Raw genomic sequence first — 115,343 nt, forward strand, 5'->3', positions numbered from 1 at the left:
GCTATGTGGGGCTGCCGGAGCAGACGGATGGCAGACGGATTGGGTGGGGCGAGTGCAGCGATGAGATGGACTCGCTGTACCGGTGGGACCGGCGGATTGCGGGCATCTTCTACGTGATGGACCTAAAGGAGAAGAAGATCACGCGGTTCTCCGATAACGGCGCGGTGCCGATGCCGCCTTCGACGAGCATCTATGACGCGGACGGCGGCAAGGCGATGCCGGGGACGAAGCCGATCCTCACGCTGGAGCCGGAGGGCCCGAGCTATACGGTCGAGAATGGCGAGGTGGACTGGCAGAAGTGGCACTTCCGCTTCCGGCTCGACCCTCGCGTGGGGCCGGTGATTAACCTGGTGAGCTATAACGATGGCGGCAAGCCGCGGTCGGTGCTGTATGAGGGGTCACTCTCGGAGATGTATGTGCCCTACCAGGATCCGGATGAGGGATGGAACTCGCATGTGTTTCTGGATGGTGGGGAGTTCTTCGCGAATACGGGATCGGGTGGGATTATCAAGCCGTTGCAGGTCGGTGTGGACTGTCCGGACTATGCGACGTTTTATAGCGGGACGTTCTTTCGCGACGATGGGACGCCTTATGTCCGGCCGCAGCTTGCTTGCCTGTTCGAACGGGTGACGGGCGATCCGATGTGGCGGCACTGGGATGGGTCGACCTCGGCGATCTCGGGAAGGCCTACGCGGGAGTTGATCTTCAGGACGGTTGCGACGGTGGGTAACTATGACTACATCTTCGACTGGAGGTTTGCGCAGGATGGGTCGATCACGGTGGGGCTGGGAGCGACGGGCATTCTTGAAGTGAAGGCGGTGAAGGACCAGACGGCGGATGGGGATTTATCTGCCGCGATGGTGGGCAAGACGCCGGAGGGTAAGCGGGTGGAGTTTGGGCAGTTGATCGCGCCGGGAATCTCGGCGGTGGACCATGACCACTTCTTCAGCTACCGGCTGGATCTCGATGTGGATGGGCCGAATAACTCGCTGATGGTGGACAAACTGGTGCCGTACAAGCTGCCGGATACGGCGCAGGGGCGGAAGTGGATCTGGGCGATGATGCCGGAGATGGCGAAGACCGAGGGCGAAGCGAAGTACAACGTGTCGGTGGATCACCCAGCGATGTGGCGGTTTGCGAACGAGGGCGTGAAGAACAAGCTGGGGCAGTTGACCAGCTATGCGATCATGCCGGGCGAGACGGGGATCAGCATTCTGCCGGCGGAGGAGTGGCCGCAGAAGCGGGCTGGGTTCTCCGCGCATAACCTGTGGGTGACGCCGTACGACCCGAACGAGCGGTATGTCGCGGGTGTATACACGATGGGGAGCAAGGGAGAAGACAGCCTTCCAGCGTGGACGAAGCAGAACCGGAACATCATGAACACGGATATCGTGGCGTGGTACACGATGGGTTTTCATCATGTGCCGCGACCTGAGGACTGGCCGCAGATGCCGACGATGTGGCATACATTTACGTTGATGCCGTATCAGTTCCTGATCAAGAACCCGACTATGGATCTGCCGATGACGCCTTAGATAGAAGGTCAGGTCTCCGGGATTTACAGTCCTCTGCGAGCGCGATGCAAGAACAAGAAGCCCACGAGCCGATGGTCCTGGTTCGTGGGCTTCTTATTGGAAGTTAGCGCTGGGGTGATGGGGCAAGCAGGAGCTGAATCTGCTCCAGACCGTCACTTCACGTTGAGCGTAAGCGATGTGGACTGGCTGAAGCTTCCGGCGCTGGCGGTTACGGTGAGGTTGTAGGTTCTTTCCGCGGGCGCGGTGCCGCCGCCGCCACCACCACCGCTGCTACAGCCAGTCGCTCCTGCGGCCAAAGCCGAAACCGCAATCAACAGGAGCAACCACCGCTTTGAAGCCCTTCGGGTCCGCTTCGAGAAGGGCAGGAGCAGCATGCCCAGAGCGATCGGAGCTGAAGCAGGCCCGAACGGTCCCTGGAATGGACGGTCCTGCGCAGTCGTAGGAACGGCGATGGTCAGGGTCACGTTCGTCGTACCGGAGCCGGCCGCAACAGTCGATGGCGAGAAGGTCGCCGTCGCTCCACTGGGCAGCCCGGTAATCGCGAAGGTGAGGCTCGGGCCTGTGCCTGGCGGCGTCGCCTGCAGCATGTAGGTTGCAGTGCCACCGGCGGTGACCGTCGCCGTGGAGGACCCGCCGCTCGGAATACCGATGGCAGTGCTGTTGACCACCTGTGTCAGAGCCGCGCTGGTTGCGGTCGCGAACGCGGAATCCCCGGAGTAGACCGCTGTGATCGAATGCGATCCGGCGGTCAGCGACGCAGTCGTCAGAACCGCGGAACCTCCGCTTAGCGTAGCGGCGCCAAGCGTCGTCGTTCCATCAAGGAAGCTCACCGAGCCTGTGGGAGTGCCGGACGTCGAACTCACCGTCGCCGTGAAGGTGACCGCATCTCCCAGGAGCGCAGGGTTATCGGATGAAGCCAGAGCCAGTGCCGGAGTCAGGGGGATGTTGATGGTGTACGCGGAGGATGCGACACCGCTGACCGTGTATCCGGTCGCGACCGCAATCGCCTTCAGAGTCTGGGTCGAGCTGACCGTGATCGCTCCGGTATAGGTTGTGGAGGCAGTGGTCGGCGTACTGCCGTCGGATGTGTAGTAGATGGTCGCTCCAGCGGTTGCATCGCTGATGGTGACCGTTTGTGCGGCTGTATACGTGCCCGCTGCGGGAGTGAAGACCGGAGTTGCCGCAGCGGTGGGAAACGTGATCTTGCTTACGCGATAGTTGCAGTATTCCGCGATGTACAGGCTTCCAGAGGAGTCAGTCGCGATCCCCTGCGGGCCGCAGAGATTGGCCATGGTCGCCGAAGATCCGACACCGCCTGAACCGTTGTAGCCCGTGCCGGCTACAGTTGTGATCGCGCCGCCTCCCGCAGGGAGTTTGCGAACGGTATTCAGCTCATTCCCGAAGTAGAGGTTGCCGGAAGGGTCGAGCGCAAGCCCGAATGGGTAGATGTGCGCCTGCGTCGGAGGCCCTCCGTCGCCGCTCGATCCGAACAAGCCGCCCCCCGCGATCGTCGAGACGATGCCCGTCGAGGCATCCACGTAACGGATCCGGCCGTTGTATGTGTCGGCGATATAGAGATTGCCCTGTCCATCCACGGCGAGCCCGTACATCTGCTTGAACGTCGCCGACGTAGCCGGCCCCCCGTCGCCGGAGTATCCGTATTTGCTATTGCCCGCGACCGTACTGATGATGCCGGACTTCGCGTCTACCTTCCGCACCACATTCGTATCCAGGTCAGCAACATAAAGATTGCCTGCTGTGTCCAAGGTCAGCGGCCCCGGATCTACGATTGTGGCGGATGTCGCTGGACCGCCATCTCCGGAACCCGGGCTATAAAAGCCATCTCCCGCGACCGTTGTGATGATCCCTGACTTCGCGTCTACCTTTCGCACCCTTCCAGAGCCGGTCTCCGAGATGTAGACATTTCCGATTCCGTCACATGCGACAAATTCGGGGTAATTCAACGTAGCCGAGGTAGCCGGTCCGCCGTCGCCTCCGCCGGGGATCGTGAGCCCATACGTGCCTGCGAATATCTGAATGAGCCCTGTATCTGCGGAGACCTTCCAGATGACGCCATCCGAGTAGTCTGCGAGAAACTGGTTTCCGTGCGTATCGACCGCGACACCGGTGAGGTTCGCCAGGTTCGTGCTGGTCGCCGCTCCGCCGGTGCTGTATGGGCCGTAATTTCCCGTCCCAGCCACAACGCTCAAAATGCTATTGGGTGGTGTGGAGATGGTGTAAGTCGCCGAGACTGGAGCACTCGGCAAGAAGCCTGGCGCGACAGCGATTGCCTGCACCGTTCCTGATCCTGAGATGGTGATCGGCGTTCGATAACCCAGGCCGAGCGTGGTGGGTGAAGCCCCGTTGATGGTGACGTAGATCGCCGCCCCTGGTGTGGCGTCAGAGATCGTCAAGGTTTGTCCCTGGACGTAGGTGCCAGTCGCCAGACTGAAAGATGGCGTTGCGGCCGCCTGGGTAGGCGGCGTCGCCGATGCTGTGGCTTTGCGAACGCGATAGCTGTAGGTATCTGCGATGTAGATGTCGCCCGCCTCATTCAGAGCAATGCCCCATGGACCGCAGAGTGTAGCTGAAAGCGCCGGGCTCCCGTCGCCACTCACCCCGAGGCATGCTGTGCCCGCATGGCCCACGACGGTCCGGATGACTCCCGTCGCCCCGGTCACTTCGCGAATGATCCCGTTGCCGGTGTCGGCGATGAACAGGTTTCCGTTGCGATCCACTGCTACTGAGTCCGGTTGGATCAACTGCGCGCTGGTCGCAGGGCCGCCATCTCCGATTGCCGTCGCGGTCGTGCTTCCGGCGACCGTTGTGATGATCCCCGTTGCCGCTGTGACCTTGCGGATGAGCGACTTGGAAGGATCAGCGATGTAGAGGTTCCCTGTGCTGTCGAGTGCCAGGCTCTGCACGGAACCAAAGGTCGCGCTCGTTGCGGGACCGCCGTCGCCGTTTGAGCTGTAACTGTTCTCACCACCAGCATAGGTCGCAATCACTCCGGTCGCAGCCGTCACCTTGCGGACCAGGCCGTTCGTCCCGATGTAGAGGTTGCCGGACGAGTCCGTCGCAATCGCTGACGGATAGTATAGGCCCAGACTTGTGGCGGCTCCTGAGCCAGTATCGGGAGTTGCGGTTCCATTTCCAGCGACCGTCGTGATCGTGCCAGTCTTTGCATCGACCCTACGCACCGCATTGTTGTTCGAATCGGCGACGTAAAGATTGTCCGCGGCGTCGAAGGCAAGTGCAGTGGGATTGTTTAGTAGTGCACTGGTAGCGGTTCCACTGTCGCCGCTGTAGCCTGCCTGTCCGGTGCCTGCCACGGTTGTAAGAACTCCGGTCTTCGCGTCGACTCGGCGTACCGCGTTGTTGTTCTGGTCGGCGATGAAGACGTTCCCTCCGCTGTCCACCGCAACGCTAGTGACATAGGTGAGAGTCGCCTCCGTAGCGGCTCCGCCATCCCCTTCATAGCCGTAGGCACCGCTTCCCGCGACGGTGTAGATAAACGAGCTTTGCGCCGAATCGATTTCAAACTGCGAGGAAGCATAAAGGCTTTGGCTATATCCAGGCGCGATCGCGATCGCACTGACGATCTCTGAGGCCGATACGGTTAGCGGTCCCGTGTACAAGGTTGAGTTGAGGGAAGGGTAGCTTCCATCGGTGGTGTAGTAGATTGCGGCATTGGTTGCCGTGTCCGTGATCGTGACGGTCTGCGTCGAAGCGAAGCTCCCTGCTGCCGGAGAGATGACGGGCGTCGGCGCTGTCGGGAAGTTCAGAGTGTAGTTGGCAACCGTGTAGTTGCTCTGTTGGTAGCCGGTCTCGGTGGCATACGCCTCGATCGTCTCGCTTCCGCCGAGGTTCAGTGAGATTGGTCCGGTGTAGGGCACAAACCCGTGGGTCATCACCGGTCCATAAGCTGCGTAGTAGATCGTCGCGCCGGGCAATGCCTCGCTCAGGGTGACGGTTTGCGCTGAGCTGTAGCTTCCACTTGCCGGCGTGGCAGTTACCGTAGCCAGAATTGCGGCGAGCGTTACCGGCGCCGAGGTAGAGGACGGATAGTTCGCATCGCCGGTGTAGCTGGCCACGACGTTGTGGTTCCCAGCTCCTACGGGTAGGACATTGTTGATGGACGCTGTAGCGGTCTCTGAGGGAGCCGTCAGTAGGGTCGTCACCTGCGGCGTGTAGCCAAGCAGGACCGCCAGGTCGGTTACGCCGTCTCCGTTGAAGTCCGCCGCCACCGTTGCCTGCGGTCCCTGGTAGGAAGAAGGATTGCCGACGGGTGTAACGGGTGTGGACGCACTGAAGGTACCGTCGCCTCCTCCGAGGAAGAGCGTAGCCTGGGCGGAGTTCGGGTCAGTGCCTACCAGATCCACCTTCCCATCGCCGTTGAAGTCCCCTGCGGCAATGTAGGTTGCCACGCCGGAGATCGGGCTTCCGCTGGCCTGGGTGAAGCTTCCATCTCCTGCCCCCAGAAAGATTGAAATCCCGTTCGATTCTCCGACCGCCAGGTCGAGCTTCCCGTCTCCATTGAAGTCGCCAACGACCATCGACTTCGTGAATAGCGCGATCGACAAGGAGTTGGCCGATCGCACGAAGTTTCCGTCACCTACTCCCAGATACAGAACGCTTGTCGATGAAAAGTAGGTTGTCGCGATCAGGTCGGGAATTCCGTCTCCGTTGAAGTCTCCGCTCACGATCAGCCCATAAGCCTGGGCCGGATCGAGTTCATTTGGAGAGAGTGTGAAGGTGCCGTCCCCTTTGCCGAGAGCGATCGATACACCACCATTTACCGAGTCTCCGACAATGGCGAGATCGAGCTTCCCGTCTCCGTTGAAGTCGGCGAACGTGAGCGACCCCGGAACAACGTCTCCACCTTCACTGACAGGAGTAGAAACCACTGATGTTGCCGAGGCGGTGAAAGTGCCACTGCCATTTCCCAGCAACGTGATGACGCTGCTGTTGAAGGAATAGTCGTAGGAGCGAAGCAGGAGGTCGAGCTTGCCATCGCCGTTGAAGTCGCCAGCGTATATTCCAACGAAGTTGCTCCCGGAGTTGCTTCCGGGGATCGAGATCTCCTGGCTGCCTGGCTTGAAGGTACCGTCCCCTTTGCCAAGGAAGATGGTGTAGTCGCAGGTCTGTCCATAGTTCTCGCAACTCAGGACGGCAAGATCGGGAATACCGTCTCCATCAAAGTCGCCGGTAGCTTCTGTGACTGGGTTGCTGCTGGCCAGAGCCGTCTGCGAAGAGGTGAATCCCAATCCAGGCGTACTGCTGCCCAGCGTCGCTGATCCCAGCGACTTGTTGCCAAAACTCGTGTCGAGGAAGTTCACTTGCCCCGTTGGGGGTGCTGTTCCTCCTATCCCCTGTACCGTCGCTATCAGGTTGTAACCTGTGTTTGATTGGCCATAGCTGAGGCTGACAGAGTCCGTGTACTTCGGCGCAACGGGAGCACCGACGGTCAGAGCGGCGACGGGAGACGAGCTCATGACTCCATAGCCGTCTGCCAGGAAGAGGGCGCGGAACGAATGCGCGCCGGGGCCGGGGATGAACTTGTACGTCGCCGTGCCGTTTGCGCCCAATGACTCCGTGGCCAACAGGTGAATATCGCTACACTGCGTAGCTCCATCACAAAAACTCACCTGGCCGATGGTCTGCGGAGAAGTTCCGGCGCTCACTGTTGCCGTCAGCGTCACCACGGTACCTGCGTTTACGCTGCTGACCACGGACGATCCGGAGGTGAGAACCAGGCTTGTGGTAGTGGCAGGAGGAACTCCATAGAGTGAAGTCGTCGGCGAGATGCTCGCTCCGTACGCGCTGTCTCCTGAGTAGCTTGCTTCTACAAGATGGGTTCCCACACCGCTGACGTTTATGCTTGCGCTGGCACTCGCGGTCTCCGTAGGACGCGTCAGGTAGATCTGCATGTTCTCGTTGAAGGCACCGCCGATCATCAGGTCGGCGCGACCGTCTCCGTCCAGATCTGCGATCGCGAAGTTGACGGGCGAATATCCTGCTTCCGTAGGGATCGCGTCCGTCACGGTCGTAAACTTCGCCGAGCCATTATTGAGCAGCACGCTGAATGTCTGAGTCGAAGTATCGAATAGGGCGACATCTACCACTCCGTCGCCGTTGAAGTCACCGGCCTGAATGGAAGGTGACGTCGCATTGAGCGCTGTGCTGGTGGGAGTGGAGAATGTGCCGTCCCCATTTCCCGTGAAGACCTCAAGGACGGAACTCGTGCTTGAGGAGGCTCGCTCCGATACTACGAGGTCGGCTAGACCATCTCCGTTCACGTCTGCGACGAGTAGCGAGGTGGTCTGCTGGCTGGTCTGCACCATGGTTGACGCAGCAAAGCTTCCGTCTCCTTTACCAAGTAAAACGGATACGCTCGTTCCATTGAGGGCGAGCGCAGCGAGGTCAGGAATGCCATCTTTATTGAGATCGGCCACGACGACAATACCCGAAGAGACACTCGCAGTGGGGCTGGTCTGCGTCTGCGTGAAGGTTCCATCTCCGTTGCCCAGGAACACCGTCAGGCTTGACGACGACCCGCTTCCGATGACAAGGTCCTGATTTCCATCACCATCCAGGTCCGCGATTGCGACGCCGAGTGGCTGCGCCGGAGTCGTCGGTGTCGATGCGGAGGCGGTGAACGTTCCATCTCCGTTGCCCAGCAACACGCGAATTACGTTGGCGTCGCCGTCCACGACGATCAGGTCCTGATTCCCATCTCCGTTCACATCGCCGACCGCGATCGGGCCGTCCAGATATCCTGGCGCGTAAGGGTCGGGAGCGCGTGTATAGCTGCCATCCGCCTTGCCTAGGTAGATGCTGATGCGGGTTCCGGGTGCTCCTGCGACTGTCGCGAAGTCGGGAATGCCGTCGCCGTTGAAGTCTCCTATCGAGACCCAGTTGGAGATCCGGTCAAGCGCTACGGTATTCGTCGTGGGCCAGGCGACGCTGGCGACCGCCGCACCGAGCGTGGACGCGGCCAGACTTTTGTTGTTGTTCGAAGCGTCCAGGAACGAGATCTGGCCGGTTGGCGCAATCGTGCCCCCAGCCTCCGTCACCGTCCCGGTAAGGGTGTAGTTGCCGAAGGTCCCGCTACGTCCGATCGCGGTGGTCGTCGCGTAGATCGGCGTAGTCCCAGTTACCTGGACACTCGCTGTCGCGGACGTGCTTCCGGCGTATGAGCTGGTTCCAGCGAAGATGGCTTTATAGCTGTGGCTGCCGATGCCGGGACGGATGGTCAGCGTGGCTTTGCCTGTCGAGGTCAAAGAAGCGACGCCCAGCAGATGAATGTCGGAGCATGACTTTGCGCCGGCATCGCAAAAGTTTATCTGGCCGTGGGTAAGAGCCGAGTTGGCTGCGGTGACCGTCGCGCTCAGGGTCAAGGTGCTGCCCAAAGTAATCGTGCTTGCGGGAGCGCCTGACGCGCTCACCGTGAGAGCTGCCGAGGTGGTGGTCCGGGACTGAGCGTGCAAGAGGGCAGGAGCGGCGAGCAGCAGACCTACCTGAAGCCACAATGGGCCAAAACGGCGGGTACGGGTAACGCCATGCGAATCACCGTACGAAGTAGAGGGGCAAAGAGTAGAGCGGAAGAGAGGACGCTGGGCCGATACAAAGCCAGGAAGACGCGAAAAAAAGGAAGTCATGAAGAATCCTGCAATGAACTCTGGGTTTGAGAGCAGTTTGAGCCAAAGGCTCCGGCAAGCGATCCGGCAAGGCTTGAACGGATCGAGAGAGGAATTCAAAGTTTTCTAGAAATCGAAGGAAGGATAGCACAAGCCACATAGGGCGCGGCCCCGCGGACTGGGCGGGAACACGGGTGGGGTCAGGGTCACGTTCCACCTTATTTATTCAGAATTTATGGAATAGATTCTTTGGAGTTTAGGGATTTTCGGAGTGGCAGGAAACCCGGATCTGCGTGCTCCCAGGCGTCCTGAACCTGTCGATCGGCGCTGGCAGCGCCTGTTGAGTCGCCTAGCTGACGAAGCACTTTCCCTAACTGAAGCGCGGCCAGCGGGATATAGGGCGAGTCGGGCATAAGCGCATGATGGGCGAGGACGCTGCGAAACTCGACGGCTGCGTGGCCGGGATCTCCGGCCGCCTGAAACGCCAGACCGCGATAGTAAGCGGGGGCCAGATTCAGCGCGCTGCACTTGTCGTAAGGCCTGACGGGTTCGAGTATCTGGATGGCTGCCTGAGGAGCATGCTTCTGCAGCTGGATGGCGGCATGGATGGATGGCAACTGCGCCTCGTTGAGGATGGTGTTCAGCGGAGCTTCTGCGGCGGCTTTTGCGGCCTCCAATTCAGCCAGTGCGATGTTGCCGCTGCGACCCAGCGCGAGCGCCGCCGAAGCCCGGATGCCGACACTCTCCGGCGCAAGTCGCAGGGCGTCTATGGATAACGTTTGTGCTTCGCGCGGATAGCCGAAGTCTGCTTCGAGAAGGGCTTCGTCTACCTCGATCGTTGCGGCCAGTTCGGCGAAGCCCTGGGCCAGGGCGGCCTGACGGGCCTGGGCGAACAAGCTTCGTCCGGAGCTTAACTTGCCCTGGTACATCGCGACCCATGCCACATCATCGAGCAGTTCGCTCTCCGCTGCCTTGCCTCGCGACCACTGGATCTGCTTCTGCATGGCGATGTCATCCTTGCCCAGAAAGGCGAGGAGAAAGCAGGATTCATGGAGCATGGCGCTGTCACCCTGCCGGCCCTGCACGTCGTTGCAGAGCGACTGCAGTTGCGCCTGTTCGCCGGTCTCGAGCTCCGCGCGTGCGAGCACCGCCTCGGATAGGGAGGATGCCGAGTCGAGCTTTGCCGAGGTGCGCGCGAAGCCCAAAGCCTTCTCCGGTTCGCCGAGGTCCAGGTACTCGATGGCGAGGTTGTTGTTTGGCAAGTCGTCCCGACTATAGAGAGAGAGCCACAACTCATAGGCCTCGATGGTTCGCTGGGTCTGCCCGGAGATCGAGTAGAAGTGTGCCGCGATATAGAGCCGTTCGCGGTCGGTGGTGCGCTCCCGAAGATCGAAGGCCTTTTTGAACTGCTCGGCGCTTTGAGTCGTCTCGGCGGCATTCGAGTAGATCGTGCCGAGGCGGGCATAGGCCAATGCGAACTGAGGGTCGAGGTCGATCGCCAGCTTGTAGTCATGAATCGCCTCAAACTCCTGACCGTTGGCTCGCTTCTCTTCGCCGAGGGTGAAGGCCCGGAGCGCTGCGAGAGACGAGGTCGTGGCCTGGGCGAGGGGCATGTTGAATCTTTGGCGTGACGCGTCGGGCTCACCGAGGTCCTTCCGCATCTCATCGGCCGCCTGATCCAGGGCCGCGAGTACCATGTCGCGGCCCTGTGCTTTGACCGTCTGGCTGGTCAACAGGCTGCCGTTCGAACAACTCCGCGCGTAGGTCCTTATCTCGTAGCCTGGGGGCTGGCCCAGAATCTGTCCGGTGATCAAGACCTTGCCGCCGAGGGAGGTACATCCTCGCAGCAACTGCTGGAGCGACGCCGTGGCGGGCTCGGGAACCTGACGGAGGAACTTCTGTTCCGATACGAGGTTGAGGTAGGGCGATTCTTCGAGTTTGACCTGGAAGGCGAGTCCCAGCCCGTTATACGAATCATCGCCCGATTCGTTGGTGAATCCGGCAAGCACCACCAAGGCTGAACCGATGGCCGAGCGCTTACGCAGGTGCTGATAGAAGAAGAGAGCAGCGACCGCAAGCACGAGGAAAGAGACAAGAGAGATGGCAAAGGCAGGCTTGGAGCGCAAGCGGCTGAGACGTCCCGCTTCTCTTAGCTCTGGCGTAGCGGGAGACTCCGAGCCGGGCGGCGGAGCACTGTCAGCGGAGGCTTCGCCGGGAGCGGCGGGCGTTTCGGGCGGGGAGAGAAAAAGCGGTTCGACCTGGCCGATGAACCTGTAGCCGCGACGTCTTACGGTCTCGATATGACGAGCTGTACCGGCTCTCTCTCCGAGAGCCTCGCGTAGTTTGCCGGTGGCCACCTGAAGTCCATTGTCCAGTTCCCCGAAGATTCTGTCGCCCCAAAGCCGGCGGTGAAGCGTCTCTTTCGAGACGATCTCTCCCGGTGTTTCGAGCAGGACGAGCAGAAGCTGAAAGGGCAGCTCTTCCATCTTGATGCGTTTCCCATCGCGCAGCAGCAGGCCAGCTCTGATCCGAACTTCGAACTGGTCGAACCGGTAGCCATCGCAGATGGGTTGGGAGACTTTGGATGAAATGGTGCTTTCAGCATAGCAAAAGCGAGCATTTTGCCAGCCCGGAGTTACCCAAGGCGCTCAAGAGATCGTGGGGTGGGCTGGCAAGATGCTGAAAGTAAATCGGTTACCGGTTAAGAAGGAGTTAAGTTTAAGTTTTGTTGACTTCGCTGCAACAAAACGTTTCTCTGATGTCAGTCCCCCGTCTCACTGTCGCTGCAACAAGTTTTGAAGCTTGGGCCGCAATCCGGTCCTTTAGTTCGTTGGACCCGCCGCTACTCTGTCTGCTCGTCACTTTTGTCCCTCAGTGTTTCGACGGGTGAAAGCGATGTGTCTCTTCACCGCTGCAGCCTGTTCACGGAGCTCCCCATGAAGCACTCGAGATCTTTCCCGCCTGCCGGTCCAGAGACCCCGGCGTCTGTCCGAAATTTTCCGCGCCAGGAGCTGCTTCCGCGCAAGCTTCAATACGCCGTCATCATCCGTCCGATGCACTAAGTCCTCCCCAGTGTCTGTGCAGGGAGCCCAGCGACTTTGCGGCTGTATAGCCTCCGCAGATGTATGCGGGTTCCCTGGCAGAGTGCGAATGATCCGTCCGCCCTTCAACCTAAATCGATTTATGTTGATGTTTTTGTGTTGATGTTTCACCCATCATGCAGCGCTGACTCATTCCTCAAAGGATCAACCCTATGAACTTTGTTCCAGTCCGTGTGCGCTCTCTTCGTCTCAGTCTGATTGCGGTGCTTCTTGCGGCGTCCACCCTTGCGCCATCGAATGCCCTCTTCGCCCAAAACGATCGCGCTGCCTCCGTCGTGCACGATCGCGTACGAGGGCCGGTAACGAACGAGCGTACTGCGCTGAAAGGACAGACGCGTCCGATGGGTCGAGGTGCCGTGGATCTCGGCGAAGTGCCCGCCTCGATGTCGACTGGCCGGATGGTGCTGTGGCTGCGCCGAAGTGCCGAGCAGCAGGCCCAGCTGAGCCAATTCCTGAGCCATGCGCAAGATCCCGCGGCGGCTGGATATCGTCACTGGATGACGCCGGCGAGTTACGGCGCGACCTACGGCATCTCGGACAACGATCTGGCGGCGGTGCAGCAATGGCTGCAGGCCAGCGGGCTGAAGGTGGAGAAGGTCTCCTCAGCGCGCAACGCGATCCTCTTCTCCGGCACCGCCGGATCTCTGGCGAGCGCCTTCCACACCAGCATCCATAGCTATAGCGTCGGCCAGCAGAAGCATTACTCGAACGCGACGGACCCTGAAGTCCCGGCCGCGCTGGCGCCGGTCATCGCCGGCGTCTCCCCGATGAACGACTTTCACGCCAGGCCGATGCACGTGCTGGGCGCGCCCGCTCGCTACGACGCCGCGTCTGGCCGCCTGCAACCCGAGATCACGGTTCCCGAGGCAAATGGGAACGCCCTGTTCGTCACTCCCGCGGATGCGTCCATCATCTACGACACACCCAACAAGAACTTCAATCCCGCGGCGACGCAGACGTTCGATGGAACCGGAGTGACGATCGGAATTCTGGGGTACTCGGCGCTCGCGGTGGCGGATGTTCAGAACTACCGCACGGCGTTTCTTCCTGCCGGAGCGGCGAGCAACCTGCCGCAGCAGATCCTCGATGGAGGCATAGACCCGGGCGTCCTCTATGGGAACAATGCGGTCGAGGCGCTGCTCGACGTCGAAATCGCAGGGGGTCTCGCGCCGGGCGCCGCGATCCGGTACTACTATGCCGCTTCGGACGACCTGTCCGACGGTCTTATCCTGGCCGGTCTGCACGCGCTTGAAGAGAATAGAGTCAACATACTCAGTGCGAGCTACGGTACATGCGAGCGCGACTTAGGGCCCGGCGGCAACCTGGCCTGGGCCGAGTTGTGGCAGCAGGCGGCGGCACAGGGAATTACCGTGACGGTGTCCACGGGCGACTCGGGCTCGGCGAGCTGCGATGGGGACACCCCCGATAAGCCGGCGTTGGCCACCCAGGGACTTTCCGTCAGCGGACTCGCTTCCACGCCTTACAACATCGCGGTAGGAGGTACTGACTTCTACCAGTTGCCCGGCAACTTCAAGACGTACGTCAACCCCGCGAGCACAGGGCAATATCCGTACTACGCGACGGCTCTCAGCTACATCCCGGAGAACCCCTGGAACGATTCCTCGTCGGTGGTGGGATATGGCATCGGCCAGAACGAGCCTGTTGGGATGGGGATCAACTTCACCAATATCATCGCGGCCGGTGGTGGTTTGAGCAGCGTGGCCGTATGTCCCGGGACCATCGATGACCAGGGCGGCTGCTCCCAGAGCTTGACGGGCTATGCCCAGCCCGCATTCCAGCTCGGCGCGGGAGGAGCGTTCCAGCAGACCGGCGTTCGATCCATTCCGGATGTATCTCTGCTCTCGTCCAATGGGTTTTACGGAGCGACTTGGGCCTTCTGCGACGACTCGATCACGGATGGTATCGGTGGCAATGCGGTCCATTGCCAAGTGGACTCGAACGGCCACCTGATCGATGGCCAGAATGTAGGCGGGGTCGGAGGCACCTCGGCTTCGACACCTGCTTTCGCCGGCATGCTTGCGGTGATCTCTCAGTCCCAGGGAGGTGCTCGCCTGGGCCAGGCGAATACGGTCCTTTATAACCTTGCGCAGGACTATAACCCCGACCCAAGCAGTCCGGGCAAGTATCAGCAGGCCTTTCACGACGTTGCGATCGGGAACAACTCGGTCTCCTGCGCGGATGGCTCGCAGGACTGCACGACCTTCCCTCCCTCCTGCGATGGCTGCAACTCGGTGAACTTTCTCAGCGGCTATGGTGCCCATCCGTACTATGACATGGCGTCAGGCCTGGGCAGCGTCGATCTCTCGCAGCTCATCAACTTGTGGGGGGCAACCGGCTTCGCCAGCACAAGCAACACTCTTGTCGCTGGCACAGCGAGCGGAGCGCTCTCCACCGCGCCGATCAGCGTGGTGCATGGCACGCCGCTCTATTTCACGACCACAGTGACACCGAGCGGTGCGACAGGGCAGTTCAGTCTGCTCAGCACGAACAACACGAGTGCAGCCAGCTTCTCGGACACAGGAGTGCTGCAGAGCGACAGCACCGGCAATCTCGTCACCAATGATCTGCCCGGCGGCACCTACACCGCTTATGCGTACTACTCCGGCGACACCACCCACACGGGGAGCAAGTCCTCCAACAGCATTAGCGTCACCGTCAGCGCCGAGCCCAGCACGACGCAGCTCTTCTTCGGCGGGTATGACCCGATCACCTTTGTGACCACCGAGGGAGTCAGCACGATGCCGTATGGGATCGGCTCTTACATCAGCGCACAGCCCTATGGAAACAACTCGCAGACTGACGCCAACGGAAACGTGACCGTTGATGGAGTGGCTACGGGCAGCGTGGCCTTCTCGAGCAATGGAACAACACTGTCAGCCGCGATCAATAGTCTTGGGGTCGCTCAGATCTCAGCCACCTCGTTCTCGCCGGGAACCTACACCTATCAGGCAAGTTATGCGGGTGACGCGAGCTTCGCACCGAGCAAGAGCGCGCCACAGACGTTGACGATCACCAAAGGAATTACCTCGTTCACGGTGAGCCCTAACGCCATCACCGCGACACCGGTCGACCCGCCATTGACCTTGATCGCCCTTCTACAAACCGACAGCATCGCGCAGTATCCGACAGGAAAGGTCACCGCAACCGTCAACGGCCATACCTATCCTCCGAGCTTCAATAACGAGAGCCAGGGGAACGGGGCAGAGGCGATTCAATTCACCTTTGAGATCCCGGTGTCTGACCTGGCAGCAGGCTCCAACACGATCAATATCAGCTATGGGGGCGACGCGAACTACCAGGCGTCAAGCGCCGGCGCTACGGTTACGCTTACGGGCGTGACTGGCAGCTTCAGCTTGAGCGGACCGACCCAGCCTCTCGTCCTCGAAGCCTCACAGCAGGGATTGACCACGATCTCGATTACACCGGCAGGTGGCTTTACCGGACAGGTCAACATGGCCTGTACTGTGAGCGCTGCGTCGACAGGACATACGCCCATCTGCCAGGCTTCGGCCACCACTGTCTATGGAAGCTCTGTTGCGACGTCGTCTGTCTCGGTCGCCGCCTTTGCCGACACTCCGGTTGGCAGCTACACCATCACGGTGACTGGAACCAACGGTCAGCAGAGCCAGACCGTGCAGCTTCCACTCCAGGTGACCGCAGGGCCCAGCTTCACGCTCGCGGCCGCAAGCAGTTCACTCACGATCGCCCCGCCGGGACAGTCGGTGACGAACGCTCTTTCTATTACTCCGACCCAATCCTTTACCGGAACGGTACAGCTGGTCTGCACGATCACGCCCACACCCCCCTCGGGCAAGGCCCCTGCCTGCAGCCTGCCCGCGAGCGTGGTCTTAGGCTCGGTTGCGTCGAACGCGATGCTCCAGGTGACGAGCGACAGCACGACGCCGCTGGGTTCCTACAGTGTCGCTGTCACGGCGTTCTCCGGTGTCCTGCAGCAGACACTGACCCTTCCGCTCACTGTGCAGCCTGCCCCTATCGCACCGGCGTTCGGTCTGTCGGCGGCCAGCGGTGCGGTGTCGATCGCAGCTCCCGGCCAGTCGGCGACGGATCTTCTGTCGATCACCCCGACGGGAGGATTTACCGGCACGGTTCAGCTGAGCTGTGTGGTCTCGAGCTCCGCTTCTGAATCTCCGACGTGCTCCGTGCCGGCGACGGCGACGGTCACGGGGACCTCGGCACTGACTGCTACGTTGACCCTGAACACCACGGGCGCCACCGGCGCTCTCGAGCCTGCGGGCAAGCTGTTCGGAAGAGGAGCCGGCGGGGTCGCACTTGGCTGCCTGCTTCTCTTTGTGGTGCCGCGACGGCGGAGATGGGCTCCCCTGCTCGTGCTTGTCTTGACGGCAGGGCTCCTGGGCGTCACGGGCTGCGCTGGTTCCGGAGGCTCAGGCGGCGGGACGCCTGGCAACCCAGGGAACCCGGGCACTCCAGCGGGGAGCTACACGGTTACCGTCACGGCTGCCAGCGGCTCGATCAGCACAACCGCGAGCGTTGTGGTGACCGTGCAGTAGAGCTGCCCGATGCACACTGCCTTCATTGCAATCACCGGACAAGTTGCTAACACCGGACGGTCAGTTTTCTTTGCGAGCCAATTCTTTGCGAGAGGTCATAAACGAGATGAGAAGTGAGATGAGATTCGGTCTATCCAGCCTGTTCGCTGTGGCATCGATGCTTGTGACTGGGTGCGGCTCAGGCGGCAAAGTGGCACCACCTCCACCGGCCGTCACGTACACGATCGGAGGAGCGATTGTGGGCCTCAACGGCGCAGGGCTGGTCTTGCAGGACAATGGCGGCAACAACCTGACGGTGAGCCAGGGAGCCACCAGCTTTAGCTTCGCCACGCCGGTAAGCAGCGGCGGAGCCTATAGCGTGACCGTGCTTACCCAGCCCCTCGATGAGGTCTGCACGGTGTCCAACGGCAGCGGTACGGCTGCGGCCAACGTTGCAAGTGTGAGCATCACCTGCGCACAGCTTTACACCATCGGCGGTACGATCAGCGGACTTACCGGATCGGGACTGGTGCTCCAGAATGAAGGCGGGGACAACCTGACGGTGAACGCAAACTCCACCAGCTTCGTCTTCGCGACTCCGGTTGGCTTGGGCAGCGCCTACAAGGTCACCGTACTGACCCAGCCTACGGGCCAGGTCTGCGCGGTCACCAACGGCAGCGGTTCGGTTGCCGGCAATGTCACCAACGTGAGCGTGGTCTGCTCGCAGTCGTTCACCATCAATGGCGTCATTACGGGACTCGGCAAGGCAGGGCTGGTCCTCGAAGATAACGGCGGCGACAACCTGACGGTGGACGCAAACGCCACTCACTTTACCTTCGCTACTGCCCTCCCCAGCAATAGCGCGTACTCTGTGACGGTGTTTACGCAGCCCGCCGGCGAAAGCTGTGCGGTTTCGAATGGCAGTGGCACGGCTACGGCCAATGTCTCCAGCGTCAATATCGTCTGCGTGGGCGACTGGACGTGGGTCGCTGGCAGCGATGTCCTTGGCTTCAACGGAGGCCAGCCGGGAGTCTATGGCACGCTCGGCACACCGGGTGCGGCCAACATTCCTTCAGGGCGCAATCAATCCGCAAGCTGGACAGACGCTTCGGGCAATCTCTGGCTCTTCGGTGGAAGTGGTTCGGACTCCCAGGGAGCCGATGGAGAGCTCAACGACATGTGGAAGTTTGATCCCAAGCTGGGTACGAGCGGGGAATGGACGTGGGTGACGGGCAGCAATGTGCTTGCCCCTCCGATATCCAGCCAATATGCAGCCGGTCAACCTGGAGTCTACGGAACGCTTGGAACGCCTTCGCCCACAAACGTCCCCGGAGGCCGCGATGAGATGATGCGGTGGACGGATGCTTCGGGAAACCTCTGGCTCTTCGGAGGTGATGGTATCGACTCGGTGGGGAACTATGGATTTCAGAACGATCTCTGGAAGTTTGACCCAACACTCGGGACGAACGGTGAATGGACGTGGATGGGAGGGAACAATGTATCCCGCGACTTCTCGGGTGTTAACGGTGTCTACGGGACGCTGGGCGTCGCCGACCCCGCGAACCTTCCGGGAGGCCGATACGGCGGGGTCACCTGGACCGATGCGTCGGGAAACCTCTGGCTGTTCGGTGGAGAGGGAGCCGACTCAATCAACGGGGACACTTACCTGAACGACCTATGGAAGTACACGCCGGGAGCTAACGCGACGGCGGGGGCATGGACATGGATGGGCGGAACTAGCAGCAATCAAGGCATCGCTCCGGGTATCGTCGTCGGATCCTCGGGAGTTTACGGGACGCTTGGGGTGGCCGATCCCGCGAACTTCCCTGGCGGACGAAGCTATGGCATGAGCTGGATCGATTCGTCCGGCAATGTGTGGCTCTTTGGCGGGCTGGGTAAGGACTCGGTTGGAACGACGGGATTTCTCAACGATCTCTGGATGTTCAATCCAAGACTGGGCTCGATGGGCGAGTGGACGTGGATGGGTGGCAGCAACGTCATTGGGGCCAGCACGAGTCCGTACACCTCGAACGGCGGTGCGCCTGGCGTCTACGGCATACTGGGAACGACAGCGGCTGCCAACACTCCTGGAGCACGGTTTGGCGCGGTGTACTGGATCGATGCGTCGGGCAACTTGTGGCTGTCTGGTGGAATGGGTTACGACTGGGCCGGAACGTACGGAGATCTGAACGATCTCTGGAAGTACACTCCGGGCGCAGAAGGAAATCCGGGAAGCTGGACGTGGATGAGCGGCAGCGAGGCGATTCCGCACGATAGCAACCCGGCAGTTCCAGGGGGATCACCTGGCGTCTACGGGACACTGGGTACGGCAGCTCCCACCAACGCGGTCGGATCACGGCACGGCGCGATGATCTGGACCGATTCGTCAGCAAAGGTCTGGCTCTTCGGCGGAGACGGACGTGACTCACTAGGAACGTCGGGTTATCTCAACGACATGTGGCAGTACCAGCCGTGAGGTAGCAAGAGGTCCTGCAAGGCGGGCGGTCTCTGGAGACGCGTAACGGCGCGTCGAGGGATCGCACGCTTTGATGGCGTCTCAGCAGGGCTGTGCGGGCTGCTGGCGCGGTCGCCGGTAGAAGCGCTGTGGAGTCGATCCGTGGCGCTATACGGCGGCTGGCCATGTCGAGCGAGTCGTCAAGATTGGCTTGAGACAGATCGACGGTGATCCCCGGGAACGGACGGCCGATGAGATGCATTTACCTTGACCAGGACTACTAACAGAAAGTCGGCTCATCGGAATAATCCGCCGAAGCTCTCAATTGAGGAGAACAGACCTAGTCATTGATCTGAAGTGACGGCGCTCTTGAAGACCGATCCCCTGGACGCGCGTCTCGTGTTTTGCGGCGGACGGGAGTCACTCCTCTGTGTGGCGAGGTTACTCGTACTTGAGGGTGTCGACGGGGTTGAGGCGAGCGGCCCGGTTGGCGGGGAGGGTGCCGAAGACGATGCCGACGATCATCGAGGTGGCGAGGGCTACCACGGCGGAGAGCCAGTCTACTGGGATCGCGAAGGGCGTGAAGAAACGGACGGAGAACGGGATCGCAAGGCCGATCAGGGTGCCGACCACGCCTCCGGAAAGTGAGAGGAAGACGGCTTCGGTGAGGAACTGGAGGCGGATCTCACGGCTGGTTGCGCCCAGGGCCTTGCGGATGCCGATCTCTTTGACGCGGGCCTGGACGTTGGCGAGCATGGAGTTCATGATGCCGACGCCGCTGACGATCAGGGTGACTCCTGCAGCGAGGGTGAGAACCAGGGTGAGCATGTTGGCGATCTTGCCCATCAGCTCGAGCACGGGGGTCATCACGAAGGCCTTGTAGACCGACGAGGCGCGGTGGCGGCCCTGGATGATCTTCAGTATCTGGGCGGCGGCGGTGGTTACGGAGCTGGTGCTTTTGGTAGAGAAGAAGATCTCTTTGACGGTGTCGGTGCCGGTGAAGTAGCGGGCAACAGTGTAGGGGATGAGCATGGTCTGCTCGCTGATCTCCGACTGGCCGAAGGTGTTGATGCGCTCGCGGAAGACCCCGATGATGATGAAGGGGATGCCGCGGATGCTGAGGGACTTGCCAACGGCGTTGTCGGCTGAGCCGAAGAGGGTGATGGCGAGGGGTTCGACGAGGACGGCGACCTTGGTGTGGCCCGTGGCGTCCTGCTCGTCGAAGAAGCGGCCGGCGACGACAACGGAGTTGCGGACATCCTTATATTGAGGCGAGACGCCGAGGATCATGACGTTCTTGGTGAGGCCGTCGCCGATGCTGACGTTGTCGTGCTCCTCGAGCATGGGCGAGGCGGCGGCGAGGCCGGGGACCTGCTCCTGAACGGCGAGCATGTCTTCGCGGGTCATGAAGTCGGGGTTGGTGGTGTTGTCGGGGCCGGCGATGCTGCCGCCGGAGTACTGCATCTCGATCATGTTGGGGCCGATGGAGGAGATGAGATTGAGGGCGTACTCCTTGCCGGTGAGGCCGAGGGTAACGACGAGCACGATGGAGGCCGAGCCGATGACCATGCCGAGCATGGTGAGCAGGAAGCGGACCTTGCTGGCCTTGAAGCTGTCGTAGGCGAGCTGGAGGACCTCGCTGAACATCATGGTTTTGCGGGCGCTGGCGAGGGTGCGCTCGAAGGAGCTGCGGCGCATGCGGGCGGCCCGGCCCGACGCTGGGCTGGGTGAGGCGGTCTCGGGAGTGGGGATGTTCGCGGTTGCCATGTTCCTGCTAGAACTTTAGACGCTTTCGAGGGGTTTGTCGGCGCATTGTTTGTGGGTAGTGGGGCTGATGAGCGGTGAGGGATGAAAGATCATGCGCTGAATCAGGGAAGGCATACCACAGGGGCTAGATCCCCGCTTCTTTGGCGAGGCGGGTTGCCACGGCTGAAGCCTTGGCTTACCTGGAAGCAAAGGCAAGGATCACTGTTGACTGGCCCTGTAATTGAAGCGAAAGGCTCTGGCCCAACATGCAACGGCTGTGGCCCATCATATTTGGAAGCAAAGGAGCTGGTCATGGTGCGACATAGTCAGAGCTATATTTTGCGCGGCAGGCTTGGCGGGCGTTGCGTGGTCGACTAGACTTGAGATACGGAAGAGTGGCCGAGTGGTTGATGGCTCCAGTCTTGAAAACTGGCGTACCTGAAAGGGTATCGGGGGTTCGAATCCCTCCTCTTCCGCCACGTATCTCCTCAAGGGCATTCAATAACGTCTAACATCGCGTATTTGCTTTGAGGTAGAGAGCCTATTTGCATGGCCGAGAAGCGTGGCAAGTTCGTAGAGATCGCCCCCGTTTTGTATGGACCAAGATGCAAAGGCGTGACGCAGATCGTGGATCTCGACGCGATGAGCCGGTTCCATAACTATTCTTTTGGCAACATCCTCTAGATGGCACGACAGAGGCCAACCGCAATCCGCGTGGGTAGTCTGCGACGATCCAACCCCGGAGATCGTTGCGCTACACTAACAGTCCGACTGGTGCAAGACATCGGTCAGGCGACGAAGAGTAGACGGTGGCGTGTCAAGCGCAGCCAAATCGGCAGAACCGCAGTATGATGCTCCTCGCAGAAGAGAAACTCCCCTGAGGCATCGATTGAGAGCGCCATGTTGACCCCCGATCCAGATTCGAAAGTGGCCGATCTCAATCCAGACAACATTGGCTTGATACGGGCTCACCTGCAAGAGGTGATTTCGAGCTCTACATTTGCTGGCGGCAAGCGCGCGCAGGATTTCCTGCGGCTCGTTGTAGAGCACTCTCTGGCCGGCCGTATCGACAACCTGCGCGAACGGATGATCGGGGCCGAGATGTTCGGTCGACCCATCGACTATGACACGGCAAACGACGCTGTGGTCCGGGTCAAGGCCACGGAGGTCCGGCGGAAGCTGGCTCAGTACTACCTCCAATCCAAAGAGCCTCGGACGATCCGGATCGAGCTTCCGTCCGGAACCTATGTGCCAACTTTTTACTGGGAGTCTCGCAAGGAGCCGCAGAAGCTGGATGAAGTGCCAGTTCCTCAGCCATCTCCTCCGGCCGCAGAGCTGCTCGCCATCTCGGAGGAGTCACCTGGGGAACAAGCTCCGGCACATATCCATATCAATGCCAGGCCGACACACCGCTCCCGACACCTTTTAGCCGGTCTCCTGACTGGCCTCGCGCTGACTTTGATCGCGGTCTACGTCGTGATCCATATGCGCTCCTCGGGGTTCCTCTCCAAAGGAGAGATTCACTCTATCGCGGTCCTACCTCTTCAAAATCTCTCCGGCGATGCCCATCAGGATTACTTCTCTGATGGCATGACGGAGGAGCTGATCGCTGATCTGGGCCAGATCTCAGCATTGAGTGTTATCTCCAGAACATCGGCGATGAGCTATAAGAATACGAAAAAGACACTGCCGGAGATCGCCCACGAACTCGGTGTCGATGCAGTTGTGGAAGGATCCGTACTCCGCGAAGGCAATCGGGTGAGGATCACGGCCCAGTTGATCGATGCCAAGACCGATCGTCATATTTGGGCACGAAATTACGTACGTGATCTGACGAGCGTCCTGGCATTGCAGGGCGAGATGGCGCAAGCGATCGCCGACGAGATCAGCATCAATGTCACGCCTCAGGAGCAGGCGAGACTCGCCCGCGCCCGCAGGATCGAACCCGCAGCCCAGGATGACTACCTGTTGGCTGTGGAACGCTTGAATAGTGGTGACCCAAAAGACGCTATCGGATACCTCCAGCGGGCGATCGGCGAGGACCCGAATTATGCACAGGCCCATGCCGCTCTGGCCAACAGCTATGGATGGATGGGCGAGGCGGGTTGGATGCCCTATGCGGAGGCCTTTTCTCACCAAAAGGCCGAGGCCCTCAAGGCGATCGAACTCGACGATGCTCTTCCGGCGGGGCACGTTGAACTTGCAAACGCCGCGATGAATCTCGATTGGGATTGGAACACCCAGGAGAAGGAGCTCAAGCGGGCGCTTGAACTCAATCCCAACTCTGCGCCAGTTCTTTGGGCATATTCCAATCATCAGGAGCGGTTAGGTCGTCTCGAAGACGCAATTGCCGAGTCTAAACTGGCCTTGCAGCTTGATCCTGTCTCCAGCCGTGCCTTCATAGACTCCGCATTTAGCTATTACTTCGCCCGCCAGTACGACGAGGCGCTCGCCCAGATGCATCGAGCGTCCACGCTGCCACAGTCGCCGCTTGAGGCTCCGTTTCCTCTCGGAGATATCTACGCCGAGAAAGGTATGTACAACGAGGCGATTCTACAGTTCCAGAAACTGGGTCCGGCTCCCCACGCTCTCGGACATATGGGCAACGTCTACGCGCGGATGGGAAGATCGGCAGAGGCTCTGGAGATCATCTCGAAGCTGCAGGATAGCGTCCGGCAGACCGGCGTTGGCAGATACGAGATAGCGCTCGTGTACGCCGGCCTTGGCAAGAAAGATGAGGCGTTCTCTGCTTTGGAGAGTTCTCTCGCGACGCGAGACAAGGGGCTTACCTACCTCAAGATCGATCCATGCCTCGATCCGTTACGCTCGGACCCGCGCTTCCAAAGCTTTCTGCATCGCGTAGGACTTCCATCCTAAGGGCTGATCTTCACCATCGATAGCGGCAACGCTGCCGGCAGTCCGGGAAGCCCAGATCTCCGTAACCGAAGGCACGATTGACCCGGCCCGCGGCCACGCGGACACCTCTGCATCCTGATTTCAAGACGCCACGAGCCGCAAACCTTCCTCTCAGCACCGCAAACTCCCCCATTCGGGGCATGGCAACGGCTTTATTTTGAACAGCTTGATGTTTTCCTGGAAACATACAGTTTCGAACATTCCCGGTAAACCGAAGACCATGATCCTATCGAAGAAGACCATGATCCTATCGAACCAGTCTCTTCAATCGCCGACGGCAGGGCATATGGACCGCAGATGAATGATGAGGGGGACAGGTGGGCAGGAGGATGCGCTCTTCGGATGGCCGCCTACCTCCGGTTCCTCAGGGGGGGCCTCCCCGGGGAAGTTCCGCCGGCTCAGTACAGACTGCATCGGGCTCGATACAACGCGAGAGCGGAGGCTTGGCACACAGCTACTCGAAAGGCGGAGACGAATGAGGGAAATCTTCCTAGGACCAGCCCCGGCAATTGTCGATGGGATCGCCTCCAGAGCTGCCGGCATGGGTTGGACGTTCGTGTTCACGGCACCGCTCGCAAGACGACGGACGTGGGCCTCATGAACACCCTCAATGTGCAATCCCGACGGTCTCACCTTTCCGCGCCGGTCAAAACCGCGGCGTATTGGGCTGAAGAGCAGTTCGGGCACTCTCACGAGAAAGCTCTCCCCTCCTTTGTTGCTCTTCAAGCCCTCTTCAGTCGCGACGGAGGGGTCTTCGGGTACGAAGTCCTGCACCGTTCGGGACGGGAGAATCGCTTCACCGGCGACGCCGATCATGCGACGCAGTCCATCATGAAAAACTGGAGCTTTCCGGAGCTGCACAAGCTCGCCGACGGGCGCCCAATCTTCTTGAACTGTCCGCGTCAGGTGCTGGTGGCTGGTCTCCTGGAACGCCTCGCAACTCCGGTTGTCATCGAAGTTCTCGAGACCGTCGAACCCGACGAAGAGGTCATCGCCGCATGCCGGCATCTCAAGTCTCTTGGCTATCAGATTGCGCTGGACGATTTTCAACTTAACTGCCGGATTGGGGCACTCGTGGATCTGGCCGATTACATTAAGGTTGACTTCCGCCTCTCAGACAGCCAGGCACGCAGACAGATCCTGGATTACCTGGGAGGCAGGCCGGTTCGCCTCATCGCGGAAAAGATCGAGACGGTAGACGAATACGAAGTTGCGCTTCATGAAGGATTCGAGATCGTCCAGGGGTATCACACAGCACGGCCGGTCATGTACTCCAAGGGCCTCAGGCAGGCGACGGGCTGCACTCAAATCCCGGAACTGTTCTGCTCGACTTGATTGACCCTGGTCCGTGGATAGGGCTGCATTTCATGGATGTCAAAGGTTGCATCAGGCCAGGGCGCTTCACGATGGCACTACTCTCCCGAGCGCGAAAGCTCAGCTCCTGCCAATGCGTCCAAAGCGGTGCGCAACTTCACGACATCGTCAATCAGAACAACTTTGCGCGAGTAGTCATCCGTGGCCGACATGCCCAGATGAAGAGACTCAGGCCGATGCGCCATCAGACTTCCAACCTCTTGCCGCACCGCTGCATGGAATTGACTTGCACCTGTGTTCGAAGCAATCTCCTGAACACTTTCGGCTCTCACTCCGCCGCAGACCATAATATCTATCCTGCCCCTGGACTTCCGGACCATACGTTCTATGCGGGGAGCTCCCAGCAAAGCGCTCTGAGCGCTGCCCGAGGTCAAGAGCCGATCCGCGCCGCTTTGAATGACATCCTCCAGGGCGGCGTCCGCATTGCGCGCCATATCGATGGCCCGATGAAACGTAACTTCCATCGGTCGAGCCAGATCGACCAACTTCCGCGTTCTTTCCAGATCGATATCGCCGCTCCGGGTCAGAAGACCAAAGACCACCCCGTCAGCATCGCTCTCGGCAGCCTGGAGGATGTCCTCGCGCATGACTTCAAGCTCCTCCTCGGAGTACAGGAAGTCGCCTCCGCGCGGTCGAATCATTACGTAGAGTCCAATGTTGACGGCCTTCCGTACGGCGCGGATCAAGCCGATGCTTGGGGTAAGCCCAGCTTCCGAGAGTGCGCTGCACAACTCCACTCGCTGTGCACCCCCACGTTGCGCCGCAATCGCCGACTCCACTGAATCAACACAGATCTCTAGTTGCATGCCTGCCCGGTCGCGGTATTCCACTCATGGCCGGGCCTCCGCTGAGAAGATTCTGGTCAGCGAAGGCCCGGCTGTTTGAAGAGTTGAGGTTGAACATTCACAGCGAAGCCGAAGATAAAAGAGCTCGGCCGGCAGTAGCTAGAATGCGTATTTTGCGGAGAACTGGAACCGCCGCTCCTGGGACCGGATCTGTTCCTGACTCGCGATCTGGCCAAAGGTGCTGTCTGTGATGACCGTGTCCGGATTTCCGTAGCTCACAATGTTGAACGCATTGAACGCATCGAAGCGGAAGCCCAACGACTGCTCCTTGTAGACACGGAAGTCTTTGAAGGCGGACATATCTACGTTCAGATATCCGGGGCCCCGCACGCTTCCATTCTTCGAATTTCCAAATACGTTGTTTGCCGGAGCACCGAAGGCACAGACTCCATTGTCGACGCCAGCCGTGAGGCAGGGCGTTGCCGAAGCATCAGTGCCGAACCAGTTATTGATGCTCCGATTGACGACCTTCAGTTTGCGAAGCTGGTTTACCCGAGCCGCGCCGTAGCTGTTGGAATTGTTTGAAGAGCCAGTGATTTCGGCACCGTTGGTCTGGCCCGTAGTGACGGTCTCCGGGAAGCCCGTGTATCCAACCCCAGCGACACCAATCTTCCACCCGCCGATAGCCTCATCCAGCAATCGGTTCGCTCCAGAGAGGAATCTCTTTCCAGTGCCGACAGGGAGTGCATAGACACCGGTACCCGAGACGTTGTGTTTTACATCGTATCCGGCTGGACCGTAGTCCGCGGAGCTGTCGTAGTAGTTCTGGAACGCGCCGCTATATCCGTTCACGTTCAACCCATAGTTTCCAAGGCTATTGGTCATGGCCTTGCCGTAGGTGTAGTTCAGGGTGAACTCCAACCCTTGCGTGGCACGCTGACGCAGGACCGCCTGCAGCGCGTTGTAGTTCATCATGGCACGCGACTCCGTGATGAGCAGGGAGTTCGAGCCTACGCCAAGCGCGCCGGCCGAACCATTGATGCCGAGATACTGGTTGTTGTAGTACGGAGCGGAGGTGGGATCGCCATTGACCTTGTACTGGTTGAGGTTGCCGTAGTCCTCGATGTGCTGCCCCTGTTCGCCGACGTAACCTACCTGTAGCGAAGTGGTACGAGTCAGGGCATACTCCGTGGTCAGGCTCCATTCCTGGACATAGGCGGGTTGAATATTCTGCGGATAGACGTCATAGGTGCCGGCGCTCGACGTCGTACCCCCAGTGAAGCCCTGTTCCGCGGTGCGAGCTACCGTGACTGCGCCAACCTGTGGCGAGTTCACCGAGACGTTTACCGCAGAGAGGAACGGTGTCACCGAAGTAAGACGCTGATTGGATGAGTTGCCTTCGTAGAAGCTGGTTGCGCCGTAACCGCCGCGCACGACGAGGCGATCGTTGACCTGGTAGGCAAATCCAATTCGCGGCATGATCTGCCGGTAATTGGATTTGTAACAGCCCTTGGTCGGGCAGACGCCTGATCCGGCAGGTGCGCCAACTGGCACATGGTCGGCATACTGCGGCTGACCGGTTGCCACATCGATGTTTCCTTGTCTGTTCCCCGACTCAATCCATGGCTGATCGAACTCATAACGCAACCCGATGTTGAAGGTCAGGTTTGGGCGGAACTTGAAGTCATCGTTGATGTAACCCGCTGCACGCCACTGGCGCTGACCTACGTTGCTGCTGGTAAGCGTGGCCTGTGCCGACTGCACACGATCAAGGACAAAGTCCGCTGCACCATAGCCACCGCTGCCGGCCCCGTTGCTGGTAAAAGCGCCAGTGTAGTTCAGGTTGCCGAGGTATCCGCTATTGTTGCTGGTCGGATAGTTCTGCTGATAGCGAAGCGCCTGCACACCCATGCTCAGATAGTGCAGACCGTGTTGCCAGGTGAGGTTGTCGATGTAGCTATAGGTGTTGTCGATGATCGTGCCGTTGTTCAGTGCCTGGTTCCCGACACTGGTCGCGCCCCCGCTTATGATCTGCCCGGTAAAGCCGTTATAAGCCTGATCCGTGAAGCCGATGCCAACCTTCGAATCTCCCGATGTACCAAAAGTTCCCGTTGGATCGCTGGGCAGGCCAACGTTCCAGTCAGTCCGCGTGAAGCCCAGACGGGCCGAATTGACGATCGCCGGCGAGAAGATGTGCACCCAGTTGCCGCCGATGATCTTCGTGGGATAGAGGTTCACCCCGGGAAAGGTTATCGCCAGCACCGCCGCAGTTCCGTCGTACGCCGTGGACATGGAGTAGAAGGCTGTAAGCTTATCGTTCTTGCCCGGGTCGTACTCCACCTTGATATCGCCCTGGTTGTTGGCCTTGAAGGTCCGGGCCGTGCCTTGGTAGTTGTTGGCGATGATGCCATCGGTTGGTGTTGCATTCGGAAGCGGATAGATCGCCGTATTGGCGAACAGATACTTTGCGACTGGGTTGTTGATGGGAACACCAAGGTTTCCTGCGTAGGGTGCGAAGTTGTTCTCTGGGTCATAAAGCTGGATCGGATTGGAACCGGACAGCAGAGCTGAGAAATCTCCATTCCGCATCGCCGCGGAGAGCACGCTCACAGACTGCACGCCGCCCTTGTGATAACGCGCTCCGAGGTAGTCAACGAAGAAAAACAGCTTGTCATGCAAGATCGGACCACCGAACGAACCGCCGAACTGCGACTGCGAGAAGGGATTGATTGGAATCCCCTGATTGTTGTTGGTCCAGGAGTTGGCGTTGATCCGGTAGTCCTGGACGTAGCCGTAGGCCGAACCATGAAACCTGTTTGTGCCGCTCTTGAGAACGCTGACGATGCCGCCGCCATTGACGTTGCCGTAGTCGGCGGGTGAGTTGGCCGTCAGCACCTTGATCTCTTCGAGCGCTTCGGGTGCCGGGCTGTAGGAGATGACATTGTTGAACGTCTCGTTCATGTCGATGCCATCGAGCGTGTAGTTGTTCGATTGCGCACGGTTCCCGTTCACGTTGGGGGTGTCCTGCCACGACGTACTCCGCTCAATGCTGGTCGTTCCGCTGGTGCCCGCAGTGTTGACAGCGCCGGGAAGATACAGTGTGAGCGCCGAGAAATCCAGCCCGTTCAGTGGAACATTCTGGATCGCATTCGCCGTGAAGGTGGTGCCAAGGGTGGCGTCGTTCGTGTTCAGGATCGGGGCTGCAGCCTCGGAGACTTCGACCGTCGAGGATGAGCTTCCCACAGCCAGCTTCACATTCAGATTGGCTGTCTGCAGAACTTCCAGGTCGAATGCCGGAAGCGAAGTTCTGCTGAAGCCATCCGCTTCGACGGCGACGCTATACCGGCCGATTGGGAGAAACTCAATTCGATAAAATCCGCTGCCGTTCGTGGTCGTGCTGGAGTCCACTCCAGTCCCGATACTATGGGCGGTCACATGGGCCCCGGCGACGACGGCCCCGCTAGGGTCCGTCACGGTTCCGGTGATCGCACCCGTTACGGTCTGTGCCTGGGCGAGTTGCGCTGTCGATAGAAGGGCAACGGTGATTCCTAAGAACATCCTGAGAAGTTTCATTTTCATCTTGTCCTCTCTCAACTCTTCCGGCTTGTGTCGATCAGATTTGGGTGCGGGGGCGCTGCCTCTCCCTAACGGAGAGTTGTTTCGTAGCTCAAATGGAGTCACGGGTTAGCTCATCGAGGAGCCGGCGCGGTCAGCCAAGAGAAACGGATGCCCTTACGGGCAAACAGCAGATTTTTACTTGGTGTTGATGAAAGTTAGCACGAAACGAGCAAGCGTTGCAAAATTTTGCTTGATTTATCGCGTTATGAGCATCCTAGAGGTCAGGCGACCTGGATTGCATCTGAAGCGGGGATGGATTGGAAGCGGACCTGGAAGACAGTGCCGCTTGTCTTGCCGGGCTCTACGTGGATGGTGGCGTCGTGGGCCAGGGTGATCCACTTTGCGATGGCGAGGCCGAGGCCGTTGCCGCCCTCGGAGCGGTTGCGTGAGGCGTCGATGCGATAGAAGCGGTCGAAGATGCGGGGCATCTCCTCCTGAGGGATGCCGACCCCGGTGTCGCGCACTTCAAGGATGTGGGCGGTGCCAGAGGCGCGGAGTTCGATGGCGATGCTGCCGTGTTCGCCGGTGTACTTGATTGCGTTGTCGAGCAGGATGGTGACGAGGCGGCGGATGAGCGAGGCGTCGCCGAGGATCCAGAGGTCGTCTTCTGAAGATACGGTGAGTTGCTGGTGCTTCATCTCCGTGCGGGCGAGCAGATGGCCGCAGACTTCCTGGATGACGTCGCTGAGATCGACGGGGCGGCGCTCGATCTGTTGCTGAGGGGTGTCGGCGCGGGCGGCGGCGAGGAGGTCGTCGAGCAGAGCGGCGGTGGACTGGCACTCTTCCATGATGGTCTGTAGAGAGTCTCGGTACTCCTGGTTGGAGCGTGGGCGGCTAAGAGCAAGTTGCGTGGTTGCGAGCATGACGGTGATGGTGGTGCGGAGGTCGTGGGAGACGTCGCTGGTGAGCTGGGTGAGGCCCTTGACGGCGCGCTCGAGGCGTTCGAGAAGCTCGTTCCATGCTTCGGCTAGGCGTTGCAGCTCATCGCCGGTCGCTCCGATGGGAAGGCGGCGATGAAGGTCGTGGATGCCGAGGGTGCGGGCGGCGCGGGTGATGCGGTCTACGGGTTCGAGGGCGCGATGGCTGAGCATGAAGCCGCCGGCGATGGCGGCGAGGAGCATGAGTGGAAGGAAGATCAGGTAGGAGGTCTCGACCATCTTGAGGATGTCGTAGTGCTCGTCCATGACGCCGGCCATGGTGAGGCGGACGGGATAGCCTTCTAGGTCGGCGATGTGCTGCAGGGTGCGGAAAGTGTGTCTGTCCAGGTGAACGATGTTGAAGCAGGGATCTTTGCAGGCGTCGCCTGTCCAGGGGATGCGGCCTCCGCCGTTGGGGCTCATGTAGATGGGCGTGCCGTCGAGTCTTGAGACTTCGAGGAGGTCGGTGTCGGGGCTGACGAGCATGAAGTGATGCAGTTGCACGGCTAGCGGCGTGCCGGGTGCGAGGAATGGCTCTTCCTTGATGAAGTGAATCATGCGGGTCTCGCGTCGCTGCATGGTCTGCTCGCGGGAGCTTGCGAGAGCGTGGCTGAGGTAGATGTAGGAGAAGATGCCGAGGGCGCTCATCCAGACCATGCTGAGCAGCACGTACCAGAGGCAGAGACGGACTCGGAGCGAGCGGAGGTTGAGGCTCATTCGGCGATGCTCAGGTGATAGCCCTGCGCGCGTACAGTGCGAATGGGGCTGGGCGCACCGGGCTGGCGGATCTTGCTGCGCAAGCTGTGCATGTGGAAGTCGACGGTGTTGTCGCTGACGTCGGTCTCGAATCCCCAGGCGGCTTCGATGAGTTCAGCGCGCGAGACGACCTGGGTCGCGCGGCGCATCAGCAGATCCAGCAAGGCGAACTCCTTGCGGGTGAGCGGAACTTCGCGGTCGCCGCGGCGCGCGACCTTCTGGCTGCGGTCGAGCAGGAGGTCGCCGACCTGTATCTGGTCCAGCATCGGGACCTGGCCGCGACGGCCCATGGCGCGCACGCGGGCGAGCAGGACTTCAAGCTGGAAGGGCTTGGTCATGTAGTCGTCGGCGCCTGAGTCCAGGCCGCGGACGACATCGGGCATGGCGTCGCGCGCGGTGAGCATGAGGATGGGAACATCGCACTTCGCCTGGCGTGCGTGCTTGACGATGCTGAGGCCGTCTTTGCCGGGAAGCATGACGTCGAGGACGATGACGTCGAAGTACTGGCTTGTGATGAGTTCCAGACCTTCGTCTCCGCGATGGGAGACGAAGACGCTGTGGCCATCTTCGAGGAGGCCCTGCTTCAGGATGTGGGCTATGCGCTTGTCGTCTTCGACTACCAGAAGCTTCATAAACCCTCACAGGCCAGCCATGTGAACAGTCTGCACGTCGTTTGTGAATTCTCTGTGACCTGCTTCGATCCCTAAGGCTCGCCTAAGGCAGCAGGGTTTGAATAGGGTCATCGGGATTGCCAGTGTGCGCTTCGCTTTTATAAGGAGCGCCTTCGTGGAATTGGCCGCGGGCTTCCGACACCTCTGTTTGAAGGATGGACGACATGATTTTTTCAGCACGGATGCGCAAGAGCTTCGCACATACTGCAATCGCCTTGACGACCGCAATGCTTGGGTTCGCAGTGGCTGTAGATGCAACGGCGCAGCAAGGGCCGCTGACGCAGATTCATGCGACCGCGCTGCCTGAGATTACGGGAGATTTCGACCACTTTGCCGTGGACATGAAGCGTAGTCACCTCTTCGTTTCGGCTGAGGTGCATCATTCCGTTGAGATGTTCGACCTGCACACGGGTGAGCATCTGCAGAGTATTCCAGGATTCAAGACGCCGCACTCGCTTGCGTTCGCTCCGGAAAAGGACGAGTTGCTGGTGGCCGATGGCGGCGACTCTTCGCTGATCGTGATTGCGGCGACGGACTTCCATCGCATCGACCGCATCCAGTTGATCGACGGCTCGGCGACGGGCAAGGGCGACTCGCCGGATGCAGCGTATTACGACGCGACGAAGCGGCTTTGGTACATCGGCAACGGCGGCGTCTCGGCGAATCTGCCGGACTCAACGATCTCGATCTTCTCGGTGGATGAGAGCAAGCTGCTGGATGCGAACTTCAGCGTGCCCGGCAACAACGTGGAGAGCATGGGTGTGGATGATGTGCACCATCGGCTGTATGTGAACATCCGCGACAAGTCTGAGATTGGGGTCTACGACCTCGATACCCAGAAGCTTATTACGACGTGGACCACGCCGGGGCTGAACCGCAATACGGCGCTGGCGGTGGATGTGAAGAATCAGCGTGTCTTTGTCGCGGGGCGCAAGCCGGGGATGTTCTATGTCTTCGATCAGGATGGCAAGGTCGTGAGCCAGTTGCCGTGCGCGGACAACAACGACGACATGACCTACGATGTTGCCTCGAAGCGGATCTATGTGAGCGGCACGCAAGGTTTGAGCATCTTCCACCAGGATGCTGCGGACAAGTACACGGAGATTCTGAGGCTGCCGACGAACGGGGCGAAGACGTCGTTGCTGGTGCCTTCGCTGAAGCAGTTTTATGCGGTCCATCCGAAGAACGTGATCGACGATGCTGGGTTGCTGGTTTATCGGGTGAACCCATAGGAGTTCGAGGGCGCGTGAAAGATCGCGTACCTCAGGGGCCAGAGGCCCATTGCAGATAACGCTCTTACGGCACGGCTGAAGCCGTGCCCTTAAGCAAGACCGGATCCACAAGCGAGATCGGGTCTCTAAGCAAGGCCGGGGACTTCAACAAGTTCTTAGACGTTCCGTTTCTAACAGCACAAGAAAAGAGGATTCGCTATGTTTGCAGCACACAGCATTGCAGTGATCGCCCTGTTGGGCGGTATGTTCCAGCAGCCTTCCCCGCTGCCCGCGAACTACATCCACGTAGATGCACCTGCGGCAGCTCGCCTTATCGCAGAAGAGAAGGCCAAGCATAGCGAGATCAAGAAGCTGGGTCTTCATGCAGTGCCTCCTGCGGCGACCGACAACGTCATCATCGCCAGCGATACGCCGAGCAAGGTGGGTAAGAAGTCTTCGCCCGGCGATCTCGAGAAGCTGGCGCAGCACAAGGCGATCGCGGTGCGCATTGAGAAGGAAGGCATCTACGATCTGCTGCTGCCGATTACGGACGTGCATGGCGGCGACATCGATGGCGGCTTCGTGGTGATGGAGGTCCCGTTCGATAAGGCAGCCAGCGAGGCCGACGCACTGAAGATCGGCGTACAGATTCGCGATGAGATCCAGGCCCAGATCAAGAGTAAAGACGCTCTCTACCAGCCGTAAACCGGCGCATTCCTGAAAGGAGTTCCACGATGAAACGCATCTATCTCGCTCTGCTGCTCCTGTGCTCGGTCACGGTGTTTGCCCAGACCGATCGCGCAACGATTACGGGAACTGTGACCGACAGCACGGGCGGCCGTGTGGCCGCTGTCGACATCACTGTTACCTCGTCCGCCACTGGAACCGAGATCCACAGCAAGACCAACGGCTCGGGCGTATACACGGTGTCCTCGCTGGCGACGGGGACTTACAAGGTCACCTTTGATGGGGCCGGGTTCAGCAGGCGCGAGGTGAAGGACCTGCGGCTGGATGTTGGCGAGACGCGCAGCTTGTCGGTTTCGCTGGATGTCGCGGGGGTTGCGACGACCGTGGAGGTTACTCCGGCTGATGGCGGTCTTTCAAAGTCGTCGGCTGAGATTGGCGGTGTCGTTCATGGCTCGCAGGCAACGGAGATTCCGCTGAACGGCCGCAACTACGTAGGGCTGGTGGCGCTGGTGCCGGGCGCGATCGACTCCGGCACGGGAACACAGGACCAGGTGCGCTTCGGCGGACTCTCGGACGAAGATAACAACTGGCACCTCGATGGTATCGACAACTCGGGCATCAACCACCAGTATGAGAAGGTGGCTATCCGGCTGCAGCCTTCGACAGAGTCGATTGCGGAGTTTCGCGCCAACAGCGTGGCGTACAGCGCGGACCAAGGTGGAACGCCGGGCGGGCAGATTGAACTCGTATCGAAGAGCGGAGGCAGCAGGTTCCATGCGTCGGCGTGGGAGTTTCTGCGCAATACGTACTTCGACGCGACGCCCTGGAACACCAAGGCTACGGTGCCCACACTTCATCTGAACAACTTCGGCGCTAACCTTGGCGGCCCGCTGTTGAAGGAGAAGCTGTTCTTCTTCGTGAACTGGGAGTCGCTTCGGCAGTCGCAGAATCTCTCGGTGACGGGCACGGTGCCGAGCGCAAGCTTTCGGGCGGCGGTGCTGGCGAAGTCGCCCGCGCTTGCAACCATCCTGAACGAGTATCCGGTTGGCACCGCCGCGATTGCGGGCAATGCGAACGCCGTAACCTGGTATGGCAACGCGCCTTCGACCGACCGCGAAGACTCCGGCCTGGCGCGAGTGGACTACCGGGTGAATGAGCGCACGAATGCCTTCATTCGCTACGCTACGGACCACTACGCTGTGGTATCGCCCGGTGATTTGACGGGGCTTGGATTTACAACGCTGACGACGCCGAACATCGTGGTTGGCGTGCAGCACACCTTCAGCCCGACGCTGATGAACGATGCGAAGTTCGGCTTCAACCGGGCCGCGTTTACGCAAGGCGAGACGGGCACGCTGCCGTTCTCCGTTGCGGTCACCGGAGCGTTCACCAAGCTCGATGACGCGACGGGTTCGGTGCGTTACGACAACTCCTTCAGCTTCGTCGATGACATGACGCTGGTGCGTGGCCGCAACACGATCAAGGCGGGTGTGACGGTGCGCCGGGTGCAGGAGAATAAAGCGTCGCCGAGTGTGCCGGATGAGATCTACACCTACGCGAGCACGACGAACTTCCTGAACAACCTGATGGACTCGGACTCCTACTCCGGCATTGTGCCGCTGACCGGGCAGCGCAAGACGGCGTACTTTGGCTACGTGCTCGATCAGGTGCAGGTCAATCAAGACCTGACGGTCAATGCGGGCTTGCGGTATGAGTACTTTGGCGTGGACCATGAGGTGCTTGGCCGCGGCATCGTGGTCGATCCGTTGGCCTGCGCGAACGTGATCTGCCCCACGGGTACGGGATGGTACAAGCCGAATGTGCTGGACTTCTCACCGCGCGTGAGCGTGGCTTACTCGCCGACGCGCCTGCATGGCAAGAGTGTTGTGCGTGCCGGGTACGGTATTTACTTTGGCGAAGGACAGTTCGGGAACCTGGGAACGCCGATCGGCAATCTCTCCGACAAGTACACGCTGACGCAGCAGCAGGCGCCGGGGTTGAGCTATCCGACGACGCCGTATCTAGGCGCCGCGGCGACGAGCTTCTCGCCTTCGGGATCGCCGCTGAACCGTAAAGACACGGCGGTTGAAGAGTGGACGATCTCTGTGCAGCAGGAGATTGCAAAGCAGACGATCGCGCAGGTGGCGTACTTTGGGACGCATGCTTCGCATGTCTTCTCGGACGTGACGCTGAATGGCATCAATCCTGCTACGGGCAAGCGACCGTATACGGGGTACTCGACGATCGACTATCGCGGTTCGGCGAACGATGCGAAGACGAACGCGTTGCAGCTTGGGCTGCGACGCGACTTCTCGACGGGGCTTCTGGTCTCGGCGAACTATGAGCTGTCGCACTCGCTGGACAACGGCGGCATCGGTGGCGGCGAAGCGGATATTCCGCAGGACATCAACTGCCACATCTGCGAGTACGCCAATAGCGATCAGGACATGCGGCACTACTTCAGTGCGAGCACGATCTGGAAGCTGCCGGTGGGACGTGGGCATACCTTCCTGGGGAATAGTTCGCGCGTCGCCGACCTGGTGGTGGGTGGGTGGCAGTTGAGCGGCATTGGGACGGCGCGCAGCGGTCTGCCGGTGAACATCACCATCAGCCGGAGCGCGAGCGCTCTCCCTGACCAGTTGAACAAGAACCAGCGGCCTAACCTTGTTCCCGGGGTATCGGTCTATGCGGCGAACAAGACGCCGACTAGCTGGTTCAACCCGGCGGCGTTCTCGGCACCGGCGGCGCAGGTGCATGGCGACCTGGGACGGAACGTGGCGCGTGCTCCGGGGCTGTGGCAGTTCGACACCGGCGTGAACAAGCGCTTTCCGGTGACGGAGCGGCTGGGCATCAACTTCCGCGCGGAGGCCTTCAACCTCTTCAACGTCGCGCACTATGGGACACCGGCGAGCGTCTTTGCGGGCAGCAACTTTGGCGTGATTACGACTCCGTTCAGCAGCAATGCGGTTGGCGTGGGTACGGCGCGGGAGTTGCAGTTTATGTTGCGGGCGGACTTCTAGCTTGCGTGCCTTAGGCTGCGCGGGATTGGATATCCCGCGCAGCCTGGTTCCGTGTGGCTGACTTGCCGAGACTTGGGAGCTTGTTGAAAGAGCTATAGACAGAAAGAGAGCCGTACCTCAGCGGCGAAATCCGCACTGCAAAGAGATCGTTTACGGCATGACTTAAGCCGTGCCCTTAAGCAAGACAGAGTATTCAACAGGTTCTCAGGAATGCTGGAGAGATATGCAGTCGAATTTGTGGAAGATAGTGGCGCTGATGGTTGCGGGAAGTGCCGGCATCGCCCCTGCACAGAATGTAACTCGCACAGGAACATTTGTTGCGGGAGCGCGCACGATGGTGATGGCGCACAATGCTTATCCCGATCATGGCAAGTATGCCGATCGGCTGGATCGCGCACTCGCGAGCGGAACGCCATTTGTCGTTGAAGAAGACCTGGCTTGGGTGAATGGCAAGTCGCTCATCTGCCATGGTCCGAAGAATTCGACGCCGGATGATCCCACGCTCGAGAGCTACTTCTTTCCGAAGGTGACGCCGGTGATGGAGAAGGCGCTTAGCGACGGCAACAAAGCCAACTGGCCACTGATCACGCTGTATCTCGACATCAAGAACGATCCACCGGAGCATCTGCAGGCGATCAACCAGATGCTGGATAAGTACAGCAAGTGGCTGACGATGGCAGAGAAGGGCCGCGACATCTCGCGCCAGGCGCCGCTGCACTATGGGCCGATGCTAGTGCTGGTTGAAGACAAGACCAACGACATCAAGCAGAAGTACTTTTACGATGACCTGCCGGTTGGCGGAAAGATCCGCGTGTTTGGATCGGCGATCAAGCCGGTTGAGAACCCGAAGTATCTGCCGAAGCAGGAGTTCGTGGATAGCCTGGTGAAGGTGCCGATCGATGAGGTGAACACGCAGCGGGCCGACAACTATCACCGCTGGTGGGGGATTGACTGGGCGTATGTCGAGAAGGGTGGCGAGGAGCATCACGGCGATTGGGGTGGCAACCAGGAAGACCGGCTACGCAACATCGTGGAGTATGGCCACCATCTCGGCTACCTGATGAGCGCGTATTGCCTGGATGGATTTACTGCGGCGGAGAACCAGGGATGGGAGGATGAGTACAACTTCGGATCTCTGGAAGCCGCGAAGGTGCGTTGGCAGGCTGCGCGCGAGGCGCACCTGGACTTCATCTCGACCGACCAGTATGAGACGCTTGCGAGCGCGCTGCGTGTGCCCGTTGACCACTCGAACGCGAAAGTCACCGCGGAGACGCTGTCGACGGAATCGCTGATCAGCAAGCCGGGGCCGAGCTTCCGTGTGGCGCAGGCGGAGCTATCGGAACAACCGACGGTGATTATCTTTGGCGACCAGCGGTTTACCGATCCGGCGAACGTGAAGGTCACCAATCCCAAGGTGCGCAACTGGCAGGTGCGGGAGATCGCGAAGCGTCATCCGGACGCGGTGCTGATGAATGGGGACGTGCCGTACAGCGGCGATGTAGTGAACGACTACGACGTCTTCCGTTCGGAGACGGCGGTGTGGCGCGACGAGCATCTGCATATCTATCCGGCGCTGGGCAACCATGAGTTCCACGGCGATCCACAGCAGGCGCTCGAGCATTGGTGGAACGCGTTTCCGGAGTACCGGGGCCGCAGGTGGTATTCAGTCGAGCTGGGCAAGTCGATCTATACGATCGCGCTTGATAGTGACACCTCGCTGATGCCTGGGAGCGACCAGCAGAGGTGGCTTGCCGACCAGTTGAAGCACCTTCCGGCGACGACGCGGTATGTCTTCATCAGCCTGCACCATCCTCCGGTTGCGGACTTTCAGACGCGATTCAATGTGAGCCACAATCCGCGGCCGAATGAGATTGCGCTGGGCGACTATCTCGAATCGGTTGCGCCAAAGATGAAGGCGAGGATCATCGTGAGCGCGGGGCATATTCACAACTACGAACGGTTCGAGCAGAAGGGCGTGGTGTACTTCGTCTCGGGCGGCGGGGCGGCTTCGCCGGTGCCGGTGGAGCGCGGCCCGGAGGATTTGTACCAGGGCAAGGATTTTCCGAACTACCACTTCGTTGAGTTCAGGCTGGTAGACGGAGAGCTGCAAGGGAAGATGTATCGAGTCGCCGACGCGGAGGCTTCAACGCCTGAGTACGAGGTGAAGGATACGTTCACGATTCCTCCTGTTGCGAAGAAGTAGATCGCGAAGAGCAAGTCAAACCGGGCGAGCGCGATGCGTTCGCCCGGCTTCGTTATTTGAGGGGAAGCGAGGACTCGTACTCGGGGATGAGCGAGGCGTGGATCAGTTTTGGGATCGCGCGGCTGAGGTTGAGTTTCTTCGAGGCGCTGTCGTCGAGGTAGATGGGAGCGTTTGTTGGCATGGGCAGGACTTCGAGCTTTAGATCGGCGGGTTTGCCGGGTGAGATGAAGCGGTCGATGCCGATCTCGAACGGCTGGCCGTTGAAGAAGTTGTCATCGAGCAGGGTGGAGGAGGAGTAGAGCCTTGCGATGTCGCCGGTGTTGTCGAGTCTCAGGAAGACGTTGCTGAGGCCGTTTACTCGGGGATTGGTGAAGGACAGTTGCCAGGTGCTGGCGTTGGTGAAGGCGGTGTCTGGGGGAACCAGAGCGACCTTCGTCTGGCGCCAGTCGAAGTAGGGGCCCATGGTCATGGATGCGATGGGTGTTGCGGTTTGGGTTGGAGTGACGGTGAGGTTCAGGTGCTGTTCGGGCTGGTGCGTGGTGTAGATCGACCATGCACCGTCGTGGGTCTCTGAGTTGGGGAGTGAGGGGAAGATGGCTAGGCGTTGGTCGGGCGAGAGGGTGGAGCGGAGGCGGAGGGTCTTGCCGTCGAAGAGGATGTCGGAGCGGGTCATGGCGAGGTGATCGTGCTGGTGGATTTGTAAGAGGGTGGTTTGCTCGGCTTCGTCCTGAGTGAGGAGGAGAAGGTGAGTCACTTTCCCTGAGTCATCGGTGAGTTGGAGGAAGTTCTTGAGTCCGGGCGTGAGGTTGGAGACGCGGATGGTGCCGTGGGAGCTTTCGATCTTTGCTCCCGGTGCGGTGAGGCTGCGGAGGTTGGAGGCATCGAAGCAGAGCTCTGGCGCGATGCCAGGGAGGGCGAATAAGACGATTGTGTCGCCCGTGGGCGTGTCGAGTTGGGTTAGGAGTTGGGCTGTGCTGTAGCGGAGGGTGGCGTTTCCGATGGGTAGATTTACTGGCCACGCGAAGTAGGTGTTTGCGGGGATGTTGATTGGGTTTGAGGGGACGAGGATGTCTTCTTTGGCGAGCTTGATGTCTACCTGGAAGGCTTTGCGCGCGGGCATGTCGAGCTGGCGGACGTAGTTGTTGACGAAGAGAAATGCTGATGTGCCGTTGGAGCGGACGGCTACGCGCGAGGCGGATGAGTCGGCGGGGTTGCGGGTGTGGTGCTCAGGCGCGAAGGCGGTCATAGGGGCGAGCGTTGAGCCGTAGGCGTTGAGGAAGAGATGGATCATGCGGGTCTTGCGGTAGGATTCGCGGGTCTGGCCGAACTCGCCGAGGGGAGCGCCGAAGTCGTAGGTGAGTTCGGGAAGGTCGTTGGGGAAGCCGGAGGCTACAGACTCTTGCAGCGTAGTGAGCTTGCCCTTGGGGTTGGTGCCGCCGTGGAACATGTAGTAGCCGTAGAGGTTCACGCCGGAGCCGATGCCGGTGAGGGTGAGGGCTGCGATGTCGTCGGAGGTGAGGACGGGGCGGCGATGATAGGCGGTGGCCATGCCTCCGCCCTGCTCGGCGGCGAAGTACGGGTCGTGCTTGAGGTCGACTTTGCCGGTGGGATCTTCGGAGGGAACGGTCGCTCCCATGTCGCCGAGTTCGCGATTGAAGTTGAAGAGGTAGTTCATGCTGGGCGGGAGGTTGGTCTGGGAGCCGAACCAGAAGCCGTCGGGGTAGCCGCCGGAGACGGGAACGACTTCGCGCGGGGGGAAGTCGAGCGAAGGCCATCCGGTGACGGAGAAGAGGGGTGGATCGATACCGGCGGCGATGGCTAGTTGCTTCAGCTTGAGGATGTGTTCGGCGCCCCGACCGGGGCCGTGAAGGCCGTACTCGTTTTCGAGCTGGGTGCCGATGATGGGGCCGCCTTGCTGGAACATGAGGCCGTGGACTTGAATGCCGATCTGATCGAAGAAGCGAGCGACGTAGCGGAGATAGGCGGGGTCGTTGGTGCGGGTATCGGGCAGTTTGTTGAGCCAGTCGGGGAAGCCTCCGTTGCGGGCTTCTCCGTGGGCCCATGGGCCGGGGCGCAGCCAGACGTACATGCCGTGCTTGGCGCATAGCTCGACGAAGTGGCGAAGGTCTCGCTGGCCGGTCCAATCGAATTGGCCTTCGACCTCTTCGTGATGGATCCAAAAGACGTAGGTCGCGATGATGTCGATGCCTGCGGACTTCATCTTGAGGATCTCGTCTTCCCATTCGCTCTCGGGAAGGCGGGAGTAGTGGAGTTCGCCCATGACGGGCAGCCAGGGCTTGCCATTGAGGACGAGGTAGCGGCTGTTGATCTGGAGGGAGTGGCCGTTGGGCGACGTGCCGCCCATGTGGAGGAAGCCGGTCTCGGGCGGGGCGATGGGGGTGGAGGCATCGACGACGATTGAAGCTTGCGATGCTGGTGCTTGTGCGGAGACGAGGGGAGAGGGGATACAGGTGGTCAGGAGAGCGGCGATCGAGAGCGTGGCAGACCTTATTTTTTTCATAGGATTCTCGTGGACTGTGCGGGCTAAACGCGGGCGGCCCGATTAAGAAAATTGCGGTGCCGGCATGTTCCGCCGGCACCGCTTGCAAGACCCTTTGGGAGGTCGCTAAAAGTAATATTTGGCGGCGAACTGGAAGCTGCGATGGCCGGTGCGGGTGCTGGTGATGCCGGCGGATGCGGCGTTGGTCGGCGCGGTGTTGATATCGGTGAAGCCCATGTAGAGATTGCTGTCGAAGGGCTGGTAGGTGTCGAAGCCGCGGTTGAGGAAGTTGAAGGACTGGGCACGGATTTCGAGACGGCTGGACTCGCGCATCTTGAACTCCTTGAAGATGCCGAGTTCGTCGTTGAAGTAGGCAGGGCCGTGGATGTAGGGGAGGCGGAAGGCGCCGTTGTGGCCCTCGTAGGGAGCGGTGAAGCAGTTCGGGTTGAAGTACTGGTGCGCCTTCAGGCCCTTGGCGGGGTTGCAGGTGACGATGGGGACGGCGACTTCGTCGGGCGTGCCAGCTACAGAGTCGCCGGAGATGGTGACGGTAGCGTTCGGATAAGCGGCTCCGGCGGGGACGACGTTTGCGGGATAGGTGCCGTAGATGCCGATGATCTGGTTGCCGCCGTACTCGTTGTGGAGGACGCCGTTCTGGGCGATGTCGGTGAGCGGAGTACCGGAGCCGTACTGTTCGATGCCTGAGATCTTCCAGCCATCGAGAGCGGCGTTGCCGAGCTTGGTGTTGCCGAGATACTTCTGGCTGACGTGGGGCAGGATGAGGTAGTACGAGACGTTGACGGCCTGCGAGCGATCGAAGGGCGCGGGGTTGTAGCAGTTGTGCTCGTCGAAGGTGTCTTCGCAGTTGTAGGCGAGGGCCTTGCCGTAGGTGTAGGTGAGCCAGGCGTTGAACCAGCCCTTGGAGCGCGAGGCGGTGAACTGGAGCGAGTTGTAGTTGGAGCTGAGGTTATGAAGGTTGACGCCGATGTCGCCGTAGCTTTTGTAGGTGCGGTTCAGTTGCTGGTAGTAGTTGCCGCCAAAGTAGGGTCCACCATCGTTTGCGGTCGTCTCGGAGCCTAGAGGCACGGTGTTGAGGGTGCTGTATCCGTTGAGGTGCCGGGTGGTGTTGCCGACGTAGCTGGCTTCGAGATGTACTGCCTGGGGCAGGTTGCGGGCGACGGCCAGGTTCCAGGAGTAGGTGACGGCGGGCTGGTGATCGGTGGGAAAGGCGCTGCCGTAGACCACGCCGGGGTTGGACGCAGGGTCGATCGTCGAGGCGGTCGCCAGGGTCAGGGGAGTGTCGGAGCCGGTGTAGTAGCTGAAGACTTTCAGATTAGGCGGAGCTCCGACGGCGGAGAAGGCGTTGGTGCCGGGGTCGACGTAGTAGTTGGTGCCGAAGCCGCCGCGAACGATGGTCTGGCCTGTGCCGTTGACGTCGTAGGCGAAGCCTGCGGACGGGGCGAACTGGAAGCTGAGCGGCTTCGCGCCCGAGATGGGGATGGCGGAGTTGGTCGCGTGGGTCTGCATGCCCGTGTAGGCGGTAATGGGCGCACTCGGGTCATAGGCGGCGGGATTGAAGACGGCGATCTTGCCGTCCTTGTCGTACCACCAGGCGATGTGGTCGAGGCGCGCACCGTAGTTGACGGTGAGGCGGCTGCCGATCTTCCAGGTGTCCTGGCCGTAGAAATCGAAGCGCTTGTTGATCATGTGCGCCATGATGTTCTGGCTGCTCTGGGCGTAGCCTGCGATGCGGCCGACGTAGAGGTCGGAGAACTCGTTGCCGGTGCTTCCTGCGACGTAGGTTCCGGCGCTGACGGTTCCGTTATCGTTGCCGGTGGTCTGGTTGTTGTAAGCGGCGTAGACGTCGTAGAAGCCGAAGCGGAGGATGTGGCGGCCGAGGACCTTGGTGATGCCGTCGGTGAGGGTGGTGGTGTTCTGGACGGTGTTGAAAGGAGGAGCTTCGCCGCCGGGGATGTAGAGGCCGGGGGTGGAGGTGAAGCTGACGTTCGGCAGGATGTCGGAGCCGGGGTAGACGTTCGCGTAAGGGTAGGAAAGGCCGGTGCGGGAGACTGCCGCTTCGTTGTCGATGGAGATGCGGAGGTTGAAGCGGGTGTAGGCGACGGAGAGCTCGTTGGTGAGCGATTGGGTAATGGTGTTGACGAGGTTGAAGTTGAGCGAGTTCGAAGCGTTGCGACCGATCTGGTCGGCGGGGTAGGGGATCTTGGCGAAGTTGACGGTGTTGTAGGGGCCGTAGGGCGCGGGGACGTTCTCGTTCTCGTGGTTGAAGCGGCCGGAGAGGTGGATGCGCTCGGAGATGCTGTAGTCGAGCTTCAGGTTCTCCTGGTTGCGCGGATCGGAGGTGACGAGATCGGTGATGAGGTTGTTGCCGGCGGAGTTCGTCGATGGGTCGGCGTTAGGTAAAGGAAAGGCGTTGAGCAGGATGAGGCCGCCGGGATCGACTGCGGCGGGGTTGAGGGTGCCGTTCTGGCAGGAGGGGCTGTTGTAGTAGTTGCCGGTGCAGGGTTGGTTGGACTGGTAGTAGTGGCGGTACGTCGAGCCAGCGATTGCGCCGAGTTCCGCGGGAGTGAAGAGGCCTTTGCGCATGTCGGCGGTGGGGACGAGAGCGGCCTGCGCTCCGAGGTCGACGTGCTGCTGGGTGAACTCGGCGGCGGCGAAGAAGAAGAGCTTGTCGCGGTTCTTGTTGAAGTTCGAGTGCGGGAACATGACCGGGCCGCCAATGTTGACGCCGGGATAGTAGAAGCTGGAGTTCGCGCGCGGAAGGCCGAGCTGCTTGTTGTAGGCGTCGTTGGAGTTGAAGACGCTGTTGCGGGCGGTCATGTAGGCTTCGCCGTGATACTGGCTGCCGCCGGACTTGGTCTGGGTCTCGAAGACGATGGGGCCGTTCGGCTGGACGGAGGAGAAGGCGCTGGTCTCGACCTTGGCCTCGGAGATCATGTCGACGTTGGGGGTGACGGCGGCGGCGCCGGCGGTGTTGAGGTCGGTCACGGGAGCGCCATCAGAGACGATCTGGACCTGGTCGAAGCGGTTGCCGTTCACGGTATAGGTGCTGGAGTTCTGGCCGAAGCCGGCCTGCTCGCGGTTGTAGGAGCCGGTGAAGTTGCCGGTGTTGGAGGCTCCGGGGATGAGGTCGAGGAGCTCGATGGCGCTACGGCTCTCGATGTTGAGGTTCTGGATCTGCTTGTCGGTGAGGGTGTAGGACTGCTCGCCGGAGGTGGTCGGGGTTACGTTATCAGTGTCGGTCGTGACGGTGACGGTGATGTCGCTGCTGGCGATGGAGAGAGGGATCTTCGGCAGGTCGAGCTGGTCGTTGATGTGGACGGCGATGCCGTTCTGGCGGGCGGGGCGGAAGCCGTCGGCGGAGACGAGGATGTCGTAGGTGTCGGGCGGGATGGCGACGAAGTTGAAGGCTCCGCTGCTGCTGGAGGTCGCGGTGCGCTGGACCTTGCTGGACTCCTGGATGAGGGTGACCTTCGCGCCGGGGATGATTGCGCCGGAGGGGTCGGTGATGGAGCCGGAGAGCGTGGCCTGGCCTGCCTGGGCGAGGAGGCGGGTTGCGGGTGCTCCGACGAGTGCGAGCGTGATGATTGCGGTTACGGCTGGCCTGAAAGTGAAGATGCTTCTGAACATCGTTGTTTCCTCGATTTTCTAAGCCTGTTGCCCTTCCCGATGGATTGGGAAAGATTCAGGACTGTTTCCTATTGGTTCAGGACTGTTGTTTTGCGCGAAGACGACAGTACGCGTATCGGAACACGATGGGGAACATACGAAAGTATGCGCAGAGTGATTTCGTTTGAGGTTCTTAAGGCCCGGCTGGGAGAGGGCTTACGTTCCCACCCATCGCGAGGAACAGAGGCGCGATGGATGGGGCACCCGGACGTTGTACCCGGGCTTTAGGTTTCCTCACGTTGTGAGGCAGGTGATATGGGCGTGGCTTGTGTATTGCGGCGGTGCGAGCGCAGAATCGGAGCGTGTCTACGAGAACAAGGCGGGTTGTCGGGTCGTTTGTGCTGCTGCTGTTCGGCCTTGGGGCGGGCTGGGCGACGGCGGGAGCGACGCAGCCTGCGAACGCGGCTTCGCCGTCGCTGGCGAACTATGCGGCTCGAGTGTGGCAGACCAAGGATGGGCTTCCGCAACAGACGGTGCAGGCGGTGGCGCAGACGCCAGATGGATTTCTGTGGATTGGAACTACCGGCGGGCTGCTGCGGTTCGATGGCTCGCGATTTGTGCTGTTCGATCGAAGCACTACGCCAGCGTTCCAGGAGAACAGTGTCTTCAGCTTGATGACGGCGCGTGATGGGACGTTGTGGATTGGCAGCGAGGGTGGAGGGCTGCTTCATCTTGAGAATGGGGCGTTTCACCGCTACGGTGTTGCGGAAGGATTGGCCGATGGTTTTGTGAGGACGGTGCTTGAGGATCGTGAGGGAACGGTCTGGATTGGGACCGATAATGGCTTGTTCAGGCTGCCGCATGGCACGGGGCGGGTGGTGCGAGTGGATGGCATGGGTGCGATTCCGCTGCTGACCGTGCACTCGATTACGCAAGCGTCGGATGGGGCGATCTGGGTGGGTGGCTCGCAGTTGCTCGCGATTCGCGATGGGATCGCGACGAACTGGCCGCTGGCGGGGGAGTACAGCGAGACTACGGTGAAGTCGATCCTGCAGACGCGGGACGGCAGCATGTGGGTCGGGACTGTCTCGGGGTTGCAGTGGTTGCCGAAGGGTGGAAAACGGTTTGAACGATTCGCGGGGATACAGGGCACGGTGCGCGTGCTTCGCGAGACGAGCGATGGGACGCTGTGGATTGGGACGATTGGCCAGGGGGTGTTTACCTTGCGCGGCGGGCGTCTGGAGTCGATTGAGCGGAGCCAGCCGGGGGTCCTGAATCTGCCAAGTAAGACGGTGCTTAGTTTGTTTGAGGACTCGGAGCATAACCTTTGGCTAGGGACGCAGGCGGGGGTGGCGCGATTCAGCCGGTCGTCGGTAAAGCTGGTGCCGCTGCCGAATGCGTCGGACTCGGACTTCGGGACGATCTCGCTGGATAACGATGGGACGCTGTGGGCAGCGAGTACCGGGCTGTCGCATCTGGTGCATGGCGTGGCTACGCCTTCGGTGTTTCCAGAGCTAAAGGGCGCACGGGTACGCAATGTCTTTCGTGGGTCTGACGGAGCGCTCTGGATTGGCACGGATGGGCGCGGATTGTTTCGGCTGGGCAAGGGGCCGGCGGTGCATTACACGATGGCCGATGGGCTGGTGAATGACTTCGTGCGCGGCATTCTGGAGACGCGGAGCGGCGATCTTTGGATCGCAACCGATGGGGGTGTGAGCCGGCTTTCAGGAGGCGTGTTTAGCAGCTACAAGGTGAAAGAGGGGCTGGTGTATTCGAGTGTGCGATCGATGTTGCAGGACCGCTCCGGCGAGGTTTGGTTTGGGACGGACCGTGGGGTGAGCCACTTCGCGGACGGGCGGTTTGTGCACGATGCGGTGACTGCGGCTCTTGCGGCGGAGAAGGTGTGGGCGATCCATCAGAGCGCGAGTGGAGCGTTGTGGTTCGGGACTCCTGACAACGGGCTCTATCGCTATGTCACGGGTGATGCCAAACTGACCCACTACAGCACCGAGCAGGGGCTTGCCAGCGACAGCATCTATTCGATTCTTGAGGACGCGAGGCAGCGGTTCTGGATGAGCGGTGCGGGTGGGGTCGCGGTGGTCTCGGTCGCGGACCTGGAAGAGATGGCGAGGCATACGCGGACGAACTTGTCGCAGCGGTTTATCGCTGTGGCTGAAGGCGGGAGGCTGTCGCCGCTTTATGGTGGGACGCAGCCCTCGGGTGTGATCACTGCGGATGGCGATGCCTGGTTCCCGACGAGTCGAGGGCCGGTGCAGTTCTTTGGCGATGAGAGTGAATCGTCGCCGCCGCCGAAGGTGTTTCTCGACGAGGTGGTTGCGGATGGGCGTACGCTCTCCGCGCAGCGGGGGCCGATCGAGTTGAGTGCCAACAATCGGAACCTTGAGATCTCTTATGGATCGATCCTGCTTGCTCCGCAGGATGCGGTGCAGTTTCTGTATAAGCTCGATGGCTTTGAGGATACGTGGCGCTATGGGACGAACCGCCGGGTTGCGGACTATACGAATCTACCGGCGGGGCACTATACGTTTCGCGTGAGGGCGCTCGATGGATCAGGGCGCATGACGGAGCGGACGGTTGCGCTTTATAAGCAGCAGTACTTTTTCCTGACGTGGTGGTTTCTTGGCTGCTGTGTGGCTGCGGTTGCGTTGCTGATCTGGTGGGTGCATCGCGAGAAGCTGCGGCGAGTCGAGGCGGCGTTTCAAGCAGTGCTACAGGAGCGGGCGCGGCTGGCGCGGGAGATGCACGACACGTTGATCCAAGGCTGCGCTGGGGTCTCGCTGCTGCTTGAGGCTTGCAGTATTGAGACGGGTGGGAACTCCGCGCAGGCGGAGCTGCTGGACTATGCGAGGACGCAACTTGCGTCTTCGATGGATGAGGCGCGGCAGGCGGTTTGGAACCTGCGCGGCGAAGAGTCGCTCGACTTTGGTGAGACGTTGAGGAAGCTGGCGGAGCGGGTGAATCGGTCTTCGAATATCGAGGTGGAGTGCGTGATCGAAGGCAGTGCGTATGACTTTCATGCATCAGCGATTCACGAGGTATCGATGGCTAGCCGCGAGGCGATCTATAACGCGCTGCTGCACGCAAATCCGACGCGGGTGGATGTTCGGGCGTGCTTTCGCGAGGAGGAGTTCACGTTGTCGGTGGTGGATGATGGATCGGGGTTCGAATCGTCGGATAGGATTCCGCAGGGGCATTATGGGCTGATGGGGATCAAGGAGCGGATCAGCCGGCTGGGTGGGAGCGTGAAGGTCGAGAGTGAGAGGTCGCGTGGGACAAGTGTTTCTATTCATCTGCCGCGTGCGGCGGTGTGCTCGCTGGTGCCCCGGGAGGCTGCGCTCGAGAAGCATCCGATGGGTGAGGTGACGCGATGACTCATGCAGTGCAGGCGCCGCCTATTCGATTGATGTTTGTGGACGATCATCCCATCGTGCGGATTGGGCTTGCGGCGCTTATTGGGACTCTGCCGGGGATGGAGACGGTCGCGCAGGCGGGCAGCGGGCGCGAGGCCATCGCGTTGCATCGCGAACACGCGCCGGATGTAACGCTGATGGACCTGCGGCTTCCCGACATCAGCGGCGTCGAGACGATTCGGACGATCCGCGCGGCTTCGCCGGAGTCGCGGTTCATCGTGGTGACGACGTATGAAGGGGACGAGGACATTCACCAGGCGCTGCAGGCGGGGGCGAGTGGATACATCATCAAGGGGCTGCCGCATAATCTGCTGGCGGAGGCAATCAAGCGCGTCCATGCAGGTGGGCGCTACCTGCCGTCCGTGGTGAAGCGTACGCTGGCGAGCCGGACGCCGAACTCGGACTTGAGTGCGCGGGAGCGGGAGATATTGGCGAGGATTGCACAGGGGAAGAGCAATCGCGAGATTGCGGCGGAGCTTCAGCTTGCCGAGATCACGGTGAAGGTCAGGGTCTCGGCGATTCTGGAGCGGCTTGGGGTGAATGATCGGACTGAGGCGGTTGTGGCTGCGCTACAGCGTGGGCTGCTGCATTTGTAGAACGTGTCTAACAAGTTCGAGATTGGGTTATTTGCGGCGTTTAGAACGTCAACAAGAGCAAGGGCGAAATGCGGGGGTCTCTCCACTACGCCACGCGATAAAGCCGCGTGGCTCCGGTCGAGATGACGGGTTTTAGAAGGGGTCGACAAGGTTCGCCCAGGAGAGGATGTCGATGCGTCTGTGTTCTTTGCTACTGCTGTTTGGATTGTCGATTGTGCCGATGACTGCGCAGCCTGGGGGTGCTCCGACGGCTGAGGCGAACGGTCACGCCGCAACGCGTGCGCCGTACTTCATCAACGGGGCCGATGTTTCTTTCTTGCGCGATCTTGAGTCGAAGGGCGTTGTCTTCAAGGATGGAGGACAAGCGAAGCCGGGACTCGAGATTCTGCGTAGCCATGGATACAACTGGATTCGGCTGCGCATCATGAACGAGCCGTCGCCGCTGCCGAATACGCTTGCTTACACGCTGGCGGAGGCGAAGGCTGCGAAGGCGCTTGGCTTCCGGCTGCTGCTGGACTTTCACTACTCCGATGACTGGGCGGACCCGGAGCATGAGAGGACGCCGAAGGCGTGGGCGAAGCTATCGCATGACGAGCTGGTGAAGGCGGTCTTCAACTTCAGTCGCGATACGGTGACCGCGTTCCGGCTGCAGGGCACGATGCCGGACATGGTGCAGGTGGGCAACGAGGTGACGGCGGGGATGCTGTGGCCGGATGGGAGGCTTCCGGATCGATGGGAGCAGTTTGCGGAGCTGTTGACGGCGGGCGTTCGCGGAGTGGAGGCAGGCAAGGGGGATCTGCCGCGGCCTGCGATCATGATCCACATCGACAGAGGCGGAGACATTGAAAGGACGCAGTGGTTCTATGACCACCTGATCGTGAACCATGTGCCGTTCGACGTGATTGGGCAGTCGTACTATCCGTGGTGGCAGGGGAGTCTTGATGATCTTCGGAAGAACCTTGCGTTCATGGCTACGCGTTATAAGAAGCCGATCATTCTTGCCGAGACCGCGTACGACTGGGAGTATGGCGAAGACTTTGCGGGCAAGAAGCGAGAGTTTCCGGAGACTCCGGAGGGTCAGCGCGAGTACCTGGCTGCTGTGGTGGATGTGGTGAAGCAGACGCCTAATGGATTAGGTCGAGGGGTGTTCTGGTGGGAGCCGATGGCGGAGGGGGCGATCGCAAAGCGAGGCATCTTTGATGATGAGCACAATGCGTTGCCGGTGATTCAGGTGTTTGATCGGCCGTAGGTCTTTGTGACGAGGCTGGGGCGCTACTTCTCTTTCTCCAGTTCGACGACCATGACTTCGATGGGCTTGCCGGAGGCGTTGACGTCCTGATGGAGGGCGCCAGCGGGCATGGCGGGTAGCCAGTAGGCTTCGCCGACCTTGAGATTGATGGTCCGGGTATCCCCGGACTGTTCGACGATCTTGAGTGTGCCCGGGGCGAGGGCTACGAGGACGCGGGGATGGTCGTGGTGGTGTAGCGGAAGCGGCGTGCCGGGCTGGATGGTGGTTCGCCAGACTTTGACGGCGTCGTTCTCGAATTGGGTGACGCGATGGGTGCTTGCCGGTGGTGCCGGTGAAGAGGCTGCCTGAGCATTGGCGACGAAAGGTGTGGCGGAGAGTATCAAGCAAAGAGCGAAGGCGGCAGGCATTGAAGTGGGCAACTGTCTTCTCCTCGTGGCGGATAAGAATGGATTATCGTCCGGGAGATGGTGAAGATGCGAATTAAATCGATGGGCGTAAAATTGGAATTGTTGCGAATTCGGTAGGAATGGAGCAATTTCTTGGCAGAGACGATCTTCGATGTGGTGGTGGTGGGTGGTGGTCCGGCGGGGTATACGTGTGCGATCCGGGCGTCGCAGTTCGGGTTGAAGACGGCGCTGATCGATGCGAATGAGCGGCTGGGCGGGACTTGCCTGCTGTGGGGCTGCATTCCGACCAAGGCGATGCTATTTTCGGCGGAGCTCTGGGACCACCTGAAGCATGCGGAGAAGTACGGGATCGACGGCGTGAGCGATCCGAAGCTGAACTGGAAGAACCTGATCGCGCGCAAGGACGATGTGATCTCGCGGCATACCAAGGGTCTCGACTTCCTGATGAAGAAGAACAAGATCACGGCGATCAAGGGTTATGGGCGGCTGACGGGTGCGGCGAAGGATGGTGTGCACTCGGTTGAGGTGAAGTCGGCTGATGGCAAAGTACAGACCGTGAAGGCGAAGAAGGTTGTGCTGGCGATGGGCTCTGATGCTCGTATGCTGCCGGGATATACGGCGGACGACACGATCATGACGAACATCGAGATTCTGAAGACGGAGAGTTTCCCCAAGTCGCTGGTGGTGATTGGCGCGGGCGCGGTGGGTGTGGAGTTTGCCTCGGTCTTCAAGAGCTTTGGGGCTGAGGTAACGATCATCGAGGCTCTGCCGCGGCTGGTAAACGTCGAAGACGAAGACATCAGCAAGGAGCTTCTGCGGCTGTATAAGAAGCGCGGCTTCGAGATGCATCTTTCGGCGAAGGTGGACAAGCTGGAGAAGAACGAGGGTGGCGTGCTCGTGCACTTCACGACTTCGGACGGCAAGGGCGCGACCAAGCAGGCGGAGAAGGTGCTGGTTGCGGTTGGCCGCGCTCCGAGGACGTATGACGCGGGGCTGGACAAGACGAACATTGCGCTCGATCGTGGATTTATCCCAGTGAACGAGTGGATGGAGACGACGGAGCCGGGCGTTTATGCCATTGGCGATATCGTTGCCGGGCTGCCGCAGTTGGCGCATGTCGGCGGGATGTCGGGGCTTGTCGTGGCGGCAAAGCTGGCGGGCAAGTACGCCAAGCCGGTGCGGCGTGACCGGATTCCTGGCTGCACGTACTGCGATCCGCAGATTGGTTCGGTTGGCTTGACCGAGGCGCAGGCGAAGGAGAAGGGCTACCAAGTCAAAGTCGGCAAGTTCCCGTTTGTGGGGAACTCGAAGGCGACGATTCTCGATGCGCATGACGGGTTTGTGAAGGTGGTGGCGGACGCGAAGTATGGGGAGATCCTGGGCGTACACATCATCGGGCCATATGCGACGGAGATCATCGCGGAGTGCGTGACGGCGCTGGAACTCGAAGCTACCGTCGAGGAGATGATGTTTACCGTGCATGCGCACCCGACTGTGGCGGAGGCGTTGCTGGATGGGTTCTCCAGTGTCGAGGGGCTGGCGGTGAACGTTTAGTTTCGCGTTTCTATTGGTCGGCGGAGGTTGAGATGCAAAACGAGTTCACGGCGGTGATTGAAAGAGATGGTGAGTGATTTGTCGGCTGGTGCCCGGAGGTTCCCGAGGCAAACGGACAGGGTAAGAGCGTCGAAGAGTGCCGCGAAAACCTTGCCCAGGCGATTACTCTCATTCTCGAAGACCGCCGTGAAGATGCGTTTCGCGGATTGCCCGCTACTGCGCTTCGCGAGCCACTTATTGTCGGATGAAGCGCGAGGATCTATTGCGTCATCTTAGAGTCAACGGGTGGTATCTGAAGCGGGAGGGCGGCTCTCATTCGCTATGGGTGAACTCGACCACGGGTGCTATACAGGCCGTGCCTCGTCACAACGAGATTGCGGATATGCTGGCAAAGAGTAATTGCAAGCGGCTCGGTATTGCTGAGGCGGGTCGGCGCTAATTTGTTTCTTCATCTGGTTTCACTGGGGCGAATTTCGTACACGGATGGTCTGCGTGCGCAGGAACGCGTAGTGGCTGCGCGGAAGGCGGGGGCGATTGGGGATGCGCTGCTGCTGATGGAGCATCCGCCGGTGCTGACGCTGGGGCGCAACTCGGGGCGGGGGAATGTGCTGGCTTCGGATGAGGAGCTGGCGCGGCGCGGAGTGGAGCTCTATGAGACCAATCGCGGCGGGGATGTGACGTATCACGGGCCGGGGCAGTTGGTGGGGTATCCCATCTTCGATCTCAGGGGGGATTTGCCGGGGAAGAAAGGGCCGCATCTGGGGCCTGTCGATTTTGTTCGGTTAATTGAGGAGGTGCTGATCCGGGCTTGTGGGGAGTTCGGCGTGATGGCGCAGCGGGTGCCGAAGCGAACGGGAGTCTGGACGGTTGGGGGCGGTTCCGTTCTGGAGAAGAAGATCGCGGCGATTGGGGTGCATGTGTCGCAAGGAGTGACGTCACATGGGTTCGCTCTGAATGTGACGACGGACCTGCGGGACTTTCAGTGGATTGTGCCGTGCGGGATCTCCGACCGCGAGGTGACGAGCCTGGAGTTGGAGGCGGACCGGGTGCCTTCGATGGACGAGGCGGAGAACGCGGTGGCGAAGAGCTTCGGGCGGGTGTTTGGGCGGCAGATGGTGGCGGTGGGGTCGGTTGATGAGTTGGTGGGCGCTTCCTGAGAGACCGGGTTGCGGGATGTTGCTGGGCGATACAAATGCGTGGGGCTTGTCGCTTCTGGTGCTTTGGTAATGTCTCAGCATGGCACCTTCCGGTGATTGCTGGAGAGAATCTGCTCGCTTACCCTACAGACCTAGCGTGTGAGGATTAGTCGATTCAAGCGCTTTGAGATCGCACGCGCCTCCACACTCAAGGATTTGTCCTCCTCGGCTCGCAGAAGTTTCTGTGCGGCCGGGGCGATCGGTAAAGCGGTCAGGGCCAGATTGTAAAGATCTCCAGTGCGAGCCGATAGCTTGGCATGTGAGCTGTCGCACGCTCTCGGGATGAGATTTTCGAAGGCCCGGCTGTCGGCGGTCGAACGACTGCATGCCCGTGGTTGCTGGCCGAGGTGACATCGTTGCGATCACCCATGGAAGTCTCGGAAGTTGACTCGAACGAACAGGCGGCAGGTTCGCGCGAGAGAATGAGCCGAGGGGCGAAGGGCTTGCTGTTCGCGGCTGTTGCGATCCAGCTCTTTCACCTGGGGTTGCATTTGATGGTGCATCTCCCCATGGTGAGGTCTTATGCAGTTCAAGCGATCGCCGCAGCCATGACCGCGGCTGTCTGTTACTACAAGTCGCGGCAGGAGAGTCAGTACCGACGCCTCTGGGTGCAACTGACCATGGCGTTTGTGATCTGGACTGTCGCCCAGGTCTTCTGGGCGATTGCTGCTTCGAAGCCGGGCGTGACGGATTTGAGCTTCAGCGACATGCTTTGGCTCGTCTACGCCTTTCCGATGCTGCGGGTGACGATGTATGTGCCAAACGCCACCCGACGTGACCTCGCGGGATGGTTCGACGCGGCGCAGGCATATATCTTCTTCAGTATTCTGATCGCGCTGTTCTTCCCCGCGCCGGGTATCATCTCGCAGGCGATCTCTGACGATGTGCAGGGTCTGGCGATGCTGCTGGCGCTGGTTCTGCGATATTGCACGACGGCACCCGGCCGGGATCGTGTCTTCTTCCGCAATCTCACGATCTATATGGCTGTGTATGTGGCGTTCTGCATTCTTTACTACGCCGCGATCAGCCATGGCTTTGCGTTTGGATCGATCGCGGAGCTCTGCTGGACGATACCTTTCACTTTGTTCTCGGTGCTGGCGCTCTGCACGGACCTCTCCAATCGGGGAGATGAGACGGAGTGGAGCTATCGTTCGACGAAAGCGCAGACCAGCTATCTTCAGGGCATCAGCGCCCTGGGGCTGGCGATCATGTCGATGATGGCTGCGGCGGTGCTGGCGTATCACAAGCCTGTGCTGGGCGGTGTGGCTCTGGCGGTGACGTTCCTGATGTTCTCGGCGAGGATGATCGCGCGGGAGTGGCAACTGGACTCGCTGCATTCGCGGGTAAATCATTCGGCGCTGCATGATCCGCTGACTTCGGTGGCGAATCGCACACTGTTGCAGGCGGAGATCACGCGGCGGCTGGCGCGGCCTGCGGCGAAGGCGGAGTCTACCGCAGTGCTGTTCCTAGGACTTGACCGGTTTAGGACGCTCAATGACTGCCTGGGACATGCCTTCGGCGATCTGCTGCTGCAGCGGGTGGCGGTGATCCTCTGCGAGAGCGTTCGCAAGCAGGACCTGGTGGCCCGGTATGGCGGCGATGAGTTTGTGATTTTGCTAGATGCGGCCAACGCGTGCGAGGCAGCGGAGTTCGGGGAGCACATCCTGGCGGTACTGCGCGTGCCGCAGTACCTGGAAGGGCGCCTGCTGCATGTGACGGCGAGTATTGGGCTGGTCTCTGGCAGGCACGATGCCAGTGCGGGAGCGATGCTGCAGGATGCGCACTTTGCGATGCATCATGCGAAGAAGTCAGGAAGAGACAGGGTAGAGGCGTTTGAGGCGGAGATGGTGCGGGTCCCGCGCTACAAGCTGGGACTTGAGACGGACCTTCGCGCGGCCCTGGAGGCGCACGAGATCGAGGTGTTCTACCAGCCGATCTTCGCGGTGGATGGCGGTGAAGTGCGGGGCTTCGAGGCGCTGGCGCGGTGGACGCATGAGAAGCGCGGGAGCGTCTCTCCGGCCGACTTCATTCCGGTTGCGGAAGACACAGGCATGATTCTTGAGCTAGGTGCCCAGGTGATGCGGAAGGCTTGCCAACAGTGCCACGATTGGAACACGCGGTTTGGCACGGCGTACACCATGAATGTGAACGTGTCGGCGTGCCAGTTTGCGAGTTCGAACGTCATGGAACTGGTCGTGAGCGTGCTGCAGGAGACGGGCCTCGACCCGCGGTCTCTGAAGCTGGAGGTGACGGAGTCGGTGCTGCTGACGGGACATTCTTCCTTGCAGGAGACTCTGGCCAGGGCGCAGAAGCTGGGCATCCAGATATGCCTGGACGACTTTGGTACGGGATATTCCTCGCTGAGCTATCTGTTGAGTTATCCGTTCGACGTGGTGAAGATCGACCAGAGCTTTGTGCGGCACCTGGACAAGGACGCGCGAAAGGCAAATGTTGTGAGGATGCTGGTCGACCTGGCGATGAACCTGAACAAGCAACTGGTGGCGGAGGGTGTCGAGCGCCCTGAGGAGATCGCCTGTCTGCGTAAGTTTGGGTGCGAGCTTATGCAGGGGTTCCTGCCGTCGAAGCCCCTGGCGGCGGATGTGGCGACGGCGTTCCTGGAAGCACATCTTGATCGCGAACGGAAGCCTTCGCTGGTGGTGGAAGAAGCGTAAGCGGTAGCCTTGAGTGTTACGAGAAAGAGGCTACGGTGGCGGCAAAGGGTGGAAGCGAGATCAAGCGGTGCGCGTGGGCGCAGAACGATCCGTTGATGCGGGAGTATCACGATAAGGAATGGGGAGTGCCGGAGCATGACAGCCGGGCGCTGTGGGAGTTGCTGATGCTGGAAGGGTTCCAGGCGGGGCTTTCGTGGATCACGGTGCTGCGGAAACGGGAGGCGTTTCGGAGGGCGTTTGCGGAGTTCGATCCGGTGATGGTGGCGCGGTTTGGAGAGAAGGATGTGGCGCGGCTGATGGGAGATGCGGGGATCATCCGGGCGAAGGCGAAGATCGATGCGACGATTCGCGGGGCGCAGATCTTTCTCGAGATGAGGGAGAGTGGAACCGAGTTTGGGGAGTGGGCGTGGGCTCTGGTGGGTGGAAAGCCGATCCGGAATAAGGGTGCCATGCCGGCGCAGACGCCGCTGTCGGAGAAGGTGTCGAAGGAATTGAAGTTGAAGGGATTCAAGTTTGTGGGGCCGGTGATTGTGTATTCGTGGATGCAGGCGTCGGGGATGGTGGACGACCATGCGGAGGATTGTTTTCGGCGGATGGGTGCTTGAGGGAGGGTCTCGCCCTCTCCGGACGGCTGATCTGAATTTGATAGGACCACGGCCGGAACTCCAATAGCTTGTTGAAAAGGCCCAACTAGAACGAAGACCGTACCCAGCGGCCAAAGCCGCATTGCAAATAGAGTGCTTAAGGCACGGCTTCAGCCGTGCCTTAAGCAAGACCGGGTATTTCAACCGGTTCCCAAGAGGGGCTGAACCATGTCGGCGCCTGCCACTGGCCTCTTCACGCTACAGGCGATGGACCTGTTTGTATGTGATGTGCATCACATCTGAAAACAACATAAGTTGCACGAAATAAAAGGGTTTTTTGCCGGAGCGAGATGGTCTCATGGTCGATAGTTGTTGCGGCGTATCGTTTCGCGCGTTGGACCGTCTATCGCTGGCAAGAGCATGATGCCACGTATCCATAGCGACCCAATTATTGAGTAAGAGAAGGGAATCTATGACCATCAGCAGAAAACTCTATACCGCTTTCGGTGCGGCACTTGCCTTCACCTTCATTCTGGGGATTGCGGCCTGGACGTCTCTCACACACATCGGAAGCGAGATCTCAATCAGCTCTGCGAGCACACGCAAAATGCAGCTAGCCGGCGAGATGGGGATCTTGACGAGCAATATGTTGTCTGCCGAGAGGGGAATGGTCGTGCGCTCGCTCCTGAAAGATGAGGGAAAGGTTGAGGAATACAACTCCCAATTCCACGATGAAGCGGAGAAGCGACAGAGCCTTCTGAAAGAGGACAGAACGCTTTCTACCAGCCCAAAGGCTATCGAGCTTATGGGCGCGCTGATCGACGGCTACGGGAATATGATCCAGACGCACAACGAGCTCTACCGGCTCGCCAAATCGGGTGACGGAGTTGCGGCTGCAGCGCTGCAAGCGGGCACCCTTCTTGCGATGGCGAAGACATCGGAGGCTGACTTTCAGACTTTGCAGCAGATTGCTGCCGGGCAGGTAACGGAGGTCTCTGCCAGCAACGAATCGACGGTGGCATCCAGTGTGTGGCTTGTGGGGATCATGGTTGTGCTCGCGCTGGGAATCGGAGCCATCGTGATTTACATCGTCCGGGGCATCAACTCGGCCCTGAGTCAGGCGGTCGTCGAACTCTCAGAAGGTGCGGAACAGATCGCGGCCGCGTCGTCCCAGGTTTCTTCGTCGAGCCAGTCACTGGCCCAGGGAGCGTCGGAGCAGGCAGCATCGCTCGAAGAGACCTCTGCCTCGTCCGAAGAGATCAATTCGATGGCGCACAAGAACACGGAAAACGCGATTGGGATGGCTAAACTGGTCGCTGATTCCAAGTCGGAGTTCGTCAATACGAACCGCCAACTCGGCGAGATGATGACCGCGATGGACAATATCAATGATTCGAGCGGAAAGATTGCAAAGATTATCAAGATCATCGATGAGATCGCCTTCCAGACGAACATCCTGGCTCTGAATGCCGCGGTGGAAGCGGCCCGCGCTGGGGAAGCGGGCATGGGCTTCGCCGTTGTGGCCGATGAAGTCCGCAGCCTGGCGCAGAGAAGCGCGCAGGCGGCCAAGGACACTGCCAGCCTGATTGAGGATTCGGTGGCCAAATCCGAAGCGGGCAAGACGAAGCTTGGCGGTGTCGTTGATTCCATTCAGCGGATATCGGGTGAGTTCACCAGCATCGGCATTCTCGTTGACGAGGTGAGTCATGGAAGCGCGGAGCAGTCGACGGGCATCGGCCAGATCGGCCGGGCGCTCTCAGAGATGGAACTGGTGACGCAGACGACGGCTGCAAGTGCGGAAGAGAGTGCGGCTGCGGCTGAGGAGTTGAACGCCCAGTCGGAATCGATGAAGGAGCTGACCGAGCGTCTTAACCGCATGGTGGGAGCGCAGACGGGCGGTTCGAGTGTCTCTCTGAGGACTCGAAGCAGGGCAACCCGCCCCAAGCCTTACACGCCTGCACTACGGGTGCCTCCAGTGAAGGTGAAGCTTGCGAGCAAAGTCTCTTTCAAGATGAAACCAAAGGCATCGATGGAAGACAGTTTTCCCATGGACGATAGGTTCACCAGTTTCTAGCACCAGGGCGAAGGCGGCGAACGTGACTCAAGCGCTTCCCTAGTAAGCCTCCGCTAAATCGTGGGTTTGCGGCCAGTCGAGTCGCTCTCTCATGTGAGGTGCGGCGCTGTTCTCAGATGTCGCTCATTTATCGCACCTCTATCGCTCGTTGAGCGATCTGGTATGGCCTCTCGATTGCTTGCATTGCAGTGGAGGCTCTACCAGGAGGCGCAGGATGCATGTTCATCGTCCGGTTGTTGATTTGGGGATCAGCAATTTGTATGCCGCAAAGGCTGCGGAGAAGGCGGCGGAGTTGAAGCGTGCCGCCGACGTTCGCAAGAAGCTGATGAAGGCCGCCGCAGGGGCGGGAGGGATCGACGAGGAGGCTTCTGAGTTTGGCAGCCTGCTGGTTGAGGGGCGGTCGGGTGAGGGATCGGGCGGCTCGGGCGGGAGCGGGTACGGAGGCGGCGGGCAGGCTGGGAGTGGTTCGTTTAGCCGAGGACAGTCGCAGGATCGTTCTGAGGCGGTTGTGGAGGCGCGGCCGCTGTCGGTTTGGGTTTGACGGTGAGTGGGCGCGGATAGCTTTTGCGTCTCCCGTCTGGCGATGGGACTGCCAGATATTGGGTTTGAGATTTCTCCGAACGTTGTTGCCGGCCCACTCATTCGCGGTGAGACTGCGAAGGAATGGGGCACGGAGTCATTCAGGAGTGGGGCACAGAGTGGCGGTGGAGTGGTTGCTGAGGGGAGCGTGCGGGTGTCATGCTCGATGGATGAGATTTTGGATCGGTTTGGGTTTGATGATGAGTCTGGCGGGGCCGCTGGTGGCGCAGGAGCGGGGTAGCTGGCGGCCGGCGAGCAAGCCGGCGCAGTCGATTACCGGGGATGTAACGTTCAACGGCGAGCGGATGACGATCAACTTCTTCAGCCTGACGGTGGCCGAGATTCGGCCGCTGAAGACGGATGAGGTTCTGGCGGCTTTCGATGGGGCTGACCCGGCTGCCGGGGCTGGGCATCTTTTTCGGTTGAGCATTCCGGGGGACAAGAAATTTCTGCATAAGAACACGATCTGCGGGTCGGATGAGACGCAGTGGATGGCGACGTTTGTTGCGGGCAAAGAGATGAGGATTGCTTTCTTTTCCAACGCTATTCCGCCGGTGTTCACCATGGAGGCGCTGGGGAAGAGTGAGAATCTGTGCGGGGTTTATACGTACGCACGGTATTGACGGCGTTGCAATTCCCGTTTGGCGTGCTGAGAATGAGGTGACTCGATGAGGAGACGCCGATGATGACACCCGCTGCTGCGCCACAGCTTACGCTTGAGATCGAGCATCAAGGGACAACGACCCTGGTCAAGTGTCACGGGAAGCTGGTTTCCGGCGTGACCGATGTCCTTTATTCCGGCGTCAAGCAGCACATTGCTGGATCCAAGCGGATCATCCTCGATCTTTCCGACCTAGCTTACATGGACAGCATGGGGCTGGGGACGGTCATGCGGCTGTATGTGTCGTGCCGCGCTTCGGGATGCACGCTGGAGCTGATCAACATTGGCAAGCGCATCCGCAATCTGCTGGAGTTGACGAATATCTGGTCGATGTTCGCGACGGTTGGGGAGCACGGGATCAAGTTTTAGTGATCCGTCATGTGAAACGGCGGTTAGGCTGGCCGCATACGTCCCTCCCATACTCGCAAAAGACGCGAGTATGGATGGGGCACCGGGCGGTTGGGGCCCGGCTGGATGAAACAAAGTTACGGTCGAATTGCGCGTGAGTTGAGGCGGTTGTGCGCTAATAGAACGGTTTGGGCCGGGTTTGGGGTGGCGGTTCTATAATTTGTGGGTTGCGCCTTGTGGACACGGGCGAACCAGAGTTTAGCTAGGGTTTTGTGGAAGGAACACCATGTCGACTGAAGTAGTCATGCCGCAGATGGGCGAATCGATCACCGAGGGAACGCTTACCAAGTGGTTGAAGAAGCCGGGGGATACTGTCCAGCGGGACGAGCCGTTGTTTGAGATTTCGACCGATAAGGTGGACGCGGAGATCCCTTCGCCTGCGGCGGGGGTGCTGGAGTCGATCAAGATTGAAGAGGGATCGACGGTACAGATCAACACGGTGGTGTGTTTGATTGCGGAGGCGGGGTCGACTTCGAATGGAGCGGGGCCGAAGGCGGCTGCTCCTGCTCCAGTGGCTGAGACTGCGGCTGTTCCTGCGGCGGACACGGCTACGCCGGCTGCGGTGGATACTCCGGCGATGGCTGAAGCTGCAGCGGGGCCAGGGACTGAGGTGCCGATGCCGCAGATGGGCGAGTCGATCACCGAGGGCACGATTACGAAGTGGCTGAAGAAGGTTGGGGATTCGGTGCAGCGGGATGAGCCGTTGTTCGAGATCTCGACCGATAAGGTAGATGCGGAGATTCCTTCACCGGTGGCGGGTGTGCTGACGGAGATCAAGGTCGCTGAAGGAGCAACGGTCACGATCAACACGATTGTGGCGGTGATTGGCGGCGGGGCTGGAGCTCCGGCTGCTTTCGCTCCGGCACCGGCTGCCGCGCCTGCCGTTGCTGCTCCGGTAGCGAGTGCGCCTGCTGCACCGGTTTCGGCGAGCGAGGGCGACCGGCTGCGGTCGAGCCCGCTGGTACGGAAGATTGCGAAGGACAACAACGTCGACCTGGCGCAGGTTCCGGGGACGGGAGCTTCGGGGCGGATTACGAAGTCGGATATCGTTGGGCATCTTGAGGGTGGGGCGAAGCCTTCTGCGCCTGCTCCAGTTGCTGCGCCTGTTGCGGCTCCAGCACCCGCCGCGGCTGCTGCTCCTAGCAAGCCGGTTGCTCCTCCTCCGACTCCGGGCGAGCTGGTGCCGATGACGAAGATGCGCAGCATCATCGCGACGCGCATGGTCGAGTCGAAGCGGACGAGTCCGCATGTTCACACCGTGTTCAAGGTGGATATGACGAAGATCGTGAAGCTGCGTGAGAAGGAGAAGAACAAGTATGAGCAGCGGAACGGTGTGAAGCTGACGTACATGCCGTTCATCACGCGAGCGGCGATTGTGGCTCTGAAGAAGCACCCGATTGTGAACGGCGCGATTGAGGGCGACGCGATCCGGTACAACAAGAACATCAATATCGGGATTGCGGTCGCGCTCGATTGGGGACTGATCGTGCCGGTGTTGAAGCAGACGGAAGAGAAGTCGTTCCTGGGGATTGCGCGGTCAATTGTGGATGTCGCGGATCGCGCTCGCGGGAAGAAGCTGGGCGCGGATGAGATCTCGGGCGGGACGTTTACGCTGACCAACGCGGGCATCTTCGGCGAGCAGTTTGGGACGCCGATCATCAACCAGCCACAGGCGGCGATCCTGGGCATCGGCGGTTTGAACAAAGAGGCCGAGGTGATCACGGACAAGGACGGCAACGACTCGATCGCGATCCGCTGGATTCAGCGGTTCACGCTGGGCTTCGACCACAGGATTGTGGATGGAGCGGATGCGGGCAAGTTCATGACCGACTTCAAGGCTTACCTGCAGGATTGGGCTGAGGATATTGGGTAAGATTTTGTGAGTGGATTGTGGAGAGGCGGGCCTTCGGGTCCGCCTTTTTTGTTGTGCAGTTGATCCGGAGGGTGTTGGTGGCGCGGATCCCACATCTGGCGATGAGACCACCAGATATGGGGCACCGGGCTTTCAGCCCATGTCTCAGAATCGAGACATGGGGCACCCGGCCTTGGGGTGATGAAGCGCGTGGTGTGGTGCAGCATCTTATGGGGCGGAGGTAATGTATGCCTGTGATTCGGACATGTGGAACATGTGGGCAGAAGAATCGGGTGGGAGCTAAGCATCTTGCGGATACGGGGCGGTGCGGGGCTTGTAAGAGTGCTCTGCCTGCGCTGGCGGAGCCGGTGGCGGCGGATGCGGCGCTGTTCGATGAGATTGTGCAGTCGGCAACAGTTCCGGTACTGGTGGACTTCTGGGCGGCGTGGTGCGGGCCGTGCCGGGCGGCCGCTCCGGAGGTAGCGCGGACGGCTGCGGACATGGCCGGCAAGGCGCTGGTGTTGAAGGTGGATACGGAGGCCAGTCCGGAGCTTGCGGCCCGGTATCAGGTACGCGGGATTCCGAACTTTGCCGTGATTCGCAGCGGGAAGATGGTGCTTCAGCAGGCCGGGCTGGTGGGGCACGAAGTGATGGAAGGATGGTTGCGAGAGGCTGCGGGCGCTTAGGCGATCGTCAGAGACGAAGTCCTTTGATCTAGGCGGCTGCGGCAGCGTCGTAGCCGCGCATCATCTGGCCGAGCTGATGGTCTATCTCGTCGGCGATGACCATGAGATCGGAGAGGACGACGCTGAAGTCGAGGGACAGAAGATTGATCTGCAGGGTCTCAAAGATGCTGACCTGGAGATAGCGGGACTCCTCTACAACCATGGCAGTTGAGTAGCGCTGACGATAGCGGTCGGCCCCATGCTGGGTCGAGGATGGAGAGTGGGCGCGTGGTGCTCCAAGAGGCAGGTTGGCGCGCAGGCGAGCGATGAGGTCGAGCAGGATACTTGGAAGGTAACGAGCCCGGTCTTCGGGGGTGATGGGAACGGTCATGAGAGATTCGTTCTGCCTGACGCTGCGGGACCATCGTTCGATGGTGTGGTGCAGCTCGCGTTCAAGGATGTCGCTTACGCTTTCCAGCCGGCGGGTGGTGGCTGGAGGTTCGATGAGGCGCTGCTTGATCACGTCGATGAGGGTGGGGGCATCGATTGGCTTGACCACGATCTCGTCTGCATGGAGGAGGGTGGCATCGACGGTCTTTTCGATCCCAGGCGGGTTGTCGAGCAGGAGGGTCACAGCGCGTGGGTTGGCGTGACGCAAGGCACCAACGACGGTGAGAGCATCGCCCGGCCCAGGCGGATGGAGATCGCTCAAGAGAACGTCGTATTGTTCGGATGGGATGTTCTTCAGCGCCTGCGGGAACGTTCGAGGCAGTCGTAACTTCGAAACCGTGGTCATCGAGGAGGCGAGTCAGGTTATAGCGGATGAGCTCATCGTTATCGACGAGTAAGACGCGTGCGGTTCCCATGTCGATCACCTCAAACTCAGTTGCGATCCCAGGAGTTGTAAATCGTATCGCTATGTTAGGCTTCCGACATAGCGAAGGTCGATAAGATTCTTTTTTCATGCCGAATATTCGGGCGACGGTCGTACCGAGACAAGATATGCCCGAGGTGCGGGTCCAAACCGGGGATCCCTATGTCGAGACCGCACGGCTGCTCATCGAGCAAGTGCTTCGGCTTATTGCGGGTGTTCCGGATGAGATTGAGGTTCGAGCTGCGGTGGCCGAAGCGATCACGGTGTTCAAGGTCCGCGTTGCGCGCGAGGATGTAGGCCGCGTGATTGGCAGCGACCAACGGACGATCCATGCATTGCGCATGATCCTGGGGGCGGTGGGATTGCGGTACAAGCAGAGATTCGTTCTGGAAGTTGAAGAGTATCCGGAGTGAGGGGTGACTTCAGGAGCTTGTTGGGCGCGTACGAAGAGCGTACCCCAGCGACTAAATCCGCACTGCAAACCAGGCGATTGCGGCACGGCTGAAGCCGTGCCCTTATGCACGACGGATTCTTTAGACGGGCCGCGAGACCCTGACAGTGGCAAACGGCGACGGGAGCGAACGATCCTGCTGGAGAGCTAGAGGAGCTGCAGGGCGCGTTGGACGCGAGCTACGGCTTCTTCCGGGGTGGAGGCTACGGCGGAGAGATGGCCCATCTTGCGGCCTTTGCGGGGGCGGAGCTTTTCGTAGAGGTGGAGACGGACTCCGGGCACAGTGAGGGCAGCGGCAAAGTTGGGTTGTTTATCGAAGGCCTTGGGGGAGTCGGGGTTATACCAGATGTCGCCGAGGAGGTTGGCGATGGCGCCGGGCTGGACGACGTCGGTGTCGCCGAGGGGAAGGTCGCAGATGGCGCGGACGTGCTGCTCGAACTGGCCGGTGATGCAGGCGCGCTCGCTGGCGTGGTAGCTGTTGTGGGGGCGCGGGGCGAGTTCGTTGACGAACAGATGGCCGTCTGTCGTTACGAAGAATTCGATAGCGAGGATGCCTTCGAGCTGGAAGGTGTCGGCGATGTCGGTAGCGATCTTCCTTGCCTGAGACTCCAGATCCGATGAGATGGGGGCGGGGATGACGCTCCAGGCGAGAATCTGGTGCTCGTGGTGGTTCCATGCGGCGGGGTAGACTTTCACCTCGCCCGATGGGGAGCGGGCTACGAGGACGGAGATCTCCTTGTCGAGCGAGATAGCTTGCTCGACGACGCCAGCGGCCTGGCCGAGGGCCTCCCACGCGCCCTGGACTTCTTCTTCGACGGAGGCGTCGGGGTTGAAGCCGACTTTGCCCTGGCCTCGGCCGTCGTAGCCTCCGGTGGCGGACTTGCAGAAGCAGCGGCCGCCGAGAGCGAGGACGGCGTTGCGGACGTCGTCGAGGGAGCGGACGGCGCGGTAGGGGCCGATGGGGAATCCGTTGCGGCGGAGCCAGTCTTTCTGCTCGATGCGGTCCTGAATGATCGAGAGCATGGCGCGGCCGGGGCGGACGGGAGCGAGGGCGGCGGCGGCGTCCATGCTGCGGGGGGAGATCTGCTCGATCTCCAGGGTGACGACGTCGCAGCCGCGGGCGAGGTTGGCGGCTTCGCGGGCATCGTCCCAGCCGGCTTCGATGCAGCCGTCGACGACGAAGCGGGCGGGGCAGGCGGGGTCGGGATCGAGGACGAGGATGCGGTAGCCCATGGCGCGAGCGGCCATGGCGGTCATGCGGCCGAGCTGGCCGCCGCCGAAGATGCCTATGGTCGCGCCGGGGAGGATGGGATTTCGGGTGCTGGTCACAAAAGACAGGATACAGCGGATGGGGAGAGTCCCACATCTGGCGATGAGACTGCCAGATATGGGGCACCCGGGGCACCCGTTGTGGGGTTTATGAGCCGTGTTCGTCGGGGGTGATTTCGAGGGATTGGGTCAGGACTTCGTCGCGGCGGGCGTTGCGCCAGGCGGTGAGACGGGCGGCGAGGTCGGGGTCGGTGGCGGCTAACGTGGCGACGGCGAAGAGGGCGGCGTTGGCGGCTCCGGGAGCTCCGATGGCGAAGGTGGCGACCGGGACGCCTTTGGGCATCTGGACGATGGAGAGCAAGGCGTCCATGCCTTGCAGGGCGGTGGCGGGGATGGGCACGCCGAGGACGGGGACGATGGTCTTGGCGGCGATCATGCCGGGAAGGTGGGCGGCTCCGCCTGCTCCCGCGATGATGAGGCGGAGGCCGCGGGACTGGGCCTCTTCGGCGTAGGTGTAGAGGAGGTCGGGGGTGCGGTGGGCGGAGACGACGCGGGCTTCGTGGGGGATGGCGAAGTCGCGGAGGATCTCGACGGCGGACTTCATGACGGAGAAGTCGCTCTTGCTGCCCATGACGACGCTGACCTGGATGGAAGGGGTGGTGCTCATCGGAAGATTATAAGGTTTGGCGGGGCGACCGTCCGGCGATGTCAGGCGATGAGACGGGGACACCTCGCGAGTTAGGACCTGCTGATTCAAGAGGCGGATTCCGCACCGGAACCTCTTGGCGCCTATGCTGAACGAGGAGAAAAGGGACGATGTGTGCAAATGTGAGCAGAAAGATGGGTCGTGGAGGCGGAGACTCCAGAGTACAAGGCCTCATTTTGGTCTGGAATGGACTAAACGGATGCTCCTTGCGGATGGAACACAGCTTGTCGCTGAAGAGAAGAAACCGGCAAAGCCAAGAGTCCTATTGGTGGACGATAACGACACGGTGCGGATGTCGGTCGCCGGTGTCCTGAAGCACAACGACTTCGAGGTGGTGACGGCTGCAAACGCGCACGAAGCGCTGGGTCTGATTGCATCGCAAAAATTCGAGGTGCTGGTCAGTGACCTGCACATGCCGAATGCGGGGGACGGGCTGACGGTGGTGAGTGCGATGCGCCATTCCAACCCTGAGGCGGCGACGATTATCTTCAGCGGATATCCGAGGATGAAGGAGGCGGCTGCTGCGATCGTGCTGCAGGCGGACGAGATTCTGGTGAAGCCGATGGATCCGCTGGCGCTGGTGAAGGCGATTAAAGCGCGGTTGAAGGCGGGGGTGCCGAAGCGCCATGTGTCGGAGAACGTTGCCAGCATTCTGGATCGTGAGACGGACGCGACGATCGCCGACTGGCTGGTACGCATTGACTCCGAGCCTGGGGTGATCACGGTGCATCTGGATGACCCTGCCCGGAGTTCTCACCTGCCGCAGTTGTTTCGGGATCTCGTTTCGCGGCTGAAGAATCCGCTTTCGCTAGGCACGCGAGCGCTGGTATCGGAGTCCGCGGCCGCACACGGGCTGCTGCGACGCCAGCAGGGCTACACGGCAGCCATGCTGGTGGAAGAGTCGCGAATGCTTCAGGTGAGCATCTTCCAGACGCTGCAGAACAATCTTCATGTGGTGGACTTCAGCGTGCTGCTGGTGGGCGTGATGGCGATTGCGGACGAGGTGGACTCGCAGTTGGCGCAGGCGATGGCGAGTTATGTTTTGGAGGAGAAGGTGGATGGTAAGCCGGTGCATGCCTGAGGGCAGCACTTAATGTTTGGCGGCGACGTAGTCGATGGCGACATGGAGCAGGGTGAGGAAGCCGCCGAAGGCCGCGGCCGAGCCCTTCATGCGCTGGAGGGCCTGGTCGTGGCGGAGTACCTGGTCTTCGATCTGGCCGATGCGGCCGGTGGTTCCGTTGCCCATGACTTGCTGCATCTGATTTTTGAGGACGGAGAGGTCCGAGAGGACGGTGGCTTCGAAGTCGGTCATAGGGTTCCCTTTGTAGGTTCCGTGGGTGAAAGGTGCGAACAGTGGTGGGGATATGAGCGGTGTGGCAGGTCCTTCGACTGCGTCTCTCGCGATGAAACGTTGCGAGAGACTTCGCTCAGGATGACGGATTTTGCGGTGGGCATGAGGGAAAACAAGCAACCGCAAATGCAAACGCAGATTCCCTCCGGGAATGAGAAACAAATGGGGAAACCGGAGTGGGTCAGGAGATGGGGAGGTCGATGAAGACGGCGCTGGAGTTGCGCGAGTAGAGGGGCGGGGTGGAGGCGTCGTAAATGCGGATGTAGAACTTCTCCAACTGGGCGGCTCGGGGGATGGAGAAGCTGCGGACGGGGGAGCGGAGGACCAGGTCCTGGGCGATGTTGGGGCCGAAGGCATGGTCGCGGCGGCGGACTTCGAAGCCGCCGCCTGAGGGTGGGGTGAGACCGGCGTCGATCTGTAGCGCTGTAGAGGTGGCGCTGGTGACCTGGAGTTGCGGGAGGTTCGAGAGGACGGTTCCGGCGGCGAGCTGGGCGGTGGTGGTAGGAGCGCTGGGGAGGATGGCGTCGGCGGCGATGGACTCGGAGAGGGTGAGGCCGAGGGCCTCGGCCCAGTCGTTGGCGAAGGCGATCTTGTAGGTGAGGAGTTCGGGGAAGGCAGGGGCGCGTTCGACTTCTACCTTTCTCACAACGACTGACGTGGTGCTGCCGTTGCCGGTGAGGGCGAGGGTGTCGCCGGGCCAGATGTCGGCGGTGTCTTGCGGGTTGACGGTGGTGTAGGTTCCGGCGAGGGCGGCGGAGCGGCTGGTGGCGAAGGCGAGCAGGGCCTGGGCGGCGGCTTCGAGGTCGGCGGTGGAGCGGGCGGCGGGTTTGAGGACTTTGCCGATCCAGCGGGCGATTCCGGAGGTGGTACTGCCTGACGTGGCTGCCGCTTCGGAGGCCACGCTGGCGGCGTTCTGGACGCGGGTGACGGAGCGCTGGCGGTTGCGGTAGGTGACGGTGAAGGTCTCGCCGGCGACGGGAACGCGACCGGCGAAGAAGGTGATCTTGCCGGAGGCAGAGAGGGTGCAGTCGGTGCCTTCGCCGGCGACGCCGATCAGGCGGGACTGCTTCGTTCCTGATGTCAGGGTGCTGACGATGAAGGCGGAGCTGGGCCGGGTGACGCGGACGTAGGCGATGGCGCCGAAGAGCTGGGTGCAGTCGACGGCGGCGAAGTTGCAGGAGGCAGGCGTGCCGGTAAGGGGCGCGGCGGTGCTGCCGTCGTAGAGGAGGGTGGCCGGGGTATTGGAGGCGTCGCCGGTGTCGAGGATGTCGAAGACGAGGGACGCGGCGGAGGGAGTTGCGCCGCCTCCGAAGGATTCGACGATGCCATCGACCATGCAGTAATAGGTCTGGAGGAGGCGTTGCTGTTCCGGGCAGTGGAGACGGATGCGGAGGTCGTAGGTGTGGCCGGGTTGGACGGTGAGCGAGGTGCCGACTTCGACTCCGTTGATGAGTGGGGTGCAGAGCGTGGTGCCCGAGGCGTTGCGGATGTTGTATCCGGCGAAGCAGTTGGCGACCAAGACGGGGCCGTTGAAGAGACCACAGACGATGCCTTGATTGGCTCCGGAGAGCTGGAGGCCACCGGCTTCGAGGAGGAGTGAGCCGGCGATCTCGATGGAGTCGAGGGCGGTGAGGTTGGTTTGGCCGTCGTAGCCGTTGCCGCCGTTGAGAGTGAGGCCGCCTGCGCCGAGGGACAGATGCGATCCGGGGTCTGCGATGGACCAGACCTGTTGGTCGATGACGGACTCGTTGAAGGTGTCGGTGACGAGGGTGGGGGCGGCTCCAGCGGTAGCGCGGAAGGGGGCTTCAGAGAGCTGGAAGACGGTGGTGGTGCCGTCTCCGGCGAAGGTCTCGGAGATGTAGGCGTCGGGCTCGGTGTCGCCGGACAGGGTGACGTCATTGGCGAGTTCTTTGACCTGGGCGAGCTTCAGAGCGGAGTAGGTTGTGGTGCTGCCGTTATCGAAGTTGAAGGTGTGGGTGATGTTGCCGGCGGGCTCGAAGGAGAGCGCTCCAGTGACGACGCGATAGGCGGAGTAGGCTGCGTTGGCAAGGATGCCGGCGTTGGCGGACCACGTGGCGGAGCGGATGGGCGAGAAGATGCCGATGGCGCGGCCTGCGGAGACGCCGGTAGTGGTGAAGAGGCCGCCTTCCACACGGGAGGTGATCGAGAGCAGGGCGTTGCCTGCGGGGATGGCGAAGGCGTTTCCCAGGTATGGGAGCGGTTGTTTATCCAGGAGCCACTCGTCGCTGATGGCGGAGAACTTGTAACGGAAGACGGGGCCGGTGGTGGCGTTGCCTGCGTAGAGGGGCGCGGGTTCGGTGGCGAGGTAGCCGGTGAAGAGAGTGGTGCCGTTGGCGGCGGTGAGGGTGATTCTTGCGCGGCGGGTTGGGGTGGGCTCTCCATTGAGGTGGAGGGTGCCGGTGAGGATGGATGGGGCGTTGAGGGTGCGGGTGAGGGCGAAGGGGGTGTCGGCGGCGATGGCGGCGGTGTAGTCGAGGGGGCCTTCGCCGGTGAGGTTGTCGATGAGTAGGGTCATAGCGGCACCTTTGGTTTTGGTTGGTGCGGTGGTTGCGTGAAGGAAGGCGGTTCGTGCTTCGCACGAAGGTCCCACCCATCGCGAGAGACAGAGACGCGATGGATGGGGCACCCAGTTCGTGCGCTATGGATAGGGCTCCCGGCTTATTCGGTGATCGACGAGGTCTCCAGAGCGGGCAGTGGGGGCAGGCCGCGCATCTCGCGGACTTCGGCGATGGTGAGGACTTTGTTCTGGAGGAGCTGGATCTGGATGTTGAGCTCTTCGGTCTCGTCGCGGCTTTCGAGGTCGTTGAAGACGAACTCGAACTCGCGCCAGCCGAGCTTCTTGGCGAAGAGATCGCGGGTGATGTGTTCGGCGAAGAGCTTGGCGACGGGGACGATGGCGCTGGCGAAGGCCTCGTCGGCCATCTCGCCGGCGGTGGAGCGGTTCACGTCGCCCGTCAGTCCCAGCAGCATCGGCGGCAGGTCGAAGGCGTTGGCGAGGATGCGCAGCAGGAACTCCTGCCAGGCGATGTGGAGGTCGGCGTCGGTGCCTCCGGCGAAGCGGAGGACTTCGGGCTTGCTCTCGCTGCTGAGGATGGGGACGCGGCCCGTGCCTTCGATCTCGTCCTGCCACCAGCGGATGAGGCGGTCGTGCTGCTCCGGGGTGGCCTCGTTGAGCCAGAGGGCGTACTGCACGACGGAGTTTGAGGCGAGGCGACCGGCGTAGCGGTTGGCGCCGAGAAACTGGGTGATGGTCTCAAAGGCCACCTCCAACCGGCCGAGGCCAAAGGGGGTGTGGCTGCGCGGGTTGAGGCGGATGTACATCAGCTCGTCGTCCAGCAAAGGGATCAGGGCTTCGGGGCCGATCTTGCCGGTCTGCTGGGCGTAGCGGGGCTGAGTGGGATCGCCCTTCCAGGCGGGATCGACCTGGATGGTCGCGCCGTCGACGGCGTAGAGGTGGAAGGGTGTCTCGGGATCGCCGGTGGTCTCCATCTCGATGGCGCCGAAGCCGCCGACGAGGGTGTCTTCGATGGCCTGCTCGAAGAGGGTGCGGAAGCTATCGGAGGCGTTGGGCTCCTCGAGGCAGCGGCGGAGCGTGTTGAGGCGGCGCTCTGCATAGGGGACGGAGGTGTAACCGCGGCGGACGCGGACCTGCCAGTCCATGCTGGCGATCTTGTCCTTGACGAGGTTGATGGCGCGGCGGGCGACCGGTGTCTCGGCGAAGCGACGGAGGTTGGCCGGGGTGGGTTTGATGAGGGCGGGCTGGCCGTTGATGCCGGGGCGAAGCGGGCTGAGGATCGAAGGGAGCATGGCGGTCTTGCGGGCTCCTTCGGCGGAGGTGGAGGCGTGGATTCCGGTGAGGCGGTGCCAGGCTTGCTTGAGGGTGGAATGGAGGTTCATGGGGCTCCTTTGTGCAAAGAAGGAGGCACAGCCGGGTGGCTGTGCCTTGGTTGCGAGTCGAAGATGTGTCCTGCCGGACGGGTCCACTACGGGCGCTCCGCGCCTTTTTATCGCTTCGCTGGGTGCTCCCGCTGGTCGCATGAAGATGTGCATGCCGACCAACGGGAGGACGGTGCGAAGCCCAATACGCGTCACGAAGTGACCGCCCCGCGCGTAGCGGGTCTCTAGAGTCTTAGTTCTATACGGGCGGTCTGCGCAGCTGCGGCGAGGTTGTTGAGGGTGAGGACACGGATGCCGGCGGACTCCATGGTGGAGACGCCGAAGCGGTAGAGGTCGGCGGCTTCGCCGGTGAAGTCTTCTTCCGTGCCGGTCTCAGGGGAGAGTGTGCGGATGGGTTCAACGACGGCGGTGAGGTCGAGGGTAGCGGAGTCAACGCGGCGAACCCCTTCCAGGAGCAACGGAGCGGAGAAGGCGAGGCTCTTGGCGGCTTCGACGTCGGAGTCGAGGGAGACGGCGTGGAAGATGCGGATGACGCCGGCCCCGGGCCCTTCGCCGGTCTTTCGTCCAGCCCTGTAGCCGCAGTCGAGTCTCATGGGGTCGCCGGGACGGGTGTACTGGGCGGCGGGGATGCGTTTGCGCATCTGGGCCCAGACGCCGGAGCGTTCGAACTCCGAGCGCATGGCGGCGACGATCGTGGCGCGACCGGAGCGGCGGCGCGACTGGGTGACGCGCAGCGGCTCGACGTAGAGGCGCATCAGCTGTTCGAGCTCGACGGTGAGGTTCTCCGCGATACAGGCACGAGGCTCGGAGATCTGGATGGAGTTCGAGAGTGAGTCGGTCAGGGCTGTCAGAATGGGCTTCGGGTAGGTTGCTGGATCGCTGGTGTCGGTCTGGAGACGGTGGAGCATCTCGGCCTCGAGGGCCTCAAGCAGGTCGGTGTCCGCGTCGAGGTGCATGCAGCGGACGCGGGTCCAGTCGCGGGTAAAGCGGAGGCGCGGCGGGAGACCTGGGTTTGAGGAGTCGCGGAGCAGGACGCCGATGTTGGTGAACTCTCCCTTGACCACGTCGGGGACGTAGCGGATGAGGAAGAACTCGCAGGGGATGCTGGGCGGTGTGGGCAAGGTGGACTCCTTTCTTTGGATGTAGAGCGCCCTTTGCGGGCGTCGGTCACTTCGGCACTTCGTGCGGTACTGGGCTTCGCTGGGAGCTCCCGTTGGTCGCAAGATAGAGTTCGTGCCGACCAACGGTCGGGTCACGCGAAGCCCCATACGCGTCACGAAGTGACCGCCCCGCGCGTAGCGGGCCCGTCCGGCAGGACATTCTCCTTATGTTCTCAGCATGTTTATGGCCGAATTGGGTTTACATGATGTATCCCTTGCTGGCTGCGGTTTCTGTGAAGTTATGTGGTACGGCAATGCTCTTGGACGGTGTCCAGAGCGGGAACGGAGCGCGTTCGGAGTTCCGGAATGAGAGGATGAGCTCCCGGATTCGGGAACGGCGTTTGAGAAGCTGTTCCATCAGGCGTTCGATGTCGGCCATATCGCCGCCGTACCATTCGGGGGGAACGCTCTCGGCGATGCCTCCGAGGATGTCGGCCTCTATGTGTTCGAAGCGCTTCAGCCAGGGGTCGAAGCTCTCCCATCCTGTGACCCGGGCGTAGACGCTGTTGCGGGCGTAGACACCACGCAGGGGAGAGTCTGGAAAGGTCCAGTCGCCGGCGTTGAAGCAGAAGCCGTGGTCGATGAAGGTGGCGCTGTATCTCTTTCCGCGCGGCTTACGGTTGAAGACTGCCTGCCTTCCGTTGCAGTTGCCCGTCCACTTGTCGAGGGCGAGAATGCCAGCGAACTCCTTGAGGTTGAGGACCTCTTCGAGTTGAGGTTCGGGGAGATAGTCGACGGTCTCGCCGGGGACGAGACCGCCGATGAAGCGGGAGCCGAAGTGCAGGCCGGGGAGACAGCGCTCGCGGCGGCCGTGGCCGAGGTCGACCTCGAGGTCGAACGAGTTGGCGGCGAGCCAGGGGGTGACCTCGACGATGTCGGACTTCGGAACGGAGAGGCCTGCGGCTTCCGCGAGGCGGGAGACGATGAGTTCGTTGGCCAGGACTCGAAGGTGCTGTGGGTTGTTCTGGAACTTGACGACCCAGAGGTTGCCGTCGGCCCCGAGCATGAGCTGGCTCTGGGCGCCGCCACGCATTCTTCGGATTGCCTGGACGGCGAGGACGGCCAACGGTTCTCCTTTCGTGCGGGATAAGAAGGCACACCCCAGGGCAAAAGCCCCGTTCGAAGGCTGAGCTGAGAGCCAAGGCTAAAGCCTTGGCTTACCTGGATGCAACGGCAACGGCAGGAACAACCGGCAACAGCAACGACGAAATGCGGGGGTCTCTCCACTGCGCCGCGCGATAGGACCGCGTGGCTCCGGTCGAGGTGACGCTTCTTTGAAAACTGAAAACTGAGAACTGAGAGCCTGCAATCTGGAACGCCCTCAGCATACGATACGGCAACCCACTACTTCCCAGCGAGAAGCTCGCGGCGAACCGATTGAGCTACGGCCATAGCCATGAAGCAGTCGTCGTGACTGCCGCTGGCGGCACCGGTGCGGCCGTTGGGGAAGGCTACGAAGGTGCGGCACTCGGCGAGCAGCCGGCGGCTGAGGAAGAGCTGCGGCGACTCCGCGAGCAGTGATCCCATAAGGGCCACCATGAGCGGCTTTGTGGCCGTGTTGGTGGGCCATCCGGGTTCGCCCGCGTGTTCGTACAGATTGGCGTCGCGGTCTATCGCTGCCAGATTTGCGAGGACTCCTGACCCGTGGTTGTTTCGCTCCACCGCGATGGCGGCTTGGTTGTACTCGCGGGCGAGCTCGGTGGCGGCGTGGGCGAGGTCGATCGTCTTGAGTCGTTCCTGGAGCTCAGCGCATTGCAGGCCGGATTCTAGATCGATCACCTGGATAGCGGCGAAGTCGCCATCGGGACCTCCGCCTGCGCTGTCCACGCCCACGATGTAACGCTTGCCGGGTTGAGGCGGCAGCCATAGGTGCAAGGTTCCGCCGCGCCGTGTGCCGGCGGGTTGACTTACCTCGGCAAGACGCGTTTCGATGGCTTCGATGTCGAAGCAGCAGTCGCCGGTGGCGCGGAAGCAGGTCTCGGGATCCTCGGCGTACTCCTGGGAGCGGAGCCGTTGATAGCTGGCCTCGAGATTGCGGCGGAAGCCGATCTGCTGCGGGGTGAGGTTGTGCCGGGCCATCAGCTCCGCCTCCTCCGGCGTGGGGTCGGTGACGGCGGCATCGATATAGGCAGCCTCCAGCCACCAGGGGAAGAAGTGGCGGACGAGGGCGGTTTGCTGGTGTGGTTCGGTCCCAGGTCTCAAGAGCGAGACCTGGGGCACCCGGTTCGGTTGTGGGTTGATGGCCTTGATCCACTCCTCGTAGAAGCAGCCATAGGCACCGTTGGGCGTGGACTCCAGCACAAGCTCGCCGCCGGGGGCGAGTGCGGCGCGGAGACCAGCGAGGGTCGCGGCGGCTTTTCCGGGCCAGCGTGCGACCTCGCTGCAGTGCAGATTCTGCATGGTGAGTCCCCTTCCCGCGTTCGGATCCGAAGCGGACAAGACGCGGAACTCGCTATCGAGTGCGGGGAAGCGCATGGCGCGGACGTTCGCGACGCTACGCCGAAGCGCACCGTCGCGAAGCTCTTCGTCGAGGCACTCCCAAAGGCGCTGAACGATCTCGAAGATCGCCTCGGCCGCGCTGCGGGTGTGCGCGACCATCACGGTAAGGACTCCCCGGGCGGTGATGGTCTTCAGGAAGAAACGGCCTGCGACCCAGGTAGTGATCCCCATCTGGCGAGCCTTGAGGATGATGTTGCCGGTGTCGCGGACCTCCTCGAAGGCGAGCTGCGCGGGGTTGGCGGAGAGCGGACGCTCAAGGCCGAAGCGGTCACGTACGCGGAGCAAGACCCGGGCTAGAAAGATCGACGGAGGACGAACGTCGCCGGGGATGCGTGGATGCTTGAGCAGCTCACCCATCTCCAGCAGGCACTCGATGTCGCCGATCTCCGCGGCCCTCCCTGAAACTTCAGAGCAGTTCTCGCTTTCTGCTGGTGGTTCGTAGCCATCGTCTTGAGCGGAGTCTTGACCGGGCAATGGGATAAGAACCTCCCCTCGTGTTGGGCGGGCCGAGCGGTTTGTGCCGCGCAGGAGGGATCCACCCATCGCAAGAGGCAAGGCGCGATGGATGGAGCACCCGATCCTGGGCGGCGGCGAGCATCAGTTCAGTTGCTGCCAGTACTCGCCGGCGGCGGTGTTGGAGATGAGCGTGCCTTTGAAGTCTTTGCAGGCGTTGTTAGGGATGGTGATCGATGTAGTTCCAGTGATGTTGTTGAAGGGAGCGTCGGACGGTGCGGCGACGGTCAGCGTGTTCGATCCCGAGGACGAGTTGTTGCAGCGGCGGATGACGCGGTTGGTATAGCCGACGGCTGAGGGTAGCGTGTCGGTGATGGAGTTGCTCGCGGTGTTGAAGACCTTGCAGCCGTCGGCGGCTACTGACGTGTAGGTCGCGGTGGTGACTACGTTGGGGTCGCAGTTGGAGAGGGTCGAGCCGGTGACCTGATCGATGGCGTGGCTGGCCATGGGGGCGATGACGCTGGCCTGTCCGGTGGCGGTGAGGTGGGTGGTGTCGGATTGGTAGTAGGTGGTGTTGCTGTAGGCTCCGTCGGCGCCGACGATGGGGTTTCCGGCGAAGTCGGCGAGGGCGTCGCAGGCGTTGAGGGCCTGAGCGCGGATGAGTGGGTTGAGGGTGTCCTTGTCGGCGGCGTCGTTGGAGGTGCCGCTGGTGGCGCGGGAGATGGTGGTGGCGGCGATGGTCTTGAAGCCGAAGCTGTGCATGATGGAGCACTCTTCGAGGATGGAGTCCACCGCCTGCTGCGCTGTCCGGCCCTTGGTGACGATGTCGTTGGTGCCGTTCCAGATGAAGGAGACGTTGGACTTCGCGTTGGGGGCGTAGGCGAGCTTTTCGCGTGACGGAAGCAGGCTCATGTTGACGTTCGAGCCGATGTTGCCGATGCCGTAGTTGACGACGTTGTAGGCGATGTTGGTGGAGAGGACGCCGGAGGTGCAGAACGGCGTGACGCCTTCGCCATTAGTGAGGGAGTCGCCGGTGCAGACGAGCTGCGGGGTGATGGTGGGCGTGTAGAAGGGCTGGAAGTTGACGCCTTTCGATTGGGCGAGGGTCTTGGTGAGGCCGGTGGCTGCTGCTGCGTCTTGTGCGGAGAGTTGCGTCGACCAAGCGGTCCAGCGATAGACCTGGCCGGTCATGTAGGTGTCGTAGCCGGTGGGCGAGCCGCAGACGTTGTAGACGCCGTTCGATTTGCCGAAGGTGGTGGCGCTGCCGGCGACGGTGGGCTGCTGGATGCCGTCGAGGTAGTAGGTGTCCTGGGTGGGGTTGCCGCCGGCGACGCCGAGGACGACGATGAGGACGTGGGTGCCGACCATCGAGCCGTCCATGGTGCTCTGCTGGCCGCCGTTGACGCTGAGGAAGGGCTGGTAGCCGTAGTTTTGCGAGCCGGAGTTGAAGCTGAGGCCGGCGATGGAGGAGTTCGCCCACAGCGTGTAGAAGGTGGGGTTGGCGGGGCCGTTGTTTCCGCCCGGAGCGTTGAGGGTGTAGACCATCATGATGGATTTGGCGTTCTGGGTGCCGGCGGTGGTGAAGTACTGGCCGGTTGCGCCGCCGGAGCCTGCGGTGCCGTTGCAGGCGAGGCCCTGGGATGTCCAGGTGGGAGCTGCTGGTGCGCTGGGGAAGCTGCCGGTATTGCCGTTGGGGCTGGAGTCGGCGGGCGCGGTGCCTGAGCCGTCGTTGAGCTGGTAGTCGGCGAGGACGGCGGACTGCTGAGGCAGGGTGGCGAAGCTGAAGGCGTTGCAGCTTCCATCGAGGGCGCAGGCGGTGCCGTTGATGGTGACGGAGGCCCCGTGGGTGGCGGCGGCCCCGAGGTTGGTGCCGTTGGTCTTGAGGCAGGTGATGGCTCCGCTGGGGGACATGGTGCAGTCGCCGGAGACGGTCTGCGGGGCAAAGGCGGTGCCTGCTGAGTTGCCGACGAGGACCTGGCCTGCTGACGGCGAGGTGGAAGAGCCTGTTCCGCCGCTCGTTGGGGCGATGGGTGTCGAAGCTGTCAGAGTTGTGAAGGCTCCGGTGGAGGGCGTGGTTGCGCCGATGGTTGCGCCGTCGATGGTGCCGGAGGTAATGGCGGCTGTGGAACTGCTGCCTCCGCCGCCCGTGCCTGCGGGAACGGACCAGGTGCCGTCTTCGCGAAGGTAGCGGGTGGTGCCGGCGGTTGCGCCGGGATCGGGGACGGCACCGATCGCGTGACTAGAGCCGCTCGCGCCGAAGAGAGGCAGGCGGGCAGCGGCGAAGGTTCCGGCGGAGATGCTGGAGGCGGTGAGGCCGGAGATGTTGGTGGCGTTGAGATTGGTTGCGTTGATGTTGGTTGCGGTGAAGCCGCTGGGAGCGAAGGTGAAGCCGGTGCCGCGCAGGCTCATGGTGAAGGTGCTGGACTGCGGGGTCCACTGCATGGTGTCGGTGCCGACGCTGCTTTGCAGCTCGAAGAGGTCGAAGGGGCTGTTCCACTTGGTGCAGCCGTGGGAGTTGCAGTTGACGTCGAAGAGGCTGGTCTCGCCGCCCTGGAGGACCATGGTGCGCTTCCAGACGCCGGTGGCCTCGTAGGCGGCGTCGGGCGCGTTGTGGGTGCCTCCGTTGCCGATGTAGTTCGACGCTGGCGTGGTGTTGTTGATGGTCCAGCCCTGCAGGCCGGGGCCGTTGTTGCCTTGGTAGGTGATGCCGGCGCGCGTGTAGGTCGTCGGGCGCGGCGTGGTCTGGGTGACGTAGGAGATGTCGGCGGCGAGCTGCTGCTGGAAGAAGTGCGGCTCTTCGACGGTGTCTCCCGTGGCCCAGGCGACGTTGTTGGGGGCAAGGGTCATGGCTCCATCGACGGCTTTGGTCGACGCGTTGTAGACGCTGAGGACCTCCGCCATGGGATAGAGGGCGAAGCCTCCGGTGACCAGCGTGATGGTGCCGCCGGTGCTGGTGCTGTTGGCCCCGGTCTGGGTGTAGGTGAGCGAGTTGGCGGCGATGGAGGTTACGGTGAAGGTGCCGTTATAGCTCGAGTCGGCTACGCCGGAGATGGTGACGGGCAGACCGTTGAGATCGAGCGGCAGGTTGCCGGTGGTCGTCAGCGTGACGAGGTTGCCGAAGCGGGTGAGGTTGGCGATGGCGAGGTTGACGTTGAGATAGGCGCTGGTGGTGTTCGATTGGCCGACGACGGACGAGGTGGTGCCCGCGTAGTACAAGCCGTTCGCGGAGAAGGAACCGACGACGGGGAAGACCTGGCGGATGCCTGCGGTGGTGTCGACCGTCTGTTCGAGGCCATAGCCGCAGAGGCCGCCGATGGCGATGGTCGAGAGCGCGGCGTGGGCCTTGTTGAAGGTGATGCGCATGTGGGTGGCGTCGGTGACGGTGTAGGCGGCCATCTCGTAGTTCGAGGGAAGGACGCCGCTGACCTGGTCGGCGATGCAGGCGAGGCCGGAGGTTGCGGGAGCGGATGCGGTGCTGGTGGCGTAGCCCGAAGGAGTTCCACTGGTCGCGATGGCGAAGGTGACGGTGCCGGGGGCGACGTTGTTGGCTTGCGACACGATGGCCTGACCGGTCGAGAAGAAGGTGCTGAGCGGGAAGGTGGTTCCGCTGAAGCTGGCGGAGGCGTGCGGGGTTCCGATCGTGCCTCCGGTGAGGGTGCCCGAGGAGATGACCTTGGCGGGGTTGGTGTCGATGAGGAAGCGGCCATCGCCCTGAGTGCCGGTGCCTGCGGTGGGAGTGATGTTGAGGGCGGTCGAGCCAGTGGAGCAGCCGGAGGCGCAGGTGCCGTCGAAGACGAGGGCGTCTTCGCTGATCTGGATGTCCATTGGATGGGTGCCTTCGTCGGCCTCGTCGCGGAACCCGCCAGAGGAGACGAGGTACTCGGAGCCGATGAGGCAGTCGCCCACGCCGTAGCAGGAGGCGAGACGCGGGACGAGGACGTGCTGGCCCTGGGTGTTGTAGGTGCCGTTGACGGTCATGGCGCTGTAGCCGCTCTTGAAGTAGGGAACGGAGCCGTCGATGGTCTTGGGGTAGAGGTTCGAGCCGCCGGTGGGGGCGTTATCCGAGACGGCGAGGCCGACGGAGGTTGGACTCTGTGTGCCGTTGAGCTGGAAGAGCGCGGCGCCGCTGCGGGTGGAGACGACGTCGATGGACTGGCCGGATTCGATGCCGGGAGACTGGAAGTTTTCTGGGTTGATGTAGCTGTCCCAGCGACCGCCTTTGCGGGTGTCTTCGACGTGGGTCTGGCTGGGCCACTGGAGGGGACGAAGCACCTCGTTGGCGTTATAGCTCGGGTCGGCGACCACCTGGCAGCCGCTGGTGCAGTCGGAGCTGGCGGTGGCGTTGGCGACGCCGTTGGCGAGGCCGGAGGTAGCATACCGCGAGGCGTACTCCGCTCCGTTGAGGCGGTTGACGGAGAGCGCGGTGCCGGTGGGCTGGGCGATGATCTGGCTGGCGGCGGGGTTCAGCGCGACTCCGCCTGCGCCACCGCTGACCGAGGCGACACTGATGTCGACATAATGCTTGTCGGCAGCCTGGAGGCTGGAGACGGGATCGGCGGGGAGGACAAGCGGGCCGGTCATGGTGCCGCCGGCGATGGGGACGTAGGCGGTGGTGCCGGTGGTGGTGCCTCCGTTGACGGCGGCGGCGATGGCGGTGTCGACGTAGCTCTTGGTGACGGTCTGCAGGGCGACGCTGGCGGGGAGGACGGTGGACTTGATGGTGGCGATGGTGACGGGCGTCGAGGAGACGGGGACGACCCAGTACTCGCGGCTGACGGTGCCGTCGTCGAGGTGATAGACGGCGGTGTAGTAGCTGCCCATGGGGTTCGATCCGGCGTTGGGTACGAGCGCGACGGTGAAGACGCCGCTGGTTCCGATGGTGACCGAGGTATTGCCGGCGGGAACGCTGAGGCCGGTGGACGTGGTGAAGGCTGGCCAACTGATGAGGACGGTGCCGGTGGCGGTGGTGCCGTCGGCGCGGTAGACGGTGTCGGTGAGCTGGGTGGTGGGGAGGGTGGTTTGCGCGGCTGCCAGGGTTGTCATTGGCGACGGGTTGCATCCGGCGAAGAGCGTGGCTATGAGTAAGAGCTTGATGAGCCAGTGGTGAATGCGGGTGCGTGGCATGTGGTGTCTCCTGAAAGAACTTGGGTGGGGCGGGTGTCGCGTTTGGCTAAGGCGTACCTCAGCGGCTAAAGCCGCGTGGGGAGAGAGGTTGTGATGGCACGGCTGAAGCCGTGCCCTTAACAAGGCCCAGGGAGCTTTTACGTCCCACCCATCGCTCTGCCACCCCAGCGAACAAAGAGCGTTCGCCGGGGACCCCGGACGCTGCGATGGATGGGGCACCCGAGCGTTGGCGGTGGTTCGTCCCACATCTCAGAACCTGTTTAATGACTCGTCATCTCGACCGGAGCGGCGGACGGCTTCATCGTCTGCCGCGTAGTGGAGAGACCCCGTATTTCGCCTCGGTTCTTGCTGTTGCTGGCATCCTCAAGCCAAAAAAGAGACAACTTCCCAGGCGTTGTCGGTGGCTTGTGACAAAAGGACACAGACGAAATGCGGGGGTCTCTCCACTGCGCCAAGCGATAGAGCCGCTTGGCTCCGGTCGAGATGACGGTCCTGTGATGGGCTAAAGAGAGCGCATGGGGCCGGGGAGGTAGCTGCGGAAGCAGAGGACCTGGGCGCTGTCGTTGGCGTCCGTTACCGGAAGGGCGCGGAAGGCGGCGGCTAGGCGCATGCGTTCGAGCGGTGCGGCGAGGCCGGTTGCGGTTGCGATAAGTGGGGCCGCGATCTCGGAGGCGCCTTGAAGCGGTTGAAGGCGTGGGTAGTGGTAGAGGATGCGGTCGCCTTGTTGCCCGTCGAAGACGAAGAGAGCGGACCACTCCTGGAAGAAGCTGCCGCCCTCGCGGTCGCAGAAGCCGGTGACGCGGCTGATCTGCATGCCTGCTATGGGCGCGCCTGCGATCAGAGGGCTGCCGAGGGTGAGGACGCCGGAGGCGATGGCGGTGACGCGGCCTACGTTGAGGGTGACGCGTCGGATGTAGTTGATGTCTGCGGCGACGGCGGGGGACGAGGTGACGTAGGCCGCTGCGACGCCGCTGCCGACGTAGCCGGTCTGGCTGGTGTAGTCGAGGTCTACGGCGACGATGTCTCCGAGGTTGAAGGTCGAGGATGCGGAGCCGACGTTGAGGGCCGTGGCGCTTGAGCCGGAGAGCGTGATGGGGACGGCCGTCGCGGCGGTGCCTCCGGAGCCGTTGGGATTTGTGCCTGTAGCGGTTACAAGTAGATTTAACTGCTCAGACCCGGCAGCGACGGCGAGTTGCAGCTTGCCCCAGCTTTCGAAGTCGAGCGATAGGGTGGCTTCGACCTCGCTGCGGACCTGGGTCTGGACGATGGCGGGCGCTCCGGTGCCGAGCGGGGCGATCTTACTCGCCGACTTGCGCGTGAAGTTGGAGGTCCAGCCTAGATCGATCCATGGTGCGGGTGGCGTGTCGAGCGAGAATGCTCCTTGTTGGGCCGGATCGAAGAGCGTCGGCGTGCCTGTCGTGCGATTGACGGGAGCGAAGTAGGCGCGGAGGCGGTTCGATACGGGGGCGGTGGCGGGGACGAGTTGCGAACTCATAGCTCACCCGCTTCCTGGTATGCGAAGACTTCAACGACGGCGGTGCGTTCGAGGCGTTCGCCGGAGGTCTTGACGGGCGCGAAGCGCGGAGTGCTCCAGAAGATGTTGGTGGACATGGTGACCGCGGGTGCTCCGGTGCCTGCGACACCGGAGAAGTTCTTCTTGATGGCGGACTGGGTCTCGGTGACGAGGGCGGCGGTGAGTTCGCCGTCCATGGCTCCGAGCAGGCGACCGCGGTCCATGCCGCCGTTGCCGGAGGTGCCATCGGTGGCGTAGTTGATCTGGCACTCCATGGCGACGAGGGGCAGTGGGCTGGAGGCGTCGACGGTCATGGCGGTCCAGTGGAGGGTGAAGGCGTCGGTTGGCTGGAAGGCGGTGGGAAGCTCGTTCTCCTCGACGAGGACGCCCGGGCGGACCTGGCCGCGCAGCACGATGGTGCGCTCGGGATTGATCGAGGCGAGGCGAGTTCGTAAGGCGACGAAGAAGGAGTCGCGGGCGTCTTGCATGGGGACCTCTTGGGGTGGTGTTGAGGTGGATTGGGGCCGGAGATCGTTGGCCGAAAGGTTCGGACGGCATAGGAGATGTGAGCTGCGTCGGGTCCTTCGACTGCGCATCTCGCGATGAAGCTGCGAGATGCTCCGCTCAGGATGACGGGTCGTTGAGCGATGCACGGAAATGCAAGAGCAAAGGCGAAATGCGGGGGTCTCTCCGCTGCGCCACGCGATGACACTGCGTGGCTTCGGTCGAGATGACGCTTTCCGGGATTAGGTTCGAAGCGCTTGCGGAGCACGTAACAGCAGGCGATACAAATAGGCTGCGCCGCCGAGTTCGGAGAAGGTGGCGGACTCGATCTCGAGAAGCACGCCGTCGATCAGGACGCCGAAGGCTGTGTTGAAGAGCGTTGCTGCGGAGTTGTACTCTTGGCTGCCGATGAGTGCGTTCACGGCGGTTGCGGAGACGAGCAACTCATACTGTGGTGCGGGACTTTTAGCTGTTGCGACGGACGATGGAATCCGGGGCCGGACGCGGCGATAGATGACCGGGCACAGGGGGAAGTCCTGGAACTGGGGCGTGGAGAGGCCGAGCTGTTCGCCGTCGTCATCGGGGATGGCGGGCGCGGGGGTGCGAAGGAGGACCTGGCGTCCGCCGACGCCTCGGAGCAGCGTGTCGGCTGCTCTTATTGCTGCTGCATTCACGCTGGACTTGCTATTTGTCATGGGGCTCACCCGATCCTCTGCGCGAGATAGGGCCGCAGCAGCGATTGGATTTGCGGGTCGAGGATGCTGGAGCTGAAGTACTGCATCTGCATGGTGTCGATCTTGTTGCTGCGGATGTTCATGGCGGGAGTGGCCTGGGCGTTGCGGACGATCTGGGCGCAGGCGACCTTGACGGCGTCGGGGATGGTGATGAGGCCGGCGGTGTAGGTGAACTCGACCTCGTTGTAGCCGAGACCGAGGAAGTTCATGGGAAAGGTGAACTCGCCGGTCTGGGGGTTGATGTCGACGGTGGTCGGGTCGAGATCGCTCCAACTGCCGGGGATGCTGAAGGCCCAGGCGACCTGTGCGAGGAGTGGGTCTTGAAGCTCGCCCCGGCGTGGCTGGGCGTAGCGGACGCGCACACCGACGAGCGCGGAGTTGTTGGGCGCGACGATGGCGAGCGGGTTGTAGCTGGGCACGGCGGTCTGGGAGTTGGCCGTGAGCCGGACACGCTCCACATATTGCGTGGCGAGCAGGCTGGGGCGGCGGCAGTAGCTCTCCATCAGGGCGGAGGCGGTGGTGATCCAGTCGTCGGTGGTGTCCGCGGGCAGGCCGAATTGTTCGTACTCTGCGGGCAAGAGATAGCCCATGGTGTCCGCCTTTCTGTGCGGTCGAGAAGATAGGGGCCGGTGAAGGTGCGCCGGCCCCTTGGGGAAGTCGGGGTTGTACGTTGTACGAGGTTGGGGAACGGTATGGGATCCCACCCATGACGATGGAACTGTCATGGATGGGGCATCCGGAGGTTGGTGACGCGGAGAGAAGCCCACATCTCAGAATCGAGATGTGGGGCACCCGATTTGTTAAGGTTCGTCGTTTCTCTACCACCTAAACCCTGTTCCCTACAGCCTGCCTTTAGCGGTCTACGAGGACCTGGGCGTGGGCGTAGCTTGCGCCCTTGACCACGACGGCGCCGAACTTCACGACGACATGCTGCGAGGTAAGCGAGCCCGGCAGTCCGAGTTGGAAGACGCGCGGGTTGGGTTCGCTGAGCCAGTGGTACTCGATGAGGTCCTCGGTAACGATGAAGGCGGGCAGGACGGCGCTTCCGGAACCGGGCGTGCCGGTGTAGGAGAGTGTCCACTCGGGGATGAGCGGGAGATCGCCTGCCTGGGTGGAGAGGGTCTTGACGGTGAAGCCGCCCTGGACCGTGGTCGTGTTGAGCACCACGTTGAACTCCGTCTTCATCTCGCGATCGATGAGGTCGAGCAGGACGGGGTTGGCGTAGATGGCTGTAGGCCGGACGCCGAAGGAGCTGTTGGCGACCATGGAGGCCACCTGCGCCTTGATGCCGTCGACGATGCTGGCCGAGGTGCCGATGGTGGTGGTCTGTCCGCCGGCGACGATTTGGCCTACGGCTCCAAAGTACTGGGTGGTCGTGGGCGAGGTGAGGCTGGTGTCGTTGCCGTTCCACAACGCCATGTCATGGGTGCGGAGGACGCCTTCGACGGTGTCGGTCAGGTCCTTGGCCTGCAGATAGGCGAACTGGCTCTGCTGCTGGCCGAGTTCGATATCGAAGAGGTTGTAGTTGATCTGCGCGACCAGGGCCTTCAGCGGGACGCTGCGCTCGACGCGGGTGGGCGTGACGAGCGGAGCGACGATGTTGCGCGGGTCGACGAATCCGGCGGCGGCGGTGGGCGACGGGATGGCCGTCTCTTCGAAGTAGCGCGACGGATGGCCGGTGGCGGGGACCTGCTTGATGCGCTGGCCGAAGACGCCGCGGCGGCGGACGATGTCGGTGATCTCGGTCTGGTAGAGGGGGACTTCGATGGCTCCGGGTCCGATGTAGTCGGCTGTGGCGTAGAGGTCGGCGAACTTAGCGTTCATGCGTGGATCCTTTCGGGACGAGGTTGGTGAGGGCAAAAGGAAAGGGCCCGGGTGTCCGGGCCCTGCGCTTGTGGTGGAGTCGAGTGGTAGGCCGTCTGGTGGGCGTTTTACGTCCCACCCATCGCAAAAGACAGAGGCGCGATGGATGGGGCACCAGGGCGTTAGTGGCCGGGCTCTGCTACTGGTGTTGGTGGGGCTAGATGAGGCCGGCGCGGAGGAGCTGCGATTTGACGGCGATGCGCTGCTCGAGGCTGAGGCTGGTGAGCGCGGCGTCGATCGCAGTGGACTCCACGGGTGCTCCGTCGTGGCGTGCGGCGAGGCTGACGGGCAGCGTGCGGCGGCCATTGTTTGTCGAGGCCAAGGCGCGGAGTTCGGCGATGGTCTTCTCGGCGTCGGCGAGGCGCTGGGCGAGTTCGGACTCGCGCGGGCTTTCGACGGTGGCGACAATGGGGCCGATGGCGTCGGACGCAGTGATGCGCGGCACGGCCTGCTCGATGGCCTCGACGGCGGCGGCGAGGCGTGTTGCCAACTGCTCGAGGGTGAGTTTTGTATTGTCCTGCATCGATCCTCCTTGTAATGGTGTGGCGGGATGGCGCGTAACGGGGCGGTGTGTGGTCCCACATCTCAGAAGCGAGATGTGGGACACCCGATTTGGATCCGGATTGGGTCTGGCTAGCTGGCGGGCTGTGCCTGCACGTTGAGGATTCCGACGACGGCGGAGATGACGCTCTGGACGTAACCGGCGTCGGCGGTGATGCCGGCCTTCTCGAGCAGCGAAGTGACGGCGTCTCCGGCGAGCAGCATGACCTCGGCGAGCTTCTGCGTGCCGGTGCCGTTGGCGATCCCCGCGGCGGCGTACTTCTGCTCGACCATGATGACTGCGTTCTGGATCAGGGTAGTGGCGGAGGCAGCGGCGGTCATCTCGGGGGCGATTGCCGGGAAGAGCAGAGCGGTCAGCTTTTCGACGGGCAGGGCGTACTTCATCGCCCAGCTAAAGCCTTTGGCGAAGTCCTTTCCGATGGTTTCGAGTGTTCCGATGAAGCTCATTGGTTTTCCTTTCGGGTGATGCGGGTGGGTGCTGAACAGTAAGAGCGGTCAAGACCGTGGCAAGTGCAACGGCAACGGCAAAGGCCAATGCGGGGGTCTCTCCACTGCGCATCGCGGTGAGGCTGCGATGCTCTGGTCGAGATGACGGGTCGATAACAACGCGCGTCAGAGAACCTGACCGGCCTCAGAAGCTCGGGTGCCCCATCCATCCTCGCGTCGTTTACGAGGATGGGTGGGATGGATGTGGCCGAGACAACCGCCGTTCGGCGAGACGAACACCGCGAGAAGGTGCGACAAGGCGAGAGCTACAGGCGTTGCGCTGAGGCGCGTGGCGACCGGCAGAGGCGGAAGCTGGTGGCGCGGTAGGCCGCCTTTTCGCGGAGCAGGATGGCGGCGCCGGTGAAGGTGGCCCGGGTGAGGGTCCAGAGCTGGGCGCGCATGTCGGCGACGTGGGCGTCGGCAAGCTCGTAGCTCATTCCCATGGCCGTCTCGCTCTCTCCGCTAGCATGAATCTTCTTCTCCATCTCGGGGAAGTCGCGGGCGAAGAGATACCCGGAGACGGTGAGGCGGGTTCCATCTACCTGCGCGGCGGTGATGATGCCGCACTTCTGGCGGGCGTCGTGGCCGTCCCATCCGGCCTTGTAGTCGACGGCCATTCCGAGCAGGCTGGGCAGGGCTGCCTCTGCTGCGGTGCGCGTCAGGATGACGCGATGTCCGCGAGCTCCGCTGGGGGCGCGGTCGCTGGGGACGTCGACCAGGGTGAGGACGCCTTCGAAGGGAAGCCGGTTGGGATGTCCGTGGACGACGGGGAACTCCACCGCCATGGCGTGAAGCTGCATGGCTTGGCTACGCAGTGGGCCGCTGTCCGCGGCTGTATGGCCGATACGCGCTCCGCAGCTTCTTCGTGCGATGTTCTTTGACGCAGTGACCCGTTCCGTTGCCGTCTGGCTCATCACCCTCTCCTGTCTCGGTGCGGTTTCTGTTGGCTCATTCCTGCTCAATTGCCGGATTCGCGTTCGGCTGCGAGTTTGGCGGCAAGCCGAGTTTCATTGGCGGCGATCATCTTCGCCTCGTGCTCCTTCATGTTGTCGAGCAGCCTCTGGGCGAAGCTTTTGCCCTTGCGCTTCGCGGGCGCGGGCATGGGACGGAGATCGAAGCCGCCGAACTTCGCCAGATGGTTGAAGTGCGGGACGCTGCCGCTCTTCGCCTGATCGACGAAGGTTTCGAGGATATCCGGCAAGGACTTTGCCACTGCCTCGCGGGTGTAGTTGCGGCATTGGCTGGGGCGGGGAGGCTTCTTTTCCGCGCTCTCACTCAGACCGGACGCGGTCCCGTCTTCCTGGTCTACAGGCAGATCGTGGCCGCTTGTTTTGCGGACACTCTTGCTGCTGGCCATGCTTATGCCTCCTTCCTGGTGGATTGAGGATTGGAAGTGAGTTAAAACAGAAACGGGAGAGTGGCCCGAAGGCACTCTCCCGTTCATCTCTCACTTACATTTCTAGAATACCAAGTGCAGTGCATCCTTTGGGCAAAAATCTTTTTCTTTCAACTTGTTGATAATAAGAATCTTGCACGCGCAAACGACAAGGCCCCCTCTTGACAAGGTTTTTGTCAGGAGCAGGAAAACGGCTCGAGCAGCTTCACTTCGAGCAGAATTCCGGTGAGACGGTTCATGGCGTCGTTGTACTTCCTCATGATGGTTCGGCGAGTGAACTGGAGCATCTGGGCTGCCTCCTCCTGGGTGAACTGCTGCAGGGCTATGCGGCGAATGAGCCATTGCTGATCGGTGTCGAGCCGATTGATGCAGGACTCCATATCGTGAATAAAGATGCAGTTGTCCTCAAAGGTATGCACCTGATACGAGGTCACATTGCCCGGGAAGATCTCCTTTCCCAGCAGCGAGGGCACCCTGCCCGCCTCCATCGACATCGAGACATACCTGCGGAGCATGCCTTCGGTGTATTTGCGATAGAAGGCCAACTCGGCGGCGGGCCGGGTGTGCGACCGAGGCGGTGGGGGGCCGGCGGCGGCCTCCAGTGCCACTCGTGGAACGAGCGTAGGGACGCGGCCAGGTTGAGCGCAGGCCTGCAAGCGGGGCAGCAACAGCGGCGCGGCGCTCATGCGGCACCTCCAGCAGGACGGGATGCAGACGCGATAAAGGGCCGCTTCGAGCTGTTGCGTGGAACGCGGCAGCGGGTACGTCCAGCCCGTTCTCCGGCCATGCGGATGCGATGGTTCCTGCACTTCCCGGGGTTGGGTTTGGGGAACTCTGCCAGTCTTGCGGCGCAGCCGCGACAGTAGACGCCGTCGACGGTGCCAGTCCGGAGCCAAAGTACCCCGCATCCTTCGCAGATTTTCAAATAAACGCGCGAATTGTTCATTTTTGCCCTCTCTTACGGTTTTCCGGACCGGTCCCGTGGATTCTTCAGTGGTCGGAAGGGACCGCCCGGATTGCTGTGAAGCGAGCGAGGCCGCGCGCCGCTTGCAGCGTGCTGGCCGGAGCTGCGCTTGTTGATGAGCGACTTCTCCAGTTGACGGATGTTGTTGCTTTCACAGAGGGAAAGGGAAACCAGGGCCCAGCAGCAAAACAGTGATGCAGGAGGATGGCATATCCTTCGGGCTGATTGGCCTTGAAGGTGTCGTCATTAGCCAGCAGAAAGTTTTCGAGTTATAGCTATTGGAAAATCGAAAGTCAAGTATTTATTTGGCAATTGTATCGTTGACAAACCCATTTTATTTTGTAACCGCCTGCAAACTGTTGTCTGTTATGCAGTTAGCGGTTTCACCCCGCCCGAAAACTTTTATTGAAGGGGCATACACGATGTTTGCTATAAGAAATACTTTGCGGCGGGTGAGCCACGGGCCGGGCCGGATCGTATATCTCAGTAGGACGATCCGTCCAGAAAATGGACGATTGATCCCAAACCCTTATGCCCAACGAGAAAACCCAACGCGGTACACTGAAACCCCAAAGGTGGCTCACAGTGGCTAAGAGTGATGAGATATACGGCGGATTAGTGCGCGAGATCGCGGCGCATAAACGAAACATCGCCCTGCTGGAAGTCAAGATTCGGCAAGCTGGAAGCGATATCAGGTCTACGGGCGAATCTGTGCTGAACTTTGACCCGTCTATTGAGTGGGACGCTGTGGCGGCGGCTGTAGACGAGATGCGAGTAGTTATGCCGGAGCTTCACACAGAACAGGCGACATTAGCAGACAAGCAGACCGCACTAGAGGCGATGGATGCCTAAGACACCTCCGCCTAAAAAGTACGCGAAACCGTTGTCACTTCACCCACTCACACCCGAACAGGCGCTCTCCGCGTTGCTGAAGGTGAAGCCGGAATCAAAACAGGCGCACGACAAGCCGGAAGTACAATCCTCAGATGCCCCGATGCGACGAAGGAAAGATGCTGTTTAAGGCGTGGAGCGACGCCGCAGATATTCATGGTGTGTTTGCCGCCAGAAAGATTCTTGCCGACTATCGACCCGAAGTGACAATTTCTTACAACGAAGCAAACGAGCTCGGCCTTAAGGCTCAAAGAGCATATCTTCGCCACACGTCCGTCTGTGAAGAATGTCTGTATTCAGGCGGCAAAGAGCAAGACTGACGCAGTAGTCAGATGCCCGCCCTCTCGGACATTTGGCGGTCAATATACGAGGAGACATGACGCAACAAACGAAACACTACATAGAACTCGCGGACATGATCGCGCTGCGCTGCCAGTGCAAGGAATGCGGCGCTGCATTGACGGTTAAGCTGGGTCCCGTTGCGGGCGACACCCTAGCCAAGTGTCCGCAGTGCCGCAAAGGGTGGGCGGCTGTCGAGAACCATAGCTATCGCGAGGAAATCGCCAATTTTGAGAGTGCCGCGCTTGCGCTCAAGAATGTCCTACCCTTGATGGGTTTCGCGCTAACCTTAGAAATCAAGCCCCAGACCTAGCGGGCACAAGCTGCCGATACATCAGCCGCTTGCCCGGAGCTTTCCGAAGCATCATCACTGACCGCTCGCCGTCGGTGATTTTGCGCGTGTTGTACCTGAAATCAAACTCTGACAAATAGCGGTGTAGGTGCTGACTGCCGACGTGGTGGTAGATACCTGTGATCCCGCGCTTGAGCAGAGAGAAGAAACCTTCGACCGTGTTGGTCGAGATGCAGATACCACGCTCATACCGCCCGTACTCTTCCGACCTGTGATTGACTTGATCGTGCTTGCGCGGATGGATCGCACCATGTAGAACCGTGCCGCTATCGGTCATAATCCGCGCCCCGGCCTCTACGTTTAGCGAGATGATGGGCCGGAGATTCGCAGCAGTGACGCGCTGGACGTGGTGGGATCGCACATCGCCATTACGTTGCAGCATAGAGAACACTGCCTTTTTATCTGCTACCGGCCCGAGATAGTCCTTCTCGCGAGCCCCTATCTTCGTTGCCTGTGTCTTCCGTTTTGAGGCGCGGCGCTTGCCGCCGATGTACGTTTCGTCCATCTCCACCACTCCCGATAGCATCGCGGCCATCGGCTCTTGAGTGACCGCATACCGGAGTCTATGCACCATGAACCACGCGGACTTGTACGTAACGCCCAACATCCTGTGTAGCTGGTGAGCACTCATTCCCTTCTTACTCGCGCAAAGAAGGTGAATGGCCATCAGCCAGGTATTGAGCGGGATGTGCGAGTCCTCAAAGATTGTTCCCTTCGTGACCGTGAATTGCTTGCGGCACCCTTTGCACTTCCAGACTCCGGCCCTAACGGGTGACTTGGAGTCTGGTTTTGCTTTTAGGCGGTACGCTTCGCCAACCAGTCCACAAAATGGACAAACTACGCCATCCGGCCAACACTGTTTCTCAAAGAACAGCCGCGCGGCATCAGGATCGGAGTACAGATTCGCTATGGAGTTGAGATTCATGTCCGCTGATTCCCTCAGTCCGCGAGAGTTGTTGTACGCAACGCCGCTAACAATTGAACGGTTGTTATCTCGGTGGCCTGATCGCCTTCGGGATTTCCAAACGTGGCACGAAATTGGTTACGGACGGCATCTTTGTACTTCGACGCGGCGCACAACTCCCGTACCCGTCCGAGCTGCTTATCTTCTTCTAGCAATCGCCGCATTACGAGATGCTCAAGGCAAATTGCCTCTAGAGTGCGAAGTAGTTCTTCCATGTCCTTATTGCCCCCCATTCAATATGCCGCTAACCGAAGACCTTCCAGCCCCGCAAATTACTGAATGCAATAGTGCCGTAATCGCTTTGGGTTTGTCAAAGGTATAAGTCCCATTTATTTCAAAATGGGAATGCCTGGGGCAAAATAGAGGCAAAATTCTCCCGATTTAGTTGCAGATTGCAATGTTTTCGGCGATGATGCTTGAATTTACTTCTTGCAGGCATGGTGAGGAACTCCCAAGGAATGAATTTTCAGGATCTTCACGAGTGTCTGCGTCTCGAACTCGTTCGTCGCATCGAGGAGGGCGATCTCACAGGCACGCGCATTGCAGCTCAGGCTGGGTTTCGACAGGGCCATGTATCCAATTTCTTGAACAGGAAGAGGGCTCTGTCCTTGGAGGGGCTGGACCGGGTGCTGGCGGCGCAGGGGCTGACCATTGAGGATATTTTGCCGGTACAGATCTCTGCGGAAGGCAATGCCGGAGAAGTTGGCGATGAACTGAGATCGCGGCCTGCACAGGTGGAACAGGTGGCGATGGTGCCGCTGGTCTCGATGTCAGCGGCAGCCGAGGAGGCCCAGATTCGCGTGGCGAGCGTGATCGAGGAAGTGCCGGTGACGGCGGCGCGGCTCTCGGATCAGAGGGACAGGGCGTCGCGCCGTGTGGCCGGATGGCAGAGGTTTGTCGCGGTACGATGCGACAGTCAGCAGGCCTCGGCCATGGTGCCGCTGCTGGCGGCAGGAAGCATCGCCGTCATCGACCGCCATTACAACTCGCTGGCACCGTACCACGCTGACCAGCCGATGTTGTTGGCGGTTCGCTATGGGGCTGGGCTCCTGCTGCGACACGTGGAGCTCGATGATGCGCGGTTGATCCTGCGCCCGGCTGCGATCGATTGTCCCGTACATCTGGTGGCAGTGGCGGAGGACCGGTTGCCGTCGGATTACGTGGTGGGCCGGGTGTGCATGATCTTTCACGGTCTTTGAACTTGGGCAGAGTAGGCCGGTTGGTAGACTGGAGGTATGCTTGGCCGCCTGTACGAGAAGTGGATGTTTGCCTGGGAGACCGCGCTTACAACGAGAGATACGAACCGCATTGTGAGGCCGCTGGAGTGGGGCTTCGACTGGCTGGGGGAGTTCGCGCCCGAGCCTCCTGCCGGGTCGCAGGAGACGGACCTGGAGCGGATGGTCCGGATCAACGAAGACATTGTTGTCCGATCCGACGAGTTCTTTAGCTATAAGACGCCGACAGATTTTCGGCTGGAGGAGCGGCATCCGTTGCTGTTTCCGACCAATGTAAGGCCGGAGACGTTGGCCGAAGAGGCCGAGATGCGGCGGCGAGCGGCGACCGGTGAGACGCCGAAGGTGGAGTTTCTCCGGTTTACGTCGCCAGTGGCTTCGAAGTATCCCGAGAATGATGTAGTGAATGCGCGCTGGTATCCGGCGGCGGCTTCAGCGAAGAAGGGCAAGCCGAAGCAGGCGATGATCGTGATGCCCCAGTGGAACGCGGACGCCTTCAGCCACAATGCGCTGTGTACGCTGTTCAATCGGTCGGGGATCTCGGCGCTGCGGCTGTCGAAGCCGTATCACGACATTCGCAGGCCGGCGGAGCTGGAGCGGTCGGACTACGCGGTGAGTTCGAATATTGGCAGGACGGCAGCGGCGTGTCAGCAGGCGGTCGTGGACATTCGGAGCTGCATCGATTGGCTGGAATCGCAGGGATATGAGGACTTTGGCGTGCTGGGGACGAGCCTGGGCTCCTGCTACGCTTTTATCGCGGCGGCGCACGATCCGCGACTGAAGGTCTGCGCGTTCAATCACGCTTCGACGAACTTCGGGGATGTGGTGTGGACGGGGCAGAGCACGCGGCATATTCGCGCGGCGTTCGAGCAAGCGGGACTATCGCGGGAGGACGTGAGCCAGGTCTTCAAGGCGGTCAGTCCATCGTTTTACATGGAGAAGTTCGCGGCGCATCCGAAGCGGGTGCTGGTGGTCCATGCCACGTACGACCTGACTTTCCTGCGGGAGTTTTCGCTGGAGGTCCTGGCGAGCTTCAAGAAGCACAGCGTGGACTTTGTCTCGAAGGTGCTGCCTTGCGGCCACTACACAACTGGCGAGACGCCGTACAAGTTTCTGGATGGCTGGTACCTGGGCACCTTCGTGCACCGGGCGTTTCGCAAGCTTCACTCCGTCGGCTGAGTGCCGATCAGGGAGGACTCCATCTGCAACTCATCCGGTTCCGAGTAGGTGGGGCGCGCCGTGATGAGCGAGGGGACGAGAATAACTCCGAGTATGGCGGATGCGATCAAGATCATTTCCTGGCTCATGGCAGACCCTTTCGGTGAAGGCGGTAGTGGTTCAGTTCAGCTTAGTGATGATGATCCAGGTTCCTTTTGGGTGCCATAACACTTTGGTCGAATAGCACCGGCCGTGTGGGGGATTCTTGTTGGGTCGCGTAAAATCCAGGTATGCCCTTCGACTTTTCGCAGACACTTTTGGCCTCCGATCCTGAGGTTGCGCAGCAGGTAAAGAACGAGATCTCCCGCCAGCACGAAGGCCTGGAGATGATTGCCTCGGAGAACTTCGTGAGCCGCGCTGTGCTCGAGGCGGTGGGGACGGTCTTCACCAACAAGTACGCCGAGGGCTATCCGGGCAAGCGGTACTACGGTGGCTGCGAGTTTGCGGACGTCGTCGAGAACCTGGCGCGCGACCGGGCGAAGGAGATCTTCGGCGCGGACCACGCGAACGTGCAGCCGCACTCGGGTTCGCAGGCGAATGCTGCAGTGTTTATGACGCTGCTGCAGCCGGGAGACACGATCCTCGGGCTCGACCTGGCGCATGGCGGTCACCTGACGCATGGGCACAAGCTGAACTTTTCGGGCAAGCTGTATCGCATCGTTGGCTATAAGGTGCGGCAGGATACGGAGACGGTCGACTACGACGAGCTTGAGGCGCTGGCGATTGCGGAGAAGCCGAAGCTGATCATCGGCGGCGGCAGCGCCTATCCGAGGATCTTCGACTTTGCGCGGATGCGGGAGATTGCAGACAAGGTCGGCGCGTACTTCATGGTCGATATGGCGCACTTCGCTGGACTGGTAGCGGGCGGAGCGCATCCCTCGCCCATCCCGCATGCGCACGTGGTGACGACGACGACGCACAAGACGCTGCGTGGGCCGCGTGGAGGCTTGATTCTGTGTAAGCAGGAGTTCGCGGCGGGGATCGACCGCAGCGTCTTCCCTGGGCAGCAGGGCGGACCTCTGGTGCATGTGATCGCGGGTAAAGCGGTCGCGTTCAAGGAAGCGCTACAGCCGGAGTTCAAGGCCTACGCGCATCAGGTTGTGGCGAATGCGAAGGTGCTGGCAGAGGCGGTTGCGGGCGAGGGGTATCGCGTGATCTCAGGTGGCACGGACACGCATGTGATGCTGATCGACGTCTTCCAGAAGGGGATTCTGGGCAGCGAGGCGGAGAATGCCTTGCACGCGGCGGGGATTACGGTGAACAAGAACGCGATTCCGTATGACACGAATCCTCCGATGAAGCCGAGCGGGATTCGCATCGGAACTCCGGCGCTGACGACGCGCGGGATGAAGGAGCCGGAGATGAAGGTGGTCGCGGGATGGATTGCGCGGGCATTGGAGAGCCGGGCCGATGAGGGTGCGCTGGCGAAGATTCGCGGCGAGGTGCTGGAGATGGCGGAGAGGTTTCCGCTGTATGGTTGGCTACGGCAATAAAGTCGAAGAGCGCCCTTCGCGGGCGGCGGTCACTTCGGCACTTCATGCGGTATTGGGCTTCGCCGGGTGCTCCCGTGGGTCGCAAGATAGTGTTCGTGCCGACCAACGGGAGGACTACGCAACGCGGTATACAAGTCACGAAGTGACCGCTCCGCGCGCAGCGGGCCCGTCCGGCAGGACATTTGCTTCAAGTTACCAAACAGTTTCTACGAAATGGGAGCATCATCCGACCGCGCCCGTGATGTAACGTGAAACCCATGGCTTCTGAGGGATTCAGGGTGCAGCGAGGCGCGGTTGGGCGTTTGAAGACGGGTATCGCCGGGATGATGGTCGGGCTCTGCGTGGCGTGCCCCGGGCAGAGTGGGCCAGCGGACAACGGCATTCCAGCCAAAGAGATGAAGGGCTTCAGCGCGATCAGTGAAGCAAATCTCCATAAGAATTTGAGTTATATCGCTTCGGACAAGCTGGCGGGAAGGCTGAGTCTTCGACCGGGAGATGATGCGGCGATCGAGTGGGTGGCCGATCAGTTTGAGAAGGCAGGGCTTACCCCGGCGGCGGTGGCTCCGGATGGTAAGGCGAGCTATCTGCAGGCAGTGCCGCTGGTGGAGTACAAGCCGGACCGGGCGGCGTTGCGGGTGACGCTGACGCGGGGCGGGGCGGCTACGGTCTTTCAAGCGCCGCAGGTAGTTGGCGCGTACAAAGACGATATCGACCTGACCGCGCCCTTGGTGTTTGCCGGATACGGCATTACTGCGCCGGAGCTGGGCTATGACGACTACAAGAGCATTGACGCGAAGGGGAAGATCGTTCTGATCTTCGATCACGAACCACAGGAGGACGATCCCAAATCCATCTTCAACGGCACGGGGAATACTCGCTATGCGACGACCCGGGTGAAGCTGCTCAACGCGCAGGCGCATGGAGCTGTAGCGGTGCTTATTGTCGCGGAGCCGAACCGGAAGCACCTTACGAACGCGGAGCGCTCGGCGAAGATCTATGTGGGTGGCACGGTCAGGACGACTCCGTTGCCGGTTCAGGCGCTGAGGGATGATGAGTTGCATATTCCGGGGCTGACGGTGGTCGATGCGGTGGCCGCGAAGTTGTTGGAGACGGCAGGCGCGGTGCCGTCGAAGCTGCAGGCGGATATCGACAAAGACCTGACGCCGCAGTCGCGGGCGCTGACGGACACATCGGTCGCGATTCACATGAAGAACGAGTCGCGGATGACGGGGACCTCGTGGAATGTGGCGGGATTGCTGGAAGGGAGCGATCCGGAGCTTATGGCGGAGACGATTTTAATCTCGGCGCATCACGATCACGATGGAGAGAGCCCGAAAGCCGGGACGGAGCCTGATCTCTATGGCCGGCAGCCGATGGACATCTGGCACGGCGCGGACGATAACGGATCGGGCACGGTGGGCGTGGTGGAGCTGGCGCAGGCTTTTGCAGCGAACAAGGCCAAGCCGAGGCGGTCGATTCTGTTTGTGGTCTTTGCGAGCGAGGAGCGCGGGCTGCTGGGATCGTACTGGATGGCCGCGCACCCGTTGAGGCGGCTGCCGACGACGGTGGCGATGATCAACTTCGACATGATCGGACGGAACGAGACTGCCAGTCCACAGACGGATGGACTGATCACGATTCCGGCGGACACGACCAACCGGCTGAACCTGATTGGGGCACTGTATAGTCCTGACTACGACAATGTCGTAAAAGAGGAGAACAAAAATATTGGGCTGGTGTTAGACGACAGGTTCGACCATGAGAGCGCATTGAACGTCTTCTTTCGTAGCGACCAGTTTCCGTTCGTTTTGAAGGACATTCCGGCGTTCTGGTGGTTCACTGGATTCCACCCGGATTATCACCACACGACCGATACCGCCGACAAGATCAACTATGTGAAGATGGCGAAGATACTTCGGCTGGCATACCTTACGGCGTGGCACTTTGGAGATGCGGACGTAGACCCGGTGTTTGTGGCGAACCCGGGGAACACGCAGAGCAGCGGAAGGCAGTAGAAGGTATTGGAGAGTCACAATGACGATGGCTGTACTGTCCTGGGTGCTGGCTATCCCGCTGCTTGGAGTGATGACTGGGCTGCGGACGATGACACCGATCGCGGTGATGTGCTGGTTTGCCTACCTTGGTCAGGCTGGAAGCCAGGACCAGGGCGATCTGCCGGTAGCTGGGACGTGGGCCTTTTGGACCGCGAAGCTCGTGACGGTCGTGATCTTCACGCTGTTTGCGCTGGGAGAGTACGTCGGTGACAAGCTGCCGATGACGCCGAACCGCATTGCGCCGGGACCGCTTGGAGCGCGGATCGTCTTTGGCGGTCTGGTCGGGGCGATCGCGGCGACGGCGATGGGCGGCTCGGTGGTCGAAGGGATCATTCTCGGTTCGCTCGGTGCCTTTGTGGGTGCCTTTGTGGGATATCACGTGCGAAAGCACCTGGTGGAGATTTCAGGCCGTCCGGACTGGAACGTGGCTTTGCTGGAAGATGTCTCGGCGCTGCTGCTCTCGATCTTTGCGCTGGGGATTATTACGGGATAGTTTGGGACGAGCTGCGGGAAGGTCTTGCGATCCCACCCATCGCGAAAGACAGGAGCGCGATGGATGGGGCACCCCGACTTGGGTGCCTGTCTCTCGATGCTCGGATGCCTATAGGCCTCATCGTTCTTACGGTTTCTTTACGGATAGCGGAGTAGCCTTGCATTCGTAGCATGGTTATTGGGCCTGCAAGTAAGGCCGAGGCACCTGTGAAGCTGTTCTGGAAGTCGATCCTTTCTGTAGTGGTCGCGATGCTGTTGTTCGAAGGCATGGTGACTGCATTCCACCTCCTCAATCTGCCGAGTACCCTGGCTGTCGTTGCGGGTTTGTGCCTGCTGCTTTTGCTGGCAGCGGGTGGCGTTGTCGCGTTTCGTTTCATTTGGAGGAGGCTATGAGTATCTTTGGCGAAGTGATGAACCCTGGTTCAAGTCGCGGCGGCGGCCGCAACTTCGAGGACCAGGAGAAGAATGTGGCCCGGTTGATCAAGCTGGCTGGTGTCGGCGTCGTCCTGCTGATTGTGGCGTTTCTCTTCTTCAACTATGTCGCCGCGATCACACGGATTGGCGCGGGATATGTTGGCGTGGAGGTCGTGTTGAGCGGCTCGCAGCGCGGGCCGGCGGAGATTCCGATCCGCACCGGATGGGTCTTCTACAGCCCGTTGCGGTCGCAGATCATCGAGTTCCCGACGTTTGTGCAGACGGTGAAGTGGACGCGCGACCTGAACGAGGGCCGGGCGGCAAACGAGCAGATGAGCTTCAACTCGAAGGAAGGCATGGAGATCTACTCGGATGTGTCACTGAGTTACGCCATCGAACCGCGGCGCGTGCCGGAGTTCTATGTGAAGTACCGGGTCAGCGATCTCGATACGTTCACGCATGGCATCCTACGCGACGTGGTGCGCAACAGCCTGAACGAGGTGGCTTCGACCTACAGCGTGGAGCAGATCTACGGCGAGCAGAAGGCGGAGTTCCTGAACAAGGTGCAGGCGCAGATTCAGGCGAAGATGGAGCCGGTCGGCGTCGGCATTCAGCAGTTCGGTTTCATCGGAGCGCCGCGTGTGCCCGATGTGATTGCGGCTGCGATCACGGGCAAGGCGCAGGCGATCCAGGATGCGGAGCGCGCTCGGAACGAGCTGGCCAAGACGCAGGCGGAGGCGGCGAAGACGGTCGCAGAAGCGGAAGGTGAGGCCAAGGCCGCAGTTACGCGGGCGAACGGCGAGGCGGAGGCAAACAAGATCCGCCAGACGTCGCTGACGCCACAGCTTCTGGAGCTCCGGAAGATTGAGAACCAGAAGGCGCTGATCGATCGGTGGAATGGCCAGTTGCCGACAGTGCAGACGGGGAATGGCGGCTTGCTGATGGAGCTGCCGAAGCCGGTGCAGTAATCGTTTGAGTAAGACTGGGGGCGCGGCTGAGAGGCTGCGCCCCTTTTTCTTTTCATCGTCTATAGGGTGGATGAATTGCATCTTCCGGGCTACGAAAGGCGTCAGCTGATAAGAGGAGATTTCGATGGAGTATGTGAATCTTGGCAGGACGGGTCTGAAGGTCTCGAGGATCTCGCTTGGCTGCATGAGCTATGGCGCGCCGGTTGAAGTCCCGACACCGGGGAGCCATGCATGGACGCTGAATGAGGAGCAGAGCCAGCCGTTTCTGAAGCAGGCGCTTGATCTGGGGATCAACTTCTTCGATACGGCGAATGTGTACTCGCGAGGCAAGAGTGAAGAGGTGCTGGGACGCTTTTTGAAAGGGAACGTTCGGCGCGAAGCGGTGGTGATCGCAACCAAAGTGCATAGCCCGATGCGCGAGGAGCCGAATGGAAAAGGGCTGTCGCGACAGGCGATTCTGCATGAGCTCGACGCGAGTTTGCGACGGCTGCAGACGGATTACGTCGATCTTTATCAGATCCATCGCTGGGACTATGAGACGCCGATCGAGGAGACGCTCGAGGCGCTTCACGACGTCGTGAAAGCGGGGAAGGTGCGGTACATCGGAGCGTCGTCGATGTTTGCGTGGCAGTTCACCAAGGCGCTCTACCTGGCCGACCTGCACGGATGGACGCGGTTTGTGACGATGCAGAACCACTACAACCTGCTGTACCGCGAGGAAGAGCGCGAGATGATGGGCGTGTGCGCGGACCAGGGGATTGGCGTCCTGCCGTGGAGTCCGCTGGCGCGAGGGCGACTGGCGCGGCCGTGGAAGTCGGAGTCGACCAAGCGGCTGGAGACGGACAAGTTTGGCAGCACGATGTATGGCGCGACGGAGAAGTCCGATGAGGCGGTGGTGAACGAGCTGGAGAAGATCGCCTCGGCACGCGGCGTCTCCATGGCCACGGCGGCCATGGCGTGGCTGCTATCGAAGCCAGGAGTGACAGCACCGATCGTGGGAGCCACAAAGCTGCATCATCTGGACGATGCAGTGGCCGCGTTGGGTGTAAAACTTACGGAAGACGAGATTGCGAAGCTGGAAGCTCCGTATGTTCCGCATCCGACGCTGGGTTTCAGCTAGGCGCATCGGCCTACGTCAGATGGTCGGGCTTTCCGTTCCGGCGGGGTGATCGTCTAAACAATGAGGGCTTCTGTGTAGATGATGAATCACCCGATCGAGTCCAACCCGCGCGCCCTTGCGACAGGACTCCATGCTAAGGCTTTAGAGCGACGACTCGATCTGGCGGTGGTGGTTCCTACCTTCAACGAGCGCGAGAATGTTCCCTTGCTCATCTCCGCGCTGCGCGAGGCACTGGGTGATCTGCGCTGGGAGATTGTCTTTGTCGATGATGATTCACCAGACGGCACCGGTGAGATCATCGACAAGTTTGCGAGACGAGACGGGGCTATTCGCCTTCTGCGGCGCGTGGGACGGCGGGGACTTTCGTCGGCGTGCATTGAGGGCGCGCTCGCGACCTCCGCCAGCGTGATCGCGGTGATGGACGCGGACATGCAGCATGATGAGCGCGTCCTTCCTCTGATGCTGGCGCGGTTGCGTGAAGAGGGCATCGACGTTGTGGTGGGAACGCGCAACGCGCAGGGCGGAAGCATGGGTGAGTTCTCCGCTCGGAGACGGCTGCTGAGTGGTATGGGGCAGAGGATCAGCTCAGCGGTGTGCCGGTGCGAGCTGAGCGATCCGATGAGCGGATTCTTTCTCTTCCGGCGCAGCTTCTTTCTTGAAGTGGTGCACCGGTTGCATGGTGGGGGCTTCAAGATCCTTGTGGATATGCTGGCGTCAAGCAAGAGGCCGGTGCGGCTGGCAGAGGTCGGCTACCAGTTTCGCGGAAGGGTGCATGGCGAGAGCAAGCTGGACCTGAACAATGGGATTGAGCTTCTGTTTCTAGTCGCGAGCAAGCTGACGGGCGATGTGATTCCATCGCGGTTCGCGGTGTTTTCGCTGGTGGGTGCTGTGGGTCTCATCACACACATGCTGTGCCTGGGGCTGCTCCTGCGCAGGCTGCACTGGAGCTTCAATGAGGCGCAGGGTGTCGCGGCGTTTGTCGCGATGACGGAGAACTTCTTCGTCAACAACCTGATCACTTACCGCGACAACAGCCTGCGTGGTTCACGTCTGGTGACGGGGTTGCTGTCGTTCTGGCTAGCGTGTTCGTTTGGAGCGTGGGCGAATGTGAGTTTTGCGCGGTCGCTGCTGCAGTCGGGGATGCCGTGGATCGCGGCGGGGGCTGCCGGGATTGTGCTGGGGTCGGTCTGGAACTACACGGTAAGCAGCCTGTTTACATGGCAGACGCCACGCCACTCGGCGGATCTAGTAGCGTCACAGGAGCGGCCACAGCCGGACGCCGAGACGTATCGTTGACGACCGGCAGCGATACGTCGGAACTCGAGATAGCGGAGACGCGGCAGTGGAGTGGGGCGGCTGCGTGGGCTGTTTGTCTTGCGATGACGCTGCTGGCTTTGGCTGTGCCTTTCCTGCGGGCGTTTTATCGTGTTGAGATCGATTACAACGAGGGTTGGAACATCTATAACGCCGCGACAGTGACGGTGCATAAATGGCTGTATCCGGCAAAGTATGGGTGGACTTCGGTGAACTACCCGATGCTCTCGTTCGTCATCATGGCGCAACTGCACCGGCTCACTCACGAGTACCTGTTTACGGCGAGGGTTGTGTCGTTGCTGAGCCTGCCGGCAAGTGGAGCGCTGGTAGCGGCGATCGTGCATCGCCTCACGCGCAAAGGCTGGCGCAGGCCGGTGTTGGCAGGGATCTTCGTGGTTGCGGCTTTCAGTGCGAATGCGGACTACTACGTAGGCATGGACGACCCGCAGATGCTGGCGCAGGTGTTCTTCCTGGCAGGTCTGTATGTTTATGTCTCGGCGCGTGATCGTCTTCCGGTGATCTTCTGCGCGGCGCTGCTCTTCGTGGTGGGCGGGTTCATCAAGCACAACCCCATCGACTTTCCGCTGGCGGTGCTGATCGATCTTCTGCTGATCTCGAGATGGCGCGCGGCGTGGTTCAGCCTATGTGGGCTGGTGCTGCTGGTGGTCGGCCTGACGTTGAATGTCCATTACGGCGGCCCGGATTTCATCGACCAGTTGCTTGCGTCGAGGAGCTACTCGTGGACCAAGGCGGCGCTGCAGTTGCGCAATGTGCTGGGGCCGATTCTGCTGCCGGTTGGAATTGCGGTTTACATGGCGTGGCGGCTTCGCGGCGACCGGGTGCGGAGGATTGCGGCAATCTTCCTTGCGGTAAGCGTGCTTCTTGGCGGGTACTTTGGTGGAGGCAATGGTGTCTCGGTGAACGCGCTGTTCAGCGCGATGCTGGCGGTGGCGATTCTGCTCGGCCTTTTCCTCGCGGAGGAGATGAGCCCAACGCGGCGTACCCGGTTTGTGCTGCGGCCGGCTGTCGAGGCGGCGGTCTTTCTGTGGCTGCTGATTCCGCTGGCTATCTCGGGGAACTGGGATGTCGTGGGAGTGATGCGGGAGACGCGTGCGGCGCAGGCGCGATTCGACGACGAAGTAAAAGCGATGGCGGCTCAGCCGGGGCCGGCTCTGTGCGAGAGCCTGCTGCGTTGCTATGCCGCTGGAAAGCTGTATCTCTACGATCCGTTTAATGCGACGCGTCTGGTGGAGCTTGGAAAGCTTGACCAGACGGAGGTGTTGCGATCCATTGAAGAGCGCAGGTTTGGGGTGATTCAGCTTGATGTTCCGCTGGGAGACGAAAGGCGCATCGATCAGATCGATCCGGCGCTACGGGAGCGCTTTACGCCCGAGATGCTGCGGGAGATTCATCGGAGCTACGTTCTGGGGATGCAGAATGCCGACGTGGCGCTTTATCTTCCGGCGAGCAAACAGAGCGGGCACCGACCCTAAGCGGAGAGTCCGTTGTGCAGGACGCTGACGGCCTTGTGTGCTGCGTAGAGCACGCCGAGGATGGCGGCAGAGGGTAGCGTCGAGATCGCAAATTTGGCCAGGTTGTCGTCGTAGGACCAGAGCTTCAGGTCGTACTTTTCGAAGAGTTCGTCGCGCTTGATGCCCCTGGCGATCATCACCGAGGAGACGAAAGACGATACGGCCAGCAGGACACTCTCGGCAGCTCCGCTGCGGACGCGGCCGATGTGGTAGTACTCGTGGGCGGTGTGTGCCGATTCTCCGGCAAAAGTGGTTCCATGGGACACAGATTCAAGGTGCATGATTGCCCTCCGCGGTGTTCTCGAGCGTCTTTACTATGCGCCCTTTTTCCGCAACATCAGAATCCTCTAATTTTGCAAGATTGCCTATGACCTTCTCAGTTACCTAAGTACAACTGATGGGTTATAGCTTGATCCCCGCCTGTTGAAGCATGGCAAGAAATTGGCCCTGCGTCCTCATGTCGATAGACTGAGCGGCGACCTTACCCGTTCGATCGAAGATGAAGGTCTTGGGGATGCCCTCGACGTGAAATTTCTTCGCAGTCGTACCGTCCGGGTCGAGGAGGATCGGGTAGTTGATGTTGTGGGATGAGACATATGCAGCCACTTTGGCGTGGTCGTCTTCGTCCGAGAGCGACAGCACAACGAGGCCCTGCTTGGCGAAGCGGTGAGCGAGGGTATCGAGATCCGGCATCTCCTTGCGGCAGGGCGGGCACCAGGTCGCCCAGAAATTCACGAGGACGATCTTGCCGCGGAGAGAGGAAAGTGTCCATGACTTTCCTGAGAGATCGGTTAGAGTGAAGTCGGCTTTTTCCACTTCGGCTTCGTCGGCGATGAGGATGGCCTTCGCGCGATCGAACTCCGGGTCGTTCAAAGTGGAGGTGACGTGCTCGTAGCGCACCAGCTTGGCGAGTTGAAGGTATGGGCTGGCGGGACGGCTGGAGTCGCCGGTTGCGGGAGCGATGGGGCTTTGCGTCAGTGCGAGGGTCAGTGTGTCGGCGACAGCTTGCAGCGACGCGTGGCCGAAGTCTCCCTCGGTCGACAGGTTGGAGAGGCTGGTGGCCAGACGGAGCTTATTGTTGCCGCCGGGAAGGGCGGCGATCTCGACGGCGATGGCGCTGGTCTTGGCGCCGCGTTCGGAGTCTGGCGTGGAGCGGAGGGTCTTGATCTCGGCGATGATGGTGGATTCGGCGGGAGTATAGACAGGCTTGCTCGCAGCCTTGGCGGCTGACTGGTTCTGGGCCTTCTCCTGCGTCTGGGCAGAGGCCTGGGCCGTGGCGTGAAGACTGGTGCCAAAGCAGAGAACAAGCGCTGAAACAGATAGGGTGGCTCGGCTGAATCGCATGAGAGTCCTCAGAGGTGTCTGCTTAGGATAACCGGCAAAATGAAAGACGCCCCGGAGGTCGGTTAAGACCCACCGGGGCGACGGTTTGCAGACGGCCCGTAAGCCGAATTCTGTTCTAGACGATCATTCCTCTACGCGACGCATTACTGCGGCGCTTTAGCAACCTACCCGCAGGTTCCGGCTGCCTTCTTGCGAAGGCTCTCTCGGCCTGGGCGCATCGGGCCAATGCGCTTGCTGCCCGCTCGAGAGTGCGGGGCAACATCCCTGCCTATTTGGTCTTGCTCCGTGTGGGGTTTACCAAGCGTTCCTGCTTACGCAGGAACCGGTGCGCTCTTACCGCACCTTTTCACCCTTACCGGGCTTTTGTCTTTCGACGCCAGCCTGGCGGTTCGTTCTCTGTTGCACTGGCCGTCCAGAGGTCTTGAAACCTCCGTCCCGGACGTTATCCGGCACACTGCCCTGCGGAGTTCGGACTTTCCTCCCCCGCCAAACGATCCGCATCAAGAAACACGGTCCGAAGGCGGCAGCGATCATCCAGCCGTCTGCTGCTCTAGTGTATCGCGCCAGGAATCGATTCCCGCGCACTTTTTGAACCGGACTGATAGGCTTCTCGTACGGAATTACAGGGAATCCCGAATGGAATTCAAAGAGGCGGTAAAGATCGCGCTGCAGTCGCTATGGGCGAACAAACTGCGCTCCGTGCTGACGCTGCTAGGCGTGGTGATCGGCGTGGCCAGCGTGATCGCGGTGGTGACGCTGGTGAACGGCGCGAATACCTACGTCGCGACGAAGTTCTCGAGTTATGGCGCGGATGTCTTTACCGTTTCCAAGATGCCGCAGTTCATTACCTCAGCCGAGGACTACGAGCGGTTTCAGCGGCGTAAGGACATCCTGTTTCCCGACTACCAGTACATCGTAGACAACTGCCATCGCTGCGTGGGGATCGGAGCGCAGCAGGCGACGGTGGGCAAGATCGTGCGTGGGACGGAGTCGGTGACCGATTCGAGCATTCGCGGCTACACGTGGCAGATGCCTTCGCTGCAAAACCTGAACATCATGGAAGGGCGGGGCTTTACCGAGGCCGATGAAGAGCATGCGTCGCACGTGGCGATCATTGGGACGGACATCCAGGACCATCTCTTCCAGGGGATCGATCCGATCGGCCAGGAGTTACGGGTGGACGGCGAAAACTACACGGTGATTGGCATTAGCGAGAAGCAGGGAAGCACCTTTGGGGCGAGCCAGGACAACTGGGTTGCGGTGCCTCTGACTACGTACCAGAAGAGCTATGGCACCGCGAAGACGTTGACGATCTACGTGAAGGCGGGCGAGGCCGGGCCGAGGCTTGAAGCCGCGGCGGACGAGGTTCGAGTGCTGGTGAGGTCGCGCCGGCATGACGCGCCGGGAGTGCCCGACTCTTTCGAGCTCGATACCAACAGTACGTTGGTGGGCTTCTTCGGGACGATCACGGCGATCTTCGGGAGTGTTGCTGGAGGACTGGCGCTGCTTGCGCTGATTGTGGGCGGCATTGTGATTATGAACATCATGTTGGTCAGCGTGACGGAGCGAACCCGCGAGATTGGAATCCGCAAGGCGCTGGGAGCGAAACCGAACGACATTTTGCTGCAGTTTTTGATCGAGTCGGCGACGATGGCGCTGGTTGGCGGTGTCTTCGGAGTGGTCGGAGGTGTGCTGGTCGCGGAGGTCGTGACCCTGGTGGCCGGGTTCCCCTCGACGATCGCGCCGTGGAGCGTTTTGATGGGGCTGCTGATGGCGACGTCTACCGGTATCTTCTTCGGAGTGTATCCGGCACGCAAAGCGGCGCTGCTGGATCCGATTGTGGCTTTGAGAGCGGATTAGAACGAGGGTCTAGGGAATAGGATGTAGAAAGGCTTTTCTACACCCTGAATCCTATCCCCACACCCTGCATTTGAGGTTTTTATGCGGATAGCGGACGCGAACGAGACGGTAAAGATGGCGCTGGATACGCTGCGGACAAATAAGCTGCGCAGCGGATTGACGATCCTTGGCATCGTGATCGGAGTGATGACGGTGATCGTGATCTCGTCGGTGGTGACGGGGTTGAACAATAGCGTCTCGGACCTGGTGCAGTCGCTGGGTTCGAACGTGCTGTTTGTCTTCCGGTTTCCGGTCTTTGGGCAGCGGCCGACGACGGAGATGTTGACCCGCAAACAGATGACCTACGAGGACGCGATGGCGATGCGCGACCTTCCGCATGTGGTGGCTGTCTCTCCGGCGTTGCAGCATACGGACAACCAGGCCCCTGGACGGGGCGGCACGACAGCCATCAAGGCCGGCGCGAAGAAGATGCAGAACACGATCCTTGAAGGCGACACGCCCGCAGCGACCGAGGTAAGCGAGCTGGACATGCGCGAGGGCCGCTTCTTCACAGAGAGCGACCAGGAGCGCGCTGCCAGCGTGGTGGTGCTGGGCAGCGATACGGCCGACGGGCTGTTCGAAGGGCAGAGCGCGCTCGGCAAAGAGGTCGAGGTTGGAGGCAAGCTGTTCACTGTCGTGGGTGTGCTGGAGAAGCAGAAACAGGCCTTTGGCGGCGGCAAGAACCCGCAGGACAACAAGGCCTTCTTCCCGATCACGACGTTTCACCATATTCATCCGGAGCAACTGGATTACTGGATCTCGCTGAAGTACGACGATCCCAAGAACCGTCCCCTGGTGGAGGATGAGCTGACCGAGCTGCTGCGGCGGCGGCGCAAGGTGGCGAACGAGGCACCGGATAACTTCGCGATCTTCGGGACAGACTCGTTGACGCGGCTTTGGACGCAGATTACGGGCGGTCTCTTCCTGCTGCTGGCGGCGCTTTCAAGCGTCGCGCTGCTGGTGGGCGGCGTGGGTGTGATGAACATCATGCTGGTCAGCGTTACGGAGCGAACTCGCGAGATAGGCATTCGAAAGGCGATTGGGGCTACCAAGCAGACGATCCTGGGGCAGTTCACGCTGGAGGCGGTCACGCTGTGTGCCGTCGGTGGTGTGATCGGAGTTGCGCTGGGAGCGGGGATTGCGCTGGGGCTGAAGTTCCTGCTGCCGTCGGCGCTGTCGACGATCTGGGTCTCGGTGGCCTTCCTGAGCGCGTGCGGAATTGGGCTGGTCTTCGGGATCTATCCCGCGTGGAAGGCGGCGAACCTGAATCCGATCGAGGCGCTGCGATACGAGTAGCCGGGCTTCGATAGACTAAGTGGATGCAGACCGGAGCACCTTTACTTGCAATGGCTGTCCGGGTGCTGCTCACGCTGCTGACCCTGTCAGGACTGGCTTATTCGCTGATTGCGCTGTGGGGTGCAAGAGATTTCGTACGCTCATGGCGACGTCAGGTGGCGACCGAGAGCATAGCTCCGGACGTCACCATTCTGAAGCCGATGAAAGGTGTCGAAACGCGGATGGACGCGGGGCTGCGTAGCCACTGCGTTCAGCAATATGCCGGGCGATTCGAACTGCTATTTGGCGTGACGTCTCTTGAAGATATGGCGGTCCCCGAGATTGAGCGGTTGCGCGCAGAGTTTCCTGCGGTAGATATTCGGCTGGTCGAGTGTCCGGAGCGGTTGGGCACGTCAGGCAAGGTGAGCAACCTGGTGCAGATGCTTCGCGAAGCGAAGTACGCGCATGTTGTGATCAATGACAGTGACATTGAAGTTTCGCCCAGCTACCTGACGAATGTTATGCGGGGATTCAGCGATTCGCAGGTGGGATTGGTGACTGCGCCATATATCGGTAGCACTGCTGTGAATGGGGCAGGACGAACAGTCTGGGCGAAGCTGGAGGCGCTGGGGATCGCAACGGACTTTTTGCCCGGGGTGCTGACGGCGCGGAAGCTCGAAGGCGGCATCCGCTTCGGACTGGGATCGACGCTGGCTACGACGAAGACGGCCGTCGCGAAGATCGGCGGTCTGGAGACGCTTGCCGATGAGCTTGCCGATGACTACATGCTCGGATACCGGATCAGCCAAGCCGGATACAAAGTTCAACTGTGCGGCGAGGTGGTGAAGACGACCGTGCCTGCCTATGACTTCAAGGGCTTCTGGGACCACCAGGTACGGTGGGCGCGGACGACGCGGGATTCGCGCAAGCTGGGGTATGTTGGTCTCGGCGTGACATACTGCCTGCCGTGGGCGTTTTCGACGGTGATTGCGAGCGGCTTCGCTCTGTGGAGCTTCGCGCTGCTGAGCCTTGTACTGCTGGCACGGGTCTCAGTGGCGCTGGTTGTCGGTGTGGGCGTGCTGGGAGATGGTCAGGTGCTGCGCGATCTCTGGCTGCTACCGGTGCGGGACGTCTTCGGGCTGCTCTTCTGGGCCTGGAGCTTCGCGGGCGATACGGTGGTGTGGCGCGGAGAGAGCTTCCGGCTGAAGGATGGGCGGCTGTCGCGGCTATGATGGCTTTGAGGATTTCTTGATTCAGAACGGCACATTGACGAACATTGCCGGACCAGCGACCGAGTTGATCTTCGGCGACTGGTATCCGGCGGTGCGCACGGAGACCTTGCGCATCGGCAAGATGACCACGGCGCTGCTTCTCGGCGTGCCGCTCTTGCTCGGACGGAAGAAGGATGGAAAGACCTTCGCGATGAAGGACCTCTGTCCGCATCGGGGGATCCCGCTCTCGGCGGGATGGTTCGATGGCGAGACGGTGATGTGCAAGTACCACGGCTGGCGGTTTGAACCCTGCGGCGGACAGTGCCAGGAGATTCCTTCGTTGACACAGATCGATACGCTTGATGCGTCGAAGATCTATGCCACGTCGTATCCATGTGCCGAGCGCGATGGATATGCCTGGGTGTATCTGCCTGCCGCGGGATCGGGGCGTGTGAGTGGCGAGCTTCCTGCGGTGCCAGAGCTGCCGAAGTTTTCGGAGAAGTTCCGGAGCGCACATCTGGTGGCGGAGCTGCCGTGCAACGTCGATCACGGGATTATTGGGTTGATGGACCCGGCGCACGGGCCGTTCGTACACCAGGCGTGGTGGTGGCGTTCGCGGGCGAGCATCCATGAGAAGGTGAAGCACTTCGAGCCGATCCCGGAGGGTTTTCGTATGTCGGCCCATGCGCCTTCGGGCAATAGCGCGCCCTATAAGCTGCTGGGTGTTTATGGTGAGCCGATTACGACGACCATCGATTTTGTGCTGCCAAACCGGCGGTACGAGACGATTCGTTGCGGGCCGAAGTGGTTCTCCAGCCTGACGACCGTGACGCCGATTACGCCGTCGACCTGCCGAATCGATGTGATCGCTGCATGGAACGTCTTTTACCATGTGCCATTTGTAACTTCAATCGCTACATTCTTCGGCGCGCGGTTTGTGGGGCAGGACCAGCAGACGATGATCGAACAGGCGCAGGGCTTGCGTTACAACCCAGGATTGATGCTGATCGATGATGCAGACAAGCCCGCAAAGTGGTACTTCGCGCTGAAGCAGGCGAGGTTGAAAGGCACCGGCGAGCATCCTCTGAGCGGGCCGGTCACGCTGCACTGGAGAAGCTGAGTGAGATTCCAGAGGAGCAATGGCAGTTGAGAAAGAATGGCACCAAAATCAGAGTCTTGTTTCTCATCGTGTTGATTGGCGCAGCCCTGGTTGCATTTGTTCTATTGCCTAGACGTGGGCAAGCGCCACTTCCGCCAAATGCTCGTGCGGACTTCGTTCTTGTTGAGAAGGCCTCTCATACGATGACCCTGTTTGAGCACGGCCAGCCAATCAGGACCTACCGTATTGCGCTGGGGCGCGGTGGTCTGAGACAGAAGCTTCAAGCAGGGGATAATAAGGTTCCTGAAGGTATGTATCGGATCGCCGGAAGAAATCCAAAGAGCACTTTTCATCGCGCTCTCCGCATCAGCTATCCGCTACCTGAGCAGGAAATTCAGGCTCGCCAACGTGGATTGGCTGCCGGGGGCGACATTATGATTCACGGTATCCGCAACGGCCTTGGCTGGATAGGTTCGATGCAACGGCGGTTCGACTGGACGAAAGGCTGCATCGCAGTGGACGACGCGGAGATTGAAGAGATCTGGCGTGTGGTTCCGGACGGAACCCCAATTGAAATTCGTCCTTAGCCTCCAGCCGTTGCTGTTTACGTCGTCTTGGTGCGTGTTGTCGTGATCACGATGATGCTGACCAGGATGCAGAGTGTTCCGATGATGGTCCTGACTCCGAGAGCTTCGCCGCCGGCGAAGTAGCCCAGTAGGACTGCCACCACAGGGTTCACGTAGGCATAGGTGCCGACCTTTGTCGGTGACTCGTGATGGATCAGCCAGACGTATGCGGTGAAGCCGATGATGGAGCCGAAGACGATGAGGTAGAGCAGTGCCAGCCATGCGTTCGCAGAGACCAAAGAGGGGTGGAAGTTGTGGAACTCTCCGAGAGACGCCGCGATCATCGTCAAAAGGATTCCTCCCAGAAGCATCTGCAGGCCGGAGCTTTGCACCTTGGATGCTGGCAGGGAAAGCTTCTTTGAGAGGACCGACGCGAGCGACCAACTGATCGCTCCCACCATCAGGGCGAGCGCTCCGCGGAGATCGATTGCGGCACTCCCGAGATTCAAGGAGTGGCTCAGCAGCACGCCGACTCCGCAGATGCCGATCAGCAATGCCAGCGCAAGACGCGGTGTCAGCTTCTGGGTGCGCAGGAAGACGATCTCCGCCAGCGCGATGAAGGCTGGTATGGTCGCCATCATGACGGCGGCGATGCCGGAAGGGACGCGTTGTTCGGCCCAGAAGAGAAAGCCGTAATCGACGACGAAGATCAGGAAGGCGAGCAGAAGCACGGAGATCCACTGCCGCGCGTTCGGGAGCGGTTCACGGCTTGCCACTGTCCATCCAGTCAGGGCCAGCCCCGCTGCGAGGAAGCGCATCGCGGCGAAGAGCAGCGGAGGCATCTCGTGGACACCTATGCGGATGGCGAAGAAGGTCGAGCCCCAGACGAAATAAATCATCGCGAAGGCCAGCAATGTCTTCCAGGTCGCGTGCCCGTTACGGTCGGCCATGCTCTCTTTTATCAGCTATCGGCAGTCAACAGAGAGCGGGAGCGCTTTGTCGCGTTTCATACTGACGGTATTTTCGGGGGGACGTAGCGTGATCCGCGCTCGGAAGCCAGGCCGGGCGGTTACCCTAGTAGAAGGCGTTTTCCGCACCGCTCTGCCCAGGCAGAGACATTTGTACTAGAGGCTGTTGATGACATTTGCATCTCCCCGCAAGGTTTCTCGTTTCGCTTTCCTGCTAACTCTTTCCGTCGTAGCTCTAAATGGTTTTGGCGTCGCGTCCTATGCGCAGAGATTGCCGAAGACCGTTTTGCCGGAGCATTACACGCTGGCGCTTACGCCGGATCTGAAGGCAGCGACTTTCGCTGGCGATGAGACGATCGATGTCACACTGCTAGCTCCTTCGAAGACGATCACGCTGAATGCGATCGAGATCGCGTTCAAGAGTGTGAAGGCCACGGCGGGTACAGGCATGGCACAAACTGCGACCGTATCGCTCGATCCAGATAAGGAGCAGGCGACCTTTACCTTTCCTGCGGAGCTTCCCGCCGGAAAAGTGAAGCTTGCGATTGCGTACACGGGCATCCTGAACAATGAGCTGCGCGGGTTTTATCTCTCGAAGACCGACAAGCGGAACTATGCTGTAACGCAGTTTGAATCGACCGATGCGCGGCGGGCGTTTCCTTCGTTCGACGAGCCGGCGTTCAAGGCGACCTTCGATATCTCGCTCACCGTCGATGCGGGCGATACGGTGATCTCGAACACGAATGTGATTGCAGACAAGCCCGCGGGGGCGGGGCTTCACACGATGACCTTCGCGACGACGCCGAAGATGTCGACGTACCTGGTTGCGTTCCTGGTGGGCGACTTCAAGTGCGTCTCCGGAGAGAGTGACGGCACGCCCATCCGCGCCTGCGCGACGCCGGGACAGGAAGAGAAGGGCAAGTTCGCCGTCGAGGCAGCCGAGTACATCCTGCACTACTACAACAACTACTTCGGGATTAAATATCCCATGCCCAAGCTCGACATGATCGCGATCCCGGACTTCGAAGCCGGGGCCATGGAAAACTTTGGCGCGATCACGTATCGCGAGACGGACTTTCTGATCGATGAGAAGACGGCGTCGCTGAACCAGAAGAAGAACGTCGCCGTAGTGGTGGCGCATGAGATGGCGCACCAATGGTTTGGCGACATGGTGACGATGCAGTGGTGGGACAACATCTGGCTGAACGAAGGCTTTGCGACGTGGATGGAGACGAAGTCGGTCGCAAGCTGGCATCCGGAGTGGCACTACTCGCAGGACGAGGCGACGGTGCTCGAGGACACGCTGAACCTCGACTCGCAGCCGACGACCCACGCCATTCGCGCGACGGCGGATACGCCCTCCGAGATCAACGAGATGTTCGATGGCATCAGCTACGGAAAGGGTGGCGCGGTGCTGGCGATGGTGGAGAATTATCTAGGAGCGGAGACCTTCCGCCAAGGCGTCCATAACTATCTTGCAGCTCACCTCTACGGAAACGCCACGGCGGAAGACTTCTGGGGGGCGCAGACGGCAAACAGCCATAAGCCGGTGGATAAGATCATGGAGTCCTTCGTGGCGCAGCCAGGAGTTCCGCTGGTGACGTTTACGGGTGACGGCAACGCGAAGGTGGAGGCGGACGAGAGCCGGTTCTACCTAAACCCAACCCCTCAAACTGGAATCTCGGAGAGCTGGACCATTCCGGTTTGCTTCAAGGGCACGAGCGAAAGCAACTGCGAGCTTCTATCCGGCAGAAAGCACGGAAGCGAGAAGTTGAAGGCTCCGGCAGCGCCCTTTCTCTTCGCGGATGGTGGTGGCAAAGGCTACTACCGCACGCTGTATCCCAAGCCCGTCTATAGCGCTATCGTCGCTCATGCGGAAACCTCGCTGACGCCTGAGGAGCGCATCAGCCTGCTGGGCAATGAGTGGGCGATGATGCGTTCCGGGCACGGTGCAGTAGGTGAATACCTCGACCTGATTGCGGCACTCCGCACCGATCCCAATGCCATTGTTCTGGAAGAAGCCCTAGGTAAGATGGGGACGATCAACGATCGCGTGGCGACGGAAGCAGAGCGCGAACAGCTCGCTGCGTGGATTCGCGATGAGTTCTCTCCGGTCTACCGGGCGCTCGGCGCGGGCTCAGCCGAAGAGTCGCAGGACAAGAAGCAGATGCGGGCTCTCCTCCTCGGGGTGCTCGGGAACGCGGGTGATCCTGCCGTCCTGGCGGAGGTGAAGATGCTGGCTGCGAAGTACGTGAAGGATCCTTCCTCGGTCGACCCCAGTTTGGCCCATGTCGCTCTAGGGGTTGCGGCGAGCCATGGTGACGCAGCACTCTACGACGATCTGCTGGCGCTGAGCGAGAAGACGAGCGACCCCGGGATCAAGACGAGCGCGCTCTTTCTCACGGCGTCGTTCAAGGAGCCGGCGCTGGTGAAGCGCACGCTCGATCTCGTGGCGGAGGGCAAGGTGCGGAACCAGGATAGCTGGATCCTGCTCTCCGCCCTGCTCAACCATCGGGAGACGCGCGAACAGGCGTGGACCTATATCCAACAAAACTGGACCCGTATCTCGGCGCAGTTCACCACCAGCTCCGGGACGAGGGTTGTGGCGGCTACGGGCAGCTTCTGTTCCGTGGAGAAGCGAGACGAAGTGTTGAGCTTCTTCGCCACCCACAAGGTGATGGCTTCGGAGCGCACGCTGAAGCAGGCGGCGGACAGCATCAGCGCGTGTGTCCAACTGCATCAAGCGCAGGAGCCGAACCTCAAGCAGTGGCTTGCGGCAAGAGGCACGACTTCGGGAGTGGCTGGAAAGTAGCTGCCAGAAATCGAAACCGAACAGACCGCGATCAAAGCAGAACAAACCGCCGCATCCTTGAATCCCTCGTTAGTGATTGAGGGCGCGGCGATTCTACTTGGTGGCCTCTTCGCGTTCCTTCGCGATCTGGGCGAGGGAGAGACCTTCTTCCTTCGCGTTGAGAAGGTGCTTGGCCCGGCCTACTCGCTGGGCGGTGTAGATGCCGGAGTGCCCGGAGAAGAGATAGCTGAGGATGCAGGCGATGCCGGCATAGGCACCGGCTTCGGCACCGAAGAGCTCGACCGCCATCAGCGTAGAAGCGATGGGAGTGTTTGCCGCTCCGGCAAAGACGGCGACGAAGCCCATGCCGGCAAGCAGGCTAGGCGGTAGCGGGAGGATGTGCGAGAGCGCGTTGCCCATGGTCGCGCCGATGTAGAAGAGCGGCGTGACTTCGCCGCCCTTGAAGCCCATGCCCAGCGTGACCGAGGTGAAGAGGGTCTTCGCGGCGAAGTCATACGGCGGCAGGATCTTGTGGAAGGCGTCGACGATCTCCGGAACGCCCAGGCCGAGGAATCTCCGGGTGTGCGCGGTGCCTAGGGAGAAGACGACGGTGGCGACGATCGCTCCTCCCATGAAGGGACGCAAAGGTGGCCAAGCGATGTACCTCGCTCCAAGGCGTTTGATGGCGTGGGTGAGCTCGGCGAAGGCCATCGCCATCAGGCCGAATGCGATACCGGCGACGATGGCGCAGAGCAGGCCGCG

General features: G+C 61.0%; 81 protein-coding genes, 1 tRNA gene and 1 other RNA gene (2 of these 83 cut by a window edge). 45 read left to right on the forward strand and 38 right to left on the reverse strand.

Translation table 11 applies throughout. The features are described 5' to 3' along the window. Window positions 1–1,535, forward strand: the 3' portion of a protein-coding gene (locus OHL18_RS04265; RefSeq protein WP_263373585.1) for a copper amine oxidase. It extends 478 nt beyond the left edge of the window; only the last 1,535 of its 2,013 coding nucleotides appear in the window; its start codon lies off the left edge, out of view; it ends in the stop codon at window positions 1,533–1,535. A gap of 152 nt (window positions 1,536–1,687) precedes the next feature. On the opposite strand, the gene OHL18_RS04270 is transcribed toward OHL18_RS04265, so the two are convergent. Both OHL18_RS04270 and OHL18_RS04275 read right to left on the reverse strand, forming a co-directional pair. Further along, the gene (locus OHL18_RS04270) at window positions 1,688–9,196 is read right to left on the reverse strand and encodes an FG-GAP-like repeat-containing protein (RefSeq protein WP_263373586.1); all 7,509 of its coding nucleotides are present in this window, start codon (window positions 9,194–9,196) and stop codon (window positions 1,688–1,690) included. 212 nt (window positions 9,197–9,408) lie between these two features. Beyond that, window positions 9,409–11,766, reverse strand: a complete 2,358-nt coding sequence (locus tag OHL18_RS04275; RefSeq protein WP_396274225.1) for a winged helix-turn-helix domain-containing protein — start codon at window positions 11,764–11,766, stop codon at window positions 9,409–9,411. A gap of 662 nt (window positions 11,767–12,428) precedes the next feature. Here OHL18_RS04275 and OHL18_RS04280 point away from each other — a divergent pair. Continuing rightward, entirely contained in the window at window positions 12,429–16,826 is a 4,398-nt protein-coding gene (locus tag OHL18_RS04280) for a protease pro-enzyme activation domain-containing protein (protein WP_263373588.1), read from the forward strand. A gap of 118 nt (window positions 16,827–16,944) precedes the next feature. Then, window positions 16,945–19,281 (forward strand): Kelch repeat-containing protein, encoded by a 2,337-nt coding sequence (locus OHL18_RS04285; protein ID WP_263373589.1) that lies wholly within the window; start codon window positions 16,945–16,947, stop codon window positions 19,279–19,281. 420 nt (window positions 19,282–19,701) lie between these two features. Here OHL18_RS04285 and OHL18_RS04290 read toward each other — a convergent pair whose 3' ends face one another. Beyond that, on the reverse strand, window positions 19,702–21,027 hold the full coding sequence (locus tag OHL18_RS04290; protein WP_317890459.1) for an ABC transporter permease: 1,326 nt from the start codon (window positions 21,025–21,027) through the stop codon (window positions 19,702–19,704). A gap of 368 nt (window positions 21,028–21,395) precedes the next feature. Between OHL18_RS04290 and OHL18_RS04295 the strand changes: the two genes are divergently transcribed. Beyond that, a tRNA-Ser gene (locus OHL18_RS04295) sits at window positions 21,396–21,485 on the forward strand. A gap of 19 nt (window positions 21,486–21,504) precedes the next feature. On the opposite strand, the gene OHL18_RS23210 is transcribed toward OHL18_RS04295, so the two are convergent. Beyond that, complete coding sequence (locus OHL18_RS23210; protein WP_396273886.1) at window positions 21,505–21,663, reverse strand: tyrosine-type recombinase/integrase; 159 nt, start codon at window positions 21,661–21,663, stop codon at window positions 21,505–21,507. Window positions 21,664–21,906: 243 nt separating this feature from the next. Here OHL18_RS23210 and OHL18_RS04305 point away from each other — a divergent pair, with 243 nt between their 5' ends. Further along, a complete protein-coding gene (locus OHL18_RS04305) occupies window positions 21,907–23,883 on the forward strand; it encodes a TPR end-of-group domain-containing protein (protein ID WP_263373591.1) in 1,977 nt (658 codons plus the stop codon). Between the two features lie 585 nt (window positions 23,884–24,468). Beyond that, the gene (locus OHL18_RS04310; protein ID WP_263373592.1) at window positions 24,469–25,257 is read left to right on the forward strand and encodes an EAL and HDOD domain-containing protein; all 789 of its coding nucleotides are present in this window, start codon (window positions 24,469–24,471) and stop codon (window positions 25,255–25,257) included. Between the two features lie 77 nt (window positions 25,258–25,334). Here OHL18_RS04310 and OHL18_RS23215 read toward each other — a convergent pair whose 3' ends face one another. From OHL18_RS23215 to OHL18_RS04330, 4 genes are all read right to left on the reverse strand, one after another. Beyond that, window positions 25,335–26,102, reverse strand: a complete 768-nt coding sequence (locus OHL18_RS23215; protein WP_396274227.1) for a copper homeostasis protein CutC — start codon at window positions 26,100–26,102, stop codon at window positions 25,335–25,337. 138 nt (window positions 26,103–26,240) lie between these two features. Next, complete coding sequence (locus OHL18_RS04320; RefSeq protein ID WP_263373594.1) at window positions 26,241–29,654, reverse strand: TonB-dependent receptor; 3,414 nt, start codon at window positions 29,652–29,654, stop codon at window positions 26,241–26,243. Between the two features lie 266 nt (window positions 29,655–29,920). Continuing rightward, window positions 29,921–31,333 carry a sensor histidine kinase gene (locus OHL18_RS04325; RefSeq protein WP_263373595.1) on the reverse strand — a complete coding sequence of 471 codons (1,413 nt, stop codon included), beginning with the start codon at window positions 31,331–31,333 and terminating at the stop codon, window positions 29,921–29,923. Beyond that, window positions 31,330–32,004 carry a response regulator transcription factor gene (locus OHL18_RS04330; protein WP_263373596.1) on the reverse strand — a complete coding sequence of 225 codons (675 nt, stop codon included), beginning with the start codon at window positions 32,002–32,004 and terminating at the stop codon, window positions 31,330–31,332. Before OHL18_RS04330 ends, OHL18_RS04325 begins: the two co-directional genes overlap by 4 nt. A gap of 203 nt (window positions 32,005–32,207) precedes the next feature. Between OHL18_RS04330 and OHL18_RS04335 the strand changes: the two genes are divergently transcribed. From OHL18_RS04335 to OHL18_RS04350, 4 genes are all read left to right on the forward strand, one after another. Next, window positions 32,208–33,275: a YncE family protein gene (locus tag OHL18_RS04335; protein WP_263373597.1), complete on the forward strand. Its 1,068-nt coding sequence runs from the start codon at window positions 32,208–32,210 to the stop codon at window positions 33,273–33,275. Window positions 33,276–33,473: 198 nt separating this feature from the next. Beyond that, window positions 33,474–33,959, forward strand: coding sequence for a hypothetical protein (locus OHL18_RS04340; RefSeq protein ID WP_263373598.1), 486 nt, complete (start codon window positions 33,474–33,476; stop codon window positions 33,957–33,959). A gap of 29 nt (window positions 33,960–33,988) precedes the next feature. Then, window positions 33,989–36,961 (forward strand): TonB-dependent receptor, encoded by a 2,973-nt coding sequence (locus OHL18_RS04345; protein ID WP_263373599.1) that lies wholly within the window; start codon window positions 33,989–33,991, stop codon window positions 36,959–36,961. Window positions 36,962–37,184: 223 nt separating this feature from the next. Beyond that, a complete protein-coding gene (locus OHL18_RS04350) occupies window positions 37,185–39,164 on the forward strand; it encodes a metallophosphoesterase family protein (RefSeq protein ID WP_263373600.1) in 1,980 nt (659 codons plus the stop codon). Window positions 39,165–39,216: 52 nt separating this feature from the next. Here the strand turns inward: OHL18_RS04350 and OHL18_RS04355 are convergent, their stop codons facing one another. Next, window positions 39,217–41,685, reverse strand: coding sequence for a beta-galactosidase (locus OHL18_RS04355; protein ID WP_263373601.1), 2,469 nt, complete (start codon window positions 41,683–41,685; stop codon window positions 39,217–39,219). Window positions 41,686–41,790: 105 nt separating this feature from the next. Continuing rightward, entirely contained in the window at window positions 41,791–45,312 is a 3,522-nt protein-coding gene (locus tag OHL18_RS04360) for a carboxypeptidase regulatory-like domain-containing protein (RefSeq protein WP_263373602.1), read from the reverse strand. A gap of 341 nt (window positions 45,313–45,653) precedes the next feature. On the opposite strand from OHL18_RS04360, the gene OHL18_RS04365 reads away from it, so the two are divergent. The 3 genes from OHL18_RS04365 (at window position 45,654) to OHL18_RS04375 (ending at window position 50,567) form a co-directional block, all read left to right on the forward strand. Next, window positions 45,654–48,683, forward strand: a complete 3,030-nt coding sequence (locus OHL18_RS04365) for a sensor histidine kinase (RefSeq protein ID WP_263373603.1) — start codon at window positions 45,654–45,656, stop codon at window positions 48,681–48,683. Further along, window positions 48,680–49,318, forward strand: a complete 639-nt coding sequence (locus OHL18_RS04370; protein WP_263373604.1) for a response regulator — start codon at window positions 48,680–48,682, stop codon at window positions 49,316–49,318. Before OHL18_RS04365 ends, OHL18_RS04370 begins: the two co-directional genes overlap by 4 nt. 172 nt (window positions 49,319–49,490) lie before the next feature. Continuing rightward, on the forward strand, window positions 49,491–50,567 hold the full coding sequence (locus OHL18_RS04375; RefSeq protein ID WP_263373605.1) for a glycoside hydrolase family 53 protein: 1,077 nt from the start codon (window positions 49,491–49,493) through the stop codon (window positions 50,565–50,567). A 23-nt stretch (window positions 50,568–50,590) separates the two neighbouring features. On the opposite strand, the gene OHL18_RS04380 is transcribed toward OHL18_RS04375, so the two are convergent. Next, a complete protein-coding gene (locus OHL18_RS04380; protein ID WP_263373606.1) occupies window positions 50,591–50,986 on the reverse strand; it encodes a cupin domain-containing protein in 396 nt (131 codons plus the stop codon). 120 nt (window positions 50,987–51,106) lie between these two features. Between OHL18_RS04380 and lpdA the strand changes: the two genes are divergently transcribed. The 11 genes from lpdA to OHL18_RS04430 all read left to right on the forward strand — a co-directional run bounded on the left by lpdA (window position 51,107) and on the right by OHL18_RS04430 (window position 63,240). Beyond that, on the forward strand, window positions 51,107–52,528 hold the full coding sequence (lpdA, locus tag OHL18_RS04385; protein ID WP_263373607.1) for a dihydrolipoyl dehydrogenase: 1,422 nt from the start codon (window positions 51,107–51,109) through the stop codon (window positions 52,526–52,528). 244 nt (window positions 52,529–52,772) lie between these two features. After that, window positions 52,773–52,967, forward strand: coding sequence for a type II toxin-antitoxin system HicA family toxin (locus tag OHL18_RS23220; RefSeq protein WP_396273892.1), 195 nt, complete (start codon window positions 52,773–52,775; stop codon window positions 52,965–52,967). Between the two features lies 1 nt (window position 52,968). Beyond that, the gene (lipB, locus tag OHL18_RS04390; protein ID WP_263373608.1) at window positions 52,969–53,685 is read left to right on the forward strand and encodes a lipoyl(octanoyl) transferase LipB; all 717 of its coding nucleotides are present in this window, start codon (window positions 52,969–52,971) and stop codon (window positions 53,683–53,685) included. Window positions 53,686–54,092: 407 nt separating this feature from the next. Continuing rightward, window positions 54,093–56,396 carry a putative bifunctional diguanylate cyclase/phosphodiesterase gene (locus OHL18_RS04395; RefSeq protein WP_263373609.1) on the forward strand — a complete coding sequence of 768 codons (2,304 nt, stop codon included), beginning with the start codon at window positions 54,093–54,095 and terminating at the stop codon, window positions 56,394–56,396. Between the two features lie 35 nt (window positions 56,397–56,431). After that, complete coding sequence (locus OHL18_RS04400) at window positions 56,432–57,001, forward strand: DNA-3-methyladenine glycosylase I (RefSeq protein WP_317890460.1); 570 nt, start codon at window positions 56,432–56,434, stop codon at window positions 56,999–57,001. 451 nt (window positions 57,002–57,452) lie between these two features. Continuing rightward, window positions 57,453–59,054 (forward strand): methyl-accepting chemotaxis protein, encoded by a 1,602-nt coding sequence (locus tag OHL18_RS04405; protein WP_263373610.1) that lies wholly within the window; start codon window positions 57,453–57,455, stop codon window positions 59,052–59,054. 214 nt (window positions 59,055–59,268) lie between these two features. Beyond that, window positions 59,269–59,595, forward strand: a complete 327-nt coding sequence (locus OHL18_RS04410) for a hypothetical protein (protein ID WP_263373611.1) — start codon at window positions 59,269–59,271, stop codon at window positions 59,593–59,595. A 235-nt stretch (window positions 59,596–59,830) separates the two neighbouring features. Further along, a complete protein-coding gene (locus OHL18_RS04415) occupies window positions 59,831–60,256 on the forward strand; it encodes a hypothetical protein (RefSeq protein WP_263373612.1) in 426 nt (141 codons plus the stop codon). Between the two features lie 59 nt (window positions 60,257–60,315). Further along, window positions 60,316–60,663 carry an STAS domain-containing protein gene (locus OHL18_RS04420; RefSeq protein ID WP_263373613.1) on the forward strand — a complete coding sequence of 116 codons (348 nt, stop codon included), beginning with the start codon at window positions 60,316–60,318 and terminating at the stop codon, window positions 60,661–60,663. 265 nt (window positions 60,664–60,928) lie between these two features. Further along, window positions 60,929–62,575, forward strand: a complete 1,647-nt coding sequence (locus tag OHL18_RS04425) for a 2-oxo acid dehydrogenase subunit E2 (RefSeq protein ID WP_263373614.1) — start codon at window positions 60,929–60,931, stop codon at window positions 62,573–62,575. A gap of 227 nt (window positions 62,576–62,802) precedes the next feature. Next, window positions 62,803–63,240: a thioredoxin domain-containing protein gene (locus OHL18_RS04430; protein ID WP_396273896.1), complete on the forward strand. Its 438-nt coding sequence runs from the start codon at window positions 62,803–62,805 to the stop codon at window positions 63,238–63,240. Window positions 63,241–63,268: 28 nt separating this feature from the next. Here OHL18_RS04430 and OHL18_RS04435 read toward each other — a convergent pair whose 3' ends face one another. After that, on the reverse strand, window positions 63,269–64,015 hold the full coding sequence (locus tag OHL18_RS04435) for a DNA-binding transcriptional response regulator (RefSeq protein WP_263373616.1): 747 nt from the start codon (window positions 64,013–64,015) through the stop codon (window positions 63,269–63,271). A gap of 167 nt (window positions 64,016–64,182) precedes the next feature. Here OHL18_RS04435 and OHL18_RS04440 point away from each other — a divergent pair, with 167 nt between their 5' ends. Continuing rightward, window positions 64,183–64,506 carry a KH domain-containing protein gene (locus tag OHL18_RS04440; RefSeq protein ID WP_263373617.1) on the forward strand — a complete coding sequence of 108 codons (324 nt, stop codon included), beginning with the start codon at window positions 64,183–64,185 and terminating at the stop codon, window positions 64,504–64,506. A 185-nt stretch (window positions 64,507–64,691) separates the two neighbouring features. Here OHL18_RS04440 and purK read toward each other — a convergent pair whose 3' ends face one another. Further along, window positions 64,692–65,873, reverse strand: a complete 1,182-nt coding sequence (gene purK, locus OHL18_RS04445) for a 5-(carboxyamino)imidazole ribonucleotide synthase (protein ID WP_317890461.1) — start codon at window positions 65,871–65,873, stop codon at window positions 64,692–64,694. An 88-nt stretch (window positions 65,874–65,961) separates the two neighbouring features. Then, entirely contained in the window at window positions 65,962–66,480 is a 519-nt protein-coding gene (gene purE / locus OHL18_RS04450) for a 5-(carboxyamino)imidazole ribonucleotide mutase (protein WP_263373618.1), read from the reverse strand. A gap of 238 nt (window positions 66,481–66,718) precedes the next feature. On the opposite strand from purE, the gene OHL18_RS04455 reads away from it, so the two are divergent. After that, on the forward strand, window positions 66,719–67,600 hold the full coding sequence (locus tag OHL18_RS04455; protein ID WP_263373619.1) for a response regulator: 882 nt from the start codon (window positions 66,719–66,721) through the stop codon (window positions 67,598–67,600). A 9-nt stretch (window positions 67,601–67,609) separates the two neighbouring features. Here OHL18_RS04455 and OHL18_RS04460 read toward each other — a convergent pair whose 3' ends face one another. From OHL18_RS04460 to OHL18_RS04540, 17 genes are all read right to left on the reverse strand, one after another. After that, window positions 67,610–67,831: a hypothetical protein gene (locus tag OHL18_RS04460; RefSeq protein WP_263373620.1), complete on the reverse strand. Its 222-nt coding sequence runs from the start codon at window positions 67,829–67,831 to the stop codon at window positions 67,610–67,612. Window positions 67,832–68,051: 220 nt separating this feature from the next. After that, window positions 68,052–70,406, reverse strand: a complete 2,355-nt coding sequence (locus OHL18_RS04465; RefSeq protein WP_263373621.1) for a hypothetical protein — start codon at window positions 70,404–70,406, stop codon at window positions 68,052–68,054. A gap of 143 nt (window positions 70,407–70,549) precedes the next feature. Next, entirely contained in the window at window positions 70,550–71,788 is a 1,239-nt protein-coding gene (locus OHL18_RS04470) for a phage portal protein (RefSeq protein WP_263373622.1), read from the reverse strand. Between the two features lie 224 nt (window positions 71,789–72,012). Continuing rightward, a complete protein-coding gene (locus OHL18_RS04475) occupies window positions 72,013–72,909 on the reverse strand; it encodes a DUF3037 domain-containing protein (RefSeq protein WP_263373623.1) in 897 nt (298 codons plus the stop codon). A gap of 238 nt (window positions 72,910–73,147) precedes the next feature. Then, the gene (locus tag OHL18_RS04480; protein WP_263373624.1) at window positions 73,148–74,014 is read right to left on the reverse strand and encodes a HipA domain-containing protein; all 867 of its coding nucleotides are present in this window, start codon (window positions 74,012–74,014) and stop codon (window positions 73,148–73,150) included. A 278-nt stretch (window positions 74,015–74,292) separates the two neighbouring features. After that, window positions 74,293–75,921, reverse strand: coding sequence for a phage terminase large subunit family protein (locus OHL18_RS04485; protein ID WP_263373625.1), 1,629 nt, complete (start codon window positions 75,919–75,921; stop codon window positions 74,293–74,295). A gap of 123 nt (window positions 75,922–76,044) precedes the next feature. Next, window positions 76,045–81,024 carry a beta strand repeat-containing protein gene (locus OHL18_RS04490; protein ID WP_263373626.1) on the reverse strand — a complete coding sequence of 1,660 codons (4,980 nt, stop codon included), beginning with the start codon at window positions 81,022–81,024 and terminating at the stop codon, window positions 76,045–76,047. A gap of 502 nt (window positions 81,025–81,526) precedes the next feature. Then, a complete protein-coding gene (locus OHL18_RS04495) occupies window positions 81,527–82,519 on the reverse strand; it encodes a hypothetical protein (RefSeq protein ID WP_263373627.1) in 993 nt (330 codons plus the stop codon). Next, the gene (locus OHL18_RS04500; protein WP_263373628.1) at window positions 82,516–83,025 is read right to left on the reverse strand and encodes a hypothetical protein; all 510 of its coding nucleotides are present in this window, start codon (window positions 83,023–83,025) and stop codon (window positions 82,516–82,518) included. The genes OHL18_RS04495 and OHL18_RS04500 overlap by 4 nt, the downstream gene beginning before the upstream one ends. A 258-nt stretch (window positions 83,026–83,283) precedes the next feature. After that, window positions 83,284–83,736, reverse strand: a complete 453-nt coding sequence (locus OHL18_RS04505; protein WP_263373629.1) for a hypothetical protein — start codon at window positions 83,734–83,736, stop codon at window positions 83,284–83,286. A gap of 5 nt (window positions 83,737–83,741) precedes the next feature. Next, complete coding sequence (locus tag OHL18_RS04510) at window positions 83,742–84,365, reverse strand: hypothetical protein (protein ID WP_263373630.1); 624 nt, start codon at window positions 84,363–84,365, stop codon at window positions 83,742–83,744. Between the two features lie 262 nt (window positions 84,366–84,627). After that, window positions 84,628–85,599, reverse strand: a complete 972-nt coding sequence (locus tag OHL18_RS04515) for a hypothetical protein (protein WP_263373631.1) — start codon at window positions 85,597–85,599, stop codon at window positions 84,628–84,630. A 196-nt stretch (window positions 85,600–85,795) separates the two neighbouring features. After that, window positions 85,796–86,161: a hypothetical protein gene (locus OHL18_RS04520; RefSeq protein ID WP_263373632.1), complete on the reverse strand. Its 366-nt coding sequence runs from the start codon at window positions 86,159–86,161 to the stop codon at window positions 85,796–85,798. A gap of 110 nt (window positions 86,162–86,271) precedes the next feature. Then, window positions 86,272–86,646 carry a hypothetical protein gene (locus OHL18_RS04525; RefSeq protein WP_263373633.1) on the reverse strand — a complete coding sequence of 125 codons (375 nt, stop codon included), beginning with the start codon at window positions 86,644–86,646 and terminating at the stop codon, window positions 86,272–86,274. 305 nt (window positions 86,647–86,951) lie between these two features. Then, window positions 86,952–87,599, reverse strand: coding sequence for a hypothetical protein (locus OHL18_RS04530; protein WP_263373634.1), 648 nt, complete (start codon window positions 87,597–87,599; stop codon window positions 86,952–86,954). Window positions 87,600–87,643: 44 nt separating this feature from the next. Next, on the reverse strand, window positions 87,644–88,042 hold the full coding sequence (locus OHL18_RS04535) for a hypothetical protein (protein WP_263373635.1): 399 nt from the start codon (window positions 88,040–88,042) through the stop codon (window positions 87,644–87,646). 215 nt (window positions 88,043–88,257) lie between these two features. After that, complete coding sequence (locus OHL18_RS04540) at window positions 88,258–88,767, reverse strand: RNA polymerase sigma factor sigma-70 region 4 domain-containing protein (protein WP_263373636.1); 510 nt, start codon at window positions 88,765–88,767, stop codon at window positions 88,258–88,260. Between the two features lie 809 nt (window positions 88,768–89,576). Here OHL18_RS04540 and OHL18_RS04545 point away from each other — a divergent pair. The 3 genes from OHL18_RS04545 to OHL18_RS04555 all read left to right on the forward strand — a co-directional run bounded on the left by OHL18_RS04545 (window position 89,577) and on the right by OHL18_RS04555 (window position 90,588). After that, window positions 89,577–89,897 (forward strand): hypothetical protein, encoded by a 321-nt coding sequence (locus OHL18_RS04545; RefSeq protein ID WP_263373637.1) that lies wholly within the window; start codon window positions 89,577–89,579, stop codon window positions 89,895–89,897. 158 nt (window positions 89,898–90,055) lie between these two features. After that, window positions 90,056–90,256 (forward strand): hypothetical protein, encoded by a 201-nt coding sequence (locus OHL18_RS04550; protein WP_263373638.1) that lies wholly within the window; start codon window positions 90,056–90,058, stop codon window positions 90,254–90,256. A 56-nt stretch (window positions 90,257–90,312) separates the two neighbouring features. Further along, window positions 90,313–90,588, forward strand: coding sequence for an FmdB family zinc ribbon protein (locus OHL18_RS04555; protein ID WP_263373639.1), 276 nt, complete (start codon window positions 90,313–90,315; stop codon window positions 90,586–90,588). On the opposite strand, the gene OHL18_RS04560 is transcribed toward OHL18_RS04555, so the two are convergent. Further along, window positions 90,572–91,552 (reverse strand): IS1595 family transposase, encoded by a 981-nt coding sequence (locus OHL18_RS04560; RefSeq protein ID WP_263373640.1) that lies wholly within the window; start codon window positions 91,550–91,552, stop codon window positions 90,572–90,574. The two genes, OHL18_RS04555 and OHL18_RS04560, sit on opposite strands and share 17 nt — an antisense overlap. 497 nt (window positions 91,553–92,049) lie before the next feature. Between OHL18_RS04560 and OHL18_RS04565 the strand changes: the two genes are divergently transcribed. Then, entirely contained in the window at window positions 92,050–92,790 is a 741-nt protein-coding gene (locus OHL18_RS04565) for a hypothetical protein (RefSeq protein WP_263373641.1), read from the forward strand. Window positions 92,791–92,826: 36 nt separating this feature from the next. Next, entirely contained in the window at window positions 92,827–94,002 is a 1,176-nt protein-coding gene (locus tag OHL18_RS04570) for an alpha/beta hydrolase family protein (protein ID WP_263373642.1), read from the forward strand. On the opposite strand, the gene OHL18_RS04575 is transcribed toward OHL18_RS04570, so the two are convergent. Continuing rightward, complete coding sequence (locus OHL18_RS04575) at window positions 93,987–94,118, reverse strand: hypothetical protein (protein WP_263373643.1); 132 nt, start codon at window positions 94,116–94,118, stop codon at window positions 93,987–93,989. The genes OHL18_RS04570 and OHL18_RS04575 overlap by 16 nt on opposite strands. A 153-nt stretch (window positions 94,119–94,271) precedes the next feature. Between OHL18_RS04575 and OHL18_RS04580 the strand changes: the two genes are divergently transcribed. The 8 genes from OHL18_RS04580 to OHL18_RS04615 all read left to right on the forward strand — a co-directional run bounded on the left by OHL18_RS04580 (window position 94,272) and on the right by OHL18_RS04615 (window position 103,389). Further along, window positions 94,272–95,534 (forward strand): serine hydroxymethyltransferase, encoded by a 1,263-nt coding sequence (locus tag OHL18_RS04580; protein ID WP_263373644.1) that lies wholly within the window; start codon window positions 94,272–94,274, stop codon window positions 95,532–95,534. 257 nt (window positions 95,535–95,791) lie between these two features. Further along, the gene (locus tag OHL18_RS04585; protein WP_263373645.1) at window positions 95,792–97,549 is read left to right on the forward strand and encodes a M20/M25/M40 family metallo-hydrolase; all 1,758 of its coding nucleotides are present in this window, start codon (window positions 95,792–95,794) and stop codon (window positions 97,547–97,549) included. 19 nt (window positions 97,550–97,568) lie between these two features. Further along, window positions 97,569–98,081, forward strand: coding sequence for a DUF4126 domain-containing protein (locus OHL18_RS04590; protein ID WP_263373646.1), 513 nt, complete (start codon window positions 97,569–97,571; stop codon window positions 98,079–98,081). A gap of 206 nt (window positions 98,082–98,287) precedes the next feature. Next, entirely contained in the window at window positions 98,288–98,473 is a 186-nt protein-coding gene (locus tag OHL18_RS04595; protein WP_263373647.1) for a hypothetical protein, read from the forward strand. Continuing rightward, window positions 98,470–99,462, forward strand: a complete 993-nt coding sequence (locus tag OHL18_RS04600; RefSeq protein ID WP_263373648.1) for an SPFH domain-containing protein — start codon at window positions 98,470–98,472, stop codon at window positions 99,460–99,462. Before OHL18_RS04595 ends, OHL18_RS04600 begins: the two co-directional genes overlap by 4 nt. Window positions 99,463–99,586: 124 nt before the next feature. Next, a complete protein-coding gene (locus tag OHL18_RS04605; RefSeq protein WP_263373649.1) occupies window positions 99,587–100,582 on the forward strand; it encodes an aldo/keto reductase in 996 nt (331 codons plus the stop codon). Between the two features lie 78 nt (window positions 100,583–100,660). Next, the gene (locus OHL18_RS04610) at window positions 100,661–101,878 is read left to right on the forward strand and encodes a glycosyltransferase (RefSeq protein ID WP_263373650.1); all 1,218 of its coding nucleotides are present in this window, start codon (window positions 100,661–100,663) and stop codon (window positions 101,876–101,878) included. Beyond that, window positions 101,800–103,389, forward strand: a complete 1,590-nt coding sequence (locus tag OHL18_RS04615; protein WP_263373651.1) for a hypothetical protein — start codon at window positions 101,800–101,802, stop codon at window positions 103,387–103,389. The genes OHL18_RS04610 and OHL18_RS04615 overlap by 79 nt, the downstream gene beginning before the upstream one ends. Here OHL18_RS04615 and OHL18_RS04620 read toward each other — a convergent pair. The 3 genes from OHL18_RS04620 to rnpB all read right to left on the reverse strand — a co-directional run bounded on the left by OHL18_RS04620 (window position 103,386) and on the right by rnpB (window position 105,318). Next, window positions 103,386–103,709, reverse strand: a complete 324-nt coding sequence (locus tag OHL18_RS04620) for a hypothetical protein (protein ID WP_263373652.1) — start codon at window positions 103,707–103,709, stop codon at window positions 103,386–103,388. The two genes, OHL18_RS04615 and OHL18_RS04620, sit on opposite strands and share 4 nt — an antisense overlap. 121 nt (window positions 103,710–103,830) lie before the next feature. Then, window positions 103,831–104,772 (reverse strand): TlpA disulfide reductase family protein, encoded by a 942-nt coding sequence (locus OHL18_RS04625; RefSeq protein ID WP_263373653.1) that lies wholly within the window; start codon window positions 104,770–104,772, stop codon window positions 103,831–103,833. Window positions 104,773–104,855: 83 nt separating this feature from the next. Next, window positions 104,856–105,318: RNase P RNA component class A (gene rnpB, locus OHL18_RS04630), an RNA gene on the reverse strand. Window positions 105,319–105,408: 90 nt separating this feature from the next. Between rnpB and OHL18_RS04635 the strand changes: the two genes are divergently transcribed. The 5 genes from OHL18_RS04635 to OHL18_RS04655 all read left to right on the forward strand — a co-directional run bounded on the left by OHL18_RS04635 (window position 105,409) and on the right by OHL18_RS04655 (window position 110,843). Next, on the forward strand, window positions 105,409–106,632 hold the full coding sequence (locus OHL18_RS04635) for an ABC transporter permease (RefSeq protein ID WP_263373654.1): 1,224 nt from the start codon (window positions 105,409–105,411) through the stop codon (window positions 106,630–106,632). Between the two features lie 81 nt (window positions 106,633–106,713). Beyond that, window positions 106,714–107,967, forward strand: coding sequence for an ABC transporter permease (locus OHL18_RS04640; RefSeq protein WP_263373655.1), 1,254 nt, complete (start codon window positions 106,714–106,716; stop codon window positions 107,965–107,967). A 23-nt stretch (window positions 107,968–107,990) separates the two neighbouring features. Further along, entirely contained in the window at window positions 107,991–109,178 is a 1,188-nt protein-coding gene (hpnI, locus tag OHL18_RS04645; protein WP_263373656.1) for a bacteriohopanetetrol glucosamine biosynthesis glycosyltransferase HpnI, read from the forward strand. Between the two features lie 16 nt (window positions 109,179–109,194). Then, the gene (locus OHL18_RS04650; protein ID WP_263373657.1) at window positions 109,195–110,277 is read left to right on the forward strand and encodes a Rieske 2Fe-2S domain-containing protein; all 1,083 of its coding nucleotides are present in this window, start codon (window positions 109,195–109,197) and stop codon (window positions 110,275–110,277) included. Between the two features lie 26 nt (window positions 110,278–110,303). After that, window positions 110,304–110,843, forward strand: a complete 540-nt coding sequence (locus OHL18_RS04655; RefSeq protein WP_263373658.1) for a L,D-transpeptidase family protein — start codon at window positions 110,304–110,306, stop codon at window positions 110,841–110,843. Between the two features lie 17 nt (window positions 110,844–110,860). Here the strand turns inward: OHL18_RS04655 and OHL18_RS04660 are convergent, their stop codons facing one another. Beyond that, the gene (locus tag OHL18_RS04660) at window positions 110,861–111,772 is read right to left on the reverse strand and encodes an EamA family transporter (RefSeq protein WP_263373659.1); all 912 of its coding nucleotides are present in this window, start codon (window positions 111,770–111,772) and stop codon (window positions 110,861–110,863) included. A 289-nt stretch (window positions 111,773–112,061) separates the two neighbouring features. Between OHL18_RS04660 and OHL18_RS04665 the strand changes: the two genes are divergently transcribed. Then, a complete protein-coding gene (locus OHL18_RS04665) occupies window positions 112,062–114,602 on the forward strand; it encodes a M1 family metallopeptidase (protein WP_263373660.1) in 2,541 nt (846 codons plus the stop codon). 93 nt (window positions 114,603–114,695) lie between these two features. On the opposite strand, the gene OHL18_RS04670 is transcribed toward OHL18_RS04665, so the two are convergent. After that, a protein-coding gene (locus OHL18_RS04670) for a voltage-gated chloride channel family protein (protein ID WP_263373661.1) crosses the window boundary here: on the reverse strand, window positions 114,696–115,343 show its final stretch. It continues 702 nt past the right edge of the window; the window shows 648 of its 1,350 coding nt (coding positions 703–1,350); its start codon lies off the right edge, out of view — the gene reads right to left on this strand; the stop codon is at window positions 114,696–114,698.

The sequence above is a fragment of the Granulicella aggregans genome, from assembly GCF_025685565.1.
Classification (GTDB): Bacteria; Acidobacteriota; Terriglobia; order Terriglobales; family Acidobacteriaceae; genus Edaphobacter; species Edaphobacter aggregans_B.

Excerpts from the sequence above, each read along its gene's own strand:
- OHL18_RS04270 (WP_263373586.1), bottom strand. The coding sequence starts at position 9,196 with ATGACTTCCTTTTTTTCGCGTCTTCCTGGCTTTGTATCGGCCCAGCGT.
- OHL18_RS04280 (WP_263373588.1), top strand. The coding sequence starts at position 12,429 with ATGAACTTTGTTCCAGTCCGTGTGCGCTCTCTTCGTCTCAGTCTGATT.
- OHL18_RS04285 (WP_263373589.1), top strand. The coding sequence starts at position 16,945 with ATGAGATTCGGTCTATCCAGCCTGTTCGCTGTGGCATCGATGCTTGTG.
- OHL18_RS04290 (WP_317890459.1), bottom strand. The coding sequence starts at position 21,027 with ATGGCAACCGCGAACATCCCCACTCCCGAGACCGCCTCACCCAGCCCA.
- OHL18_RS23210 (WP_396273886.1), bottom strand. The coding sequence starts at position 21,663 with ATGGAACCGGCTCATCGCGTCGAGATCCACGATCTGCGTCACGCCTTT.
- OHL18_RS04305 (WP_263373591.1), top strand. The coding sequence starts at position 21,907 with ATGTTGACCCCCGATCCAGATTCGAAAGTGGCCGATCTCAATCCAGAC.
- OHL18_RS23215 (WP_396274227.1), bottom strand. The coding sequence starts at position 26,102 with ATGCAACTAGAGATCTGTGTTGATTCAGTGGAGTCGGCGATTGCGGCG.
- OHL18_RS04320 (WP_263373594.1), bottom strand. The coding sequence starts at position 29,654 with ATGAAACTTCTCAGGATGTTCTTAGGAATCACCGTTGCCCTTCTATCG.
- OHL18_RS04325 (WP_263373595.1), bottom strand. The coding sequence starts at position 31,333 with ATGAGCCTCAACCTCCGCTCGCTCCGAGTCCGTCTCTGCCTCTGGTAC.
- OHL18_RS04330 (WP_263373596.1), bottom strand. The coding sequence starts at position 32,004 with ATGAAGCTTCTGGTAGTCGAAGACGACAAGCGCATAGCCCACATCCTG.
- OHL18_RS04335 (WP_263373597.1), top strand. The coding sequence starts at position 32,208 with ATGATTTTTTCAGCACGGATGCGCAAGAGCTTCGCACATACTGCAATC.
- OHL18_RS04340 (WP_263373598.1), top strand. The coding sequence starts at position 33,474 with ATGTTTGCAGCACACAGCATTGCAGTGATCGCCCTGTTGGGCGGTATG.
- OHL18_RS04345 (WP_263373599.1), top strand. The coding sequence starts at position 33,989 with ATGAAACGCATCTATCTCGCTCTGCTGCTCCTGTGCTCGGTCACGGTG.
- OHL18_RS04350 (WP_263373600.1), top strand. The coding sequence starts at position 37,185 with ATGCAGTCGAATTTGTGGAAGATAGTGGCGCTGATGGTTGCGGGAAGT.
- OHL18_RS04355 (WP_263373601.1), bottom strand. The coding sequence starts at position 41,685 with ATGAAAAAAATAAGGTCTGCCACGCTCTCGATCGCCGCTCTCCTGACC.
- OHL18_RS04360 (WP_263373602.1), bottom strand. The coding sequence starts at position 45,312 with ATGTTCAGAAGCATCTTCACTTTCAGGCCAGCCGTAACCGCAATCATC.
- OHL18_RS04370 (WP_263373604.1), top strand. The coding sequence starts at position 48,680 with ATGACTCATGCAGTGCAGGCGCCGCCTATTCGATTGATGTTTGTGGAC.
- OHL18_RS04375 (WP_263373605.1), top strand. The coding sequence starts at position 49,491 with ATGCGTCTGTGTTCTTTGCTACTGCTGTTTGGATTGTCGATTGTGCCG.
- OHL18_RS23220 (WP_396273892.1), top strand. The coding sequence starts at position 52,773 with ATGAAGCGCGAGGATCTATTGCGTCATCTTAGAGTCAACGGGTGGTAT.
- OHL18_RS04395 (WP_263373609.1), top strand. The coding sequence starts at position 54,093 with ATGGAAGTCTCGGAAGTTGACTCGAACGAACAGGCGGCAGGTTCGCGC.
- OHL18_RS04405 (WP_263373610.1), top strand. The coding sequence starts at position 57,453 with ATGACCATCAGCAGAAAACTCTATACCGCTTTCGGTGCGGCACTTGCC.
- OHL18_RS04410 (WP_263373611.1), top strand. The coding sequence starts at position 59,269 with ATGCATGTTCATCGTCCGGTTGTTGATTTGGGGATCAGCAATTTGTAT.
- OHL18_RS04415 (WP_263373612.1), top strand. The coding sequence starts at position 59,831 with ATGATGAGTCTGGCGGGGCCGCTGGTGGCGCAGGAGCGGGGTAGCTGG.
- OHL18_RS04420 (WP_263373613.1), top strand. The coding sequence starts at position 60,316 with ATGATGACACCCGCTGCTGCGCCACAGCTTACGCTTGAGATCGAGCAT.
- OHL18_RS04425 (WP_263373614.1), top strand. The coding sequence starts at position 60,929 with ATGTCGACTGAAGTAGTCATGCCGCAGATGGGCGAATCGATCACCGAG.
- OHL18_RS04430 (WP_396273896.1), top strand. The coding sequence starts at position 62,803 with ATGCCTGTGATTCGGACATGTGGAACATGTGGGCAGAAGAATCGGGTG.
- OHL18_RS04435 (WP_263373616.1), bottom strand. The coding sequence starts at position 64,015 with ATGACCACGGTTTCGAAGTTACGACTGCCTCGAACGTTCCCGCAGGCG.
- OHL18_RS04440 (WP_263373617.1), top strand. The coding sequence starts at position 64,183 with ATGCCGAATATTCGGGCGACGGTCGTACCGAGACAAGATATGCCCGAG.
- purE (WP_263373618.1), bottom strand. The coding sequence starts at position 66,480 with ATGAGCACCACCCCTTCCATCCAGGTCAGCGTCGTCATGGGCAGCAAG.
- OHL18_RS04455 (WP_263373619.1), top strand. The coding sequence starts at position 66,719 with ATGCTCCTTGCGGATGGAACACAGCTTGTCGCTGAAGAGAAGAAACCG.
- OHL18_RS04460 (WP_263373620.1), bottom strand. The coding sequence starts at position 67,831 with ATGACCGACTTCGAAGCCACCGTCCTCTCGGACCTCTCCGTCCTCAAA.
- OHL18_RS04465 (WP_263373621.1), bottom strand. The coding sequence starts at position 70,406 with ATGACCCTACTCATCGACAACCTCACCGGCGAAGGCCCCCTCGACTAC.
- OHL18_RS04470 (WP_263373622.1), bottom strand. The coding sequence starts at position 71,788 with ATGAACCTCCATTCCACCCTCAAGCAAGCCTGGCACCGCCTCACCGGA.
- OHL18_RS04490 (WP_263373626.1), bottom strand. The coding sequence starts at position 81,024 with ATGCCACGCACCCGCATTCACCACTGGCTCATCAAGCTCTTACTCATA.
- OHL18_RS04495 (WP_263373627.1), bottom strand. The coding sequence starts at position 82,519 with ATGAGTTCGCAACTCGTCCCCGCCACCGCCCCCGTATCGAACCGCCTC.
- OHL18_RS04500 (WP_263373628.1), bottom strand. The coding sequence starts at position 83,025 with ATGCAAGACGCCCGCGACTCCTTCTTCGTCGCCTTACGAACTCGCCTC.
- OHL18_RS04505 (WP_263373629.1), bottom strand. The coding sequence starts at position 83,736 with ATGACAAATAGCAAGTCCAGCGTGAATGCAGCAGCAATAAGAGCAGCC.
- OHL18_RS04510 (WP_263373630.1), bottom strand. The coding sequence starts at position 84,365 with ATGGGCTATCTCTTGCCCGCAGAGTACGAACAATTCGGCCTGCCCGCG.
- OHL18_RS04515 (WP_263373631.1), bottom strand. The coding sequence starts at position 85,599 with ATGAACGCTAAGTTCGCCGACCTCTACGCCACAGCCGACTACATCGGA.
- OHL18_RS04520 (WP_263373632.1), bottom strand. The coding sequence starts at position 86,161 with ATGCAGGACAATACAAAACTCACCCTCGAGCAGTTGGCAACACGCCTC.
- OHL18_RS04525 (WP_263373633.1), bottom strand. The coding sequence starts at position 86,646 with ATGAGCTTCATCGGAACACTCGAAACCATCGGAAAGGACTTCGCCAAA.
- OHL18_RS04530 (WP_263373634.1), bottom strand. The coding sequence starts at position 87,599 with ATGAGCCAGACGGCAACGGAACGGGTCACTGCGTCAAAGAACATCGCA.
- OHL18_RS04535 (WP_263373635.1), bottom strand. The coding sequence starts at position 88,042 with ATGGCCAGCAGCAAGAGTGTCCGCAAAACAAGCGGCCACGATCTGCCT.
- OHL18_RS04540 (WP_263373636.1), bottom strand. The coding sequence starts at position 88,767 with ATGAGCGCCGCGCCGCTGTTGCTGCCCCGCTTGCAGGCCTGCGCTCAA.
- OHL18_RS04545 (WP_263373637.1), top strand. The coding sequence starts at position 89,577 with ATGCCCAACGAGAAAACCCAACGCGGTACACTGAAACCCCAAAGGTGG.
- OHL18_RS04550 (WP_263373638.1), top strand. The coding sequence starts at position 90,056 with ATGCTGTTTAAGGCGTGGAGCGACGCCGCAGATATTCATGGTGTGTTT.
- OHL18_RS04555 (WP_263373639.1), top strand. The coding sequence starts at position 90,313 with ATGACGCAACAAACGAAACACTACATAGAACTCGCGGACATGATCGCG.
- OHL18_RS04560 (WP_263373640.1), bottom strand. The coding sequence starts at position 91,552 with ATGAATCTCAACTCCATAGCGAATCTGTACTCCGATCCTGATGCCGCG.
- OHL18_RS04565 (WP_263373641.1), top strand. The coding sequence starts at position 92,050 with ATGAATTTTCAGGATCTTCACGAGTGTCTGCGTCTCGAACTCGTTCGT.
- OHL18_RS04570 (WP_263373642.1), top strand. The coding sequence starts at position 92,827 with ATGCTTGGCCGCCTGTACGAGAAGTGGATGTTTGCCTGGGAGACCGCG.
- OHL18_RS04575 (WP_263373643.1), bottom strand. The coding sequence starts at position 94,118 with ATGATCTTGATCGCATCCGCCATACTCGGAGTTATTCTCGTCCCCTCG.
- OHL18_RS04580 (WP_263373644.1), top strand. The coding sequence starts at position 94,272 with ATGCCCTTCGACTTTTCGCAGACACTTTTGGCCTCCGATCCTGAGGTT.
- OHL18_RS04585 (WP_263373645.1), top strand. The coding sequence starts at position 95,792 with ATGGCTTCTGAGGGATTCAGGGTGCAGCGAGGCGCGGTTGGGCGTTTG.
- OHL18_RS04590 (WP_263373646.1), top strand. The coding sequence starts at position 97,569 with ATGACGATGGCTGTACTGTCCTGGGTGCTGGCTATCCCGCTGCTTGGA.
- OHL18_RS04600 (WP_263373648.1), top strand. The coding sequence starts at position 98,470 with ATGAGTATCTTTGGCGAAGTGATGAACCCTGGTTCAAGTCGCGGCGGC.
- OHL18_RS04605 (WP_263373649.1), top strand. The coding sequence starts at position 99,587 with ATGGAGTATGTGAATCTTGGCAGGACGGGTCTGAAGGTCTCGAGGATC.
- OHL18_RS04610 (WP_263373650.1), top strand. The coding sequence starts at position 100,661 with ATGATGAATCACCCGATCGAGTCCAACCCGCGCGCCCTTGCGACAGGA.
- OHL18_RS04615 (WP_263373651.1), top strand. The coding sequence starts at position 101,800 with ATGGCAGACGCCACGCCACTCGGCGGATCTAGTAGCGTCACAGGAGCG.
- OHL18_RS04620 (WP_263373652.1), bottom strand. The coding sequence starts at position 103,709 with ATGCACCTTGAATCTGTGTCCCATGGAACCACTTTTGCCGGAGAATCG.
- OHL18_RS04625 (WP_263373653.1), bottom strand. The coding sequence starts at position 104,772 with ATGCGATTCAGCCGAGCCACCCTATCTGTTTCAGCGCTTGTTCTCTGC.
- OHL18_RS04635 (WP_263373654.1), top strand. The coding sequence starts at position 105,409 with ATGGAATTCAAAGAGGCGGTAAAGATCGCGCTGCAGTCGCTATGGGCG.
- OHL18_RS04640 (WP_263373655.1), top strand. The coding sequence starts at position 106,714 with ATGCGGATAGCGGACGCGAACGAGACGGTAAAGATGGCGCTGGATACG.
- hpnI (WP_263373656.1), top strand. The coding sequence starts at position 107,991 with ATGCAGACCGGAGCACCTTTACTTGCAATGGCTGTCCGGGTGCTGCTC.
- OHL18_RS04660 (WP_263373659.1), bottom strand. The coding sequence starts at position 111,772 with ATGGCCGACCGTAACGGGCACGCGACCTGGAAGACATTGCTGGCCTTC.